Annotated in this window: 88 protein-coding genes, 1 tRNA gene and 1 pseudogene (2 of these 90 cut by a window edge); 40 read left to right on the top strand and 50 right to left on the bottom strand. The window is 41.1% G+C overall.

What is annotated here, in order from left to right; all coding sequences use genetic code 11:
* The 8 genes from NFU46_RS05720 to NFU46_RS05685 all read left to right on the top strand — a co-directional run.
* Positions 1-354: the end of a poly-gamma-glutamate biosynthesis protein PgsC/CapC gene (locus NFU46_RS05720; protein ID WP_251600512.1), read on the top strand. 2760 nt of this gene lie to the left of the window's left edge; the window shows 354 of its 3114 coding nt (coding positions 2761-3114); its start codon lies off the left edge, out of view; the stop codon is at positions 352-354.
* Positions 341-2608 (top strand): hypothetical protein, encoded by a 2268-nt coding sequence (locus tag NFU46_RS05715; protein ID WP_251600509.1) that lies wholly within the window; start codon positions 341-343, stop codon positions 2606-2608. Before NFU46_RS05720 ends, NFU46_RS05715 begins: the two co-directional genes overlap by 14 nt.
* Positions 2598-3341 (top strand): hypothetical protein, encoded by a 744-nt coding sequence (locus NFU46_RS05710; RefSeq protein WP_251600506.1) that lies wholly within the window; start codon positions 2598-2600, stop codon positions 3339-3341. Before NFU46_RS05715 ends, NFU46_RS05710 begins: the two co-directional genes overlap by 11 nt.
* A complete protein-coding gene (locus NFU46_RS05705) occupies positions 3326-7600 on the top strand; it encodes a hypothetical protein (protein WP_251600503.1) in 4275 nt (1424 codons plus the stop codon). The genes NFU46_RS05710 and NFU46_RS05705 overlap by 16 nt, the downstream gene beginning before the upstream one ends.
* Positions 7593-11687 carry a poly-gamma-glutamate synthase PgsB gene (locus NFU46_RS05700; protein WP_251600500.1) on the top strand — a complete coding sequence of 1365 codons (4095 nt, stop codon included), beginning with the start codon at positions 7593-7595 and terminating at the stop codon, positions 11685-11687. Before NFU46_RS05705 ends, NFU46_RS05700 begins: the two co-directional genes overlap by 8 nt.
* Before the next feature lie 240 nt (positions 11688-11927).
* Positions 11928-13160: a DUF642 domain-containing protein gene (locus tag NFU46_RS05695; protein WP_251600498.1), complete on the top strand. Its 1233-nt coding sequence runs from the start codon at positions 11928-11930 to the stop codon at positions 13158-13160.
* Between the two features lie 345 nt (positions 13161-13505).
* Positions 13506-14750, top strand: coding sequence for a DUF642 domain-containing protein (locus NFU46_RS05690; RefSeq protein ID WP_251600496.1), 1245 nt, complete (start codon positions 13506-13508; stop codon positions 14748-14750).
* 371 nt (positions 14751-15121) lie between these two features.
* On the top strand, positions 15122-16840 hold the full coding sequence (locus tag NFU46_RS05685) for a DUF642 domain-containing protein (protein WP_251600494.1): 1719 nt from the start codon (positions 15122-15124) through the stop codon (positions 16838-16840).
* A 61-nt stretch (positions 16841-16901) separates the two neighbouring features.
* Here NFU46_RS05685 and NFU46_RS05680 read toward each other — a convergent pair whose 3' ends face one another.
* Positions 16902-17432: a thioesterase family protein gene (locus NFU46_RS05680; protein ID WP_054561929.1), complete on the bottom strand. Its 531-nt coding sequence runs from the start codon at positions 17430-17432 to the stop codon at positions 16902-16904.
* A gap of 109 nt (positions 17433-17541) precedes the next feature.
* Between NFU46_RS05680 and NFU46_RS05675 the strand changes: the two genes are divergently transcribed.
* Positions 17542-18030: a hypothetical protein gene (locus NFU46_RS05675; RefSeq protein WP_251600491.1), complete on the top strand. Its 489-nt coding sequence runs from the start codon at positions 17542-17544 to the stop codon at positions 18028-18030.
* A 65-nt stretch (positions 18031-18095) separates the two neighbouring features.
* Here NFU46_RS05675 and tyrR read toward each other — a convergent pair whose 3' ends face one another.
* The 3 genes from tyrR to bcsE all read right to left on the bottom strand — a co-directional run bounded on the left by tyrR (position 18096) and on the right by bcsE (position 23122).
* Positions 18096-19652: a transcriptional regulator TyrR gene (gene tyrR, locus NFU46_RS05670; RefSeq protein ID WP_251600488.1), complete on the bottom strand. Its 1557-nt coding sequence runs from the start codon at positions 19650-19652 to the stop codon at positions 18096-18098.
* A 94-nt stretch (positions 19653-19746) separates the two neighbouring features.
* The gene (gene bcsG / locus NFU46_RS05665; RefSeq protein ID WP_251600485.1) at positions 19747-21327 is read right to left on the bottom strand and encodes a cellulose biosynthesis protein BcsG; all 1581 of its coding nucleotides are present in this window, start codon (positions 21325-21327) and stop codon (positions 19747-19749) included.
* Between the two features lie 169 nt (positions 21328-21496).
* Positions 21497-23122 (bottom strand): cellulose biosynthesis protein BcsE, encoded by a 1626-nt coding sequence (gene bcsE, locus NFU46_RS05660; protein WP_251600481.1) that lies wholly within the window; start codon positions 23120-23122, stop codon positions 21497-21499.
* A gap of 122 nt (positions 23123-23244) precedes the next feature.
* Between bcsE and bcsR the strand changes: the two genes are divergently transcribed.
* From bcsR to NFU46_RS05600, 12 genes are all read left to right on the top strand, one after another.
* The gene (gene bcsR, locus NFU46_RS05655) at positions 23245-23472 is read left to right on the top strand and encodes a BcsR/BcsP family cellulose biosynthesis protein (RefSeq protein WP_251600477.1); all 228 of its coding nucleotides are present in this window, start codon (positions 23245-23247) and stop codon (positions 23470-23472) included.
* A complete protein-coding gene (gene bcsQ / locus NFU46_RS05650; RefSeq protein WP_251600474.1) occupies positions 23469-24191 on the top strand; it encodes a cellulose biosynthesis protein BcsQ in 723 nt (240 codons plus the stop codon). The genes bcsR and bcsQ overlap by 4 nt, the downstream gene beginning before the upstream one ends.
* Complete coding sequence (gene bcsA, locus NFU46_RS05645) at positions 24181-26847, top strand: UDP-forming cellulose synthase catalytic subunit (RefSeq protein ID WP_251600469.1); 2667 nt, start codon at positions 24181-24183, stop codon at positions 26845-26847. The genes bcsQ and bcsA overlap by 11 nt, the downstream gene beginning before the upstream one ends.
* The gene (gene bcsB / locus NFU46_RS05640; protein ID WP_251600466.1) at positions 26844-29093 is read left to right on the top strand and encodes a cellulose biosynthesis cyclic di-GMP-binding regulatory protein BcsB; all 2250 of its coding nucleotides are present in this window, start codon (positions 26844-26846) and stop codon (positions 29091-29093) included. The genes bcsA and bcsB overlap by 4 nt, the downstream gene beginning before the upstream one ends.
* Positions 29093-30208, top strand: coding sequence for a cellulose synthase complex periplasmic endoglucanase BcsZ (gene bcsZ / locus NFU46_RS05635; RefSeq protein WP_251600463.1), 1116 nt, complete (start codon positions 29093-29095; stop codon positions 30206-30208). Before bcsB ends, bcsZ begins: the two co-directional genes overlap by 1 nt.
* Positions 30199-34011 carry a cellulose synthase subunit BcsC-related outer membrane protein gene (locus tag NFU46_RS05630; protein WP_251600460.1) on the top strand — a complete coding sequence of 1271 codons (3813 nt, stop codon included), beginning with the start codon at positions 30199-30201 and terminating at the stop codon, positions 34009-34011. Before bcsZ ends, NFU46_RS05630 begins: the two co-directional genes overlap by 10 nt.
* 244 nt (positions 34012-34255) lie before the next feature.
* Complete coding sequence (locus NFU46_RS05625) at positions 34256-35686, top strand: peptide MFS transporter (protein WP_251600457.1); 1431 nt, start codon at positions 34256-34258, stop codon at positions 35684-35686.
* A 116-nt stretch (positions 35687-35802) separates the two neighbouring features.
* The gene (locus tag NFU46_RS05620) at positions 35803-38526 is read left to right on the top strand and encodes a metallophosphoesterase (RefSeq protein ID WP_251600454.1); all 2724 of its coding nucleotides are present in this window, start codon (positions 35803-35805) and stop codon (positions 38524-38526) included.
* Between the two features lie 315 nt (positions 38527-38841).
* The gene (gene hppD, locus NFU46_RS05615; RefSeq protein WP_251600451.1) at positions 38842-39888 is read left to right on the top strand and encodes a 4-hydroxyphenylpyruvate dioxygenase; all 1047 of its coding nucleotides are present in this window, start codon (positions 38842-38844) and stop codon (positions 39886-39888) included.
* Positions 39889-40043: 155 nt separating this feature from the next.
* A complete protein-coding gene (gene fahA / locus NFU46_RS05610) occupies positions 40044-41357 on the top strand; it encodes a fumarylacetoacetase (protein WP_251600449.1) in 1314 nt (437 codons plus the stop codon).
* A 151-nt stretch (positions 41358-41508) separates the two neighbouring features.
* Complete coding sequence (locus NFU46_RS05605) at positions 41509-42657, top strand: M23 family metallopeptidase (protein WP_251600447.1); 1149 nt, start codon at positions 41509-41511, stop codon at positions 42655-42657.
* On the top strand, positions 42647-43129 hold the full coding sequence (locus tag NFU46_RS05600; protein WP_251600444.1) for a polymer-forming cytoskeletal protein: 483 nt from the start codon (positions 42647-42649) through the stop codon (positions 43127-43129). Before NFU46_RS05605 ends, NFU46_RS05600 begins: the two co-directional genes overlap by 11 nt.
* Here NFU46_RS05600 and NFU46_RS05595 read toward each other — a convergent pair.
* Positions 43126-43602 (bottom strand): hotdog fold domain-containing protein, encoded by a 477-nt coding sequence (locus NFU46_RS05595; RefSeq protein ID WP_251600441.1) that lies wholly within the window; start codon positions 43600-43602, stop codon positions 43126-43128. The genes NFU46_RS05600 and NFU46_RS05595 overlap by 4 nt on opposite strands.
* A 166-nt stretch (positions 43603-43768) precedes the next feature.
* On the opposite strand from NFU46_RS05595, the gene NFU46_RS05590 reads away from it, so the two are divergent.
* The 4 genes from NFU46_RS05590 (at position 43769) to NFU46_RS05575 (ending at position 48210) form a co-directional block, all read left to right on the top strand.
* Positions 43769-44941 carry a multidrug effflux MFS transporter gene (locus NFU46_RS05590; protein ID WP_251600438.1) on the top strand — a complete coding sequence of 391 codons (1173 nt, stop codon included), beginning with the start codon at positions 43769-43771 and terminating at the stop codon, positions 44939-44941.
* Positions 44942-45164: 223 nt separating this feature from the next.
* Positions 45165-47006, top strand: coding sequence for a S8 family serine peptidase (locus NFU46_RS05585; protein ID WP_251600435.1), 1842 nt, complete (start codon positions 45165-45167; stop codon positions 47004-47006).
* A gap of 98 nt (positions 47007-47104) precedes the next feature.
* Positions 47105-47737 carry a LysE family translocator gene (locus tag NFU46_RS05580; protein ID WP_251600432.1) on the top strand — a complete coding sequence of 211 codons (633 nt, stop codon included), beginning with the start codon at positions 47105-47107 and terminating at the stop codon, positions 47735-47737.
* Positions 47738-47745: 8 nt separating this feature from the next.
* Positions 47746-48210, top strand: coding sequence for a methylglyoxal synthase (locus NFU46_RS05575; protein WP_054551787.1), 465 nt, complete (start codon positions 47746-47748; stop codon positions 48208-48210).
* A gap of 32 nt (positions 48211-48242) precedes the next feature.
* Here the strand turns inward: NFU46_RS05575 and yegD are convergent, their stop codons facing one another.
* The 6 genes from yegD to NFU46_RS05545 all read right to left on the bottom strand — a co-directional run bounded on the left by yegD (position 48243) and on the right by NFU46_RS05545 (position 56082).
* On the bottom strand, positions 48243-49610 hold the full coding sequence (gene yegD, locus NFU46_RS05570; RefSeq protein WP_251600429.1) for a molecular chaperone: 1368 nt from the start codon (positions 49608-49610) through the stop codon (positions 48243-48245).
* Between the two features lie 67 nt (positions 49611-49677).
* Positions 49678-50517: a DNA ligase gene (locus tag NFU46_RS05565; protein WP_251600426.1), complete on the bottom strand. Its 840-nt coding sequence runs from the start codon at positions 50515-50517 to the stop codon at positions 49678-49680.
* 125 nt (positions 50518-50642) lie between these two features.
* Positions 50643-51299, bottom strand: a complete 657-nt coding sequence (locus tag NFU46_RS05560) for an HAD family phosphatase (RefSeq protein WP_251600424.1) — start codon at positions 51297-51299, stop codon at positions 50643-50645.
* 48 nt (positions 51300-51347) lie between these two features.
* On the bottom strand, positions 51348-51647 hold the full coding sequence (locus tag NFU46_RS05555) for a hypothetical protein (RefSeq protein WP_119853425.1): 300 nt from the start codon (positions 51645-51647) through the stop codon (positions 51348-51350).
* Positions 51648-51757: 110 nt separating this feature from the next.
* Positions 51758-54019, bottom strand: coding sequence for a TonB-dependent receptor (locus NFU46_RS05550; RefSeq protein WP_251600422.1), 2262 nt, complete (start codon positions 54017-54019; stop codon positions 51758-51760).
* A gap of 368 nt (positions 54020-54387) precedes the next feature.
* Positions 54388-56082, bottom strand: a complete 1695-nt coding sequence (locus NFU46_RS05545) for a mechanosensitive ion channel family protein (RefSeq protein ID WP_251600419.1) — start codon at positions 56080-56082, stop codon at positions 54388-54390.
* Between the two features lie 155 nt (positions 56083-56237).
* Here NFU46_RS05545 and NFU46_RS05540 point away from each other — a divergent pair, with 155 nt between their 5' ends.
* Positions 56238-56789: an HdeD family acid-resistance protein gene (locus NFU46_RS05540; protein ID WP_251600416.1), complete on the top strand. Its 552-nt coding sequence runs from the start codon at positions 56238-56240 to the stop codon at positions 56787-56789.
* A gap of 52 nt (positions 56790-56841) precedes the next feature.
* Here NFU46_RS05540 and purF read toward each other — a convergent pair whose 3' ends face one another.
* The 22 genes from purF to NFU46_RS05430 all read right to left on the bottom strand — a co-directional run bounded on the left by purF (position 56842) and on the right by NFU46_RS05430 (position 80317).
* Positions 56842-58368 carry an amidophosphoribosyltransferase gene (gene purF, locus NFU46_RS05535; protein ID WP_054562087.1) on the bottom strand — a complete coding sequence of 509 codons (1527 nt, stop codon included), beginning with the start codon at positions 58366-58368 and terminating at the stop codon, positions 56842-56844.
* A gap of 18 nt (positions 58369-58386) precedes the next feature.
* Positions 58387-58881, bottom strand: coding sequence for a CvpA family protein (locus NFU46_RS05530; RefSeq protein ID WP_036969851.1), 495 nt, complete (start codon positions 58879-58881; stop codon positions 58387-58389).
* A 61-nt stretch (positions 58882-58942) separates the two neighbouring features.
* On the bottom strand, positions 58943-59596 hold the full coding sequence (locus tag NFU46_RS05525; RefSeq protein WP_054562088.1) for an SPOR domain-containing protein: 654 nt from the start codon (positions 59594-59596) through the stop codon (positions 58943-58945).
* Between the two features lie 11 nt (positions 59597-59607).
* A complete protein-coding gene (folC, locus tag NFU46_RS05520; protein WP_251600412.1) occupies positions 59608-60873 on the bottom strand; it encodes a bifunctional tetrahydrofolate synthase/dihydrofolate synthase in 1266 nt (421 codons plus the stop codon).
* A gap of 25 nt (positions 60874-60898) precedes the next feature.
* Positions 60899-61774, bottom strand: a complete 876-nt coding sequence (gene accD / locus NFU46_RS05515; protein WP_055021719.1) for an acetyl-CoA carboxylase, carboxyltransferase subunit beta — start codon at positions 61772-61774, stop codon at positions 60899-60901.
* A gap of 158 nt (positions 61775-61932) precedes the next feature.
* A complete protein-coding gene (gene truA / locus NFU46_RS05510) occupies positions 61933-62727 on the bottom strand; it encodes a tRNA pseudouridine(38-40) synthase TruA (RefSeq protein ID WP_130051968.1) in 795 nt (264 codons plus the stop codon).
* Between the two features lie 141 nt (positions 62728-62868).
* The gene (locus tag NFU46_RS05505; RefSeq protein ID WP_054553163.1) at positions 62869-63201 is read right to left on the bottom strand and encodes a Na+/H+ antiporter subunit G; all 333 of its coding nucleotides are present in this window, start codon (positions 63199-63201) and stop codon (positions 62869-62871) included.
* An 8-nt stretch (positions 63202-63209) separates the two neighbouring features.
* On the bottom strand, positions 63210-63479 hold the full coding sequence (locus tag NFU46_RS05500) for a K+/H+ antiporter subunit F (protein WP_054553164.1): 270 nt from the start codon (positions 63477-63479) through the stop codon (positions 63210-63212).
* On the bottom strand, positions 63473-64009 hold the full coding sequence (locus NFU46_RS05495; protein WP_054553165.1) for a Na+/H+ antiporter subunit E: 537 nt from the start codon (positions 64007-64009) through the stop codon (positions 63473-63475). Before NFU46_RS05495 ends, NFU46_RS05500 begins: the two co-directional genes overlap by 7 nt.
* On the bottom strand, positions 64009-65526 hold the full coding sequence (locus tag NFU46_RS05490; RefSeq protein ID WP_175082387.1) for a monovalent cation/H+ antiporter subunit D: 1518 nt from the start codon (positions 65524-65526) through the stop codon (positions 64009-64011). The genes NFU46_RS05495 and NFU46_RS05490 overlap by 1 nt, the downstream gene beginning before the upstream one ends.
* The gene (locus tag NFU46_RS05485) at positions 65523-65867 is read right to left on the bottom strand and encodes a Na+/H+ antiporter subunit C (RefSeq protein ID WP_054553167.1); all 345 of its coding nucleotides are present in this window, start codon (positions 65865-65867) and stop codon (positions 65523-65525) included. The genes NFU46_RS05490 and NFU46_RS05485 overlap by 4 nt, the downstream gene beginning before the upstream one ends.
* A complete protein-coding gene (locus NFU46_RS05480) occupies positions 65867-68659 on the bottom strand; it encodes a monovalent cation/H+ antiporter subunit A (RefSeq protein WP_055021722.1) in 2793 nt (930 codons plus the stop codon). The genes NFU46_RS05485 and NFU46_RS05480 overlap by 1 nt, the downstream gene beginning before the upstream one ends.
* Positions 68660-68870: 211 nt before the next feature.
* Complete coding sequence (locus NFU46_RS05475; RefSeq protein WP_251600408.1) at positions 68871-70073, bottom strand: hypothetical protein; 1203 nt, start codon at positions 70071-70073, stop codon at positions 68871-68873.
* Positions 70057-70935, bottom strand: a complete 879-nt coding sequence (gene nlpI / locus NFU46_RS05470) for a lipoprotein NlpI (RefSeq protein ID WP_055021724.1) — start codon at positions 70933-70935, stop codon at positions 70057-70059. The genes NFU46_RS05475 and nlpI overlap by 17 nt, the downstream gene beginning before the upstream one ends.
* A gap of 128 nt (positions 70936-71063) precedes the next feature.
* A complete protein-coding gene (pnp, locus tag NFU46_RS05465; RefSeq protein WP_054562096.1) occupies positions 71064-73193 on the bottom strand; it encodes a polyribonucleotide nucleotidyltransferase in 2130 nt (709 codons plus the stop codon).
* 242 nt (positions 73194-73435) lie between these two features.
* A complete protein-coding gene (gene rpsO, locus NFU46_RS05460; RefSeq protein WP_054553172.1) occupies positions 73436-73705 on the bottom strand; it encodes a 30S ribosomal protein S15 in 270 nt (89 codons plus the stop codon).
* 110 nt (positions 73706-73815) lie between these two features.
* Positions 73816-74760 (bottom strand): tRNA pseudouridine(55) synthase TruB, encoded by a 945-nt coding sequence (gene truB, locus NFU46_RS05455; protein ID WP_054553173.1) that lies wholly within the window; start codon positions 74758-74760, stop codon positions 73816-73818.
* On the bottom strand, positions 74760-75164 hold the full coding sequence (rbfA, locus tag NFU46_RS05450) for a 30S ribosome-binding factor RbfA (protein WP_054553174.1): 405 nt from the start codon (positions 75162-75164) through the stop codon (positions 74760-74762). Before rbfA ends, truB begins: the two co-directional genes overlap by 1 nt.
* A gap of 110 nt (positions 75165-75274) precedes the next feature.
* Positions 75275-77932: a translation initiation factor IF-2 gene (gene infB / locus NFU46_RS05445; RefSeq protein WP_251600405.1), complete on the bottom strand. Its 2658-nt coding sequence runs from the start codon at positions 77930-77932 to the stop codon at positions 75275-75277.
* Positions 77933-77957: 25 nt separating this feature from the next.
* The gene (gene nusA / locus NFU46_RS05440; protein WP_058586319.1) at positions 77958-79457 is read right to left on the bottom strand and encodes a transcription termination factor NusA; all 1500 of its coding nucleotides are present in this window, start codon (positions 79455-79457) and stop codon (positions 77958-77960) included.
* A gap of 38 nt (positions 79458-79495) precedes the next feature.
* Positions 79496-79951 carry a ribosome maturation factor RimP gene (rimP, locus tag NFU46_RS05435; RefSeq protein ID WP_054562099.1) on the bottom strand — a complete coding sequence of 152 codons (456 nt, stop codon included), beginning with the start codon at positions 79949-79951 and terminating at the stop codon, positions 79496-79498.
* Between the two features lie 289 nt (positions 79952-80240).
* Positions 80241-80317, bottom strand: a tRNA-Met gene (locus NFU46_RS05430).
* 243 nt (positions 80318-80560) lie between these two features.
* Between NFU46_RS05430 and NFU46_RS05425 the strand changes: the two genes are divergently transcribed.
* On the top strand, positions 80561-81022 hold the full coding sequence (locus tag NFU46_RS05425; protein WP_251600402.1) for a hypothetical protein: 462 nt from the start codon (positions 80561-80563) through the stop codon (positions 81020-81022).
* Here NFU46_RS05425 and NFU46_RS05420 read toward each other — a convergent pair.
* Positions 81017-81790 (bottom strand): hypothetical protein, encoded by a 774-nt coding sequence (locus NFU46_RS05420; RefSeq protein WP_251600399.1) that lies wholly within the window; start codon positions 81788-81790, stop codon positions 81017-81019. The two genes, NFU46_RS05425 and NFU46_RS05420, sit on opposite strands and share 6 nt — an antisense overlap.
* A 128-nt stretch (positions 81791-81918) precedes the next feature.
* Here NFU46_RS05420 and NFU46_RS05415 point away from each other — a divergent pair, with 128 nt between their 5' ends.
* Complete coding sequence (locus tag NFU46_RS05415) at positions 81919-83469, top strand: cryptochrome/photolyase family protein (RefSeq protein ID WP_251600396.1); 1551 nt, start codon at positions 81919-81921, stop codon at positions 83467-83469.
* A gap of 63 nt (positions 83470-83532) precedes the next feature.
* Here the strand turns inward: NFU46_RS05415 and NFU46_RS05410 are convergent, their stop codons facing one another.
* Positions 83533-83979, bottom strand: a complete 447-nt coding sequence (locus NFU46_RS05410; protein ID WP_251600393.1) for an Hsp20 family protein — start codon at positions 83977-83979, stop codon at positions 83533-83535.
* A 329-nt stretch (positions 83980-84308) separates the two neighbouring features.
* On the opposite strand from NFU46_RS05410, the gene NFU46_RS05405 reads away from it, so the two are divergent.
* From NFU46_RS05405 to NFU46_RS05395, 3 genes are all read left to right on the top strand, one after another.
* The gene (locus tag NFU46_RS05405) at positions 84309-84767 is read left to right on the top strand and encodes a TlpA disulfide reductase family protein (RefSeq protein WP_240701477.1); all 459 of its coding nucleotides are present in this window, start codon (positions 84309-84311) and stop codon (positions 84765-84767) included.
* 118 nt (positions 84768-84885) lie between these two features.
* Entirely contained in the window at positions 84886-85149 is a 264-nt protein-coding gene (locus tag NFU46_RS05400) for a GrxA family glutaredoxin (protein WP_054553185.1), read from the top strand.
* 147 nt (positions 85150-85296) lie between these two features.
* Positions 85297-87102, top strand: a complete 1806-nt coding sequence (locus tag NFU46_RS05395) for a DEAD/DEAH box helicase (RefSeq protein ID WP_054562104.1) — start codon at positions 85297-85299, stop codon at positions 87100-87102.
* Positions 87103-87421: 319 nt separating this feature from the next.
* Here the strand turns inward: NFU46_RS05395 and NFU46_RS05390 are convergent, their stop codons facing one another.
* The 8 genes and pseudogenes from NFU46_RS05390 to NFU46_RS05355 all read right to left on the bottom strand — a co-directional run bounded on the left by NFU46_RS05390 (position 87422) and on the right by NFU46_RS05355 (position 99029).
* Positions 87422-88981 (bottom strand): AbgT family transporter, encoded by a 1560-nt coding sequence (locus tag NFU46_RS05390; protein WP_054562105.1) that lies wholly within the window; start codon positions 88979-88981, stop codon positions 87422-87424.
* Between the two features lie 148 nt (positions 88982-89129).
* Positions 89130-89408: a YfcL family protein gene (locus tag NFU46_RS05385; protein ID WP_054553188.1), complete on the bottom strand. Its 279-nt coding sequence runs from the start codon at positions 89406-89408 to the stop codon at positions 89130-89132.
* A gap of 2 nt (positions 89409-89410) precedes the next feature.
* Entirely contained in the window at positions 89411-90553 is a 1143-nt protein-coding gene (locus tag NFU46_RS05380; RefSeq protein WP_251600390.1) for an ATP-NAD kinase family protein, read from the bottom strand.
* Positions 90543-91112, bottom strand: coding sequence for an elongation factor P hydroxylase (locus NFU46_RS05375; RefSeq protein WP_058586361.1), 570 nt, complete (start codon positions 91110-91112; stop codon positions 90543-90545). The genes NFU46_RS05380 and NFU46_RS05375 overlap by 11 nt, the downstream gene beginning before the upstream one ends.
* A 90-nt stretch (positions 91113-91202) precedes the next feature.
* On the bottom strand, positions 91203-94379 hold the full coding sequence (locus NFU46_RS05370) for an HD domain-containing phosphohydrolase (protein ID WP_251600386.1): 3177 nt from the start codon (positions 94377-94379) through the stop codon (positions 91203-91205).
* Between the two features lie 123 nt (positions 94380-94502).
* Positions 94503-96095: pseudogene (locus tag NFU46_RS05365) on the bottom strand (HD-GYP domain-containing protein); the annotation flags it as partial.
* Positions 96096-97039: 944 nt separating this feature from the next.
* Complete coding sequence (locus tag NFU46_RS05360) at positions 97040-98203, bottom strand: GGDEF domain-containing protein (RefSeq protein WP_251600381.1); 1164 nt, start codon at positions 98201-98203, stop codon at positions 97040-97042.
* Positions 98204-98378: 175 nt separating this feature from the next.
* Positions 98379-99029, bottom strand: coding sequence for a glutathione S-transferase family protein (locus NFU46_RS05355; RefSeq protein WP_251600378.1), 651 nt, complete (start codon positions 99027-99029; stop codon positions 98379-98381).
* Between the two features lie 101 nt (positions 99030-99130).
* Between NFU46_RS05355 and NFU46_RS05350 the strand changes: the two genes are divergently transcribed.
* Positions 99131-99970 (top strand): LysR family transcriptional regulator, encoded by an 840-nt coding sequence (locus NFU46_RS05350; protein WP_251600375.1) that lies wholly within the window; start codon positions 99131-99133, stop codon positions 99968-99970.
* 13 nt (positions 99971-99983) lie between these two features.
* Here NFU46_RS05350 and NFU46_RS05345 read toward each other — a convergent pair whose 3' ends face one another.
* The gene (locus NFU46_RS05345) at positions 99984-101984 is read right to left on the bottom strand and encodes a winged helix-turn-helix domain-containing protein (protein ID WP_251600372.1); all 2001 of its coding nucleotides are present in this window, start codon (positions 101982-101984) and stop codon (positions 99984-99986) included.
* Between the two features lie 130 nt (positions 101985-102114).
* Here NFU46_RS05345 and NFU46_RS05340 point away from each other — a divergent pair, with 130 nt between their 5' ends.
* The 4 genes from NFU46_RS05340 (at position 102115) to NFU46_RS05325 (ending at position 105989) form a co-directional block, all read left to right on the top strand.
* The gene (locus NFU46_RS05340; RefSeq protein ID WP_251600369.1) at positions 102115-104121 is read left to right on the top strand and encodes a fused MFS/spermidine synthase; all 2007 of its coding nucleotides are present in this window, start codon (positions 102115-102117) and stop codon (positions 104119-104121) included.
* A gap of 78 nt (positions 104122-104199) precedes the next feature.
* Complete coding sequence (locus NFU46_RS05335) at positions 104200-104832, top strand: DUF4198 domain-containing protein (protein ID WP_251600365.1); 633 nt, start codon at positions 104200-104202, stop codon at positions 104830-104832.
* 1 nt (position 104833) lies between these two features.
* Positions 104834-105541 (top strand): lipase family protein, encoded by a 708-nt coding sequence (locus NFU46_RS05330; protein WP_251600360.1) that lies wholly within the window; start codon positions 104834-104836, stop codon positions 105539-105541.
* The gene (locus NFU46_RS05325) at positions 105531-105989 is read left to right on the top strand and encodes a hypothetical protein (protein WP_251600357.1); all 459 of its coding nucleotides are present in this window, start codon (positions 105531-105533) and stop codon (positions 105987-105989) included. The genes NFU46_RS05330 and NFU46_RS05325 overlap by 11 nt, the downstream gene beginning before the upstream one ends.
* Positions 105990-106076: 87 nt before the next feature.
* Here NFU46_RS05325 and aroC read toward each other — a convergent pair whose 3' ends face one another.
* Together aroC and prmB are read right to left on the bottom strand one after the other, a co-directional pair.
* Positions 106077-107177: a chorismate synthase gene (gene aroC, locus NFU46_RS05320; RefSeq protein WP_062569802.1), complete on the bottom strand. Its 1101-nt coding sequence runs from the start codon at positions 107175-107177 to the stop codon at positions 106077-106079.
* Positions 107178-107242: 65 nt separating this feature from the next.
* The gene (gene prmB, locus NFU46_RS05315) at positions 107243-108178 is read right to left on the bottom strand and encodes a 50S ribosomal protein L3 N(5)-glutamine methyltransferase (RefSeq protein ID WP_251600354.1); all 936 of its coding nucleotides are present in this window, start codon (positions 108176-108178) and stop codon (positions 107243-107245) included.
* A gap of 101 nt (positions 108179-108279) precedes the next feature.
* On the opposite strand from prmB, the gene smrB reads away from it, so the two are divergent.
* Both smrB and NFU46_RS05305 read left to right on the top strand, forming a co-directional pair.
* Complete coding sequence (smrB, locus tag NFU46_RS05310) at positions 108280-108837, top strand: endonuclease SmrB (RefSeq protein ID WP_054562116.1); 558 nt, start codon at positions 108280-108282, stop codon at positions 108835-108837.
* Between the two features lie 24 nt (positions 108838-108861).
* Entirely contained in the window at positions 108862-109782 is a 921-nt protein-coding gene (locus NFU46_RS05305; RefSeq protein WP_251600351.1) for an AEC family transporter, read from the top strand.
* A 2-nt stretch (positions 109783-109784) separates the two neighbouring features.
* On the opposite strand, the gene NFU46_RS05300 is transcribed toward NFU46_RS05305, so the two are convergent.
* The 4 genes from NFU46_RS05300 to sixA are packed head-to-tail and all read right to left on the bottom strand — an operon-like array spanning position 109785 to position 111852.
* Positions 109785-110519: an SDR family oxidoreductase gene (locus NFU46_RS05300; RefSeq protein ID WP_251600348.1), complete on the bottom strand. Its 735-nt coding sequence runs from the start codon at positions 110517-110519 to the stop codon at positions 109785-109787.
* On the bottom strand, positions 110516-110992 hold the full coding sequence (locus NFU46_RS05295) for an ASCH domain-containing protein (protein WP_251600345.1): 477 nt from the start codon (positions 110990-110992) through the stop codon (positions 110516-110518). Before NFU46_RS05295 ends, NFU46_RS05300 begins: the two co-directional genes overlap by 4 nt.
* A complete protein-coding gene (locus tag NFU46_RS05290) occupies positions 110976-111326 on the bottom strand; it encodes a RidA family protein (RefSeq protein WP_251600342.1) in 351 nt (116 codons plus the stop codon). The genes NFU46_RS05295 and NFU46_RS05290 overlap by 17 nt, the downstream gene beginning before the upstream one ends.
* 49 nt (positions 111327-111375) lie before the next feature.
* Positions 111376-111852 (bottom strand): phosphohistidine phosphatase SixA, encoded by a 477-nt coding sequence (gene sixA / locus NFU46_RS05285; protein WP_058586339.1) that lies wholly within the window; start codon positions 111850-111852, stop codon positions 111376-111378.
* Between the two features lie 195 nt (positions 111853-112047).
* Between sixA and NFU46_RS05280 the strand changes: the two genes are divergently transcribed.
* Entirely contained in the window at positions 112048-114768 is a 2721-nt protein-coding gene (locus NFU46_RS05280) for an insulinase family protein (protein WP_251600339.1), read from the top strand.
* A gap of 176 nt (positions 114769-114944) precedes the next feature.
* Positions 114945-115343: the beginning of an EAL domain-containing protein gene (locus NFU46_RS05275; protein WP_405030609.1), read on the top strand. It continues 1716 nt past the right edge of the window; only the first 399 of its 2115 coding nucleotides appear in the window; its start codon is at positions 114945-114947; the stop codon falls past the right edge of the window.

The raw sequence follows: 115343 nt of genomic DNA, 5'->3' as shown, positions 1-115343 counted from the left end.
AGCCTTCTGATGCGCCTGCTTGCTATTTCGAATGAGCCAACTGTAACCACGATTAATCTAGCTACTTTGTCGCCTTCCAACTGGGCGGAGCTTGATAATGGAGATAAACAACTCATTCAACGCAAGATTAATAAATATTCTACTGAGAATGAAATTGCGGCCTTAAAAACAATATGTTTAGAGCTAAAAGAGTGTGTATTACAGACTATTAAATTAGAACAATTAAATAAATTTGCCTTGATGATCAAAAAACAAAATGACCTCATCGCTATATATAATCCAGCTAGTAATCAACTGATTGACATGGCTGTTTTTAACAACATGATGGTTGGAGGCTTTAATGTATCTAATTAAACGCTTGTTCGCCATTTTGGCTATTATCACTGTTTTATTAGTCGCCTTGTTTGCTTGGAATAGCTTTTTAATTTGGTTAGATTCAGCTGAGCCAGTTAACCCACAAACAAGTAAAGAAACTCGCTCTAAAGTGCAATGGCTAAGTACTAAAAAGCCACTGATTTACACATTTTCCAACCAGCGGACTCACTCACTGCGTATACTTTCAAATGCGGTCTTTGATCAATCGGTTACGCTTGATCAACCGGTAAACTATGCTATCAAATATACACTTTATAATGATAAAAAAGAGGTAATTTTAGATGAAATTTACCACCACGCTTCAAAGTTAGTTAATAACAGTGAAGAGCAACAAATCAAGCAGATTATTGAGAATAAACAATCCCTAAACGTGGCTTCTGGGCAATCATTTTACCTACCTATTGCTCATTACCCTCAAGCTAAAAGCCTAGCGCTATTGCTTATCCCTGAAGAAAAATCAATTCAAGGAGTGGTAGTTAGAGTGCATGCAAAAACCCCTGACCAAAACGTTGATCCGCTTAGTAGTTGGTTAAAACGACCACTAGATAGGCGTAAGCGTGCAACTGATTATCTCACCATGGGTGAAAATACGTTAACAAATACTGAAATAGCGAATGCAATGGCATTTTGGTGGCAAAAAATTGCGCCTCAAGGTATTCCAGGAATCGACTTTAAGTCTGACATTTTATACGAGACCTTGCCGTATAATGTGATTACCTATGACTTCAATCAGCAGCAATACAGCCTTGCGGCTTATTACACGAATGAAAGCTTATGTGCCAGTATTAGGTTAGATAACAGTGATAGCTTGATTTTCACCGTCAGTAATAACCAAGCACTCCCTCTATTAACCTGGTATGACAAACTTCAGTTTGAAGCACCAAAAGAAATAAGCTTCTCTCAAACTGATGAAGTAAACACCTATAAAACCCCATTGCTCAATGCGGGATTGATTACAATTTGCAGTGAAGAAGAGCTATTAACTCAATGGCGAACAGAGTCAGGAACCGTTATTTTAACAAGTTATGCTGGCAGCTATTTGATAAACCCTAAAGCCTCAGTTGAATTTGATATTGTCCCTGCAAGCCATCTTAATTTAGAACTAAGAACATTAAAGAGCAGCCAATTAGACGTTACTTTATACGACAAAAATAAAAAACCAATCGAGCGATATGCCGTCACTATAAAAGGGGAAGCTTCTAAGTTCGACCGCGTAATTGCTAATAATACCCAAAGACAAGCGGTAGGCATGCTCACATCGTATTACCTACGTACACCGCAACAAGCACACTCAATTAAAGTTGAATCTAGCGACGATGTATACCTGCGCGTAAAGACAAGACTCGCTAACTTTCATTATCAACGCCGTACAGCACACCAACCGCTTACCACTGAATCTACAGATGGCTTTTATGATATTGCAGCCTGGTATGAACAAAAAGCAAGTAACCATTACGACTTGGCGCAGCGAGAACACTTTGTAAATATTCGTACTTTCATCCCTCCTAGAGATATTGAGGACACAACAACTTACTACCAATCTAAGGAGTTATTTAATGTTTTGCCATTATCAAATGTGGCACTTGGTTTAAGCCCCAACCGATACTATGAAAAGCCAGAACCAGCTCAAGAATTTAATTTTGGGATCTATGATAACAATCACTACTTCCCATCTACTGGAGAAAACGATAACCGACTGATATTCAAACTAAATAGCAATAGTGCTAATGAAGTCAAAATAGCTGATATCTCTTTGTCAGAACAAATGAAATTAATTAAAGAGTCGAATACTGTTTATCAAAATTGGTATGGTCATCGCCCTTGGATAAAACAACGCCTTTATCAATTAGATAAAAATAAACCAATTAAGCTGCTTTATGATAAGAAAGAGCACCCAACTAGCATTGTTGTAAAAGCATTTCGTACTCAAAGTAATAAACCTATTACATTGAATATTAATCATAGTGCTAATTACAAACTTGGGCTAACAAGTGAATACAGTATTGCGAAACAAAGCTATCAGTTGCATAGCTCTGAATTATTAACGTCATTTTTAATTCACCCTAAAAAGAGCCAGTTAACTAGCTATCCTAGCGTTACATTCAAAGTCGCTAATGATATAAATTTTTTGCAGTCCGTGACATTAACCTCTTCCGAAACGATCTGGCTATCTATACTTGAAGAGTACCCAGTAAAGGATCAAAAAGTTAGGTGGTGGAATAATGAACTATAAAATTATCGTTACTGTTCTTATGTTCTTTACCGCTGCATCTTGTGAAGCAACTCAGCTAGAAAAGCTCACGTCTAGCCTACAAAACTGGTTAAATGACCAGCAGCGCGTACCTGAGCACTTTTCCTTTAGCAATGGCGTTTTGGTTGCCAATAAGTCTCTGCTCTCGGGTGGTGAAATACATTTTAAAGCCAAAGGGAACACCTGTATTTCTTATGCTCCGCATAGATATTTTGATAAACACACATTGGCAATTGCTAAAGCCTTATTTAGTGAGTGCCAAGTGTTATTGACCAATACGAAGCACCGAAATAGCCGTGATGCTTATGGTAAGTTAATTGATTTTGGCAAATATAAAAATAGCAGTAGTAACGCATTTATACTAGCGTACAGCAGTACAGTTGAATCATTTTCGATTTATCAAATCCATGGATTTGCAAAGGAAAAGCGAACCACAGAGCAAGGACGAAAAGCAGATCTCATTTTAAGCGAAGGCCATGTATTCGCCTCTAAACGAACTTTAAATATTGCTCAATGCCTTAACAATACACTAGGTATTAATGCATTGGTTTATGGTCGCGATGTGCATGAGTTGGGCGGAACACACAATGTTCTGAATTCGCTGGCTCCTGTTAATAGTCAGTTTTTCCATATCGAGTTAAGTCGCGAGCTGCGAGAGCAGTTAATAACTAACAACCAACTTTTAAAACAGTTTAGCCTATGCCTTATTTCATAATAGCCTTCATAACATTAACGCTGCTGGCCTTTAAACCTGCTCTTGCCGTACAACAAGAGCATGCAGTACTGCAGCCTCCTATTTGGTTAAAAACATCTCCAAAGCTAGACGTGTTAGCCACTACACAAACGATGCAATTTGATTCGTATGAGCATCAATATTTATGGCTACCCGAAGGACATTGGTTAGAGCTCAACCCTGAATTATTTGAAAAGTTCATTATGAGTGTGGGCAACACACAGTATATTCAGCAGCGGATCCAAATGGATCGTGACTTATTATGTTTAGAAAAGCGCTGTCAGCTTCCAGCACTTGGGCATAATCGTGTTGTAGCAATTCAAAACCGCCAAGATGTGCAGGCTAAGTTTTCTGCGCAAGTTGGTCACTATAAAACCACTGTTGATAGCTTTAAACGAGCCCTAAAACTTGCCAAGCCATCAATATTGCTCTCTTCGCGAAAAGGCAGCGAACGGTTTTATCAATTCGGTAAAGGTGATGAGGTCACTCTATATTTTCCTGATGCTAAAAAAATTAAGCTTTCGGTCAGAAAAAATATGGAGTCTTTAGATAGTCATGGTGCTGTCTACGCATACACAGATGAAGTTCTTACTGCAAAAGTTAATATCATCAATAACCCGGCCCTTGAATACCACAACCAACAGGTAGGTCTGGTGAATAGTGACTATTTTGCTATTGATGCAGGCCAATATTTAACCATAAAAAGCCAAGCCGATGCGTATATAAAAATATCGCAAAGCCACAGAGCCATATACGATGATTCGGCAGCCATAAAAGTTGAAGAAAAACTACTGCTTCCCTACTGGTTAAAAACTGCCAATGATGCAATGGAAACAGTTTACAACGAGTATTCGCTTAATGTTTTTAGTGACAGCGTATTTACAAAAAATAACTCCCTCGCTGTTAAGCGCTACTATGATTTGCTTAGCTTAATATCAACACAAACTTTACTAAAAGGGAGTAGTGTCGTTCATGCTTCGAGCCCATCAAAAAAACTGCTTATTAGTGAACTTGAAGAGCAGCGATTAGTTGATGATCAGTTTTATCCTCGCATTAATAAACAGGTCAGACATATCACGTCGCTTTCTAAGATGGCTTTAAATTTTGACTTATCAAGCCAAAAAAGAGTCACACCTTGGCTAACCTTCGTTGCCCGTAGTGATAAAGACAGTCAATTTAAACTTAATGTCGGTGATAAAAGCTGGTTGGTTAATATTAAAGCTACACAAGAATACCAAACAATTCATGTCTCAGTGCCACTAAACAGCAAAACGATGACCATTCAGAAAACCACTGATGATGTGCCTAGTATTGATTTTGCTGTTTATGCTCGAACACTTACAGATTTTCCAAGTAATGAATTACTTTATTTACAACCGGGAACCCTTTCTGAAAAAAGCCCTATTACAGCAAAGCTAATAACTGAGCATTTAAGGAAATTATACAGTGATTATTTAGCGCTAATAGAGCCTTATGCCCCAGCAAGAAGAAAAGTTAAATTACTCAATTGGCAGCAGTCTTTACTAACAGCCAAAGATCTGGCTAAGTCAGCGCCTCTCGATGCGCTTGCCTTTTTAAAACCATTAACCCAAAACCCAAATCCACAAGTAGCTGTTGAAGCATGGCAAATTAAAATAAATATTTTGCGTGAACAGCAACAGTTTCATCTTGTTACCAGTTATTTAGAAGGACTTTACAAGAGCACTCAACAAAGGGAACTACAAGAGTTTGCTTTAAAGTCTCTATTAGAAACCTACCAAGCAGAGCATCAAGAAATAAAGTTATTTGCTTTGTGCGCCGGAAACCAAAGCATATTGGAAGAATGTAATAGTATTCTCACCAAGCTTGCGACTAAACAACAAAAAAATAGACTCGCATTATGGCTTTTAAATCAAAAGGATAAAAATCACACAACTAAGCAAGTTTATATAGCACTTAACTACCACAGTTTAAGTCCCGGATTAAAAGCTAAAGATAAGCAATATGAGTTACTTTCAGGTGCCCAAGAAACGTTGATTAACTCTCAAGGAAAGCTACAAAGCACGGTACTTTCTCAGCACATGCCATGGAAGTACACGGCGTTAGAAGCGGTTCATTTGAGTATAAAAGCGCGCACAGAAGCCAAACAAAATGGTGAGTACCAAACAGCTTGGTTAATGGCTGATAGTCAGTACCAACATAAATTAATGCCAATTTACAGCGATATACCGTCGACAACACTCATTGTTGAAAGTCAAAAAGCAACATCGGTTGCCTCAACAATGATTGTAAGTCTGCAAGCTGGCGAAACACTCACTCTATCAGCTGATCACAAAGCTTTTATAGAGGTTAAAAATATACCTGATACATTATATGAGGCGTTTGATTACCGCTCTGATGCTGCAAACCAGTTTACTACAAACGATATTATGTCATTAATTTATGCCTATGATGCTACGCAAAAAGATCTTTTAATTAATGGCTTATATCTATTATCTAAAAAGCGTTTAAACAATAATGAATATACGCAACTATTACAGCGAATAGCCACAATTCCAGCGAGTGCCTCATCGACTTTTTTACAAAATAGAATAGAAAGCTTTGGTCATTGGCAGCCCTTAGAAAGCCTAATCGATTATGCAGGTACGCGTCTTTTTAATATTCAAAGTTCAGCACAAACCAGTTTTGCCGATAGGTTTAACCAATTCAAGACGCATCTATACAATAATGATGGTTTATTGATTCGACCATTTCATACCCTTTACATAGATTTGGCTGAAACAGAGGGAGAGCAAATTCGCTTTGTATTTAATTTTTCTACCGCAGAGCTTGCCCAAGCTAATGTAGCAAACTTATCTATTCAACTAGCTAACTCTCTTAAAGTGTGGTCTGTTACCGAGCAACAAAGTATTCCCTTTACCTTTAATAAGCGGGAGTTAGATAATAACGTCATTGCCCTGCATTGGCTTAACCCCTACTTATCTCAACAACTTAAAGTTGAAGTACAGCAATATACTGCGGGTCGATGGAGAAAGTTAGAATTACCAACAACGCTACTTTTTTATTCGGTTGTTCCCTCTACCCCTTTGCTTGCAACATTAAATGCAGATCGTTTAATCAAGTTAGAAAAGATGAACAGCTATAGTCGAAGTGAGCGACAATTTTTCCACCCTGCAGGGAAGATTGAAGTCAAATCAGCGGAGCTTGAACACGTAAGACTATATACTTGGGAGCTTAGTGATCTGAATAATAAGATTTCTGAGTTCACACAAGCACAAGTCCCCTTGCCTGACTTAGTTACTTATATAGCGCCAGAAAAGCAAACAATAGTAAGTGAACAAAAATCATTTCAAAGTGATGATCTTAATTGGCAAGGTTTTATTCAATATGATCAACAAGAAATATTTCAAACTGCTGAAAATATTCCAACCCGACAAGACATTGATGTTGGCGCACGTTTACGTATTAACGACGATAATGATTGGTACCAATTAGAAGGCTATTACTCTTTTAGTAAAGAACAAGCGGATGTGATTGCGCTCAATGGCTACTATTCATGGCAAGATGATACAACCCCTTGGTATGTTGATGCGCAAATTCAAAGCCGTTGGCAACCTAGTCATAATGGATTTGATCTTCAATATGCCCTTGATGGCAGTCTTAGTGTAGGACAAAAATGGCAACGTGATTCTACGCATCGCCATCAATGGCAGCTAACTCCATTTATTCGTTACAGTAGCGCTGATTTAGACGATTACCTCAGTGACGACTTACTTAATTCAAATGTTTTTAATTTTTATCGAGAAAACCATGCATCGGGATGGCAAGGGTTTTATCAATACCGTTATCAACCTTGGGTCGATAATTATTTAAATTTCGGCGTATCATCAAGCTCAAATGATGATTGGACAAGCTTAGATTATCTGCGCTTCAACACCACTTGGAATCAATATTATCATGATCACATTTTCCAGCTTGGCATTGATAGCTATTACCGCTTTAAAGATGAAAATCGTGCTACAGCAACATGGCAATACATCACACAGTTTGCATGGCAAACACAAATTAGTTTAGGTGATTTCTCACATGGTTGGCTTAAGGTACGACTACAACAGGATTGGGTGTGGGATAACCACAATATCAGTATCGAGTTTTCATCTGGTAACAACCAACATACCGGTTTTGAGCCTTTTGCCCATGATGAAATTATATTCCCAACGCTTCAATTAAATCATTTGCTAGAGCACACTGACTATGAGTAATCACTTACTTACAAAACGCCTTGAAAACTTGCTTTTCGCAGACATTGCCAGTTTTTGGTTAGACTTATACCGCCAAAAATATCGCGAACTGGTTGATGAACTTAGTGAGTGGGAATTAATAAAAAATCAGCCTGAGGACTATGAGGAAGATGATTGGTTATTGCTGCAAGCTATTTCATTTTTGACCCATAAGATTGATACCCTGCAAAGTCAATTAATCAAAATTGATGTCGAGCACAGACGCTTTATCGAGCGTTTAAATCATGCCGAATTAAAAGCCGAGCGTGAGTTTCATATTCTTGATTATGCGTACACTTTAGGTGCAGACCGAGAACAATTAAAAAAAGACCAAGATGCTTTTCAACGCTGGTTTGATGAGGGAGCGATTGTAAACCGGTACCAAGATAAACTCTCTGAACTTGAGCAGTCTCTTAAGTTTTTAATTGGTAAATTAGGTGATTTAACCAATCGTTATTTACGGATCCATTCGGGAGAAATAACTAAATCGTGGTTAACACTTAATTTAGAAAGCTTCTTTTTAGGGCTACTAGAAAAAAGTGAGAACGAAGCTATTCGCAACTCTATTTTTCGCGCCCTCGCCAACCAAGTAAACTTAATTAGCGAATATGTAGGTGAAACTCAATTCGACTCAGATCTTGTTGAGTTGTTATTACTATCTCTTGAAAAACAATCGACTCCACATGCTGCAAAAGTAGATATTTTAGAAATTCTGATCAACTTAAGACCCTCTTTTACTCACTACTTTATGCGCTCTCAAATTGACTTAGATGTTTTAGCAAATGAAAAAGTCGATGCTCAACACCTGTTTTTACTGACTGCGTTTTCAAAAATTATATGTAAGCAACCTAAATTAAGTGAAACTAATTATAAACTACTCATTTTACTTGCTAAGCACACCTACCCTCGTGTTAGACAGAGTGTCATTGAACAATGCTCAGTATTACCTACGGCGTTTGTACTCAAACTATTAACTGTTCGACTACAAAAAGAAACCCATGAAGCGGTACGACTAACACTCATTAAGCAATTAACCGACCCTCGTTTAACCGAGAAGCTTCAAGTTTTTCACATTTGGCGCAAGCAACTAAAAATTACACAATGCTTTGCCCAGAAGCGCTTATTACTCGAATTAACGCCAAGAATTATGTTCAATTTACAAGTTGATTATGAGCAGCAAAGCCAAGCAGATAGATTGTTTAAGTCGTTTATTAATGTCTTAAATACGCAGCTTGAAAATGAGAAAAGTATTGCAATCAAACGAGTCATAAGCCGAGTTAGAGAGCAGCTCGTATGTTTTATGTACCAGCAACAAGTCGCTGAGCTTGAGTTTAACTTAAACTCAAGCTTAAGTATTTATTTAAACTCCGACTGGGCTGAACAAGATTTACTAGGCCGACTTTTGAGTAAGCAAGCGCAGAATAATGAAGCCTTTAATGTAACAATGAAAAATAAAGGCTGGCAAATACAACGAGGTTACAAGCGAGGATTTCGTTTTTGGCGGCTCTGGCATGAATTTAAAAACCCAAGTACTGGTAAACGTCAAAGCTTTAATCATGTACAAGCTAGAAAACCAAGTGCATTAATGCATGTGCCGAGCTGCACCGTTGCAGAGATTAGCCAAACGGAGGTGCCGGGAGAGCCTCGCTTTGATGCCGAGCAGTTTAGTGCCCGACCTCATTTACCTATGCTAGATTTTCTGTTGAGCACATTATCGCAAGATAATTTAAAAACACCGGCTAAATCGTTCACTCCTGATGGTATTTTAATCGTCACTCCTCCCTCAAACGTGCTCAAACGTATGTTTGCGTATAGCTGGATTTCTTTCAACTTTGAAAAATTAGATGACTTACGAAATGGTTCGGATCAAGAACAACAAGACTTCCTAGAGTTAATAAAAGCGAAAGGCTTCAAACTTGACTTCCAACAATATGGCTCGGTGCTTGATGCCGAATTCCCTGTTGAGCCGAGTATTGCCAAATTATATCAAAAACTTTCACTCACCCCATTCTTGTTTAATATGTGGTCTAGTTTTAAAGAATATGCCTATTCGCTTTATCAAAATAGTATTGGTCAACTGATATTTTTCGTTTTGGCTTTCTCAACCTATTTTTGGGCTCGCCATATAAAGATAAGTAGGCAAATAAAGTCAGATAGGGCCAAAATCCCCGTTTCAATTGGGGGTTGGGGAACTCGTGGCAAGTCAGGAACCGAACGCTTAAAAGCGGCATTATTTAGTAGTTTAACTCTAAAAGTGATCAGTAAAACAACAGGTTGTGAAGCAACTCTTATTTATGCAAGAGCAAGTGGAGAGCAATTTGAAATTCCATTATTCAGACCTTTTGATAAAGCGAGTATTTGGGAACAAAGTGATGTTTTGCACTTTGCAACAAAAGTAAAAGCCGATGTATTTCTGTGGGAATGTATGGGTTTGACCCCGCGCTATGTAAAAATATTAAGGAATTGGATGGCTGATAACTTTTCAACTATAACCAATGCTTACCCAGACCATGAGGACACATTAGGTCCAACGGGAATTGATGTTGCAAACGAAACAAGCCATTTTATCGGTGAGAATAGTTTAGTGTTCACCAGCGAACAAAACATGGCTCCAATTCTAGAATTAAATGCAAAACAGAAAAACTCTAACTTAATTCAAGTTCACTGGGCCGATGGCTTGCAAATAACGGATGATATTCGATCCTTGTATCCTTACCAAGAGCATCCGTCCAATATTGCACTCGTATGCAAAATGGCTGAGCATATTGGCTTAAATAAAGATTATGTCTTCAAAGAGACATCCGCACGAATTGTGCCTGATATTGGCGTTTTAAAGCACTTTACAGCAGCGCCCATTGGAAAAATTAGTCAATCATTTGTCAATAGCATGTCTGCAAACGAACGCTTGGCTACCCTAGAAAACTGGCAGCGCCTAAAGCTTGAAGAATTAAATAACGATGCTAAAACCCAGGTAATCGCGCTTATAAATAACCGTAACGATCGTGTCGCGCGTTCAAAAGTTTTTGCTATCATGCTTAGTAATGACCTACGTTTTGACCGTATTGTAGTAATAGGAAGTAATGTAGATGGATTCTACAGTTACTTTCTAGATGCATTTATAGAAAGAGTCGAAAAACTAATTGAAATTAATGCTATTGAGAGCCTAGAAAAGCTTTTAGAGCAATTTAATATTCTCAGCGAAGCTGAAGTGAAAGCAAGGTTAAAAATCGCATATGGCAATATGGCAGCTGAGAACTTACTTACACTTAGCGAAGGGCTCTTGAATAAATCCTGTATAAAAGAAATCACTGGCGAGATCTCCGATCAAGAACTAACCACTATTATTTATACCCTACGCACCTATTATCAAAGAATACACTTGAACTCTCTAAAAAGTGATATTGAAAAAAATAGTAAACAAATAAAAGAACGCTTGATTTCTATCGTCGAGTCCAAAGTCATATTGCTTGACGACAGTAATATATCTGCAGATGAAATAACCAATACTATTGCTGATTTAGCTTTACCCAATACTCATCAGGTTGTTGTTGGTATGCAAAACATTAAAGGAGCGGGGTTAAATTACGTTTACGCATGGCAACAATGGCACAAAATATCACAAACTATTACAAATATGCTGAGTAAGCACTGCACAGCTAAAGAGTTCAGAACGGCATTAACAAACTTAAATATGATTGTCTCATTTAACTTACTTGAAACAGATTACTTAAAGCAAAAGTTAGTTATTCTTAAGAAAAACCAACTTGCACAAAATGAATTCTGCCAAGCAGAAATAACAACCCTCCAAGAAAAAATTAATGAGGAAGGTTTAAAACTAGACGATGAAAATTTGCAATCTCGTCCAGCTCGTTATTTTAACCAAATGATAGAATCGTTTTTAGATGCAGGCGCTGCGGTTAAACGTAAAAAACTTGCTATTCAGATTTACGATGATATTGCTGAACAGAGGATCACATTAGAAAAAGCAATAAAATTACTTAGCGATATGAACCGCAATCAAAAATCTGGTTGGTTTGCAAAAAAACGAAAAAACAACAACGAGAAATAAATAAACTTTATAACTATAAAACAATTAAAACATAATGAAAAACAACAAACAAAAACCAATATAAAACACAATGAAAATATAAAATAAAAAATCAGAAATTTCCCAGAAGAAATAACAAAAGAATTATCAGCAACTTATAAAAACAAAACAAACAAATAGCCGTACCTAAATTGAAAATAAATTAATTAAATATAAAAATATAACTGATAAATCATTTTATCTACAACAAAGGAAAGTTATATGAAGAATTTATTTTTTAAATTAGCGGTATTACCACTGGCTGTTACCTCTGCATTTGCTGTGGCGAATACAAATTTGGTTGAAAATGGATCATTCGAAGCCGAAGTTGTCAATGGCCAATGGCAATTATTTGATGAAATTACTGGTTGGACACGAAGCGAAAACGCAAAGTTTGAACTACAAACAAGCGATCTTGGAATTCTTAAAGCGAAGGATGGCCAGAATTATCTGGAGCTTGGTTCTACGCAGCAATATAGCGTATCTCAAGCCGTAGCTACAACAGCTGGTAAAATGTATGAAATTAGCTTCTATTACTCAGCACGCGTGTCTGGTGATGATACAGCAAGCACAGTTGAAGTACTGTGGAATGGTGAATCATTAGGTGTAGTTAATGCTAAGTTTAAAGGTTGGACGAAGTACAGCTTTAATGTAGAAGCAACGAGTGCAAGCTCAGAAATCACATTAGCGGGTGTTGGTAGCAGTGGTGGTGTAGGTGGCTTCATCGATAATGTTTCAGTAAGTGAAGCTACAGAATACTGCTCAGTACAAGCGGGTTTATACGCTATTAATAAATATGGTTCTGATTCAGAAGGCTATATTTATCACTTAAATCCAGAAACATCAGCAGTAACAAAAGTTGCTGGTGTTACGAATACTGCAGCAAACATCGCAGGCATGGATGGCAAGCTATACTACATGGAGAAGCTAGATAGTGAGACTAGAGACTCAAAAATCTACAGTCTAGATTTGGCATCAAATGCGCAAAGCGAAGTAGCAGATACTAACTCTTATACTATTATTCGTTCTGCTGTTTCTCCTGATGGTCTTAACTTACGTGCAACAAGCAAAACCTACATGTATGACTTCAATCTTGAAACAGGTGAAAAGACAGTTTTAGGTAAGCTTAGCTACGAAGGTGAAGAGTTTGTAGGCGGTGATATTGCATACTCAAGTGACAATAACGTACTTTATGCATTAACTGAACAAGCGTTATACACTGTTGATCAGGGTACATTAGAACTTACATTAGTAGGTGAACATGGTGTTAACTGGGCATCGGGCCTTGCAGTTGCTGATGATGGCACTATCTACGTAACAGGAAGAAAGAGTGGTCAAAGCGCGAAGCTTTATACACTCGACCCTAATACAGCTGAAGCGACTTTTGTATTGCGTGGTCCTACACACCTAAATGACCTAACATTTGTTAGTGAGTCAGTTTGCTCAGAACAATAAAGCAAATTAGTCTTATAATGCCAGTTTTATAACTGGCATTTCTATTTTTAATAAATCACTATTAAAAACCCTCCCCCTTCATTAGAAAAAATCAAACCTATTATAAAACCACCAAAAACTTTAATACTAGATAAAAAACCAAAATCCACCGTTAAATACCAAACAAACAAAAACAAATAAAACATCTATAAAAATCAGAATTTTCCTAGAAACAAAACAAATTAATTAAATACAGCAATTTAAAGACAACCACCATAAAATGCGATCAGTAAATAATTATTATATATTTGAAATAAACTAGAACAATATTAAAATTTCAACGAAACAACATAATGGAGAAAAGTCATGAAAAGTTTGATTACTAAACTAGCAGTTTTACCTTTGGCTATTGCATCAGGTATTGCAATGGCTAGTACAAACTTGGTAGAAAACGGATCATTCGAAAATACAGATGCAGTGATTGATCACAATGGTCAATGGCAATTATTTGATGTTATTCCAAGCTGGACCCGTAGTACTAATGCTAAGTTTGAAATTCAAACAAATGAACTTGGTATTGTTCCAGCACAAGACGGTGAACAGCACATCGAACTTGATTCAACAGCCAACTACAGCATTTCACAAACTATTGCGACGACGGCTGGTAATCAGTACGAATTAAGTTTCTATTACTCTGCACGTGTTACTGGTAACGAGACAACAAACAAAGCTGACGTTATATGGAATGGTGAATCATTAGCTGTTGTTAATAGCAGTACAAAAGGTTGGACTAAATACAGTTTTACAGTTGAAGCAGACAGCGCAAGTTCAGTTTTAAGCTTTGCTGGAGCTGGTACGTCAGATAGTTATGGTGCGTTTATTGATAATGTAGTTGTTACAGAAGTTCCTGAGCCTTGTGCAGTAACTACCGGCTTATACGGTATCAACAACTTTGGTTCTGAAACTGAAGGCTATGTGTATCACTTTAATCCAGAATCAAGCGCCGTAACAATTGTTTCTGGTCTTAGCAATACAGCGTCAAACATTGCAAGCAAAGGTGATGTGTTATATTTCATGGAGCAGCTTGATAGTAGTAGCAAAGCTTCAAAAATTTATAGCTTAAATTTAAAAAACAATATACAGACAGAGCTTGCAGATGCGACATCATACCCTATTTATCGCTCAACAGTGACTGCAGACGGCCTGACGTTACGCGCGACGAGCAAAACATACATGTATGACTTTGATCTAGCTACAGGTGAAAAAACCGTGCTAGGCAAGCTTTCTTATGACGGTGACTCTTTCACAGATGGCGATATTGCATATTCAAGTGATTACAACGTGTTATACGTTTTAACGGGCAAAGCACTTTATACCTTGGATATGGGTAGTTTTGAATTAACCCAAATTGGAGAGCACGGTGTGAACTGGGCATCAGGTATTGCAATTGCTGATGATGGTACGATATACGTTTCAGGTCGAGAAAGCGGTGAAAATGCGAAAATCTATACTTTAGATCAAAACACAGCGGCAGCAACATTTGTGATGGATGGGCCTGCACATATCAATGATTTAACATTTGTAAGTGAAGCCGCTTGCGCAGCAGAGTAAACAGTTGGTAAAGCCATACAAAAGCCAGCGAAGCTGGCTTTTAATTTAAAAAACCATGTATAAATAATAAAAACGCCATTAATTACTACCTACAAAACAAAACCTACCACAAAAGTAAACAGAATAAAAATAATAAAATAACATCAAGATTAAAAAACAAGATCATTAAAAAATATAAAAAACGAGAATTTAATAAAACACAATAAATTTAAATGTGAAAATTCCTAAAGCAAAATTTAATCATTTATTTCAGACGCTTGCAGAAAATGAGCATTAAAAAAACAAACCAAACAAAAATTAACATTGCAAGGTATATTAATTAAAATAAAATTATCCCAATAAATGAAATTAATCCGAAAAATGGGGCGCGCATGAAAAAACTAATATCAAAATTAGCAATATTACCTTTGGCTATTGTATCAACTTTTGCTATTTCAAATACTAATTTAGTTGAAAATGGTTCATTTGAAGCTGATAAAATCAGCGAAAGATCAGGAACCTGGCAGCTGTATAATGAGCTTACGAACTGGAGCAGCAGTGAAAATGCATACTTTGAAGTTCAAACAAACCTTCTAGGTGAAATGACTGCACAAGATGGTGATCAATATTTAGAGCTTAATTCAACAAAGAATTATCGTGCCTCTCAAAAAATAGCAACCACGCCTGGCGAAACATATGAATTTAGCCTTTATTATTCTGCTCGAATTAACGGTGCTCAAGGCACAAATAATATCGATGTTTATTGGAATGGCAAACTACTTGAAGCTTTAAATAGTAGTCAAAAAGGGTGGACAAAATACACCTACACGATTGAAGCGACAGGAACAACATCTGAAATCGCAATTGCCGGCACTGGTGTTGCAAACGGCTATGGTGGAATAGTAGATAACATCTCTGTTGTTCAAGTTTCAAACCCAGCAACTAACTTAGTTCAAAATGGCTCTTTCGAAGCCGACCGAGTAACAGAAGCTAATGGCCGTTATCAGTTTTTCAAAGATTTAACTGACTGGACTGCTAATGAGAATCAATGGCTTGAGTTACAAGCGTCTTCTTTAAATAAAATTGATGCTCAAGATGGTGAGCAGTATTTAGAATTGAACTCGTATGAGAACTATAGCGCTTCTCAAGAGATACCTACACAAGCTGGTAAGCAATATGAACTTAGTTTCTATTACGCTGGTCGTGTTGAAAATCAAGAAGGTATAAATAGTGCTGAGGTATTTTGGAATGGCGAATTACTAGAAGCATTAGACACAACACAAATTGCTTGGTCTAAGCATAGTTACACTGTTGAAGGAACAGATGTAAGTTCACTAATTACATTGAAAGGTACGGGTAGCTCTGCTGGCCAGGGTGGCTTTATTGACAATGTTGTTGTTACAGAAATTGCTGAACCTTGCGCTGTTACTACCGGTTTATACGGCATCAACAATTTTGGTTCTGAAACTGAAGGCTATGTGTATCACTTTAACCCAGAGTCAGGCGCTGTGTCTATTGTTGCTGGCGTTAACAATACAGCATCAAACATTGCTAGCAAAGATGGCGTGCTTTATTTCATGGAGCAACTTGATAAAAGCAGCAAAGCATCAAAAATTCATAGCCTAGATTTAACTACTGACACGCAAGCTGAAGTTGCAGATGCAACATCATTCCCAATTTACCGCTCAACAGTAACTGCAGATGGCCTGTCATTACGTGCAACAAGCAAAACATACATGTATGATTTTGACCTTGCTACAGGTGAGAAAACAGTATTAGGTAAGCTTTCGTATGACGGTGACACATTCTCTGATGGCGACATCGCTTATTCAAGTGACTACAACGTACTTTACGTGTTGACTGGTAAAGCGCTTTACACATTAGATGAAGGTAGCCTTGAATTAACCCAAATTGGTGAACATGGTATCAACTGGGCATCTGGCCTTGCAATTGCTGATGACGGTACAATTTATGTCTCAGGTAGAGAAAATGGCGAAAATGCAAAAATCTATACCTTAGATCAAAACACCGCTGAAGCGACATTCGTAATGGATGGTCCAGCACACGTAAACGATTTAACGTTTGTTAGTGAAGCAGTTTGCGGGAAGTAAACTGTTTATAAAGCCATAAAATGCCAGCTTAGCTGGCATTTTTTTTTACTAATCTTTGATATCACTTATTTGTGAGTTTCTTTTGTTCTAACATCTCTTTCCAGTGCATCACTTCTGCTGGCAAAATAGGTGCAACTCCACTAAAGCCTGCAACTTCAAGCATCTCTTCAACACTTACAACGCCTTTCTTACGTTTAAATACACCACGTACATAAGCAATTGCATGCAAGCCTCGTTCAGAGTGAAACTTTTGCTCAATGTAAAAGTATTTATGATCCCAACCAACTAAACGTGTACTGACTGTGTACTTTTGCATTGGTTTAATATCGCGTATATAGGTAATTGCAGTTGCATTAACGATTGGGAACCAGCGGCGTTTCATAATGTGCTTTAACAAGCCTACCCGCTCAGTCATCCAAGTACGGGCAAGATCCATCATCGCTAAATAACGAGAATTAGTTAGATGAAAATTGATATCGCAATCGGTTGGTAACGCTTTGAATTCAATATCAATCGTGTCTAACAATTGTTGATAATCACGATTACGTTTAATTTTAAAAAACAGTAGTATAAGTCGAAAATAGAGGTTCACGGCAAAGGTCTAACCAGTTGATAATGAACAAAGTGTATCACAGCATATTGCTAAGGCGAATTTTCTGCTCTAATCTGTGCATATATTAGTATAAAAAAAGAATAACCTAATGAAATTATTTAGTTTGGTAACTTTGTTCAGTGCAAGCTTATTCACCAGCTCTGCCTTTGCAGATTTTAACTTTGCTGGGGATGGAACCCTAAAGTACCCAACGGGTGTTGAGAAAGCCTTTAAATTTGGCTTTGCTTGGCAACAAGATGCTGAGAAGTTCACTATTGGTGATAAAAGCTATGACATGTCTCTTCCAGAATCTTATTCTGTGGCGATTACACTCAGTAAAGATGAGGAACAAGTGTGGGTGCAAGAATTCAACAATGGCTTTATTGAAGGCTTCAACTGGCAGATTGCTGGTCACACCCTAAAACTCGAAAAGCGCAAATTTAGCGATTCAGTAAAAGGTGATTATGTTATCAGCCTTGATAACCGCGATTACTTTTTTGCCCGTAATAACATCAGTGTTGTTATTAAGTTCGACAATGAAGGTATAAAAAGCATCGCCATTGATGGTGTTACCAAGGATATGGGTACCAAACAATAGTTTTTAATCGAAAAGAAAAGGCTTAGGTTTTACCCAAGCCTTTTTTGCTAAATTAAGCTATATAATTAAACCTTCACTGTCTTACGGTTAATACCGTAATCGCGAAGCTTATTTGCCACTGCGGTGTGGCTCAAACCTAATCTTTTTGCTAGTTGACGAGAGCTTGGATAAGCAGGATAAAGCTTACGAAGTAAAGTCGCCTCAAAACGTTTTACCGCTTGGTCTAAGGTTCCTTCAAAGTCAGACTCAAGATAACCTAAATCATGGGTAAACGTTGGTAACTGCAGGTGCTCAATACGCAATTCGTTATCATCTAACAACGACACAGCACGATAAATCGCATTTTCTAATTGGCGCACGTTACCCGGCCATGGGTAATCTTGTAAAAAGCGTAAACAATCTTCTGACATCTCTGGCACAGAATGACCATTTTGCTGGGCATACTTTTGAATAAAGTGCTCTGCTAGCGGGCCGATATCTGCTTTTCTATCACGTAATGGGGCTATTTCTAAGGTCAAAACATTAATTCGGTAATAAAGATCTTCTCTAAATGTTCCCTCTTGTACCATCGCTGGTAAATCTTTTTGTGTTGCGGCAACAATACGCACATTTACTTTTACTTCGTTTTCATCACCGACTTTTCGGAAGGTACCGTCTTGTAAAAAACGCAGTAGCTTAGTTTGTAGCTGAGTCGACATTTCACCAACTTCATCTAAAAACACTGTGCCACCATCAGCTTGCTCTAAAACGCCGCGTTTTGGTGCCGCGTTTTCTTCATAGCCTGCGTAACCAAATAGTTCAGACTCAGCGACATCATCAGGCAACGAAGCACACGACAAAGCGATAAATGGCTTTACTGAGCGATTTGATGCGTAATGACAAGCACGAGCAAGTAACTCTTTACCTGTACCGGTTTCACCAGTAATCAGGATTGGCGCTTCAAGTTGTGCCATTTTACGCGCTTCACGAACCACACGGCGCATTGCAGTACTAAAGTTATGTATGGTTGCAAAACTTTCTTGGCCATAACGCCGGAACGCACTGACTTGTTGGCCTAAGCGACTTTGTGATTTGATATTGATAACTGCGCCGGCTAACACATCCCCTTCAGCACCTTGGGGTACTGAAATAGGTAGAATATCGGCAATAAAGTCTTCGCCAGCAACTTCAACTCGGGTTGTTTGGCCAAGTACTTCTTTGCCTTCTAACCAACGCGTAAAATTAAAGCCTTTAAGCAGGTTATTGATGTTAGCGCCAATCACTTCGCTTTCAGATAATTGCAGGTCGCGACACGCAGCATCATTACATAAACGCACCCACCCTTTAGCATCAATAGATATCACACCGTCAGGCAATGCACGCAGTAATGTATTTAACTCATTATGTTCTCGCTCAGAAGGTAAAAATGCAGTCGTACGAACGTCTTTCACACCATCTATCAATCGGATAGATGGCATGATTTTTTGGAATTGTTCAAACTCAATAGGCGGAAAACTCACGTACATTCGACAATTAACCGAATCTACTTCGATGCCTTTTAAATCAACTTGGTAACTCACCAAGATATTGAGAATCTCTTGTGCGATACCAATTCGGTCAGCACAGTGGATATCTAAACGCATTACATCCTCAAAAAACGGGAACCTATAGTATGAGGATGATACGCTAACTCCCAGCAACTGGGTAGTCTATTGTAAACAATTTTGGACAAATAACTTAATTAGTCGGGTACCGGGTCCACTCTCCCCCATCTAATTGAATATATGGCTGCCCTTTTATATACATCATCACTGTATCTTCATTCTCAGCAACCTTAGCTGAGGTCGGCAAATTATCCAGCACTCGGTTAATGGGGGCTTTTCCTGCAAACAGGTCGAGCTTCATCGTATTGTTGATTAACTCTGACAGTGAAAAATAACTCATTGTTTCATCGACGACATTCAGCCCATCATGCTTTACATCAGGACCAATGAATTTAACAGCCGTAGGCACCGAAACTATTGAAGGGCTCGGAATTTCACGCAAACCAGAGAATTGTAGTTTATCACCCTGTAAGGCAGCCCCATGCTCTGGCACAACCACCAGCATCACATTACGATCTTGTGCCTCTAACTCAGTTATGAACTTATCGATGTCATTAAATAAGCGCTGCTGCCTAAGTGGATAGCTTTCAAAACTATTCATTCGTTCACGACCTGCAAGTTGATTTCCATCGTGTAAGCTTATGGTGTTGTAGTAGAGAGCTCTAGGCTGCTGACTTGTGCCTTGTTTATTCAACCAGGCAGAGAGTATATCCGCATCAGAATAAATCGGTTTGCCATCGAAACCATACTGCGCAGCACTAAATTGGCTAAAATCCAGTTTTGGCACAGAAACACCACCGTATTGTCTGATCAAACCTATAAAGTCATCAAAATGTCCATCGTGGTTAAGAGCCACACTGGTTTTATAGCCAAGCTCAGCAAGGTTAGTGAATAACTGGCATTGCTCATCAACAGGTTTAAATAGTTGCTCTTGACTTGTTTGCCCGCAACTTGCTCGTAATAAACGAATTGCCGCAGGGCCACTGTACGACGTTGCTGAGTTAAATTGGCTAAACAAGATATCAAAATCAGCAAACAGGTTACGGGGTTCAACACCTATCGCATTTAAATCAGCCGTTGCTAGAGAGCAAATATTCAGCACAACCACATCAAATGGTTGACCATTAAATACGTCAGGAAACTGGCTTTGTAATAAATTCTGTTGCTGGTAAAAGTCTTGTAACTGTTGATCCGGTGTCTTTTGTTTTGCAGTATCAGAAACTAAAACGGGCACTTGTTTTTGCGTAGTTTGGCTATTGCTTGCAACTTGAGTTGTAATCTCATTATCTGCTGCTGCCCCACCGAGCCAATACGCATAAAGAAAACCAATAATAGAAATACTGGTATAACGCAACCATTTCACCGTGAACCAATAAAAAACCACTAGTGCAAACAGCGCAAAAATCATATCAAGGCTAACAACACGCGCTGTGATCTCAAAAAAGTAGCTGATGCTAAAGTCTTGTACATTTCCTGCTTGCTTAGTGAGCCTAGAAATCGGGGGCAACCATGAATCGTGATACAATAAGGCCGCACCTATCAGCACACTCACGATGTGTTTAATACGAGACAACCAAATATGTTGAAATGAGATAGCTAGAAAAGCAAAAAATGCTAGGTTTGCATATAAATCAAAAGAAATGTCACCTCGGCTATACAGAACAAACTTAACTAGAAAGTATAAATTCCATAAACCTAATCCTGAAAGCCTCACTTGTCATCCTTCTTATGTCGTTTTGGCGTATATGGCGTTAATAATACATGCCTAAATGTTAGTTTTCGGTATAGCACTACGGCTTTATTTAACAGTACCTTACCAGTATTACTTAACAAGATACCGATTAGCATTGCGATGATAAAAGTAATAAAAAACTGATTTAAGCTCATGATAGCTCACTTTTTAAAATAACTTTTACAGGCTCTGATATAGGTCGAATCACTTTTTTAAATTCCGGAGTCTCTGGATTTAAGTTTGCAATATCTGCTGATTTTGTATCAAAAATGTAACTTACGTTTTCTTGTAATTGCTTAGTAAAATCAGTTACGTCAGCATTCGCATAATTACGCTGTATCCGGCGACACTCTTGCTGAATATAGAAATGGTCAGCCACAACATTTTTTGACACAAAAAAGTCGCTCACTTGCAATTTAAATAAATGCTTAATTGCACTTTCTACGTCATGCTCTCTACAAGCATGTAGATACAAATAAACTGTGCCCTCTGCAAAACTGAAAATATCTCCTTCACGTTTCACATGAAATAAATGCAATGGGTGTATAGCATCAATACGCGGTAAAAGCTCTAGCATAACAAGCACTCCACTTACACCAAGATTAGCCGCTGAATCACTATGCTTAGTAACCTGCTGTGCAAACTTGGTGATTGGTAAATAACCTTTTGCGAGGGTGTTTTCACTGTACTTTAGAACATCATCAATTGATTTTGGGAGTGCTCTTGAAAACTGAAACCCTTGAATTGACTGAATTTGTGACAGCAAGCGCGAAGGCTCAGAAAAACTATATAAAATAAGGTTAACCCCTAAAGTTAAAAATAAGCATTCATCCTGATGACGAATTATGCCATCAACATTTTGAATTACTAATTTCAGTCTACGACCGCACTTTTTACGCAAAGAAAAACAGTCCTTAGCTAGCGCTTTTAGGTCTGTGTAACGAGTAACCGCAAATACGAGAGTAGCAACCTTTTTAGTGAGCCCTTTGGAGTACAAAGCATCGTTATCTTCAATGATTTTATAAGACACTGGCAATTTAGTACCTTCAGGTACTGCGCTTCTTGTTAGCCAGACTTCATCCTCATCTAAACCTTGTTCTGTTGTTTGGGTTAATTCTAAAGCCTCTTGCTCTTGTTCAATAAGAGCTAGTTGACCATTGTGGAGCTGCAAATTGACCGAACGTCCAGCAATGACACCTTCTTTATGGCACCAATAATCGTATTCTAGAGTACGAATCGATGCTTCTTGGGTCATATAGATAAGCCCATCAAAAAAGCGATTCAACGCTAGTAACTGACGCCTTAACTCACTGATGTAAGCCCCTGACATTAAAAATACTAAAGTAACGTTTTTTGACTCTGATAGTGATACATATAACTTAAGTTTTTCTTCAAGCTCATCATAGCTTAAAGATACCAAGTATTCTGAATCCACGTGCACAATAACAGTACTGTTTTTTAGCTGTTTATACTGTTTAATTTCGTTAATAACCCCGCGAGAAAAGTGCAAACTTTTTGATACATTTTCATTATGATGTAAATGAAATGGATGCAGTACCCCTTGTTCAAACAAGGTAAACACAGGTTCACTATCTTCACCTTCAAAAAACAGCTCTACTTGTTCAGAAAGCAAAAAAACAGAGTCTTTATGATTAACTAAAAGATGCCTAGATAGTTCCAATAGCTGACTATCTAAAGGGGAAAGTAGAGCATAGTTTGCGCCACGTTTTAGCTCTGAAAACGCAGTCTTTAACCCTGTAATATTTAAATGAGGCACCTACAAACCCTTAAAAAAGATACTTTAGTACTAGTTTTAAACGCTATTCTATATATAATGCAGATTATGTCCATGGATCGTGAACATTTTTAAGCTAATTTTTCTCATAACGGTTTTTTTAGATGAATGACTTTGCAGTAAAAAATTCACACACCTTAACTCAATACGATATTGAAAAGCTGTTACGCCAATTTGGCGGCAAGGAAACGGATTATGTTGAAATTGTTGATGTTGAAAAAAATCGCAAAACGATTGAAAAGTACCCTTTGCTTAACGATATCGCATTAGCAACAACACAAATACAGAGCACGAAAAAAGTTAACAAAAACACAATAAAGAATCATAAATGAAGCGAATTTTTATAAAAGGAATTAAAGGTGGCACTGGTACAACATCTATTGTGGCCAACCTTGCTTGTGCTTTGAGAAAATCAAATGTGCCTGTGTATGCCATCGATTTAGATCCAAAAGGCGACTTAGGCCTACATCTTGGTCTTGCGTGGGAGCATCAGCTAGGCTGGAGTGATTACCCAAACTTTGTCTCTGCATGTGAGCAGTTTCACCAAGATAACGATGGCGTAAAGTTTTTACCCTATGGCAGCCGTTCGAACTTAGGGTTAGACTTTTCATGTATTATAGAGAGTTGTCAGCAGCTTAATGACAGCGATGACAGCTGGTTTTTATTTGACTGCCCAGCCCATGTTGATGTGCACCGCTATACGCTAAATGAAGACGATATATTCCTTGAGATTATTAATTGTGATGCAATTTGTCACAGTTTTGCTTTCAAACGTTTAAACACTCTAAAGCAGGCTGAATCATCATGGCAGCATTATTTTTTAACCAACAAATATAACTCTGCCTCTGAGCTTGAATCAGATTTATTGCAGCTTTGGCAAACTGAATTACCATTAATTGCACCTTTGTATATCAATAAAGATGAAGTCATCAAAGAAGCCACTGCGTTTCGTAATGTGGCGATTAACTGTGCTCCATACAGCGTTGCTAATGATGACTTTGAAACGCTAGCAGGTTGGCTTGTAAGCCGCGCGAGTCAGAATGACCAATAGCATCCATTCACTCGGTATCACACACCGAATACTTAAAGGTATTTTAGGGTTGTTTTTAACGAAGCAACTTGTCCGCTTTGTATTTATAAAATTTTATAGTTATTACAACCAACACAAAATGAGCCTATTGGGAGCGATTTTACTGCCCTTCTTTGTGCTTTTTTTGTCATTGTTTATTAAATTAGAAAACAATAAAAAACGAGAGTTAAAGCTTAAACTTAAACGCTTGTATCCTCATGTTTCTCAACCAGTACTTACACCAAGCAATTGCATTCGGATTGCATTGCAAAGTGTGTACCTTGCGCTATTCAATACCACCACAACCTCACAGCAACATATCGCCGTTGAGCAGCGTAAATCTTGGCGTAAAATCACGCGCTCAGCTCGCTTATTGAGACTGGCAGACAGTAAACTAGTACGCTCTTTTAAAGGGCTTTGGTTAGTTGCTAGAAAGCAAACAAAAACTAAATCATATAAAGCAGTGAGTCGCTCTCCACTTTGGAGAAACAGCACCTTAAAGGTCGCTTTTTTCACTCTCATTATTTTTGCGGTGGCTATATTTGTAACCGTGCCATTTAGTATTGAAGCGCAAGCAGTGTTCATTAGTTTAATTTTGGTGGTTGCTTATTCTCTAAGGCGGGTTGAAGGGAAAATGGCCACTATTGTGATGATCACCCTTTCTGTTACAACCTCTACACGTTATCTATGGTGGCGCTACACTGACACTCTTAACTGGGGTGACCCTTTAGCCCTTACCCTAGGGATTGGTTTGCTGCTTGCTGAAAGTTACGCTTGGTTAGTACTGATATTAGGCTTTTTCCAAACCATTAATCCATTAAACCGTAAACCAATCGCGTTAGGAAAAGACACTGCAAACTGGCCAACAGTTGATATTTATATTCCTACTTATAATGAGCCGCTTGATGTTGTGAAGCCAACAACAATCGCCGCGCAAAGTATTGATTGGCCTGCAGATAAGCTTAACATTTATATTTTAGATGATGGTAAGCGCCCTGAATTTGCCGAATTCGCAAAGCAAATTGGTGTTGGTTATTTAACTCGCCCTGATAACAAACATGCCAAAGCCGGCAACATGAACCATGCGATGAAAGTAACTAGTGGCGACTACATTGCTATTTTTGACTGTGACCATATCCCTGCTCGCTCATTCTTACAAATGACAATGGGACAATTCATCAATGACAGTAAAGTGTGTTTAGTACAAACACCTCACCACTTTTTTTCTGCCGATCCATTTGAGCGCAATCTCAAAAACCATCGGAAAATCCCAAATGAAAATATGTTGTTCTATGGCTTAATTCAAGATGGCAATGATATGTGGGATGCAACCTTCTTTTGTGGTTCGTGTGCTGTTTTAAGGCGCAGTGCCCTTGAAGAAATTGGTGGTTTTGCCGTAGAAACCGTCACTGAAGATGCCCACACCGCCCTAAGAATGCAGCGCGCTGGCTACAAAACAACATATATTAATATTCCACAAGCCGCCGGCCTGGCTACAGATAGTTTATCTGCCCACGTTGGTCAACGTATTCGCTGGGCACGCGGCATGGCACAAATATTCCGATTAGATAACCCGCTGTTTGGTAAGGGCCTAAATATCGCGCAGCGCTTGTGCTATTTAAACGCTATGTTGCACTTTTTATCAGGCATTCCGCGAATTGTATTCTTAACAGCGCCACTGGCATTAATTTATTTTAATGCGCAAATTATCTATGCACCGTTTGTTGCCATCTTTCTTTATATTGTGCCAACCCTGTTACAGGTAAAAATAACCAACTCTCGAATTCAAGGTAAATACCGCTATTCATTTTGGGGCGAAGTTTATGAGTCAGTACTTGCTTGGTATATTTTAAAACCCACGACAGTTGCGCTTATCAACCCGAATAAGGGTAAATTTAACGTGACTGAAAAAGGCGGTTTAAACAAGCAAGATCACTACGATTGGACGATTTCAAAGCCTTATATAATCTTGTTGCTTGTTAACGTTTTGGGTATGACCTACGGCGTGTTTAGATTGCTCTTCGGCGATAGTTCACAAATAGGTGTACTCGTCATTAGCATGCTGTGGGCAAGCTATAACGTGATAATTTTAGGTGCAGCTGTGGCTGTTGCCGCTGAAGCCAAACAAGTACGCAGCTCACACCGCATTAAAGCAAATTTCCCTGCAGCTATTCGCCTTGCTAATGGCCGTACTATTAAAGTAAAAATTACGGACTACTCAAATAATGGTGTTGGTCTTGAAACTGACCATAATCACCTTTGCCGTGTAAATGATAAAGTCGAGCTACTCATGAGCCGTGGCTTGAAGCAGTTTTCATTCCCAACTTATATCTGTAACACCCGCGATAAACAACTGGGTCTTACCCTCAGGGATTTAGATTTAGAAAAACAAAAAGCCTTTATTCAATGCACTTTCTCACGTGCTGATGCTTGGCTTGATTGGCAAGAAAACTTTAAACACGACAAGCCTTCATACAGCTTTTCTCACGTTTTTTATACCAGTCTAAGAGGCTTTAAGAACTTGATTTTCCATGCCCCAAATGAATTAAGACCCGCGATTGCGTTTGCATCAAGAGTCTTGTACTTTGTGGCGTCGTTATTACCTAAAAAACCAACAAAAGTACTAAAAACATCATGATAAAAACTTTTTTAACCTTGTTATTAGCTTTTGGCACACTCGGCATATCTGGCTGGGCGATAAGTGCTGAGCCTCTCTCTAATAAAGCGATTTTTGATGATGGTTACCCAGAGCAAGCACCAATTGAAAGCATGACGCTAAGCTTTGAAAAGCTTGGTTTAAGCAAGTTCAAGCTTGATGGAGTAAGTAATAGTACCCGTGTTGATTTTACAAACCGCCTCGATAAATTAGGGAAAAAACTGACCCTAGACTTTTCATACACAACTTCACCATCACTTATTGGTCGTGTCTCACATTTGAAAATTTTCTTAAATGAAAACCTTGTCACTGTGCTACCTATTGATGATAAGACAACGCCAATTGGCACAGTCTCTGAGCGCAGCATTGTTCTTAACCCTAAGCTAATCAAAGACTTTAACCAAATTCGCTTCGAACTAGTCGGTTTTTACGATCTGGTTTGTCAGGATGACTATAGTAAAACAATATGGGCCGAGCTTAGTAAAAGCAGCCGTATTTCTATTGACCGTCAGTCACTTGCTCTTGAAAGCTTACTTGAGTATTTCCCTGCACCATTTTTTGATTCGCGAGATTACAACAAGGTCAATTTACCATTTGTGTTTGCATCACAACCTGATGAAAACACACTCGAAGCAGCAGCTGCACTATCAAGCTTTTTTGGCGCACAAGCAAAATGGCGCAAAGCACTGTTCCCTGTGCAAATTAATGCAACACCGACAGAACATAGTGTCGTATTCGCAACAAACGACAACAAGCCTGATTTTTTATTGAATTACCCTGATGTTGAAAAGCCAACTGTAGAAATTATCAGCAGCCCTACTCAGCGCTACGCCAAAGTACTGCTTGTTTTAGGTAAAGACACAGCACAATTGAAAGAAGCCGTAGTAGGTTTAGTCTTTGGCTATAAAGTCATGACTGGTCGCAGTGCAACTATTGATGCAATTAGCAACTTACCGCTTCGAGAAGCCTACGATGCGCCACTGTGGGTGCGTTCTGATCGCCCAGTAAGCTTTGATGAATTTATTGAATACCCAACTCAGCTGCAATCGGAAGGCTATCGTGGTCTACCTGTTCGGTTAGACTTGCGTTTTGCACCAGATTTATTCACTTGGCGTGAAAATGGTATTCCTATTACCTTGAATTACCGCAACACGCCTGTTGAGCAAAACATGTTGTCGCGTTTGAATATGTTGATTAACGGTAAGTTTGTGGATGGTTTTATTCTTGATAACGAAGGTGGTAAAACGATTACAACCGATACCTTGTTACCGCTTTTATCTGAATTCAATCCAACCAAAACTCGTCAAGACTTTGAGCTAACAGGGTTAGATTTAACAACAAATAACCAGCTGACTTATGATTTTAATTTTGCAGTCGTAAAAACCGGTGAGTGTAGCGCCATTCCTGCCGGCGGTGAATTTGGTGCAATTGATGGCAGCTCTACCATTGATGTAAGTGACTTCCATCACTATATTGCCATGCCAAACCTACGCGCCTTTGCAAATGGCGGTTTCCCATTCACCAAATATGCCGATTTACACCAAAGTACGCTTGTAATGGAAGCTAACAGCTCAGTTAACGCGATTAGTTTATTGCTTAATTTCACAGGTCATTTGGGTGCCATAACAGGCTACCCAGCACACCGTTTAGACATTCAATTTCCAAGTAACCAATTGGCGCTAAACGATAAAGACATTATTATTATTGGTAAGCCTGACTCTTTCTTAAACTCACTTGCCAAAGACAGCGCCCTAAGTGTGCTTATCAACAACAACCAACGCATTGTTGATCAAGCTATCTATAATGGTGCCTACGACACTAAAGGTGCTGAAAAAATTAAAGTAAATATAAGCAGCATTGGTCGTTTAGCCGTGATGTCTGGGTTCCAGTCACCGTTTGATTCAGACCGCTCAGTAGTCTCTTTGATTGCCAGTAATGAAAATGCTTTTGCACTTCTCACTGATGCACTGCTCAATGATGATAAAACAGCTCAAATAATGGGAAGCTCAGCCATTATCAATAGCCAAGGCATCAAAACGATTAAAACCGATGAGCAGTATTTTGTCGGTCACGTACCTATTCATACCCTCATTTGGTTCCACTTTTCAGACCGCCCAGTATTGTTAGCGATTCTATCACTACTAACCCTATTACTTATTTCATTTATGTTATGGCGAGTGCTTGCGCTACTTACCAAAAAACGTTTATCTGAAGGAGATCAGGCATAATGAAAACTATCGCTTCTTTACTATTCGTTTTTGTTTTTTCAAGCAATGCCTTAGCTCAGTTAAGCTGCAGCGCTTGGCCGCAGTGGAATAACTTTAAAACTCACTTCATTACACCTGAAGGACGCGTAATTGATTTGGGTAGTGATTACAGTATTACTACCTCTGAAGGGCAATCTTATGCGTTATTCTTTGCTTTACTTGCCAATGATAAAGCCAGCTTCGATAAGTTGCTTGAGTGGACTGAAGTACACCTTTCTGAAGGTGACTTAAGTACCCGTTTACCAGCGTGGCAATGGGGAATAAAGCAAAATCAAGGACAAATCCTTGATTCAAATCCAGCTTCTGATTCAGATTTATGGATTGCTTATACCCTGTCGCAAGCAGCTATCTTATGGAATGAAAGACGCTACGCAGTGCTCAGCTCAGTGCTTGCTGAGCGCATCATTCGTGAAGAAACAGCGCAGATACCAAACCTCGGTCTGACTCTTTTACCTGGGCCAACAGGTTTTGAAAAAGACAGTAGCTGGAAATTAAATCCAAGCTATGCACCGCTATTTATATTTGCGCAATTTGCGCACCTATACCCGCACTCGCCTTGGCAAACATTACACGATAACTCGGCGCAGTTATTAATAGATACAGCACCACAAGGCGTGAGCCCTGATTGGGTTAATTACAGCGTGGAAAAAGGCTTTTATCATGATAAAAGCACGCCAGCCACAGGTAGTTATAATGCGATCCGCGTTTACCTCTGGGCCAGCATGATGGCAGAGGATGCCCCCTATAAAAATGCCCTTACAGAGCAGTTTAAACCTTTTGTTGATAGCATTGTTTCTTCAGGCAAAGTGCCATTAGAAACCAATGCTGCCACAGGCAAAACGGCAGGCAACGCCCCAAGTGGTTTTGTTGCCGCCTTATTGCCATTGCTTGCTGAAGATAATGCATCACAAACTGTGACAGCTTTACAACAGCAAATTATGATGGATACCCGCTTTACCACCAGCCGCTACTACGACAGCGTGTTGTATTTATTTGGTAACAGCGCATTGAACAAACGTTTTAGTATTGATAAAAACGGGGCTTTAACAACTAACTGGAGCAATGAATGCCGATAAAGTGGCTACTTGCTGCAGTTTTAGCAAGCTCCAGTGCATCCGCAGCAATAAACAAAGACCTTGATAGTCAATCAATTGATTGGTTAATTAGCCAAGTACAACTTGGTGAAATTGAGCGTGATAATCAATTGATGAGCGACAGCTTAGAAAAGCTGCAAAGCATTGCACCTAAAAATATCCAGGTGCAATGTGCCCAGGTGCGCGTTTTATATAGCCTCAAAGAAACCGACAAAGCCAATGTGCGTTTAGCAGAGCTTAGTAACCTATCGCATCCGTGCGTAACAAGCTTAACCCTACTTGCACGCGTCAATAATCAAGACAAAGAAGCGGTTCAACAAGCCAGGCTTCGTGCCAGGGCCGGACAATACAGTGACGCGGTAAAAATCTACAATCGGCTATTTAAATCCGCCTACCCTAATATTGAATATGAGCTGGAGCACATAAACTGGCTTGCTCAAGATCCAAATCAATATCAGCAAGCACTGCGCGGTTACCGTTCTTTACTGAAACGCTACCCAAATAGTGGCCGTTTTGAACTTGCCTACGCAAGACATCTGTTAAAGCAAAACCCAACAAACAAGGAAGCCATTGAATTACTGAGCCATTATGCACACAGTAATCAATATGGTGTTGAAGCTGAGTTTGCGTGGCTTGCAGCCCTTGAGGATATGCCGCTTAATAAACAAACTGAGCGTGAATATCAGCGTTACTTTGCAGCCTACCCTAAAAGCAGTAAAGGTCAGCTACAATTTAGTGACTTTAAAAAAGCGTATTTAGCGGAGCAAAAAAAGCAAGCAGACCCTGCGTATCAGACATGGCTTAAAGGCAGTGTCGAACTTGAAAAACGCCACTTTGATGCAGCAGAAAAGCTTTTCAATAAAGCACTGCGAGGTCGTCCTCAAGATCCTGAAATATACAATAGCTTAGGTTTATTGAACTTAAGGCAAGGTCGTTATGCCAATGCTTACCAGTACTTTAAAAAAGCTCAAAAATACAGCATAGATGCAAACCGTATAACAGTTTTAAAAGGCCTCGCCAATACTGCTCGTTTTTGGCAATACATAGATGAAGCTAAATCAGCCATTAGTAGCAATGAACTCAAACAGGCTACGCTTAAGCTGGATTTAGCTGACACCTTAAATGAAGACCCTAATACGGTATTGTTTTACCGTGCTGAACTTGCCAAACAAGCAGGCCAACTTCAAAACGCGATGAACCTTTATAAGCAAGTGCTAAAAGACGATCCTCTGCAACAGCCTACTTTGCGTGCCATGCTTGAATTAACCGCCTCAGATGGTAATTATGCTCGTAGTCATCGTTTTTATAATGGCTTAACTCGTCAGCAACAGGCATTAATTGCTGAAGATTACACCCTGTTACAAACACAGCAATTGCGAGCCCGTGCTGATGAGCTTACTGCTGAAGGTAAGCTAGATGAAGCAGTTGATGTGCTACTTATGGCAATCAAACAAAGCCCACGTCAGAGCTGGCTTTACTACGACCTTGCAAATTTATATCAACAACAAGGTTTAGTTGATCATGCCAAAGCTCTGTATAAAAAAACCTTGTGGCAATTTCCGCTAGATGCAGATTTGCGTTATAGCCATGCACTATTTTTACGTTCGTTGAACGATTACCAAGGAGCACTGGCAACCTTAGATTACATTCCTAATAACGCGCGCACTGAACAAATTAATGTGCTTACAGAGCAGCTAAGTATTAATACCAAACTAGAAAGGCTCTCTGCCAACAATACAGCCACTAATAAAGCCACGGTGATTTATAAGCTCACCGAGTTAGAAGCACAGCCATTAACACCTTTAATGCAAGCTGAGCTTGCCAGTCAATGGCAACAAATTAATGAGCAGCAGTATGCAATAAGGCAACTGAAAAAAGCTCTTACTCGTGACCCAAGTTTGAGCCCATATTGGCACATGACATATGCAAATTGGCTAATTGAAAGCAACGATAAAAACGCTGCTGATAGCTGGTTTGCAGACTATCAACTGCCGAGTAACGCAACCGATGCAGAGCAATCACAATGGTTAGCACTACAAGTTAATTACGTTAATCGCTTTAGTGATAGTAACCAACGAGTTGCTAAGCTCTCAGAGCTTGCAACACGTTACCCTGATAACCCAGAACTGTCAGAGGCGCTGATCAATGCTCATATCGAGCAAGGCAATAGTAATCAGGCCATTACCCGCTTTGAGCAGCACGTTGCAAAAGGACAAACTGTGTCAACGGATACTGCTTTAGCTATTGCGACACTTGCTCGTCAGCAGCAAAGAGATGATTTAGCAGATCGCATCATTGCTGGGCAAATTAATCAAGTTTCGAGTGAGCAAAGCTATCGTCAGCAGCAATTGATGACTGCCCTTGAACAATTTGAAGATAAACAGAGCGCAATAAATCTAGCTGAGCAATTGCTAGCTAAATCCAACAACAACCAAGAGCTTTATTATCAAGCAGCAGCGGTTGCGCAAGCTAAGCAACAAACTACGCTTGCGCAAAGCTGGTACCGCGCTGCCGTTGATCCAGATACGGCAACGAGCACCTTAAGCGATGAGCAGAACTATGAACTGTATGCCCTTGATGAAAATGAAGCTTGGTATGTCAATAATGCCAAGCGTCAATTGCAAGGTATTGAGCGCGATGAGCAAGCGTATATCACTGCTGCAATCAACTTAAGTAGCCAAACCAGCACACAAAATGAGTCCACACTGGGCGCTGGGGCAACGCCTATTGAAGCAGGTTTCCCGTTATGGGGTGGCACTGGGATTGTGAAATTAGACCCAATGACAATATCGAGCCAAGAAACCCGCTTTGATGAAACCTTTGCTGGTAGCCGCTATGGTCAAGGGGCCCTGTGTATTTTTGACTGCCCACTTTTAAGTATAAAACCAAAGCAACAAGGTATGGATATTGGCCTTGCTTGGCAAAACGAGCAATGGCGAATTGATGTTGGTACCACTCCACTTGGCTTTTTAGTCGAAGATATCGTGTGGGGCGTTAATTACAATGGTGATTTAGGCGACTTTGGTTATGGCGTCACGTTTAATAAACGCCCGGTTACCAGCTCTGTATTATCTTACGCCGGACTTGAAGATGTCTTTACCAACCAAGTATGGGGCGGTGTTAGAGCTACGCAATTACAACTTAGTCTATCTCATGACCTTGGCCTAGATTGGGGTTTTTGGGGCAGTACTAACTATCAAATCTTGCAAGGTAAAAACGTAAAAGACAATCAAAGCTACAGCCTAATGGGTGGTAGTTATTATCGTTATATTCGCGAAAGAAACACCGAATTAAGTCTAGGTCTTAACTTATTACACTGGTCGTATAAGTATAATTTAAGTGAAGAAACCTGGGGACATGGTGGCTATTACAGTCCACAAAACTACTTGGGCGCTTCATTACCTGTGATTTTTGATAAGCGAGTTGGTCATAATTTTGTATACCGACTGCGCGCTGGCGTATCTTGGTCAACCACCACGACAGACGACATCGCATTTTTTCCTAACGACCCTATTTTGCAAGGCCAAGCAGAGGCTCAAACAGCTGTAACGGGTGTTGTGCCTTACTTTGAAGGCGATACCAGCAGTGGTTTATCGTATAACTTAGGGGCAAGTTTTGAGTATCGATTCACGCCTCATTGGTTCTTTGGTGGTTACGTCAACTTAGATCGGGCCGATTTTTACGAACCGAATTATGCTCAGCTGTACTTCCGTTATTACTTTAATCCGGTGTATAGCGAACTGGCTTTCCCAGGTAAACCAGTTGTGCCTTATGCAAGCTACTAACTGTCGCATCACAAGGGGCAAGTGTCGCAAGTTCTTCCCCTCTCCATAAGGTCTATGTATACTGTAGCGCACTTGTAGCTAGGATAAGGGTGTGTCCCTTTCCTTCAAGTACAAAACTTGAGCAACAAACCATTATCTTAGCTGCATCAAAAAACATGGCCGCCCGTTCACTAAATAAATACATAGAACGACCAAAGCAAAAACAATAAGGCCTCAAATAAAAACTTAGAGTTAGGAAGTAAATATGAGTTCATTACCTAAAGCAGGTGACTTTTTAGGGCATCCTAAAGGGTTATTCCTGTTGTTCGGCACAGAAATGTGGGAACGATTCGGTTATTACGGCATGCGCGCCATCTTAGTTTTATACTTAGTAGCGCTTGTACAAGAAGGTGGTTTTGGTTGGTCAAATGCAGACGCATTAAGCCTTTATGGTACCTTCACAATGGCTGTATACATCACCCCACTATTCGGTGGTTGGTTAGCCGATAACATATTAGGACAGCGTAAAGCAATTATCCTTGGTGGTTTATTGATGGCTGCAGGCCATTTCACTATGGGTATCCCACACAGCTACTTAGCTGGCCAAGAAGAAAATGTATTCTACATTGGTTTAACACTTCTTTGTGTGGGTAACGGTTTATTCAAGCCAAACATCTCAACTATGGTAGGTGATCTATACAAAGAAGGTGACCAACGTCGTGATGGCGCGTTCACTATCTTCTATATGGGTATCAACCTAGGTGGTGCATTAGGTCCTCTAGTTGCGGGTTATGCTGCAGCTGCAATGGGCTGGCAATGGGGCTTTATCGTAGCCGGTGTTGGTATGGTGTTATCTGTACTTTTACAGCTTGCATTAAGCAACAAATACTTAGGCGATATCGGTGTTGTGCCTTCTGCTAAGCTTTCTCAAGCACAGTCTGAATCAAACACTAAAGAGCCACTAACTAAAGTAGAAACTGACCGTATTAAAGTTATCTTTACTATGAGTGTATTCAGCATCATCTTCTGGATGGGCTTTGAACAAGCGGGTGGTTTAATGAACCTTTTCGCTAACGATTACACAGACCGTATGTTACTTGGTTTTGAAGTACCAGCTTCTTGGTTCCAATCTTTAAACTCAATTTTCATCATTGTTTTTGCACCTTTAGTTGCCATTATTTGGTTGAAACTTGATAAACGTGAACCAAACTCTCCGGTTAAGTTTGCTATTGCACTTATCTTCTTAGCACTTGGTTTCATCACTATGATCCTAGCGCTTATGACACAAGGTCAAGGTGAGCACCTACAAATCAGCATGATGTGGTTAGTTTTATTCTACTTATTCCACACCCTAGGTGAGTTATGTTTATCTCCAATTGGCCTATCTATGGTAAGTAAACTTGCACCTCTACGTTTAGCTTCAATGCTTATGGGTATTTGGTTCCTATGTACAGCGGTTGCAAACAAGATTGCAGGTTTCGTAGGTTCTTTCCTAGGTGAAGGTGAAGAAGCGTTAGACAACGCGATGGGTATCTTCATTGGTTTAGGCGCAACAGCGGTTCTTTCTGCTGTGATCATGTACTTACTAAGCGATAAACTAGTCGCTTGGATGCATGGTGCTGAAGGTCAGCACGAGCCACAAACTACTGAGCACATCCTAGCTGAAGAGCTAGAAGTGACAGCTGAAAAGCAATAATACTTATTCCCCGTAGCACCCGCTGCGGGGAATTTCTCTCTCCCCTATTCCCTCTGCGTCCTTAAAACTGATACTATATTCTGATATTAATTTGGTTTGGCAAAGGAACTGAGTAAGTGCGCCCTAACACTCAACTACTGGTCATTATTCTGACCAGCTTATTATTAACAGCATGCGGTGGCGATAAAACAACAAAAGAAGTCGCAACAGCTCCTGATCAGTCTGGTTTGATTATTACTGTCGAAAATGGCGTATCAGCTGAATTCGCACAAGGCGATGTCACACTTAATGCAATAAGTAACACAGTCACAACAGACACTACATTTACTTACACTGAGACAAGCGCTTCAAGCACGGATATCGAGCAAGGTATTGTCTCGAGTATTCATACCTTTCGCCCTAATAACCTGATATTTGCTGAGCCATTAAGTTTAGCGATTAAATTACCAGATGAACAAACCAACCTTGCCTTTAGCATAGTGCAGTTAGTTGATGAGCAGTGGCAAACTCTCAGTACAGAACAAAGCAATGATGGATTTGCAGTCAGTGCTATTACAGAATTTGGTAGCTTTGCTTTAATGTCTCGCACTGTTCCTGTAGCCAGTAAAACCATTGGCGAGCAATGTAATAACACTGCCAGTAATCAAACAGTGCGCTTTATTCATGTTGCAGATTTACACGCGCGCTTCGGCTTTAAAGAGCAGTTATTCAGCCGTATTCGCAGTTACTACGACAATGCAAAACTTGAAAACCCTAACACCTTATTCACCAATGGCGGTGACGATTATGAAAAAGGCACCGTAGCTGAACAAACATCACAAGGGTTAGCCACTGTTGAAGCAATAAAAGCCATGGCTTTTGACGTACGTGTGATTGGTAACCACGACTATGCGTGGGGACCTGAGCAACTGTTGGACTTTGCCGATGACGATAATGCCATCGTGCTTTCAAGTAACACCGAATATGATGGTAGCGATGATACGCCGTTTGCCGGTGTCGATTTTTCGGTTGTTCAAGTAGGTTGCCTACGCATCGGCTTTTTTGGCATGACTTCAGTGCCTTGGAATGAACTCGATGAACCAGTTGAAGACGAGCCAATTCCTGATTTTATCGCTAACTTTAAAATGAATTGGCAGTGGCAAGAAGTGGCTGAGCAGCTTGTTAACCAATACCGTCAAGATGTAGATTACATGGTTATGGTCAGTCACTTAGGTGAAGGCACTGACACCCGAATTGCACAAAATGTTACTGGAATTGATTTAGTGCTTGGTGGGCATACTCATGGCGGTGAAAGTTATCAAACCTTAGATAACGGCAGCATTGTTATTCAGCCAAACTTTTTTGCACAAGGTCTGACTGATCTTACCTTAACCTTTAACCTTGAAGACAAAACACTTGCGGATGTTGATTACAAAACCATCGCAACCACCAGCATTACGACCCAAGATGAAAGCACTAAAAACGCCATCGATGAAATCATGGGTCGCTATGCCCCAGATGCAAACACCGAAATTGCCGTTTCAGAAAATTACCCTACTGCAGAAGAGCTCACCACAATTACAGCCAAAGCAACTATGCAGCAGTTCCCTGCTATTGAGGCCGCCTTACTAGATGCAAGCCAAGTACAAGATCGTTGGCTACCGGGTACATTAACCCAAGAAGATTTTCATGCCGCGTTTAAGGTTGAACGCCAACCATCGAATACCCCGGGCTTTAATTCAATTTATCAAGTTGAGGTGACAGGCAGCCAGTTGAAAAGCATGCTCGAAAGCCAGCCAGAATGGGTCTCGGTTGTGCCAGATAACATTGATGATGCAAGCACTTACCTCGTTGCTCTATTTAAAGGCCCAGCGCTAAATAGCGAATTGTTCTTCCCTGCTCTGCCAAGCTTAGAAGCTCAATTGGTCGCTGAAAGTTGGTGGCTACTTGATAACTACGCGCGAGCACGCACCAGCCAATGTTTATATATCGATACCGATAACATGCTTAATGCCTGTAAAGCAGATGATGCGGTCACAGTATGGAATTTTAACAACCCAGAGCAAGGCTTTAGTAATGACTTTGGCCCTGCAACACTCAGCTTTTATGACCCTGAAGACAAAAATTGGGGGCCAGAAGATAGCCAATTTGCCACCACCACTGAGCTTGAAATAGCTGATTTACCAAACGGTGCTTCAGGCGTGCTCGCCTTTGCTCGCCATAGCCCAACGCAAGGCTTAACCTTAACGGCTAATAGTGCTGCAAACGGTGATTACCAAACTGAAGGGCTTATCGCTGATTACACCTTAGTGATGGATATTATGTGGCCAGAACAAAGCACCAATGAGTGGCGCTCATTACTACAAACCGATATCACTAACAGTGATGACGCAGACCTTTACGTTAGCCGAGATAACGCCATCGGTATTGCCACCAGTGACAGTGGTTACTTTGGCGAGCTTACAGCAAACAGCTGGCACCGTATTGCTTTTGTGTTTTATGCTGCTCCAAACAATGGCGCACTAAAAATTTATCTTGATGGCGAGCTGATTGGTATTAAAGATGAAGGTGAAATCAATGAGCGCTGGGCAATCAACGATGCGGCCTTACTTTTAACCGATAATGACTACGAAACTAAGCCGGGTTATTTAAACGCCTTGTTATTTGCTGGTCGTGCAATGACAGATGCCGAGATTGCCAATATGGGTGCAGCCCAGCAGCAACTTAATTTTACGCAATCAACCCGTACCTTAAACCAAGTGGTTGAGCGCCATTATCAAGCAGCGCCACAAATTTTGAATAACCCTTGGTTACAACAACGCAGCAAGTTTTTTAACAAAGCGCGCCAAACTGTAAACTAAACTATACAATAAACTTAATAAAAAAGGCCGTTCCAGGCCTTTTTTATTGCCTGAAAAATACAAAAATTTACCATTAAATACATATAGATAGATATAAAAAAGGATACCCTCTGTTAGTCAATGCTGTGGCTTACTCATTGCCTTTGAAAGTGCAATTGCTGAAATTAAAATCATTGTCCCATTTAATTTACAAAAGAGGCTTTGGCTAAATAATGCGGGGATCTTCCCCTTATTGAGATTCTGGTTAATCATCCGCTCATTACAGAACAATAATTCTTTTTTAGCGCAGTGCTTATAATTGCGGGAGTAATGACAATGAGCGAAGTAAATAATCCGTTAGGCCTAGTGGGCATTGAATTCACTGAATACGCAACACCAGATGCAGATTACATGGACAAAGTGTTTACTGATTTTGGCTTCTCAAAGCTAAAAAAATTCAAAGGTAAAGACATCGTTTACTATAATCAACATGACATTCATTTCTTACTAAACAATGAACGTGAAGGTTTCTCTGCTGAGTTTGCTAAAAGCCACGGCCCAGCAATTTGTTCTATGGGTTGGCGTGTAGAGAATGCGCAAAAAGCATTCGAGGTTGCTGTTGAGCGCGGTGCAAAGCCTGCGACAGATTCAACACATAAAGATTTACCTTACCCAGCTATTTACGGTATTGGTGACAGCTTAATCTATTTCATCGAGCAATTTGGCGACAAAGGTTCTATCTATGAGTCAGATTTTGAAGATTTAAACGAGCAAAACATTGTTGAAGACAAAGGCTTCATCCGTATCGACCATTTAACCAATAACGTTTATAAAGGCACGATGGAAACATGGGCTAACTTCTATAAAGACGTATTTGGTTTTACTGAAGTTCGTTACTTCGACATTAAAGGTCAAAAAACAGCGTTATTATCTTACGCACTTAAATCACCGTGCGGCACTTTCTCGATTCCGATCAACGAAGGTAAAGATAACAATAATAACCAAATCGATGAGTACTTAAATGAGTACAATGGTCCGGGTGTACAGCATTTAGCATTCCTAACGAATGACCTAGTTAGCTCACTTGATAAGCTTGACCAATCAACGATTGCGACGCTTGATATCATCCCTGAGTACTACGACACCATTTTCGACCGTGTGCCTTGGGTTAAAGAAGACAAAGAGAAGATCCGTAAGCATCAAATCCTAGTAGATAGCCAAAGCGAAAACTGTTACCTACTACAAATCTTCTCGAAGAACCTATTCGGTCCTATCTTTATCGAGATGATCCAACGTGTAGATGACGGCGGTTTCGGTGAAGGTAACTTCCAAGCGCTTTTCGAATCAATCGAACGTGATCAAGAGCGTCGTGGTGTAATCTAAATCATCATCATGAATAAAAAGCAGCGTGTGGTTTGGGTAAATTCACACGCTGCTTTTTGTCGTTTTTAATTCTGTTTTAAACTAACTGTTTAAATTGCGTTGATTGCCTCCATATAGATAACTAATAAATCAGCGCGAACTAATAAGGAAAGAGTATGAGCCTAATTAACGAAACCCACGATATTAATCTAAAAAGCTGGGTTGCATCTGCTAACGAAGCGAACTGTGACTTCCCAATTCAAAACCTTCCTTTTGCAGAAGTACGCCGTAAAAATTCAGACGAAGCGTTCCGTGGCGCTGTCGCAATTGGTGATCAAGTTATCGACTTAGCAAAAGTAAATGAACTTGGTTTATTTTCTGGTGATGCGCAGGTTGCCGTTAAAGCAGCAAGCCAAACTACACTCAATGAATTTATGGGTCTTGGTCAGCAGTATTGGTCTGCACTTCGTCTAGCGTTATCAAAAGCACTCCGTGAAGGTGCGAGTGAACAAGCGCAATTAAGCGAAGCGCTTATCGCTCAAGCAGACATCGAATTTGCGCTACCGTGTCGTATTGGTGATTACACTGACTTTTATACTTCTATTTACCACGCAACAGCGGTAGGTAGTCTATTCCGCCCTGATAACCCACTTCTACCTAACTACAAATGGGTACCAATTGGTTATCACGGCCGTTCTTCGTCAATTGATGTTTCAGGTCAAACGTTCCACCGCCCTAACGGTCAAACTAAAGCACCAGATGCAGAAGTACCATCATTCGGCCCTTGTAAACGTCTAGACTACGAACTTGAGTTAGGTATCTACCTTGGTAAAGGTAATGAATTAGGCGATGCTATTGCCATCGAAAATGCTGAAAACCACGTATTTGGTTTCTGTGTATTTAATGATTGGTCTGCACGTGATTTACAAGCATGGGAATACCAGCCTCTTGGTCCATTCCTTGCGAAGAACTTCGCTTCGACTGTATCTCCTTGGATTGTTACGACAGAAGCACTGGCACCATTTAGAACAAGCTGGACACGTGACGAAAACGATCCACAACCAATGGACTATTTAGAGTCAGCTCATAACCGTGAGTTTGGTGCATTCGATATCAAAATGGATGTGCAAATTGAAACTGAAAAGATGCGTGCAGCTGGCGAAGCACCAACACAAGTATCTAAATCAAGCTTCAAGCACTCTTACTGGACAGTCGCGCAAATGGTGACTCACCACACTGTAAATGGCTGTAACTTCCAACCAGGCGACATGTTAGGTTCAGGTACGCAATCAGGTCCTGAGCACGAAGAAGCAGGCTCATTGTTAGAACTATCACGCGGTGGTAAAGAAAAGATCACCCTAGCTAATGGGGAGCAACGTACTTTCTTAGAAGATGGCGACAACGTAATCATGCGTGGTTGGTGTGAGAAAGACGGTTTTGCACGCATTGGTTTTGGTTCAGTAGAAGGTACAGTACTACCTGCTAAATAAAAATAGCTCGCTATTTTTATTTCCAGAACAACTATTAAGGGCATTTTTTGCCCTTTTTATTTGCCTTTTCTCAATTGAGTTACAATTTTTTTCTGGCTTTTTTAAATCAGATTGCTATCTTAACTCGGTTATTAGTTAAATTTTGTACGCCATGTTAGTTAAACTTAAGTCTTTTTATCGCACGTTTTTTCCAGCTAGACAGCTGTTGATCCGTCAAAATGGCGAAGTAAAGCACTTAGTATTAGCCCCTTGGTTACAATTAACTACACTTCTAGTCATTTTAACTGCCATTGTTTGGCTAAGTATTTCGACACTACAGATCATGTCACAAGCTGACCAAATCATCAGCATCGAGCAAAATCAACTTAGCAAACAACAACAGTGGCAACAGCAGCGCTATCAGCAACAAGCGGCCTATGAAAAACAATTAGAGCAACTGGCAGTGCTTGAACAAAAACAAGCGCTGTTGCAAAGCATGATTGAGTCGCTACCTGAGTCAATGAACAAACCTGCATTAGCAACTGACTCAGAGCCATTACTTTTACCTGTTCAGGAGCACACAGAAGAGTTTCACGCTCCATTAGAAGATGATCAACCAAAACAAGTTAAGCGCATAGAAAGCATGTCTGAGCGCTTGGTGCGTCTTGATGCCGCTTACAACAACAGCTTTGCTGTATTAGATCACCAAATCAAACTTCGCCACCAAGAAATTGTTGCCATGTTAGAAGGCGCTGGCCTTGATAGCAGCCTTGCCAATGCAACTGTGCTTGAAAGCTCAGACACAGCTCAAGGTGGCCCGTTAGACTTATTTGACGAGTCAAAAATTCCGTCTGAGTTTTTAGCGATTGCCGATAACCTTTTAGCGTTAAATAACTTAGAAAATTTACTCAGTGAATTACCACAAACGCTCCCTGCTGCTGATTACTATATATCAAGTAGTTTTGGTCTACGAAAAGATCCAATGAATGGCCGTCGAGCATTTCATAAAGGGGTTGATTTAGCAGGCTGGCATAAAACCGAAATTTTTGCTCCCGCTGACGGCACCGTTTTACGTGCTGGTCGTAATGGAGGTTATGGCAACTTTATCGAACTTAAACACAAAAACGGCTTCGTCACTCGCTTCGGACACCTTAATAAAATTAAGGTTAAAAAAGGCCAAACAGTGACTAAAGACGATGTCATTGGTTTAATGGGTAGTACAGGCCGTAGTACCAGCACTCACCTGCATTACGAAGTTTTAGTGAATGGCAAACATGTCAATCCAGTTAAAATAACAAAGGCGCTTTCTCGTGTTCGGTAAAAAAAAGCAACCAGCAGCTAGCTCATCTGGCTCAACATTAAAAAGAACCAACCATACTCCTTCAATAATTTCTGAGGACGTTCGTTTAACAGGTAGCCTTACCAGCCAAGGTGAAGTTCAGCTTGATGGTCGCATCGAAGGCGATTTACACGTTAAACACCTAGTGATTGGTCACACTGGCATGATTGAAGGTGTGATTGAGGCCGATAGCGTAACTGTGAAAGGTAAAATCTTCGGTTCACTTATTGCTAACAAAGTGGTCATTGAAAGCACCGCAGAAGTCCATGGTGATGTATTTCATGATACCCTGAGCATCGAAGCGGGCGCAATCATTGAAGGTAGCTTGAAACATCGTCATGAAGAAGATAATGTGGCGCCTATTAAGCCTGAAGAGCAAGCGAGTTCTTCAATACTGGCTGATGATGACAACGACCTGTCGTTTGTAAACAAACAAGCCGCTGATAAGTCTTAGCGTTTTTTAGCGGTTACATACATTGTGATATCCGCGGTGAAAACGAGTTCATCGCGGCTGTTATAAACCTCTACCGGTACTAGCAAGTCTTGCTTTTCTAACCACTCACTCGGCACTTCAATCTGGGCAACAGCGCGCATGTCTGTATCAATTTTTGCTAAATAATTCACTGTCATGCCTTTTGGGATCCAGCGATGTGTTTTTGCTGGCACAGTTGCATCAACCATTAAGCCAGCGCATAGCTCAGCCACATTACATTGTGCAATTGCATGGATGGTACCAATGTGATTATGGATTGCTCGGCGATTTTTAACAGTTGCGCTGCAATGCCCAGCAGTTAAATCTGTGATCAATGGCTTTATTGAACCAAAGTAAGGGGCTTTAAAGCACACGGCTTTACTAAACAACCAGTTACCCTTCGGCAGTGACTGGCATTTAGTCCAAATTTTTAATAATGATGATTGTGAGCTCACGACGTTTATCCATTATTTTTATGATGTGAGATAAAAAACTAACACATCAGACCAGATAGCGAAATGGAAAATTTTTGTTAGCAGTTTTAATGATTACACATTTCGCTAAGTGAACGCTTTTCTTTTCCTTTAGGGGCACATAAAATACCGTTTTAAAGGAGAGCGAATGCAGTCACGCCAGCACAAAAACCTCAGCTTACTATTTATTCTTGGCCTTCTGGTTATCTTTAGCCCGTTAGCAATTGATATTTACTTACCCGCATTTCCGACCATTGCAGAACAATTCAGCGCTTCAGAAAAGCAAATTCAGCAAACCGTCGCTATTTTTATGCTTACCGTTGGGCTTGGACAGCTCATTGCAGGGCCATTAGCAGATAAATTTGGTCGTAAGCCTGTGGCAATTACCGGTGTGACAATTTATGGTTTAGCGGCTTTTGGCGCGTATCTGGCACCTGATTTTACAAGCCTGATGATTGCAAGAGCACTGCAAGGTTTGGGGGCCTGTGCCACATTTGTAGTAGCGTTTGCCATTGTAAGAGATAGATTTGGTAGTGAACGTAGCGGCCAAATCATTACTTATCTTAATGGTATCGTCTGCTTTATCCCTGCCCTCGCGCCAATTTTAGGCGCTTGGCTCACAGTACAGTTTGGCTGGCGCATGAACTTTTTATTCATGGCTGTATTTGCACTCATTGGTTTATTCATAACCTTGTTAATGTATAAAGAAACCCGCCCTGCAGATAGTGTATATAGTGGTCATATTCTTGATTTACGCCGTTTTATGCCAATTATCAGCACGCCATTGTTTTTATTCCATAGCTTAATTTGCTTGGTAACTATGTCGGCTATTTTAGTCTTCGTTACGTTAGCACCTGGCTGGCTTATTACAGAATTAGGCGGCAGTGTTACCGACTTTACTTTCTGGTTTACCTGTAATGCGGTCTTGAGCATTGTTGCAAGCTTTATTATGCCACTGTACATCAAACGCCAACCAAAACGCGCATTAAAAGCAGGACTCCTGTTGCTTGTAATCGCAGGTGCCTTAATGTTGGCCTTTAGCCAACAACGTACTGCGCTTGCGTTGATGTTTCCGATGTTTATTGCTGCGTTTGGTTTTGCACTGACACTTGGCTCATCAGCAGGCCGTGCATTAAGTTTGTTTCCTAAACAAGCAGGCACAGCTTCCGCACTTATTGGCTTGATGCAAATGAGTGGCGCAAGCTTATTAGTGTTTATAACGCAATTGTTAAATTTAACAACACCGGTATTAATTGGCGGGCACTTTTTAATGCTCATCCCATTTACCTACTTACTGTTCAAACATAAGCACTTGTCATAAAAAAGTTTTATCATACTTTTTGTCATAATGGGTAAATGAGAATCGTTATATTCTATTTACCCGTTTAGACATCCTGTTATTTCCTACCGTTATAAAAAGCATCTTTCTAGAATAATTTGTTCCAGTTTTATGGATTATTTTGCTTGTACCTATAGCATCATTAAACTATTGTTTACCCATGTTAACATTTAGTTAACTCAACAACATGTTTGGGATACGAATTATGAAAAAGAATAAATTAGCATTAGCACTGATCATCAGTGGACTATGTGCAGCAGGAACTGCAAACGCAGCCAATGACCGTTACATCATTCAAGTAGACAACAATAAAAAAGGCGTAGTTAAAGCACTCGCTAAAAAGCTTGGTGGTGATATTAAAGTTGATGGTAATGGTTTTATTGCAGCGCAATTTACAGGTCATGACCTTGCAAGTGTAAAAGGCTTATTAAACAACCCTCACATCAAACTGGTTGAAGAAGACCAAAAACGTGTACCAATGGCGCTTTATAACGATGACGCTGGTAATGCAATGCAGCAGCAATTAACGCCTTACGCAGTTTACCAATCACAAGCTGATCAAGTTACCTTCGATGCAAATGCTGGCATGAAAGTATGTGTAATTGACTCAGGTTTAGATGCTACAAACCCTGATTTCATTTGGGGTAACATTACAGGTGATAATGACAGTGGTACAGGCAACTGGTACGACAATGGTGGTCCACATGGTACTCACGTAGCAGGTACTATTGGCGCAGCAGACAACAATGTTGGTGTGGTTGGTATGGCACCAGGTGTGGCAATGCACATCATCAAAGTATTCAACGCTGAAGGCTGGGGTTACTCTTCAGACTTAGCACACGCAGCAGATTTATGTTCTCAAGCAGGTGCAAATATCATCAGCATGAGCCTTGGTGGCGGTGGTTCAAATAGCACCGAATCTAACGCATTTGCTAATTTCACAAGTGCTGGCGGCTTAGTCGTTGCAGCAGCGGGTAACGATGGTAACAGCGTACGTTCATACCCTGCAGGCTATCCATCAGTAATGATGGTTGGCGCAAATGATGCGGACAACCAAATTGCAGATTTCTCGCAATTCCCTAGCTGTACATCTGGTCGCGGTAAACGCGCTACTACAGATGAAACTATCTGTGTTGAAGTAACAGCAGGTGGTGTTGATACTCTTTCTACTTACCCTGCAGGTATGGCAACGTCAGCTAGCTTAGCAGCTGATGGCGCAGGCTTTGCTACTTCATCAATGGAAAACTCAGGTAATGCATCGGGCACGGCGTATTACATGGGTACTGCTGAAAGCGTAGATGCTGGCGCAGCGGGGAAAATTTGTATGATTGACCGCGGTAATATCTCGTTCTATGACAAGGTAAATAACTGCGAGAACTCAGGCGGTATCGGTGCTGTTATCATCAATAACGAAGCAGGCATGCTATACGCTACACTAGGCGAAACTAACGATACAACAATTCCAGCTGTCGGTGCTGCACTTGAAGACCGTTCAGCTCTTCTTTCAAGCACAACTATTGATATCGCAATTGGTACCAGTGATTATGGTTTCATGAGCGGTACATCAATGGCAACACCTGCTGTTTCAGGTATCGCAGCGCTAGTATGGTCAAATCACCCTGAGTGTACGGGTACAGAAATCCGTGATGCACTAAAAGCAACGGCAGAAGATCAAGGTGCTTCTGGTCACGATGTTTACTTCGGTCACGGTATTGTTAAAGCAGCTGACGCAGATGCATACCTAACAGCCAATGGCTGTGCAGGTGGTGGCGATAATGGCGGTGGCACAACACCAGGTGGTGATGATATTAGTCTTTCTACTTCAGGTTATAAGTCAAAAGGCACTAAATACATTGATTTAAGCTGGAGTGGCGCTGCTACAAGCACTGTAGATGTTTACCGTAATGGTAGCAAAGTAGGCTCAGTGGCAAACACTAACAGCTATACTGACACTATCACAACAAAAGGTGGTGGCACTTACACTTACCAAGTATGTGAAGCACAAAGCACAACTGTTTGTTCAAACAACAGCTCAGTGACATTCTAATACTTTCCCCAACCCAAATCAGCGGGCATTGATTGCCCGCTTTTTCTTTTTCTAGAAGCTTGTTAAAATCAACTACCTAGCTTTTTATCTTTGTGCCGATGATCAATCCAGAATCGTTGCTGTCGTTTTTAGGCGCCAGTTTTTTAATTGCCGTAGCCCCAGGCCCTTCTAATGCATTTTTAATGGCACAAACCTTTGCCAATGGCCGTAAAGCCGGGATGCAGAGTGCCTTTGGTTTTGCCTTAGGTGGTGTGGTGCATACTTTTCTTGCGGTGGTGGGTTTAACAGCAATTTTAAAAGCGTCGACTGTTGCCTATACCACAGTGCAGTATTTAGGTGCGGCGTACCTGTGCTATTTGGGCGTAATGACGCTAAAAGCCACCTTTACACAGCCTGAGTCAGAGTGCGAAGAAAAACCCCATGTAAGTACCAGTAAAAAGCAAAATGTGATGTTTCAAGCAATGATGACCGAGGTACTTAATCCAAAAGTCGCTCTCTTCTTTATTGCGTTTATTCCGCAGTTCGTCGATCCGAGCTTATCTTCAACGACCTTTCAGCTCGCTTTTTTTGGTTTACTCTACCCGCTTTTTGCTTTTCCTATCGACTGCACGTATATTTATTTCGGCGATAAGATAGCCAGTTATTTTCGTGAGCACCCACAAACCCAAATTTGGATTGATCGGATCACGGGGCTGGTGTTTATTGCACTAGCAATTAACCTATTGATATAAGAGCACTTATGGAACAAAAACAACAAGCCTTACCAGCCAAAAAGAATATTGCCCTCGTAGCCCATGATGGTAAAAAAGCTGCCCTTCAGGCGTGGTGTGAAAAACACCAAGATATTTTAAGTAAGCACACGCTATACGGTACGGGAACAACAGGTCATTTAATTGAGCGTACAACAGGGCTTGAAGTGATTAAGCTGCTAAGCGGCCCTATGGGGGGCGATCAACAACTCGGTGCTAAAATTGCTGAACATGAAGTGCACATGCTGGTGTTTTTCTGGGATCCACTTGCATCGCAGCCTCACGACCCAGATGTAAAAGCATTACTGCGTTTAGCTGCGGTTTGGAATATTCCTGTTGCCTGTAATGAAGTCAGTGCCGATATGCTATTAAGCTCACCTATGATGGAAACTGAGCTGTGCCGCACGTTGCCAGATTACGAAAAATACCTCGCAACGCGCCAAGTGACTCTTTAGTTCTATAAGTAGATATACCAAAGTGGGGGCTATTAGCTATAAAGCTTGTGCGCCCACTTAGTTAAACCTGCAGTAACACTACCAAAGTGATCCCCGTTCAGCATAGTAATATCGCCTAAATGGGATTTTAACGCGGCCTTGATCAGCGGTGATTGCGCGCTACCGCCTGTTAAGTAAATGACATCTGGCGTTGTGCCAGCTTCTTGAATCGCTTGTTTAGCTAGGCTCACTATCTGATTTATTGAGTCATCAACAGCTAAAGCTAGATCTTTTAGCGTTAAACATTGCGTTAAGCCTGAATCTAAAAAGCGCAAATCTGTAGTAAATTCATTGGCTGACGAGAGTGCAATTTTTGCCGCCTCGCCTTGCTGCACTAATTGATGACCTTGCTTATTTTGCTGCAATTGAATTAAGCGTTTAAAAAGCGTAGGCTCTTTAACTTCACGAAGTTGAGTCAGTAACTCACGATGATGGGCATCGCTATAAAACTGGCTTTGCAAATTTACATCATTGATTTTACAGGCTTGCCAAAACGGTTGATTCGGCAGTGGAAGACCCGATTTAAACTCAGTGCCTAAACCTAGCAATGGCATTAAACCATGAAAGCTCAGCGCAATATCTAAATCATTTCCACCCACACGCTTACCACTGTGAGCTAAAAAGTCATTGTCACGGCACTGATTGTCACGAAAGCTAGGCCCCATTTGTACAAATGAGCAATCGCTAGTCCCCCCGCCAATATCGACAACCAACACTTTTTGGTCTTGCTGTAATGAGGTTTCATAATCAATCCCCGCCGCTAATGGCTCATACAAAAAAGACACCTCTTTAAAGCCTGCACGCTTTGCTGCTCGCTCTAATATGCCGAGCGCTTGTTGATTAGACTCTTCACCACCGACTGATTGAAAGTTTACCGGTCGTCCAATTACCGTTTCTGTTAATGTGTCTTGCAATGATTGCTCGGCGCGTTGTTTAATTTTTAAAATCATCGCCGTGGCAATGTCTTCAAAGAAGTTTATTTGCCCTTGCTTTAAGCCCACAGCACCAAAAAATGATTTAGGTGACTTTACAAAGTAACCTTCTTCAGGAAACTGCACATACTCGCTAATTGCTTCGCGACCTATAAATAAGGTCTCATCACCAGCTTGTATATCGAGATCAGATTTAATACGTGGAATAGTATTTAAAAGCGCTTGTCGCTCAGTTTTAAAGTCGTGCTCAAATGGGCTACCCGTAAGGTGTTTTGTCACAAAATCGACAACTAATGCACTGTGATGAGTATAAAGTGTTGATGGTAAATATTGCTTGCCCTGCTCAAGCGGCACTAAAGAGACTTGTTGCTCGTTATCCATTACACCGATTGCACAATTTGAGCTACCGTAATCAAAGCCTGCAAACATTCTAACACCTATACATCAATAAAAAGGCCGCGAAATTTACCATAGTCGCAGCCGTTTTTGAATGACGCTATGGCGTTTCATGCAAAAAGCTTGCAAAACGTGGTAGGCCATTTTTAGTAAAGCCATGATATTTGTAGGTAATAGTACTACCTATCGCTGGGGGCGATGTTCTTTGTTGATCGGTAAACCCCGAGCCAATTTTAAACTCGGTACCATCACTGCTGCGCACCTTGAGTGCACCAAGCATATTTTTGTACTTTCCTTTTCCTGCGATATAACCGATTACAACCGCTTCAGCGTCAAAATAAGGCTTTAACTTTAGCAATGCATCACTTCGCCCTGCACTATGCTTTGCAGCTGTTAGATGCAGCATGACACCCTCAGCTCCTTGTGCGATTAGTTCATCCATAAACAAACTAAGTTGCTTGTTATCATTAAAGTGCATTTGCGCAACGGCTTTAATATGCTCACTTTGCAGCTGGTTTACTAACCTTGTGTAGTTTTCATAGCGTTGACTAAATGGCGTTGTCGCATCCGGCATATCAAATATCATGTAATTGACGGTTTGCCATTCTGATTCTACAGGTGTGACTTTTCGAACGATCCCGCTCACATTGGCAAAATCTTGGTGCTTAGTCCAAAGCTCTCCATCAAGCCAAACACCTGGCAGTGGATCTGTGAACCACTTGGGGGCATAAATTGGGTTACCATTTCGGGTTACTAATTGACTCCCTGTCCAAATAGCCCGAACGCCATCATATTTTTCACTAACTAAATAGTCAGATACATTTACCTTTTCGGCTTGATAGACGTTTGCTAAAAGGACTGAAGGAGCTTGTTGCGCTTCGGCTGAAAAGCCTATAAATAAAGTGATTGCGCACAAAAGCGCACGAGTGAATTTAACCATTATTGCTTCCTTGCAAATTTGTGAGTATTAACTGGCTCTGGCTTTGACTACTTAACAATAGCTACTTAACAATAGCTACTTAACAATAGCGACTTAACAAAAGCAGCTTAGCAGCAGTCAGCTAATTATAGTTTAGTTTGTAGCCATTTGAAAAATTCGTTCAAATCAGCAAACACACCCGCGGCTTTACTAAAATCATGCTCTAACGTGAAATGATTCGGCACCGCATACACAGCAACACCGGCATTGCTTGCTGCAGTTACACCGGTAAAGGTATCTTCGACGGCTACAGCCTCATTAGCCTTTATATCTAGCGTATCTAGAGCTAATTGATAAGGGTCACCAGCAGGTTTAGGATTATTAACATCATCTTTGGTAACCACACAGTCAAACCAATCGAAAATACCATAGCCTTTTAAAATAGGATAGGCTTCATCTTTTGCACTACCTGTTACTAATGCCATTTTTAAACCACTGGCTTTTACTTGCTCCAGCACCACTTTTGCATCTGGCATAAAGGCAGGTAAATTAGTACTAACAAAACGGCCAAATGCAGCGTACTTATCATCCGTTAACTGTTCTGGGCTGATAGTAAGCCCATAATTTGTCACAACCTCTTTAGCGGCTTCAAGTGTTGGTCTTCCTGAGAAGCGCTGACAAAACGTAGCTTCATCATACTGCACGCCAAAAGGGGCTAACAAATCATTCCAAATATTAAAATGCACACTTTCAGAGTCAACCAAGGTGCCATCCATATCAAACAATACTGCTTTTAAAGTCATCCTCATTCCTTCAAAGTAAAAAGGTGCCATAGGCACCTTTAAATAAGATTATTCTGTTAAGCCCGCAGGTGGCTCAGCAAACGCTTCTTCGCCAGTTTCTACATCAACCAGCTCGTAGCCACGTTGCTTTCTTACCACTTTTAAAATCGGCTTAGAAAACGCTGTTTTTAAACGTTCTGCATCTGCTTCAAGTTCTTCGACTGTATTACCAAATGGTGCTGCACCAGTTTCTGACCAGTTAGTCACTTTACCATTTAAGTTATATTCAACTTCATGAATTTGATATTGTGCCGCTTCATCTTTTGTTGCTTCACAAAAAATTACACGGTAGTTCCAAAATCCAGCCATAGTTATTCTCTTTCTCTTCAATTAATCCTGCCACTTTAGCAGTTACCAACGCGATTATAAACGAAAAAACCCGCTATACAGCGGGTTTTAATAGGACTTATTATTTCAGCTTAGAAGAAGCTTACTTTGAACTCAGCACCGATGTAACGCTCTTCGTTCACCATTGCTGTGTTGTTATTGAAGTCGATAGCACCGATTGATTGTTGCTCGTCGAACATGTTACGAACGAATGCTGATACTTCATATTCGTTGTCGCCTTCAGCCCAAGCATAACCTGCACGTAAACCTACTTCAGTTAATGGCTTGCCTTCAAACTCAACTGACTCGTATAAGAAGTAGTTGATTTCGCTGCGGTAAGACACGTCAGCGTAAGTGAAGAATTCACCGTCAGCCACTTCGCGGCTATAGCGTAATGTAAGGTTAGAGATCCACTCAGGTGCGTGAGGTAAGCTGTTACCATCAAGGATAGCTTGGCCTGCGCTGTTTAATGAGTTTGTTACAGTACACTGCGCACATACGTCAACGGCTAGGTCTTTATCATCAAGCTCAGTGTTGTTGTAGCTTAAGTTAAATGTAGCGTTTAGGTTGTCAGTTAATACCCACTCAGTGTCTAACTCAAAACCGTAACCAGTTGTCTGATCAGCATTAACTAAACGGTTGAAGTTTGCACCACCACCTACAGCTGTTAATTGTTGGTCATCCATAGTGTAGTAGAACACAGTTGCGTTTACACGACCTTGGCCGTCAAGTACGTCTGATTTGATACCTGTTTCGAAAGACGTCACAGTTTCAGACTCAGCAACAGTTACTTCATCACCGAATAAAATACGACCTTGGATACTTGGTGCACGGAAGCTGTTAGCAACACGCGCGTACCAGTTTACGTCGTCGTTGATCTTGTAGTTAGCAGATAAATCCCAGCTAACGTGGTCGTCACTTGGATTTTCTGTTAGGAATAACGCACCGCCACCTGCAGGGCTCAGAGTACGATTTGCAGAGAACTCTTTTTCGTCATCTGAGTAACGTAGACCTGCAGTAATTTTTAGATCATCAGTGATTGTGTAATCTAATGAACCGAATACCGCCCATGCTTTTGTATCTTGCTGCTGGATAACATAGCCGTTTAACTCACCTGGTGTTGAACCATAAGTGTCGTAGCTGAAGTTTTCGATTGTTAGCGCTTCATCAAAGTAGAAAACACCTACTTGGAAATTTACGTCGCCAGCATAGTTGCTAGATAAACGAAGTTCTTGCGTGTATTGGTCTTGATCTGGAATACCGTCAGCACTTTCAGAATAGAACGGGATAAAACCTGGGCCCATATCTGGTAAGTAGCTTGCACCGTAACCACCGTCGATGTCAGCGCGAGAATAGATTTCAGCGCTTTCCCATGCAGAGATTGACGTAAGAGTTAAATCATTGATATCCCACTCAAGCTTTAAGCTTGCGCCTTGAGACTCAACTTGTTGTGTCGCACGAGAAGCAGCATCGTGGTAAACCACATCATGTTCGTAGTTATCAGCTAAATCGTTTGTGCCTGCTTTAATAGCGTTACCACGGAATGCGATTGGCGTACCGTCCATATCACGAACGTGGTAGTTGAAAAGACCAGTGAAATCGTCACCTTCATATAAGAACTGAACACGTGCCGCTTTTTCAGTGTAACCACCTAAAACGTCATCTTGTTCAAAACCCGGTGCACGGTTATCGATGTAATCGTCTTTTTCTTGCCAAAGTACAGAAACACGCGTTGATAAACGGTCTGTTAGGCCACCGCCAACAGCACCTTCAAAATCAACTGCGCCACGGCTACCGTAAGATACTGAGCCATAGCCTTCAAATTCTTGTGATGGCTTAACTGTATCAAATTTAACAAGGCCAGCCGGTGTGTTACGACCGAATAAAGTACCTTGTGGGCCACGTAGAACTTCTACACGTGCTACGTCAAATACAGGGAAACCTTTTAAGATTGCGTTCTCTTGAACAACTTCGTCTACAACTAACGAAACTGGTTGAGAAGCATTTAGGTCAAAGTCAGTGTTACCTAGACCACGAACATAAAAGCGTGGGAAAGAACGACCAAACGAAGATTCGATTGATAAGCTTGGGATCTTCGCATTCATAAAACGAATATCCATACCAGCTGAGCTGTAAGCGTCTAAGCTGTCACCTTGTAATGCAGATACAGCTACAGGTACTTCCTGAGCGTTTTCTACACGTTTACGAGCGGTGATTTGAATAACTTCTAGTTGGTTGTTTTTTTCTGCTGTCGCTTCGTCGGCAGCAAGAGTTGAAAATGAAGTACCTGCTACGGCAGAGAACAACGTTGCATTGATAAGTGTTGCTAACGTAGATCTTTTCATTGCTTTCATGTCGGGTTTTAACCTTTTTTATGCACTCTTATTCAACGGTGATGATGTTGCGTCAATTCATTTGACGGGCTCGGCCAATTTTTCGCGCCTTGTAATAAGCTGCGCGGACCTCTAGTTCGAGAGTGCAAAACGAAGTAAAGAGGCTGAACGAACGCTGACAATTATAACACTTTATGACACTTTTACTGCATTAAAAATTAGAAATATACAATTTTTTTACAACAATTAGCGGCAACATCGCCGCATTTAGAAGATTTTATGCAATTATTTTTCACCAAAGCGGACATATGTCCTGTGCATCTAATTGCAACAATGTGTAGACATTATGTACAAATGAGAGTCGCTTTCATTTACCCCTTTTTTAGCAACTAATCAGTCACACGTGCGAATTCTGGGTTAGCTAATTCACACTCATGCTCATTTAATAAGCCTAAGATTGCTAAATTTAATTCTTCGATTACTTCCATATAAAAAGCAAAGTCGACGGTCTCTACGTAGCTTAGTACATCCACTTGTAAAGCCCAAGGCGTGAAGCCTTTAAAGCGAACACGGCAAGGCTCAAAGGCAATGTGCTTGTGTTGCTCTAAAAGCTCTCTTAGGGCTTGCATAAACGACATTAGGTTTTGTTGCTTAGTATTGGCACTGAGCATCAATTTAGGTCGATAAGAAATTCGCTCTCGTTCCGAGATATTCTCAAGCTGCATATCAACAAACTTTGCATTCGCTACATAGATAACTGAACGATCAAGCGTTCGAATTCGCGTTGCTCTTAGCCCTATTTCTTCTACCGTGCCTAACTGGCTGCCAAACTTACATAAGCTACCTATTTTTACTGGTGCAGAGATATATAAGGTGATTGCTGCAATGATATTCTCAACAGTTTTTTGCGCTGCAAGGGCAATTGCAAGGCCACCAATACCTAAACCTGCCAGTAAGGTAGTGGCATTAAAGCCTAAGTTTTCAAACCACATGAATAGCAACGAAATGACAATCAGGGTTTTAGCTACATTACTTATAGGGCGTAATAAGAAAATCGCTTGTGGTTTATCTTGTTTGATAAAACGCTGACTTAATCTATGTTTGGCAAGATCAACTGCCCGTAGGCAAATCCAACCCCATGCGATTAATAATACGGTTGCACCATGAAATAGCGCCATCACAGCAATAGTTACATTGGATTGGTCGTTCAATGAACGCGCCATAAATACCGCAAGTAACAGGCTAACCGGCCCATTAATAAAACCTATTACGTCTTTTTCTACAGGGACTTTTAAGTGTGCGAGAATAAACGTGATTATGCGGGTAATGATAATCGCGACCGCTAAAAACAGTACAAATGTGAAGGCAAAATAAATCCACTGCCAAAGCATCACACCCAAAAATTCAATGTCTGGTAGGTTATCGTAAAGCCACTCACCAACTCGGTTATAGCCAAACTCTTTGGTGAGTAGAGGGATTTGACTTACGGTGGCATTCGATATTTTCCAGATCCGGTTACCTGTTTTATCATCAGGTACACTTTGCAATAAAATTTGCACCTTACCTTGTGAAGTGCTGATTTCTCCAACCAAATCACGATAACTAGGCACGCTTTCTTTTTGTTTTCCTTTAGGCTTATTGCTCAAGTTATCAACATCGACCCATAAGGTACGATCAAGTACCACTGATAAATTTTCAGCAAGCTGAATTTTTCCTAATGCCTCAACTTCTTTAGGTAAGTTACGGTAGTCAAGATAATGGCTGGCACGTTTAAAGTCTCGATCCCGGGCCGCTTTTAAGTAGCCCTGCATTGAGCTGCGTGGCGTAATTCGGTCAAAGGCATCATAGGGTAAGTCATCTTCAAGAGGCTCCTGCACCTTTTCCGTTGTAGCAGGTGTATTCGTTTCGGGCTCTTGCTTGGCCGTCTTTTGTTCGGCTTGTTCTTCCTTGTTGTCTTTATCAATTAAGGATTTAACGGTCACTTCTGGTGTGGTTGTTGCCCATAATGGAGCATTAAACAACAGTAAAAAACACACTAATAACTTACTAAATTGTAATGAAAACTTGGTATTACAACGGCTCACACTCTATTCCTTGTTCGATAAACATTAAATCGCTGAAATAATCAGCTAATTAAATTAGAGCATGGTTTGTGTAACTGTACAAAAAATAATTAAAAATCTTTGCAAGTAAGCACTGAAATGTTAGTTATATAGTGACTTAAGCAAAGGATACTATTATGCAAATCTCAAGTTCACTGATCCCCCATTGGTCATCATTAATGATCCACGGTGCCATTGCCATCATTTTTGGCTTATGTGGTTGGTTTGCCCCAGAAGCCTCATTAGCGATTCTGATGTTTATTTTCGCCGCTTACTTTTTTGTCGATGGTGCCATTAGAACTTGGTTAGCTATTGCTTCAAAAAGTGAAAACCCACTTTGGTGGATGCTATTAGTGGGTGGTTTAATTTCAATTGCTGCTGCACTTGTAACCTTGTTTGCTCCCAACGTAACAGCTATCTTAATGCTGTACTTTATTGCCGCATGGGCCATTGCTATCGGAGTGATTGAAATATTGATTGCGAGTAAGCTACGCAAAGAAATTAGTAATGAATGGCTGTTAATTGGTAGCGGTATTATTTCAATTATCTTTGGTGGTTATCTGATATTTAACCCTGGCGCGGGCATAATCACCCTACTATGGCTGGTTGCAACCTATGCCGTCGTATTTGGCATAATGATGGTGTTGTTGGCTTTAAAACTAAAAAAAATGCAACACTCTCAAATATAAAACAAAAAGGAGCTATTCAGCTCCTTTTTTATACCAATCAAATCAAGGCTGATTAATCAGCGCTGTTTTCTTCTTGGTTATGTAACTCTAAACTCGCTGACATCGCATTTTCACGAGTTGATTTTGCTGAATCATTACGTAAACGGTCAATGTGGTTTAGGTAATCTTGGTCGATATCACCTGTGATGTATTGACCATCAAATACTGATGTTTCAAAACGGGTGATTTCTGGGTTTTCTTGGCTTACAGCCGAGATTAAGTCATCTAGCGATTGATAGATTAGGCCATCTGCACCAATGCTTGCGTTGATATCTTCAACTTCACGGCCATGAGCAATTAGCTCAGCTGCCGATGGCATATCAATACCGTAAACGTTCGGGAAGCGAATCTCTGGCGCTGCTGAAGCGAAATAAACGTTCTTCGCACCTGACTCACGAGCCATCTCAACGATTTGCGCTGACGTTGTACCACGCACAATAGAGTCATCAACAAGTAATACGTTTTTACCTTTGAACTCACGGTCAATGGCATTCAGTTTTTGACGAACTGACTTCTTACGCATTTCTTGACCTGGCATGATAAACGTACGGCCAATGTAGCGGTTTTTAACAAAACCTTGGCGGTATGGCAGGTTAAGGGCTGATGCAATCTCAAGTGCTACGTCACATGATGTTTCTGGGATTGGAATAACCACGTCGATGTCTTTGTCAGCCCATTCACGTGCAATTTTCTCACCTAACTTAGTACCCATGTTTACACGTGTTGCATAAACAGACATACGGTCAATTGTTGAATCTGGACGCGCAAAGTAAACAAACTCAAAGATACACGGCGAGTAAGTTGCTTTTTCAGCACACGCTTGCGAGAAAAGTTGACCATCTTCAGTTACGTAAATTGCTTCACCTGGTGCAACGTCACGAACAAACTCAAAGCCATCTGTTTTTAAAGCAACGCTTTCTGATGCAAACATGTACTCAGTACCATTTGCAGTTTCACGCTTACCAAATACTAATGGGCGAATACCGTTCGGATCACGAAACGCAACAATACCGTGACCAATGATCATCGCAATTGTTGCATAACCACCGGTTACTTTATTATTCACTTCAGTTACCGCTGTGAAGATATCTTCAGCATCAAGTTTTAGCTTGTTCGATTTACTTAATTCATGCGCCATGATGTTAAGTAAAATTTCAGAGTCAGATGTTGTATTAACATGACGGCGAGCTTCTGAAAATAATTGCTGCTTTAATGCTTCTGCGTTTGTTAAGTTACCATTGTGCGCAAGTGCGATACCAAATGGCGAGTTAACATAGAAAGGTTGCGCTTCAGACGAGCTAGAAGAACCAGCTGTCGGGTAGCGAACATGGCCAATACCAATTGTACCTTGCAGACGTTTCATATGGCGTGTATGAAATACATCTTTTACAAGGCCATTGGCTTTACGTAAGCTAAACGTGTTGTTTTCAATGGTAATGATGCCAGCTGCATCTTGACCGCGGTGTTGCAAAACAGTTAAGCCGTCATATAACGCCTGATTAACAGGAGAAGTTCCGACTATGCCAACGATACCACACATTAAATTTATCCTCGCCGATTAACGGTTTACAGAATTTAAAAAGCTCGAGTTGTTTTCGAGGTACGAGAAGAACCACTCAACAACAAAGCCAAATTCTGGAATCAAAATAGAGTTGCCCCACCAATGCGTATTAGGTGCACCGGTAAAAGCATCAAGAAAGAAGAGTAACGCGCTTACGACCAACACGCCACGAAGAGCACCAAACACTATGCCGAAAACACGGTCTGTGCCAGATAAACCAGTACGTTGTACAAGTTCACCTAAAATATAGTTTAGTAACCCACCCAACAGGAGTGTCGCAAAGAATAATATGGCTATTGCGGCTGCATTTCTTAAAAGGGGTTCTGAAATACTTGTTAGGAAGGATGCTAAATATTGGTAAAACAAACTAGAGATGATAAATGCGCCAGCCCATACAGCTAATGACATTGCTTCTTTTACAAAGCCACGTATTAAGCCGATGATAGTGGATAGTGCAATAATGCCAAGTATGGCGTAATCAACCCAGATCATAAGAACCAACTAGTCGTTAATTTGGGGCGCATTCTATAAGACTACCTATAGAATTGCCAGATCATTTTGTAATTTCAAACTGAGTAACTTTGCCGTTTAACTTGGTTAACTGCTTTAACTCAGGAAGCTTACTTTCTAACTCTTTCTTGCTAAGTGAAGGACCTACAAAGACTTTTGTCAGTGTACCGTTCGGGGTTTTGATTGGGCGAGTGAAGGTTTTGAAACCATTCGCTTTTAATTTTTCTTGTAGTGATTTCACATTAGGTGCATGAGAAAAACTGCCCAGTTGAATAACATAAGCCATTTGTGTGAGGTTCTCTTCTGGCTTACGGGTTGGCTCAGGCGTTTTAGCAGCTGGCTTGGCAGGCTCTTGCACTGCAACTTTCGGCTCAGCTTTGTTAATTACCGGCTCATCCGTTGAAGCTTCAACCATTTGCGGTGCAGTATCAATTTGCTGGGTTTCATTTGCGACAAGATCAGCATCGTTTGCTTGCGTATCTTCAACCGGGATTTGCGAAGGTTGCTCGGCAGAGGCGACTTTATTATCAATCACCTCTTGCAAGTCTATCGTAGTGAACTCAGGGCGTTCAGGAATAGCTTTAAAGCCTTCTTTATAATGAACCTTCTCACCATCCAAAATGTTTGGAATGAAGACAATAGCCGCCACAACCACAATCGTGGTGCCTACTAAGCGATTAATAAACCCTGCGTTCACCGATTTCCTCTCTATTTTTTAAAGTAATTGATGGCTGCAGCCACAGTTATAAACGAACCGAACACAATCACTAACGTGTTTTCATCAACATTTGGTAATAACGTATCTAGCGCAGTTTCAACACTCTCATAGTGCGTACTAGGCGCTGTTGATGTGGTTTCGGCTAGTGCTTTAGCAAGGTTCTCAACTTTGTCGCCACGAAAACAATCTAAGCTTGCTAACGACCACTGGTCAACAACATTTGCCACGGCCGACATTGCAGCCACTTTATCTTTATCTGCAAGCATAGCGACTAATGCATGAATTTTAAACCCTTGATCTTTATACACGCTTAATTTGCGTGCCAAATATCTAGCTGACTCAGGATTATGTGCAACATCGGTAAAAACAAGCGGCTGCTGACTTAACTGCTGAAAGCGCCCTTCTACAGTTAGATTCGCCAAGCAATCACGCACTTGTTGCTCACTTGGCAATAGCTCAAGTTTTGCAAGTAGGGTCAACGCGGTTGCTGCATTTTGACAAGGGATAGCGGGCTTAGCTAAGCGCCAATCGTTACCTTGGTACTGCCAGTTAAAGCCTTCATTATCTTCTGTGAATATGAAGTCACGGCCTGATAGCACCATATCAGCGTTAATTTCATTACCATAATCAGTCACTGTATGCGGAATCGCTAAATCGCCAACAATAGCTGGTGTATTGGTACGGAAAATACCGGCTTTATCGTAACCAACAAGTTCACGAGTATCACCTAGGTATTCTTTATGGTCTAAATCTATGGTGGTGATCACACAAGCATGCGGATTCACGATATTAGTCGCATCAAAACGGCCACCCAGCCCCACTTCTAGCAGCACATAATCAACGGCGTGACGTTTGAAAATAGCCAGTGCGCCTAAGGTACCGTACTCAAAATAAGTAAGCTGCGTGTCACCACGGCCTTTTTCAAGCATATCGAAAGCATCAACATGGAATTGATCGTCAAGCTCTTGGCCATTAATGCGTACGCGCTCGTTGTAACGAATAAGATGCGGCGAAGCATAAGTACCCACACTGTAACCCTGTGCAAGTAATAAGCTTTCTAGGCAACGGGCTGTGGTCCCTTTACCATTAGTACCTGCAATTAGGATTATTTTGCTTGATGTATCGAGTAAGCCGACTTGGTTTGCCACGCGTTCTACGCGCTCTAAACCCATTTCGATATTAGCAGGATGGACACTTTCTAAATAACAAAGCCAATCATCAAGGCTTGATGATTGGCTAGGAAGGATTTCTGTCATAGCGTTTAATCAGTTAAGCTGAAATTTACGCTACTCTATGCTCTTGTTCAGTAGAAGGCAAGTTCATAAATTTCGCTAAGATACGTGCAAGGGTGTCACGCATTTCACGACGGTCTACAATCATGTCGATTGCACCATGCTCTAGCAAGAACTCACTGCGTTGGAAACCTTCAGGAAGCGTTTCACGAACTGTTTGCTCGATTACACGAGGACCCGCAAAACCGATAAGCGCTTTAGGTTCAGCAACGTTTACATCACCAAGCATTGCCAGTGATGCAGATACACCACCCATTGTTGGATCAGTTAATACTGAAATAAACGGTAAGCCTTTTTCGCTCATTTTTGCAAGTGCAGCACTTGTTTTAGCCATTTGCATTAATGACATAAGAGCTTCTTGCATACGTGCGCCGCCTGATGCAGAGAAACAAATAAGTGGCATGTCGTGCTCTAAACATTGATCTACAGCTTCAACAAAACGAGCACCTACTACTGACGCCATTGAACCACCCATAAACGAGAACTCAAAAGCAACAGCAGCAACAGGAATGCCTTTTAGGCGGCCCTTCATTGCTACAAGTGCGTCTTTCTCGCCACTTGCTTTTTGTGCTTGGGTAATACGGTCAGAGTATTTTTTAGAATCTTTAAACTTTAATACGTCTTTTGGTTCGTGCTCTGCACCAATTTCTTGGCGGTCAGCATCATCTAAAAAGTTTTCAAGACGTTTACGGCCACTTAAACGCATGTGGTGATCACACTTAGGACACACGTTGAGTGCTTTTTCTAATTCTGCTTTATATAAAATTGAATCACAGTCTGTACACTTAGCCCAAACCCCTTCTGGGATTTCTTTACGACCTGATGATTTAGTCGTTTTAGGTAAGATTTTTTCTAACCAACTCATTTGCAACTCTCTTAATGCTGTTCTGTGTCGCAGTCTGTTTAATTGGAAACACTCGCTTGTGTTTCTTATAACAAATAAACAGACAGATTTTTTCAATTAAAACATGAATTACCCGCAGACGATATAAAAAACTGGTCTTAGTAGTAGTCTACTAAAGTCTAACTGTCTGAATCAGGTAAAAACAAAGGCCCTAATGGTGTTTTAGGAATGCCAAAATGTTCTGGGTAATCCACGTCAACTAAGTAAAGGCCAGCGGCTTTTGCTGTTGCACTTGCCTTAGCGCGCTCTTTTAAATCGAGTAATTCTTTTAACCACACAGGTTCATGCTTATGAAGACCAATGTCCATCAAACACCCGGTGATGTTTCGCACCATGTGATGTAAAAACGCATTGGCTTTAATATCAATGATCACATAATCACCTTGGCGTTTTACCGATAAATGGTGAATAGTACGATTTGCTGTATTTGCTTGGCAGTGTAGTGCTCTAAACGAAGTAAAATCATGCTCACCTATTAAATACTGACAGGCTTCTTGCATTTTAGTTTCGTCTAATGGGTGATGAAAATGGGTCACCCCTTCACTCATGATAGCGCCGCGATAGGTGTAATTATAAATCACATAACGATAGCGACGTGCTGTGGCACTAAAACGAGCGTGAAAGTCTTCGCTTACAGGCTGGGCAAAACGAATAGCAATATCTTTTGGCAGTAAGGTATTCATACCCATCGTAAACGCGACCATTTCACGCTCAGCGTGAGTATCAAAATGGATCACCTGCCCGGTGCCATGTACACCCGCATCGGTGCGGCCTGCACAAACAATTTCGACTGGATGATTACAAATACGCGACAACGCCGTTTCTACTTCTTGTTGTACGCTATTGACGTGTGATTGACGTTGCCAACCACTGTAACGCGCGCCGTTGTACTCTACTCCAAGTGCTACTCGCATAATGCTCTATTTACCTACTGTACTAAATGACGGGGCATTTTATGCGATCTACGAGCGCAATAAAAGCCACTGTAGTAGATCACATTGTTCTGGTTACTCAGATATCACACCAATTCGCTTAACTATAGTTGCGAGCTGGTATTAATCTTCTTCGATGTTATCGAGGCCCTTGGTGCCATCTTTAGCACGCAGCTTATGATGGATAGCTGATTTGATCAGCATATAGCCGCTAATAGGTGCGGTGATCAGTAAGAAAATTGAAATCAAAATTTCTTTCACACTGATGCCATCGTGGGTGTAGCTAAAATACACCATGGCGGCAATTAACAATGATGCCATGCCAAGCGTTGTTGCTTTAGTTGGACCGTGCAGGCGCATAAAAAAGTCAGGCATTTTCACAAGTCCGATTGAACCTATAAGAATAAAGCAACCACCAATTAATAATAAGATTGATACAATCCATTCACTCATCATTCGTTACCTTATTCAATAATATCGCCGCGCAGCAAGTATTTACATACCGCTACAGTGCTCACAAAGCCAAGCATGGCGATTAATAATGCGGCTTCAAAATATAAATCGGTGCCCATGCTCATGCCATACAGAATAATTAAAGCAATAGTATTTATGAACATAGTATCTAAAGCCAATATACGATCAGGTACCGACGGCCCAACAATTAAACGCCATAGGTTTAACAATAAAGATATGGCGATCATTGCAAAAACAATTAGAAAAACGGTATCTAGCATCGAAAAATCTCCTTAAGCGGTGCTTCGTAGCGCTGCTTAATAGTATTAATTAACGCTTGTTCATCAGCTAAATCGAGTACATGGATCAATAAGTAGCGCTGCTGAATTTCTTCGCCCTCTTCGAGTGACTCAGGAATAGGATAAACCTCTGCGCTCACTGTACCTGGTGTTAAAGATACTGTGCTTGCCAATATAGTGATTGGCATTTCATGGCTTAAATCCAATGGTACTTTGATAAAACCTGGGCGTAACTTTTTCGTTGGTCCAAGGATCAACAGGGCTACTTGTAAGTTGGCAGTGACAATATCGTACAGCACTAACAATAAGTGCCTAAACGCAAGACCCGGCCTTACAATAAGAGGCTGTGGATCACGAAATGGGAAAGTGATCCACGGAATAGTAATAGCAAAAAATGCAGCTAAAAACAGGTGTCCTGGCGACACACTGTTATTTAACAACAGCCATACAATGAATAATAAAACACTGCGAAATGGTGTTGGCAACCAACGAAAGCGAGCTTCTAAACGCATTATTGGCCTCCTTGTAATACAGCGTTGATGCTAGTGTTGATATCAAACAACTGCTCTGACGTTGCTAACATATAGTCTGAAATAGGTCCTGCAAATACAACCATTAATGGTGAACACACAAGTAATGCAACTACAGCTATCACTTTAACAGGGTGTGCTTTGGTGCCTTCAATTGCTTCACTGTCTTTATGGGTGTGATCCCAAAATAAACTGGTACCGGCTCGTGAAACCGCCACTAATAACGCTAAACTCGAAACTAGGTAGATTGGCCAAAACAACATGGCTTTTTCGCTATCTAGCGTGCTCTTTAAAATCCATACTTTGCCGACAAAGCCAGATAACGGTGGCATACCAACAACAGCAAGCGCAGCCACTACAAAACAAGTACCAAGTAAATATGGCTGTGCAACGGCGCGCCCTGCGACTAATCGGTCGGCAACTTTACCACGTTGCTGAGCAATTAAATCAGCAATTAAAAACAGTGCTGCGCAAATAATGGTTGAATGCACTAAGTAGTAAAGTAATGCAGCTGTTGCAGCAACATTCTGAATCGCAACCAATGCCACTAAAGTACCCACAGATACAACCACCAGATTCGCAATAAGCTTTCTAAAATCTTGACTCGCTAATACACCAATACCACCCATCACTATGGTCGCTAGTGCTAAGCCCCATAACCAAGGCTGTGCCATGTGAGCGAGTTCGCCAGCATTATCACCAAATATTACGGTATACACGCGCAACATGGCATACACACCGACCTTGGTCATAATCGCGAATAATGCAGCAACTAATGGCATTGCACTGGCGTAGGTATTCGGTAGCCATAAATGTAACGGTAATAACGCGCCTTTTAACGCAAATACCACGATTAACAGCAAGCCACCAATTTTAGCAAGGTAAACATCATCACCCGTCAGCTGTGGTACTTTTTGCGCTAAATCAGCAATGTTCAATGTGCCTAACACTCCATAAAGTACACCCAGCGCAATTAAGAATACGCTTGAACCAATCAGGTTTAAAATGACGTACTGCAGTGCAGCTCGGGTACTATGTTTGTTGCCGGCATGCATCAATAATGAATACGAAGCAATCAACAGCACTTCAAAAAATACGAACAGGTTAAATACATCACCAGTTAAAAAGGCGCCATTTACACCTAACACTAAAAAGTGCACTAACGGATGGAAAAAGCTCCCTTTTTTATCATCGCCTGCACAGCTATAAAGCACCACAACTGCACCAAGGAAACTGGTAAGTAGCACCAGTAGCGTTGCTAGTCTATCGGCAACCAGCACAATACCAAATGGTGCAGACCAATCACCGATTGCGTAAACAAGCGGAGCGGTACTATTAACGTGGAATAATAAATAAGCACTGACCAAGAGTGTGACAATCGACAATATAACCGACGAAACACGACGGATATGTAAGTTTTTACCACATGGCGGCATGAGTAAAATAACGCCTGCCAACATCGGAATTAAAATTGGTAAAGAAGCTAAATGCTGAATCATTTTTGCTCCTTCGATGACTTAACAAGATGGCCGTCAACATGGTCATTACCCAAGTCAGCACGACCACGAATCGCTAAAATAACCACAAAAGCGGTCATCGCAAAGCCTATTACAATGGCTGTTAAAACCAGCGCTTGAGGGAGTGGATCGGCATACTCACTGCCTGTACCAAGTACAGCCGCTTTGTTAATAGTTAAACGACCTGAAGAGAATAAAAACAGGTTAACTGCATACGACAACATAGTCAGGCCGAGTACTACCGGGAAGGTACGAGCCCGTAATATTAAGTAAATTCCGCATGCAACCAGCACGCCGACGCATGATGCGTACAATACTTCCATTAAATATTTACCTCTTGCTTGGGTGTATCAGCAGTTAATTTACCTAAACTTGCTAAAATCATCAGCGTTGCACCTACAACAGTTAAATACACACCTAAATCAAATACGATAGCACTAGCAAGTTCTGTCTTGCCGACTAGCGGAATATCAAAATAATCAAACCAGGTTGTTAGGAATGGACGTTCGAAGAACCAACTTCCAATACCTGTAAACAATGCAATAGCAATACCTGACGCAATAATCTTACGATAATTCACGTCAAATCTGTCTGCAATCCAGTGCGAACCATTTGCCATATATTGCAAAATAAATGCAATCGCGGTAACCAGTCCTGCAATAAAGCCCCCACCTGGTAAGTTATGACCACGTAAGAAAATATACGCAGACACAAGTAATGCAAGTGGTAACAAGCTTTGTGAAATACTCGATAATAGAATTGGGTAACGCTCTCTTGCCCATGGGCGCCCTTCACTATCACTTGCTGGCATAAACAGCGGCAAGTTAATAAGAAGCTTATAAATACCTAACGCAGCAATACCCAATACGGTAATCTCACCTAGGGTATCAAAACCCCTAAAGTCAACGAGGATAACGTTTACAACGTTAGTACCACCACCGCCAGTTTTTGCATTGGCAACAAAGAAGTCAGAAATTGATTCAAGTGGTCTTGTTAGAAGCGCATAACAAATACTCGCCACAACCACACCAATTGCCGATGAGATACCCAAGTCTCGCAGAATACGCAATGAGCTTGACTCTTTCGGAGTACGCTGTGGTAAAAAGAACAGTGCAAGCATCAGTAGCATTACGGTGACAACTTCAACCGTTAACTGAGTCAGTGCTAAATCAGGCGCAGAGAATCGAGTGAAAGCAACAGATACCATCAGGCCTACGATTGAAATCATAATCAAAGATATCATTCGTGAGCGGTGCCAAATAACCGTTGCCAGCGCACCAATTATTAGTAAGCCAGCACCAATAGCATTATGGAAATCAATTGGGGTTAACTCACTTGCTCCTGCTAACTGGCGCATTTCAAATAAAGGCCAGCCCGCACACATAAGCACCACAGCAATCATCACAAAGGCATAGCGCTGTAACGAGCCATTTTCGATTCGTTTAATCTTTTCTTGTGACCACTTAATTAAGCTATATAAGCCACGCTCAAAGCCTTTCTTAGCATTCAAAGTTGGCAATGAAGCTTGGAAGTGGAACAGGTGCTTACGCTGCACATAAATCATCACGCCCACGCTTGTAGCAATAAAGCTCATTAACAGCGGTAAATTAAAGCCATGCCATACAGATAGCTTATAATCTGGGGCTGCATCGCCAAGCACTGCATAAGACGCCGAAGCTAAAATATCACTTACTGCAAAGTGCGGGAACATACCGACGAGTAAACACAGCACAACCAAAATTTCGATTGGTACACGCATATAGCGTGGTGGCTCATGAGGCTGTTTTGGCAAATCGATTGGGTCGCCGTTAAAAAACACGTCGTGAATAAAGCGTGCTGAATACGCGACAGAGAGTGCACCAGCAATAGTCGCTAACACTGGAATTAACCAAGACATAGAGCCAAGCACTTGCTGATGCAGTGTTTCGGCAAAGAACATCTCTTTCGACAAGAAACCATTTAACAGTGGCACGCCCGCCATGGCTGCCGCTGCTACCATAGCAAGTGTGGCGGTATACGGCATAAATCGCCACATACCATTAAGTTTACGCATATCACGGGTGCCAGTTTCATGGTCAATGATACCCGTTGCCATAAATAACGACGCTTTAAAGGTTGCGTGGTTAATGATGTGGAAGATAGCAGCCACTGTAGCAAGCTCAGTGTCTAAACCAAGCAGTAAGGTAATTAAACCTAAATGGCTGATTGTTGAATAAGCCAGCAAGCCTTTTAAATCATGCTTAAATAGCGCGATATAAGCGCCAACCAATAAAGTAGCCAGACCCGTCATCGCCACTAAGATAAACCAAGTATCTGTGCCTGATAGCGCTGGATAAAAACGCGCTAATAAAAAGATACCTGCTTTAACCATGGTTGCGGAGTGCAAGTAGGCACTGACTGGTGTCGGTGCTGCCATGGCATGTGGTAACCAAAAATGAAATGGAAATTGTGCAGATTTGGTAAATGCACCTAAAAGCACTAATACCAGCGCAGCTTCATAAAGTGCATGAGATTGAATAAGCGCTTTGCTTGCTAAAATCACATCAAGATTATAGCTACCAACAATATCACCAATTAGTAATAAACCTGCTAGTAACGCAAGACCACCGGCACCGGTAATAGCAAGTGCCATACGTGCGCCTTTGCGAGCTTCTGACTTATGCCACCAATAGCTAATCAATAAGAACGAGCTAATACTGGTGAGCTCCCAGAAAAACCACAGCTGGATGACATTATTCGACATCACGATGCCGACCATTGCGGTCATAAATAGCATTAAATAGCAGTACAGCTTTGGCATTGAGTCGCTACTACTCAAGTAATAACGCGCATAAAAAATCACCAGGGTACCGATACCCAAGATCATATATAGAAAAAGTAACGTTAAACCATCAAGTCGAAACGAGACTTGCATGTTTAAAAGAGGGATCCACTCAGCAGTGTAGCGAATTGTTTCACCAGAAAAGACTGCAGGGGTATACGAAAATACAATTCCAAGGGCAATCAAAGGCGCTAACATGGTCAAAGCAGTGCTTTGGTTACGTGTTAGTTTTGAAGTGCAGGATGAAATAACACTGCCGATTAAGGATAACAGGGGTATCCAGAGCAAAGTCATAATTAGGAGCCTTTTAGTGTCATAAGAATATCAATACCGCTCTAGTTTTAATTAGTTGCGTACTGTTCATTTGGATGGTTAAAAGTTGGCTTCAAAAAAAGCTTACAATGCGTATAGTTATACTGATCAGGTGCTATTTTGTCTATAGGAGACAAACCTATTTGCACAACATTTAACCGCTTTGCATACTAAAATAGCAATAAATAGACGATTAGTCAGAAAATTTCTGCTCTTTGGAAGCTGTTGTAAACACTGGCTTTAAGCCTAAAAAGGCAAAATATTCAGAAAACCGAATCGGCTTTGTTAAGGGCTGGTTAATTTGTTTTTGCCAAAGCTCACGGTATTGCTCAGACAAGCTCATTGTTTGGTATTGCATAATTGACCAATTAGGGCTTGGTTTATAGGCTAACTGATTGCTACAGGCGATACTTTTTTGCCAGCCTTTTGGTGGGGAAACCTCATTTGCAATAAACAAATTTGGCGCAACCAGCCCCTGTTGCTTACACAGCCACTGTTGTTTTTGCTCTGCTAAAACATACTCATCTTCAAAGCCATTAAAATGCATTAGCTCATGTAAAAATACCGCATAAGATTGCGATGAATTGATATGCATAATCCCGCCAAGCACATTAGCAGCCCCTTGCTTTGACATCATCACAATAAAGTCAAAACCTTCAGGCCACGGATGCGCTGACGCATTTTGCCAGTTACACTTAAGCGCCCCACTACTATCATCACAGCTAAACTTATCAGCAACATAAACAATGTCAGTAAAACAAAAGCTGCCTTTTGCAGGCTCAGGCGCTTTACTGTATTGCTGCTTATACTGCTTTAAAGTATCAATGCCCTTGTAATGATCTGTCATCATTAAAACATTAAATTGGCACTGACTGCTTGCTTGTACACTTGATGTTGATAAAGCTAATTGCTGCTGCTGCGCATAAGCTGGGTCAATTTGAGCTGGCGGCATTTGTTGCTGCAACAGCCAAGCTTGCTTGGCATTTCCCTTAGGTAACTTGCCAGCTTTACCTAGGTAACTTATATCGAGCCACTGGTTTGCTTTGACTAGCTGCTCCGCTAAGGTTTGTTGCTGAGCTGAATTGAATTTAGCAAAGTAAGGCTGCCACCATAATTTTGCTGCAGTGTAATCTTGTTGCTGCAAAAATCTGAGCGCAAGCTGATACGCCGCATTACTATGATTAAGCCTTGCTAACTGGCGAAGCTGTGAGTTACTCAGCACTAAATGCTGCAAATTAATGGCACTGGGTGCCAAGTGATAGATAGCCGTAGCTTGTGAAGGAGTAGTATTTGCGTAATAAGCGTAAGCAGGAATAAAACGAGATACTGAGCTTGAAACGAAACCCAAGCTCAGTAATAGAATAGCAGTAAAAGAAACCTTAGCTTGCGTTTTCACCAGCCATTAACTCAAGCTCTAAGCGGGCATATTTGTATTCAACAAACTCATGCACATTGGTGGCAAGGGCAAGTCTAAAGTAATCGGCAGCAAGATAGTTATCACCCGCCGCTTGATGCATCTTCGCTAGGTAGAAATAAGCTTCGCATAAGCGGTGCGCATACTCTTGCTCTGAAGTTACACCTTCAATAATGCCAGATAAAAACTCAAACTCACTAATGTCACCTAAATAAAGTGCCAACAGTTGGTAACCCCATTGAGACTCATCAACACCCTGCGAGTTAGCTTTTAAATCAATTAAAGCCTGTGCTTTATCAGCTTCTGATTGAGCTAAATAAAGCCATAGCACACGGTAAGGGTCGCTTGGTGAACGATTTAAAAACTGCTGTAAATCATCTTGTGCAAGTGATGGACGGTCACCATAGTAAAGGGCAATACCACGATTTAAATAGGCATACTCATGTTGCTCGTTAAGCTCAAGTGCCGAATCAAAAAACTCATAAGCTTGTTCATACTGCTGCATTAGTGTGTGATGAATGCCTAAGAAGTTATACACTTCTGCTAGGTCTGGTTTGAGCTTAATCGCACGGTTAAAGTCAATACGTGCCAAGGTCGACATACCTAAGCTGTCAAATAATACACCGCGATCGTAATAAAGTTTGGCTTGTTGCTCGGCACTTAAATCAGCACGATTTAGTAGTTCAGAATAGCGAGCAATCGTAATTTCGTTACGAAAATCAGGCGCTAATGGTGCAGTAAAAGGCACATTAACAATAGGGACTGACTCAGGTTGTGAAGTTGTTTGACATGCACTTAAAGAAAAAATAGCCACAGCGGTCAATGCTAAGTGTTTAAAAATCATTAAATTCCTTAATACCTGAATTCTCTGTAGACAAAGGCGAAGCGGATAGGTTTCATTAAAGCATAAAAAAAGGGGCTAAACAGCCCCTTTTTCTTATATCCAGCAAATAACTGGTTATTCAATCATCATTAAGCGTCTTTAGACTCTTCTGCTTTTTCTTCAGCAGCTGGTTCCATTGCTTCTTTGATGCTTAGACGTACACGACCTTGGCGATCTACTTCAAGAACTTTAACTTTAACTTCTTGGCCTTCGCTTAGGTGGTCAGTTACGTTGTTAACACGCTCTGTGCTGATTTGTGAAATGTGTACTAGACCGTCTTTACCCGGAAGGATATTAACGAACGCACCAAAATCAACGATACGTACAACTTTACCAGTGTAGATAGTACCTACTTCTAGCTCAGCAGTTAGTTGCTCGATACGCTTGATTGCATCGTTTGCGCTAATGCCGTCAGTTGCAGCGATCTTGATTGTACCGTCATCTTCGATTTCGATCGTTGTGCCAGTTTCTTCAGTAAGTTGACGGATAGTTGCGCCACCTTTACCGATAACTTCAGCAATTTTCTTCGCAGGGATTTGCATTGTGTAGATGCGTGGTGCGAATTGAGATAACTCTTCAGAAGGTGCTGCAATCGCCTCGTCCATAACACCTAAGATGTGTAGACGTGCTGCTTTCGCTTGTTTAAGAGCGATTTGCATGATTTCTTTAGTGATACCTTCGATCTTGATATCCATTTGTAGTGCAGTGATACCGTTTGAAGTACCCGCTACTTTAAAGTCCATGTCACCTAAGTGATCTTCATCACCTAAGATATCTGAAAGAACAACGAAATCGTCGCCTTCTTTAACTAGACCCATCGCGATACCAGCAACAGATGCTTTAATTGGAACACCTGCGTTCATAAGTGCTAGTGACGTACCACATACTGATGCCATAGACGATGAACCGTTTGATTCAGTGATTTCTGAAACAACACGGATTGAGTATGGGAAGTCAGTAAGTGTAGGTAGTACCGCAGCAATACCACGCTTAGCTAGGTTACCGTGACCAATTTCACGACGCTTAGGAGAGCCTACAAAACCTGTTTCACCTACACAGAACGGAGGGAAGTTGTAGTGAAGCATGAAGTGATGCTTGTTAGTACCTGTTAAGTCGTCGATTAACTGTGAATCACGTTCAGTACCAAGCGTTGCAGTTACAAGTGCTTGCGTCTCACCACGTGTGAAGATTGCAGAACCGTGAGTACGTGGTAAAACACCCGTCATTACGTCTAGTGCACGAACCATATCTGGTTCACGACCATCGATACGTTTTTCACCAGCGATGATACGGCCACGAACGATTTCTTTTTCTAAAGAACCGAATAATTTGCCAACTTCTTGCGTATCTAGCTCTTCGCCTTCAGCAAGTTCAGCTGTTAGTGTAGCAACAACTTCTTCTTTCGCTGCACCTAGTGCTTCTTTACGCGCTACTTTGTCAGTGATGCGGTATGCTTCACCTACTTTATCAGCAGCAATTGCAGAGATTTTCTCAGCAAGTGTTACGTTTTTCTCTGGTGCAGTCCAATCCCAAGCAGGTTTACCAGCTTCAGCTTTGAACTCGTTGATTGCGTTGATGATAGCTTGAGATTGCTCATGACCATAAACAACCGCACCTAACATTACGTCTTCAGATAGTGTTTCAGCTTCTGATTCAACCATAAGTACTGCGTTATCAGTACCAGCAACAACTAGGTCTAATTGACTTTCTTCAAGCTCAGCGAGTGTTGGGTTAAGTACGTATTCACCGTTGATGAAACCAACACGTGATGCACCGATAGGACCATTGAATGGAATACCAGAGATAGCAAGTGCTGCTGAAGTACCAATCATAGCAACCATGTCAGGTTGGATTTCTGGGTTAACAGAAACAACTGTCGCGATTACTTGTACTTCGTTTACGAAACCGTCTGGGAAAAGTGGACGGATTGGACGGTCGATTAGACGAGCGATAAGTGTTTCGCCATCGTTAGGACGACCTTCACGCTTAAGGAAACCACCTGGGATACGACCCGCAGCGTACATACGCTCTTGGTAGTTAACTGTTAGTGGGAAGAAGTCTTGACCTGGTTGTGCATCACGCTTACCAACAACAGTAACTAATACTGAAGTGTCGCCAATGCTTGCTAGTACTGCGCCGTCAGCTTGACGAGCGATAGCACCAGTTTCTAGAGTCACAGTGTGTTGACCTAGTTGAAATTCTTTAATAATTGCTTGCACTTAAAAATGTCCTTTAAATGTAAAAGCAACTCAGAGCTGTGCTCCGAATTGGTAAAAAATAGTCCATCAAAGTACCAATTACAGTACTTAATTGTGCTTATGAAAACACGATTAAGTACTACAATTGGCAATGATGTTTTTTAATATCTAAGCAGTATCCACTACCTAGGTGTGCGCTAGTATACCTTTCATGCGCGCACAAAAAAAGGGGCTAAATAGCCCCTTTTCTCGTAATCTAGTTCTTAGCGACGTAGGCCAAGCTCTTGGATTAACGCAGTGTAACGTGCAATGTCTTTACCTTTAAGGTAGTCAAGCAGTTTACGGCGTTGGCTTACTTTGCGAAGAAGACCACGACGTGAGTGGAAGTCGTGCTTGTGGCTAGCAAAGTGACCTTGAAGCTTGTTGATATCGAAAGTTAGAAGTGCAACTTGTACTTCAGGTGAACCAGTGTCGCCTTCAGCGCGTGCAAATTTAGCGATGATTTCAACTTTTTCTTGATTGCTTAGTGACATAGTAACTCCAAAAATTAATTTAAATTGTGTTTTAGCCGATCACTAATTCAGCCAAAACGATTGAGCGGGGCGTATTCTACCCAGCTTTGCTAATAACTACAAGGTAATCTTTACTCAGGCAGTTGATTTGATAAGCCACGCTTTGATTTTAAGTGACCGTCTTTATGACGCTCACCAGTACCAATGAACACCCCATCAGCCATTACCTTTACCACACCATCTGGTACAGGCTTACCAATCACGACTGTTTGACCATGACTAAATGCCACGCCCTGCTCTTGAGTAATCTCAATCACAGGTAAATCAACCAAAGCAGTATCCATTGGCAGTAATAGCTCATCGAGGTAGCTTGAAGGCGCAACATCGTCTGCTTTTGCTTGCTGTAGTTTTTCTTCAAGTTGCTCAAGAGTGACCATTTTTTCACTTGGATAATGGCCAACAGCGCTGCGATGTAACATGATGACATGCGCACCACAGCCAAGCTTTTCACCTAAGTCGTCAACAATAGTACGAATATAAGTGCCTTTAGAGACGTGTGCCGTCATTTGTACTTCGTTATTAGCTTCATCAAACTCATCAAGCGTTAAACTAAATACATTAATTTTTCGACACTTACGCGGCACTTCGATACCTTCGCGAGCATATTTATACAAAGGCTGACCTTGGTATTTAAGCGCAGAGTACATCGAAGGGTATTGATCCGACTCACCTAAGAAACTGGCAATTTGCTCAGCTAATTGTTCACGGGTGACCGATACGTCGCGCGTTTCAACCACTTCACCATCTGAATCAGAGGTCGTGGTTCGCTCACCAAGTTTGGCGCGTACAACATAGGTTTTGTCAGTATCAAGCAAGAACTGGGTAAACTTAGTCGCTTCACCAAAACAAATAGGCAGCATACCCGTCGCGAGCGGATCAAGCGCACCGGTGTGGCCTGCTTTTTGAGCAAAGTAAATTCCCTTTGCTTGCTGCAATGCTTTGTTTGATGAAATACCTTGCGGCTTATTAAGTAATAAGATGCCGTCAATAGCACGACCTTTACTGCGTCTAGCCATTAGTCTTTAGTGCCTTCTTCGCTGTCATCTTCGTCTACATGCTTGGCATTGTCTTCACGAATAACTGAGTCAACCAAGTTTGAAATACGCATACCTTCCATAAGCGAGTTATCGATCACAAAACGTAACTCAGGCATGATGCGCGCACGAATACGTTTACCTAATAAAGAACGAATATAACCCGTTGCTTCATTTAAGATTTTAGCGCTTTGCTTGGCTTTATCTTCATCATCAGTATTAAACACTGTGATAAATACTTTTGCGTAAGATAAGTCGCGAGATACCTCAACCGCAGACACTGTCACCATGCCTAAGCGTGGATCTTTGATTTCGCGTTGCAGAATAACAGCAATCTCTTTTTGAATTTGCTGTGCAACACGATCAGTACGAGAAAATTCTCTCATTTCATTTCACTCTAAAATAATAACTTATTGATGTTAAAGAATAAGTTAATTTAATTACGAATACACAAATGGGGGCTAGGCCCCCATTTAAAGCAATAACTTAAACGAACTTAAAGTGAACGTTGTACTTCAACCGTCTCGAATACCTCGATTTGGTCGCCAACTTTAACATCGTTGTAGTTCTTAACGCCGATACCACATTCCATACCGTTACGTACTTCTTGAACGTCATCTTTAAAGCGACGTAGTGACTCAAGTTCACCTTCATAGATAACCACGTTATCACGAAGTACACGGATAGGCGCGCTACGCTTAACGATACCTTCAGTAACCATACAACCTGCGATTGCACCAATCTTAGGTGACTTGAACACGTCACGAACTTCAGCAAGACCAATGATCTCTTGCTTGAATTCTGGTGCAAGCATACCTGACATCGCTTGTTTAACTTCTTCAATCAGGCTGTAGATTACGCTGTAGTAACGTAAGTCTAGGTTTTCTGACTCAATTACTTTACGAGCTGATGCATCAGCACGTACGTTAAAGCCAACAACGATTGCGTTTGACGCCGCTGCAAGCGTTGCATCAGTTTCAGTGATACCACCTACACCTGAACCAACAATCTTCACTTTAACTTCATCGGTAGAAAGCTTAGTTAATGAATCAGCGATTGCTTCAATTGAACCTTGTACGTCAGCTTTAAGAACGATGTTAACTTCTGATACATCGCCTTCAGCCATGTTCGTAAACATGTTTTCAAGCTTCGCTTTTTGTTGACGAGCAAGCTTCACTTCACGGAACTTACCTTGACGGTAAAGTGCTACTTCACGCGCTTTACGCTCATCTTTAACTACTGTTGCTTCATCACCAGCAGCAGGGATACCAGACAGACCTAAAATCTCAACTGGGATAGATGGACCCGCAGACTTGATGTCTTTACCGTTCTCATCTTTCATCGCACGAACACGGCCATATTCAAGACCACACAGTACGATATCACCTTGGTTAAGCGTACCAGACTGAACTAGGATTGATGCAACTGGACCACGGCCTTTATCAAGACGCGATTCAATTACAACACCTGCTGCCATACCTTCAGCTGGTGCAGTTAGCTCTAGGATTTCAGCTTGCATTAGTACCGCTTCAAGTAGGTCATCAATACCTAAACCTGTTTTTGCTGAGATATGAACGAATTGCGTGTCACCACCCCACTCTTCTGGGATAACGTCTAATTGTGCTAGTTCGTTCTTAACGCGATCTGGGTCGATGCCTTCTTTATCCATCTTGTTTACTGCGATGATTAAAGGAACGCCTGCAGCACGGGCGTGCTGAACCGCTTCTTTAGTTTGTGGCATTACACCATCATCCGCAGCAACAACTAGGATTACGATATCCGTTGCTTTAGCACCACGTGCACGCATTGATGTAAACGCGGCGTGGCCCGGAGTATCTAAGAACGTGATCATGTGACCATTTGTTTCAACGTGGTATGCACCAATGTGCTGTGTAATACCACCTGCCTCACCAGAGGCAACTTTTGCTGAACGAATGTAGTCAAGTGTTGACGTTTTACCGTGGTCAACGTGACCCATTACTGTTACAACCGGCGCACGAGGAATCGCTTTACCTTCTTCGCTACGGTCGCTTAGTACTTTCTCTTCTAATTCGTTTTCTTTAACGATGATAACCTTGTGACCCATTTCTTCAGCTACAAGTTGTGCTGTTTCTTGGTCAATCACTTGGTTGATGGTAACCATGTCACCCATCTTCATCATCGTTTTAACAACTTCAGCACCTTTAACAGCCATACGTGATGCAAGCTCAGCAACAGTGATTGTTTCACTGATACGAACTTCGTTTTTCACGTCTGCTGTTGGTTTTTGGAAACCATGTTGTAAAGACGTTGGTGCTTTCAGCTTACCTTTCTTGCCTTTAGGACCAGTAGACTGTTTCTCTTTTTGAGGTCCTTTTTTCTTTTTCTTACGACGAGCGCTTTGCTCTTCACGTGCATCAGATTCATCTTCTGCTTCACGTGCGTAAGTAGAAGTCGTAAGGTGGTGGTCAGCGTTTTCTTCACGCTGCTTACGCTCTTCTTCTTCCTTTTTCCAGCGAGCTTCATTTTCTTCAGCTAGCTTTCTTGCCTCTTCTGCTTGACGTTTCGCTTCTTCTTCAGCTTTTCTCAATGCGGCCTCTTCTGCTTCTTTTTGCAGACGCTCAGCTTCGGCGCGATCTTGTTCAGACTTAGCACTTTGCTCTGGGGTCATCTGCTTCTGTTTCGCTTTACGCTCAGCTTCAGCTTTACGTTTAGCCTCTTCTTTGGCTTTACGCTCAGCTTCTTCTTTCGCTTTGCGCTCTGCCTCTTGTTTCGCTTTAAGCTCCTCAGCTTCTTGCTGGGCTTTAAGCTCTGCTGCTTTACGTGCAGCTTCTTCTGCAGCTAAACGCTCTTCTTCTTGCTGTTGCTCAATGGCGCTTTTCTTAACGTAAGTACGTGTTTTACGTACTTCAACTTGCACAGACTTCGCTTTACCTGTAGAGCCAGTTACGCTTAGCGTACTTTTGCTTTTACGTTGCAAAGTCATGCGAGCTGGGCCTTCTGAGCCCGTGCCGCCGTGCTGCTTGCTCAAGTGATCTAATAACGTCGACTTTTCAGACTCAGTTACCATATCACCTGCTTTTTTAGAAATACCGGCTTGTTCAAGCTGCTGTAGTAGTTTATCAACAGTTGTACCAATATCTCCGGCTAGTTTTTCAACATTTACTTCTGCCATAGTGTGTAATACCTCCGTTAATAAATTACTCGTCTGCGAACCAACAAATGTTACGCGCAGCCATAATTAGCTTGCCAGCTTCTTCTTCTGAAAGTTCAGTGATGTCTACTAACTCATCAATGCCTTGCTCAGCTAAGTCTTCTAGTGTTATTACACCTTTACTTGCCATAACAAATGCAAGGTGACGCTCTAAGCCTTCAAGCGCTAGTAGGTCTTCTGCAGGTTCTGCACCTTCTAGGCTTTCTTCAGTTTTAAGCGCTTTCGTTGTTAATGCGTCTTTTGCACGTGAACGTAAGATATCAACTGTTTCTTCATCTAAACCGTCAATTTCTAAGAATTCTGATGCCGGTACGTAAGCCACTTCTTCAAGTGTTGAGAAACCTTCGTTGATAAGTAAAGTTGCAAACTCATCATCGATATCTAAGTATTCAGTGAATAAGTTGATTAGCTTATCTGATTCAGCTTCGTTCTTCGCACGCATGTCATCAACTGTCATTACGTTTAATTCCCAACCAGTTAACTGGCTAGCAAGACGAACGTTTTGACCATTACGACCGATTGCTTGTGCTAGGTTATCGGCTTCAACAGCGATATCCATTGAATGTGTATCTTCGTCCATTACGATTGACGCAACTTCTGCTGGCGCCATTGCATTGATAACGAATTGCGCAGGGTTGTCATCGTAAAGAACGATATCAACACGCTCACCACCAAGCTCAGTTGAAACTGCTTGTACACGTGCACCACGCATACCAACACACGCACCTACTGGGTCGATACGTTTGTCGTTAGATTTTACCGCGATTTTTGCACGAGAACCTGGATCGCGTGCAGCTGCACGTAGTTCAATCATCTCTTCGCCAATCTCTGGCACCTCAATGCGGAAAAGTTCCATTAGCATTTCTGGCTTAGAACGCGTTACAAATAACTGCGCGCCACGTGCTTCTGGCTTAACTTCGTAAAGAAGACCACGGATACGGTCACCTGGACGGAAGTTTTCACGCGGTAACATATCATCACGGTAGATAACCGCTTCAGCATTGTTACCAAGGTCAAGTACGATTGCATCACGGGTTGCTTTTTTAACAACACCTGTTACTAATTCGCCTTGTTGATCTTTGTATTCTTCAACCACTAATGCACGCTCAGCTTCACGTACTTTTTGTACGATAACTTGCTTAGCCATTTGTGTTGTAATACGGTCAAACTTGATTGACTCAATTTGTTCTTCAACGTAATCACCTAATTGTAGGCTTTCGTCTTCAACCTGAGCCGCTTCAAGTGTGATTTCGCTGTAAGGGTTTTCTAAAGAACCATCTTCAAGAACTTCAGCAATCTTCCAACGACGGAATGTGTCGTAATCACCTGTTTTACGGTCGATTGATACGCGAACTTCGATTTCGCCATCGTGTTTTTTCTTTGTTGCAGTCGCTAATGCGAACTCTAACGCTTCAAAAATCTTTTCTTTTGGAACCGCTTTCTCATTGGAGACGGCTTCAGCAACCAATAATATTTCTTTTGCCATGGGTTATGCCTCGCTTGCCCTATTCCTTCGCACTCGAATTAAAACTTTGCGATGATGTTCGCACGTTCAATGTTACTAAGCATAATCATATGCTCAGCGCCATCTGCTGAAAGTGTGATCATATCACTGCTAACTGATACTAAATCGCCTTTAAAGTTACGACGACCATCTTGCGGAAGCTTTGTACGCACGCGTACTTCTTCTCCTTGCGCCTTCTCGTAGTGATCTTGTTTGAATAATGGACGATCAACACCAGGAGACGAAACTTCCAAATCATATTCATTTGTAATTGGGTCTTCGACATCTAAAATTGCGCTAACTTGACGACTAACGTCGGCACAATTGTCAACCGTAATCCCTGCATCGTGATCGATATAAACACGTAATGTAGAGTGGCGACCAGCTTGCACAAACTCAAGACCATGTAACTCAAAGCCTAACATTTCAACGGCCGGTGAGAGCATGGCTACTAAATCTTGCTCAAGTTTTGTCACGAAAATCCTCCATACAAACAAAAAAAGGGCATATAGCCCTGAAATACTGAGTTTAATAATGATTTAAAATCACCGCCAAGCAGATACAACAACGCCCCGAACCAAGCGGGGCGTCACACCTAAAGCATAAAACTGTGTGGCCTAGGGCCAAGCTTGGTTGCGAGTCAGTCACCTGACTAAATTAAACTAGATAGCCTAAACGCAAAACGCGCATTACCAGAATGCGCGACTTCATACAGTAAAAATTACTGTGCATACTAAGTACACTTACAATGTCTTAGCATGTATTTGGTTGCGGGAGCCGGATTTGAACCGACGACCTTCGGGTTATGAGCCCGACGAGCTACCAGGCTGCTCCATCCCGCGCCAATAGATATTAAAAGTAACTTAATATCATTTAATCGAGTGCTAAACACCTCAATTCAATGGCGGCTATTATAAGCATGTAGCGCTCAATTAGCAACCTTCCTACATGAATTAGTTAGACTATTTTTTGCCTAAAATTTTTATGACAGCCTTGTCATAAAATTTCCCATAACTGAAAATTCTCGTCTATATTTAGTCATATAATAAGAACAACCTATAGCCTTGGCTATTAAGCGATTTACTATGAGTCTATCTTCATTTCAAAAAAGACTGTTACTACAAGATATTGAATTGCTAAAACCGGATTTTCATCAGTTTACAAGCGCATATCATCGCAGTCTTAGTGCTCGTCAATTATCCATGACAGTGCCTGAGCAAGAAAGCATAACTAAGCGCAGCTATATTCTTTACTGTGCGCTCAACAAAGTAGTAAGTCACCTCGATGACTTACAGCAAGTCACGCCGTTTATTCATTATTTAGCGAATAACTTGAGCTTTTTAAACGTGTCATTTGAGGATATCGATACCCTTTGCGAAGCCTTTATTGATACTCGCAAGTCGTATATTCATCACATTAGTACGCAATTACATCAAGCTTGGCTGCAAGCTACGAGAATATTTGCCAACATCGTAAAAAGTTACTTGTTTGCTTATTCAAATGTGGTGTCGTTTAGCGCTTATTGCCCAGCACGCTTAAGCTCATAGCTTGGTCAACTCATTATTAAGCCTTTCTATTTGTTTTTGTTCAACAGCGATAAGGGTGTTAAAACGACTCGTTAAAGCTGTCATTTTGTCCGCTAATGCGTTATCGCTATTCGCATCAGCTAAATTACGAGGGCGGCTACTTAGTTGTTGCTCAAGCTTTGACATTTGCATGTTTAACTCATTTTGATAGGTATCAATTTTATTTTCATGTTCTGAAATTTTACGCATAATTTGTTTTGAACGAATATAACTATTAATTTCATTATTTGCCGTGCTGGTAGATGCAGATGCCAATGAATGCTTTTCTTTAATGAGTCTGTCGATACTGCGCTGCTCACTGTCAATAAGCACGCCATATCGCTCAGATACTGCGGTCATTTGTTTGGCGATAGCAGCTTGTTTTTTAGCCCCCACCAAGTTACGTAGCTGAGCATCTGATTGCTCAGATAAAGCCACTATTTCCCTGTTCATTTTAAGCTTGAATGTGTCAATTTTATTGTTATGTTCTGCTATTTGCGCATCGATTTGCTTTAAGCGGATATAACGGTCGACCTCTGCGGTATCTTTACCTGCTGATGCTTGTACAGCATTATCTGACGCGCCCGAAAGGTGTGGATTTTGTTCTTTAATGGTAATCAACTTTGCATCTTTGCCACAGGGCTGCTGGCTAAATTCAGCAACACCGTTTTTCTCACAGTGATAAACAGTGCTGTGGGCCAAAGGGCAAACTAACAGGCTTATAAATAGTAAATGTAAGTTAATTTTCATCTCGACCCTTCCTTAGTAGTGACTCATTAAAAATGTCACTCATGTACCTTTTATAGACTATATTTATCGATCTATCTTTGTGATTGCTTCGTAGTTACCTAGATTACTTGCTGCAAAGGCTATTTGAAGTGCAATACACCACCTTAAGATTTATTTTTGGCGATCAACTTAATGCAAGCCACAGCTGGTTTAAAGAAAAATCACAACCAGATACGCTGTATGTCATCGCTGAGTTAAAACAAGAAACAGACTACGTAAAGCACCACCTGCAAAAAGTGGTCGCCTTCTTTGCTGCAATGGAAAACTTTGCTAATGCACTGACAAAAGCGAATTTAAACTGCCTACATCTGACTCTTGATGACACACAAGATGATGACTCACTACCAGGGCTACTCACCCGGTTAGCTAAGCATTATCAGTGCCAAAATATTGAGTATCAATACCCAGACGAATACCGCCTTAAAAAGCAACTTGCAGACTTTTCACAGCAGAGCGAATTTAATGTCAATGCAGTTGATTCAGAACACTTTCTACTACCTTTTAATGATATTGACCAGCACTTTAAGCCAAATAAGCCGGTAAAAATGGAGTTTTTTTATCGTGCTATGCGCAAACGTTTTAATATTTTAATGGACGATGATAATCAACCTAGTGGTGGCAAATGGAATTTTGATCAGCAAAATAGAAACAAGTTAAAACCGAACGATCTTACAGAAATTCCAGAACCATTGTGTTTCGGTCACGATGTTAGCCACATCCTTAAACGAATAGAAAAGCACAAAGTAAACACCTTTGGTGAGTGCAGCGAAACGTTAATTTGGCCAACCACACGCGCTGAAGCAAAGCAGTTACTCGATTTTTTTTGCGACCATTTACTGGTTCATTTTGGTCAGTTTCAAGACGCCATGACATGCCAGTCCCAGTACCAATGGTCTTTGTATCACAGCCGTTTATCGTTTGCCCTTAATACTAAAATGCTGCACCCGATGCAGGTCATCGAGCAAGTGTTAACTAGCTTTGATAAGCAAACTATTGATATTGCACAAGTTGAAGGTTTTATTCGGCAAATTCTCGGTTGGCGCGAGTATGTACGTGGTATTTATTGGCAAAATATGCCTGATTACGCCAGCAAAAATGCCTTAAATGCAAAGCGTGCCCTACCCGATTATTTTTGGCATGGTAAAACAAACATGAATTGTATGCACCATGCCATTACACAAAGCCTGCAAACGGCTTATGCACACCACATACAACGCTTGATGATCACGGGTAACTTTTGCTTATTAACCGCTATTGAGCCAAGTGAAGTAGATGAATGGTATTTAGGTATTTATATCGACGCCATAGAATGGGTAGAAATGCCCAACACTCGGGGAATGAGCCAATTTGCTGACGGGGGATTAATTGCCACTAAGCCCTATGCAGCCAGTGGAAATTACATCAACAAAATGAGTGATTACTGCAAACATTGTAGCTACAGCATTAAAGAAAAAGCCACTGAGGATGCTTGCCCATTCAACAGCCTATATTGGCATTTTATGTTAGAGCACGAACAACAGCTATCACAAAACCCACGTATCGGTATGATTTATAACAACTGGTATAAACAGGATGAATCTGTACAGCAAGCCACTCTCAAACGGGCTAACTGGTGCTTGGATAATTTAGAAAAGCTTTAACAATAAAAAAGCCGCCTCAAATGAGGCGGCAAAACTAACTAGGGGAAACAATGCTGTTGGTAATTACTTGTTTTCGAGTAATTTACCATTACCAATTTCGATTTTACGTGGTTTTAAAGCTTCTGGAATTTCACGCTCTAAATCGATATTTAGTAAGCCATTTTCAAGGTCAGCGCCAAGCACTTTAACGTGATCACCTAATTGGAACTTACGCTCAAAGTTACGCTCTGCAATGCCTTGGTGAATGAACTTACGTTCAGCATTATCTTGTTTATCAGCTTTAGTACCGCTGACTTTTAATGTGTTGTTTTCTGACTCAATGGTCAATTCACTGTCACTAAAACCGGCTACAGCCATAGTGATACGATATTTGTCTTTATCGAGTGCTTCGATGTTGTACGGAGGAAAACTTGGCTGCTTGTCAGTGCGAGCTGCTGCATCCATTAAAGATGCTAAATGATCGAAACCGATGAATGAACGATAAAGTGGTGATAAGTCTACTGTACGCATAATTATATCCTCATATTTAAGCGATATTTTGTTAGTACTCTTCTATTGAACCAGTGCTAACAAAGTTAAATTAATACTATATATTTCAATTACTTTAGTTTGTTTGGGACCCATCAGGCGTCCTCACTAAACTATTTATGGGCGGGTAAAATCTTTTCAAGATTTTTAGCAAAAAAAATTGCAATTTTTTTAAGTTAATTGAAATTTTAACACCCTCAAACTGGTCTGAATAAGTTGATTTTAAAGGGCTAACAACGTACAAAATAATAATGAAAAAAAATCCAACTTTTTTAAAAAAATTTATCAGTGTGCTAAAAAATGTCGTGTTAATGGCAGTCGTTGTGTATGCCGTGACCGCATTTCAGCAACGTAATTTACTCTCAACTGATAAAACTCCAGCCCCCTATTTTAATTTAGCCACGCTAAAAAACCCGACAGAGCGGATGACCATTGCACAATTACAAGGAAAGCAAACAGTGGTGTATTTCTTTGCGCCTTGGTGCTCAATTTGTCGTTACAGTATGCCAAATTTAGAAAAGGCTCATCAGCAAGGTAAGTTAAATGCCATAGCAATTGCCCTCGATTACCAAAATATTGCTGAAGTTAAACAGTTTACTGATTCACTCGAATTAACAATGCCGGTGTTACTTGGCAGTAAAAGTACAGGTCAAGATTATAAAATCAGTGCCTACCCAACTTATTATGTTATTGATGAGCAGTTGGCAATTACTGCGCATTCTATGGGTTACTCAACAGAACTTGGCCTCAGGATGCGCACACTTGATTAGCTCAATCGCTTTTAGTGAGAAAAAACAGAACAGTGCAATCGATTTTATGCGCTGTTTTTATTCATTTAATTCGTTAAGATGATAACCAGATAAACACATTCACATCGAGGAGAGCGATATGTTAACTGTAATTTTTGGCCGTGAAGGCTGCCCATACTGTGTACGTGCAAAAGACGTTGCTGAAAAACTAGCAAATGAGCGTGACGATTTTAAATACCGTTATATCGACATCATTAAAGAAGGCATCAGCAAAGCAGATTTAGAACAGTCTGCAGGCAAACCTTGCCCAACTGTACCACAGATTTTTATTGACCAAGCCCACATTGGTGGCTTCACTGAATTCGAAGCATACGCTAAAGAAAATTTAGGGTTATATCAATAAATTGTAAACGTGGTTGATTTTGGTAATTTTAAACTGATTAAATTATGACCAACATCAACCACATACAAATTAGTTGTAATTTATACAAGCAATTGCATTGTATTTCCTATACAATGCGCGCCTCTTTAAATTCGTTGAGGCGTATTAATGTCAGAACCAGTCACGTTTGAATCTCTAAATCTTTCTCCTGCAATCCTTAAAGCAGTTGAAGAGTTGGGTTACAAGACTCCATCTGAAATCCAAGCTCAATGTATACCGTTATTGCTAGAAAGAAAGGACGTACTGGGACTAGCGCAAACGGGTACAGGTAAAACAGCAGCATTTGCACTGCCGTTACTAAATAATATTGACCCGTCTGTGAAGCAGCCACAGATCCTTGTTTTAACGCCTACGCGTGAACTTGCGATCCAAGTAGCTGAGGCATTCGAACAATATGCTAAGCATACTCGTGGTGTTGAAGTTTTAGCCCTTTATGGTGGCCAAAGCTATAGCATCCAACTAAGTGCACTTCGTCGTGGCGCGCAAATTATTGTTGCAACGCCAGGTCGCTTAATTGACCACATTAACCGTGGCACAATCAAGTTTGAGAGCTTACAAGCCCTTGTTCTTGATGAAGCAGACGAAATGTTACGCATGGGCTTCATTGATGATGTAGAAAGCATCATGGAGAAAACGCCACGTGAAAAGCAAACATGTCTTTTCTCGGCGACCATGCCTAAGCAAATTCAAAATATCAGCAGCAAGTACATGAATGAACCTGAGCAAGTTCATATTTCTGCGCGTAACTCAACTGTATCAACGGTTGAGCAAGTATTTTGGAATGCACACGTACACAAAAACAAAGCAATCGTTCGCTTCTTAGAAGCAGAACAATACGATGGTGCAATTGTTTTCGTACGTACACGTAACGACACGGTACAGTTAGCTGAATTACTTGAGCGCGAAGGTTTCTCTGCGGCACCACTTAATGGTGACATGAACCAACAAGCACGTGAACGTACAGTAGATCGTTTGAAAAACGGCTTAGTTGATATCGTTATTGCAACAGACGTTGCTGCACGTGGTCTTGATGTAGACCGTTTAAGCTTAGTAATTAACTACGATATTCCACAAGATTCAGAAGCCTACGTTCACCGTATTGGCCGTACTGGTCGTGCGGGTCGTCAAGGTAAAGCGATTCTTTTCGTAAAACATAACGAGCGTTATTTACTTAAAAATATCATTCGTCATACGAAATCTGATATCGCACAAGTTGATTTACCAACAGCTAAAGTTGTTGAAGAAAAGCGTATTAAAGCGCTTCAAGACAAGCTTACAATTGCTCTTGAAAACAAAGACATCACTTTCTTTAATCAAGTTGCTGCTAACATGGCAGAGAAACTTGAGCTAAGTACTGAAGATTTAGCAGGTGCATTACTTTGTTTAGCGCAGCAACAATCACCAATCAAGGTTGAAGAAGTTAAAGTTCAACCACGTGGCGAACGCAATGAGCGTCGTCGCAATGAACGTGGTGATCGTGGCGACCGCCAAGGACGCGAGCGTAAACCTCGTGAGCCGCGTGAGCGCAACAGCCGTAACATGGGTCCTATGGATACTTACCGTATCGAAGTAGGTCGTGAGCACGGTGTACAAGTTAAAAATATCGTTGGTGCGATTGCTAACGAAGCTGATATCTCAAGCAAGTTCATTGGTGATATTCGCTTACATGACAATCACAGTACGGTACAGTTACCACAGAACATGCCAAAAGATGTGCTTGATCACTTCCAAAAGGTATTTATCTGTAAACGTCCGATGAATATGACGCTAACGCAAGACCAAGGTCCTGCGGCTCCTCGCTCTGAGCGCCCAAGTGGTGATCGTGGTGATAAGAAACGTAACTTCAAAGACCGTGGCGAAAAACGTGGTGGCCCTCGTAAAGAGCGTCGTCCAGTGAGCTTCACTGCGAACTAAACGAAGCTGTAAGCTGTAAGCTGTAAGCAATAAAAAACCTTGTCATGAGAGTGACAAGGTTTTTTTGTGTCTGTAGTAAAGCTGTCAGCCATCAGCATCAGCCTTCAGTTTTTTAAAGCCTTACGCTGGATGGCTGAGGCTTTATACCAGTTCGCTTAATTAAGTAGTCTATTTTGAGGCAATAAAACCTCGTCGATAACAAGGCAAAAATTTCGTTATTTAGTTGTTCTAAATGAGAAATTTTTAACGCAGGTAGCGACAGGTTTAATCCCTCAAAATGATTAAGTATTATTGCGAATTGGTATTATAACTCTAATCGTTATGAGCCGATGGCTGGGTATGCGTAGCTTGATTGTAAGCCAAGAGGGATACCTAAGCCCCAGTACGCGAGTAAGAAGATACTCCAACCGATTAAGAAGGCGATTGAATACGGTAACATCATCGCGATTAAAGTGCCGATACCGGTGCCTTTTACATACTTTTGGCAGTACACAACAACCAGTGGGAAGTATGGCATTAATGGCGTGATGATATTCGAGCTTGAGTCACCTACACGGTACGCTGCTTGTGTTAAATCAGGTGAAATACCCAGTTGCATCAGCATGGGTACAAAGATTGGCCCTAATAGCGCCCATTTTGCTGAGCTTGAGCCGACAAATAGGTTCACGAACGCCGTTAAGAAAATAATTCCTACCACAGTGACTGAGCTTGGCAGAGCCATTGCTTTTAATAGTTGCGCACCTTCAATTGCAAGTAATGCACCTAGGTTTGATTTACTAAATGCAGCAATAAATAACGCACAGAAGAACGCCATAACAATATAGTAAGCCATGCCGCTCATCGCTTTACTCATTGCATCTATCATATCTTTAGAGCTTTTGAAGGTACCCACGGCAAAACCGTAGACGGCACCAGGGATCCAAAACAGTAAGAAGATAAGTGGCACAATTGATTGCATTAATGGCGAGCGGAAATTAGTTAACGAGCCATCACTGCTACGCATTGCTGAGTCGGCTGGCGCTGAGACAAACCAAAGTAGAGCAAGGCCTGCAATCATCACAGTGCTTGCAATATAAAACGCACGCTTTTCATCACTGCGTGCTTCATCAAAGGCAGGTAGGTCTTCGGTATCTCCATCAAGTGGCGTGTTTTGTAAACGTGGCTCGATGATTTTATCTGTGATATACCAACCTAATAAGATAATAAATAAGCTCGAAGCTGAGGTGAAAAACCAGTTATTAAGCGGGTTAATCGCCATATCTGGGTTAATAATTTGCGCCGCACTTTGGGTAAAGCTTTGCAGTAACGGGTCAATCCCTGACGGAATAAAGTTTGCGCTAAAGCCACCACTTACCCCGGCAAACGCAGCTGCAATACCAGCTAGCGGATGGCGCCCCATCGCATAAAAGATAACTCCAGCAAGTGGAATAACTAGTACGTAACCGGCATCAGTTGCGGTATGACTAACAATCGCCACTAAAATAATAGACGGTGTTAAAAGTTGCTTAGGCGTTACTTTTAACATTAATTTAAGGCCGGTATTGATAAAGCCAGAATGCTCAGCAACACCAACACCTAACATAGCAACCAGCACCACACCAAGCGGCGCAAAGCCAGTGAAGGTTTTAACCATCGAAGATAAGAAGGTGGCAAGGGAGTCCCCTGCTAATAGGTTATTTACAACGATGGCTTCGCCGGTGCGCGGGTCGATTGCATCAAATGTAGTGCCCGAGAAAAGCCAAGATAAAAACCAAATAAGTAGCATTGCGACTAAAAAGATAATCGCCGGATCAGGCAGCTTGTTACCTACTCTTTCTATGGTATTTAGAAAACGTGCGATTGCACCACTTGGTGCCTGCACATCATTATTGTTATTCATTTTCAAATTCCCTGGAAAAATATCTCGTTAACCTTAACGTATCTAACTACTAAGGTAAATTTTAAGTTAATGGAATTACCTTATAAAGGTAAAGCGATAATGTAAAAAAAGCGACACAGGTCGCTTTGCAGGATTTTATTTAATTAGATTAAGCTGCAAGTGCTTTCACTTCATCCCATAGGCGCACAACAAGCTCTTTATCTTCTTCGTTTAACTCACCGTTGCGGTAAGCTTTAACTAGGCTAGATTCAACTTGATTGTTTAACTCATCAATCGATAAGTTTAATTCTTCTACTTGTGCATAGCCTACAGCTAAGTCAAAGTGACCACGTAAATAGCCACCAGCAAATAGCTCGTCGTCAGTTGCTTTATCGACTAAATCATCAAAATATTGCTGCGCTGCATCAATATAACTTACTAAACTCATTGTTACTTCTCCTCTGGGTGCAGCCCATCTTGATGACCCACTGCATACATAATATGGTCATTGAAACCTGTGGTTACGCGAATATAACCACTTAATTCATCGTCTAACTCACTATCACCCGTATCGGCAATCAGTGGTCGGCCATTTAAGGCCTGTAATTTAGTTTTAGTAGCCACCACAATAATATTGTCGCGACCAATGGCACGAATAAGTGCAGGGCTTAATTGCTGATTACCTCGGCCGAAGATATGGCCTTGGCCACCAATTAAGGTGATCACCAATTTGGTTTCTTTACCTTGTGTAAGTTCAAGTAATTGCTGAGCAGTTAAATCCTGCGCGATAAGCTCTTGGTCTGCCACTAAGTCTACACCCAGCAAGGTATTTTCAAGGCCCATTTCTTCCATAATTGCCGCGACTGTAGAACCACTGCCCATCACATATAAGCAGTCTTCATCCATTTCACTAACAACATAGGCAGCGATATCGGCAAGCACTAATTCATCGGTTTCTTTACCGCCATTTTTAACCGCCTGTACATAACGTACTTCACTCGGCACTTGCATTTCACCATAGCGCTTAGCTTTTACCGTGCCTTCGCGAAATGCCTCTTCGTCGATATCCATTACATCAGCATCACCAAGGCTGACAAGTTCACCTTTAACTAGCATCTCAACAACACGCCCAGCTGCTTTTGGGGTAATAGCATAAACCCCAGAATGAATTTTACAGCCTGCAGGAATACCTAATACAGGAGTGCTATCGCCAACCGCATGGCAAATATTGCGGGCAGTACCATCGCCACCCGCAAATAAAATAAGGTCAACACCTTGCTCAACTAATAGCTTGGCAGCCTGCTCTGTGTCATCTGGGGTGGTGATATCGTTTGTTTGGTAAATAACTTGGCTTTGAAAGCCTAGTTGGTTTGCCGTTTGCTCGCCCATTTCACCGTTTACAGTGTAAATGATTAAGTCATCTTGATGGGCAAGCAGCACTTCAAGTGCCGCTCGAGTGCGTAAGTTTGCTTTTGGCTCAGCACCAAGTTGCATTGCTTTTGCTGCGGTATCTGCGCCATCACTGCCCTTTAGTGCGACACTGCCACCTAAGCCGGCAACCGGATTTACAATCAAACCTAATTTAAACTGCATCAGATAAAGCTCCTGGGTTGCCATGAAAATCGCGCTGCCACGTAAACTGAGCAGCCGTTAGTGGCCATGGGGTTTTATAGAAATCACTCAATGCTTTAAGAAGTGCTGTCGTGCGCTGATTAAAGCCAGATGCTAAAAAGCTCAACACTTGCTGGTGAACTCGCGCTTGAAAATCGAATCGACAGGTTTGCTCGCCATTTAAATTATCAACCGATACATTAAAATCAAAACCTGCTGCAGTACTGAGCGCCCATTCGATAGCTTGGGGCTTTACTTCAACTGCTTCAAATTCAGCTTGCTGGTGCTTATCACGACCATCTGGGCAATACCAATAGCCATAATCTTCTTTTAACCGACGTGCCTCACCAGCCACCAGCCAATGAGCAATTTCGTGCAAAGCACTGGCATAAAAACCGTGGGCAAACACAATTTGGTGATAAGGCGTTTGCTCATCAGCAGGCAGGTAAATAGGTTCATCATCACCTTTGATCAAACGCGTGTTATGGCTTTGATAAAAGGTGCTTTCAAAAATAGCGATTAAGTCAGCAATCTGATGCATACGGCTTGAATTCATCTCGTTAAAAGCGTCACTAAAAACGAGGCGAATTGTACGGACTTTTCACTCTAAAGTAAAAGCAACCGCCCTCAGTTACAGGTATTTTGCGATATCAACATCATCGATTTGTTCTGGGTTTAAATAGCGTTTTGCATATTCAAGGTAAATACCTGATGTTAAGAACAATTTAAACACATCTTCATCAACATGCTGATCGGCTACCATCTTGGCTAAAATATCAATGGCAACACTGAGTGGCTTGGCTTTTTTATAAGGTCTATCGGCTGCGGTTAATGCCTCGAAGATATCAGCTAGCACTAGCACACGCTCAGGTATCGATAAATCATCTGCAGATAACTTACGCGGATACCCCGTGCCTTTTAGAGTTTCGTGATGGGTCGAGGCATAACGTGGCACCCGTGCTAACTCTTCAGGGAACGGCACATTATCGAGCATTCGAATAGTGCTGATAATATGCTCATTAATTTTAAAGCGGTCTTCGTTTGTTAACGTACCGCGCTGAATTTGCAAGTTATACAGCTCACCAAGATTATACTTGTATTCAGGAATGCTTACTTTAATGCCTAAGCGCTCGTCATACTCAATAGGTTTATCATGGGTGATCAGATGTTCAGGCTTATCTGAAAGTAGCTTTTCAGTAACAGGCAACTGCTCATCGCTGCTGTGAACTCGCAGCTCTTCAACTGGAGAAAGGCCTACCTTATCGTTAAAATGTCGCTGCCACGTTATGTTACTTAGCGCCTCTAAACGCTTAAGACTTGCTTCATCCATAAATTCGCCACCCACATTGCAAGCTGCGATAAACGAAAAATCACTGCGTAATTCTGCTTGGCGTTTGCCAAGCTCAGCCTCGAGCTCAGGTTGCTTTTCTGGTGAACTTTGCAATGCTTTTAAATAAGCGATTTCTGCATCTCGCCACAGTACTTCAAAACGTGTACGCACTTCATGAATACGGTTATAAATGGTTTCTAACTTAGTGCCTTTGTCGACGATATGCTCTGGGGTGGTGATTTTACCGCAGTCATGTAGCCAAGCCGCGAGGCTAAACTCTCTTAACTCGTCTTTATTTTTAAAGGCAAACTCTTTAAAAGCGTGTTCATTGGAGCTTGAAGCCGCTTTGGCCAGCATAATGCCCAGCTCTGGTACCCGCTCGCAGTGCCCTGCTGTATAAGGCGATTTATCATCGATGGCCTGCGCAATAAGCTCAATAAATGATTCCATTAAGGCTTTTTGATTTTGCTCATGCTGCTGAATAGATTGACTCATTTGCACCATAGAGGTAGCCAGGTTATTGATTTCTTTAATATTGCTTTTTAACGTTGAAACTTGGTCAAACTGACGGCGCTTTATCTTTAAGTTTTCGCCCTCTAAGGTCTTAATAGGTGCAACAATGGGTGAGGCAAAAAACCACGACACCGGCAATACCATAATTAAGCATGCGGCAGTGATAAAAATAGAGAGCTTAATTTTCTCACGGGTAGAGCTTAGTACCCCCTCTTTCGGCACCACTATCGCTAAGTAATCGCTATTAATGCCCCCTTCTGAAAGCGGAGTGATATACACGTACTTTTCAATGCCATTTAGGGTCATCAAACGTAAATGGGCAAAGTTTGTTTCATCTGTAATTAAAGTTAGAAACTCAGGATATGGCACAGTGCCAATAACTTGTGTTTGCTGACTGGCATCGCTCCCTAACCATTTTCGCTCGAGTGCAGCAATGTACGAATTTGGCAACTGAGTGATTGCCATATCGATTAAGTCTTTAAGCGCTGCATCCTCTGGATGAAACAATAAATGCAGGGTATCGGGTAGTAGATCGTGGCTATAACTATCAAGCTGATTGTACTGAATACCATCAATAAAAAACTGCTTTTGGGTGTACTTGAATACCGCCTCGTTATCTAAACCAGCATAGACGCGCCCTTGGCTTACTGCATCAAGCACCGCTTTAGTACTAGGTAGCTCAACAATATCGATGTCGGGAAAGTGCTCTTTGATCACGTTAATCACCGACCAGCCCTCGCCAATAGCCAACTGTTTGCCCGCTAACTGCTTCATAGTAACAACGGGTGTGGAACCTTTTGCTGTAATGATACTGAACGGTAAGGTCGCCATAGTTTGGCTCATAAGACCAAGCGGCTCATTGGCAGGCGTTTTAAAAATAGGCTGAATAATGTCTATTTCATCTTTTGCAAATTGGCTTAAAAACTCAGCCCAGGTAAAACCATTAATAAAAGTCACCTTAATTCCAAGTAACTCAGCCAAACCATTAATATAATCAATACTATAGCCTTTTGGGTTTCCGCCAACACTAAAGTCCATTGGTGGCCAATTGGTTTCGTTAGAAACACTTAAATAAGGGTACTTCGCCAATACACTTTGCTGATCTTCAGTAAGAGCTAGCTTTTCAAGCCTTGGCAATAGTAAGCTATTTTTTTGTTGGTTAGAGGCAACAATTTCACCTTCTTTGTTGTAAATATACAGCTCACTTAAATACTGGCTGCTCATTTTACTTTGCTGTTTACTTAAATACTCAGAGATGCTCGATAGGCTCACGTCTAACGCCAATACACTATTTTCTCTTGCCGACTTTATCGAATAGGTTTGCCCGGGAGCTTGCAAGTGAGTGAAAAAATACGGCTTGGTTTTATTGACTCGGGTCGAGTTTGCTTGCTTAAACCACAAACGCTCTCGCGGATCATAGCTGGTACTCTTTGTTTGAGAGATACGCAAATTAAATTGCTGATCAAAGTAATGAGTGTGCTGAATACGCTCTGCACCTTCACCGCTAATATGGATCACTACCCAACGATCCGCTTCGATGGCTTGCAACTGCTGGCGAACAATTTCACTACTTTCTAAATTAATTAACTCATAAAAGTCACCATTTTCATAGCCGACATATAAGGCATAAAACAATGGATTGAGCTGCATGATTTCGCTCATGACATCTCTCAGTTCACTTTTATCTACGCTGTCGGCGCTGATAAGGCTGCTGTTTTGTACCATCACACTTAATGTGTTTTCTGACTTTTCATTCACCCCAGTAAGGTAATCAGCAACGGAGCCGGTGGCTAAATTAAAGTTTTTAACACTGGCTTCTAAAGCCATTTTTTCACTGAAATAATATTGCAGGCTAATTGCAATCAGAGCTGTTAATGAGGTGGCTAATACGAACACCGCGACAACGGTAAGACGAATCGAAAAACGAATTTTTTGTTTAAGTTTTTGAAAAGCAGATACCAGCACTTATGCATCTCCTTGCAATGCTTTGTTCGTAAATAATATTAGCTTGTATAATCTTTATACACCAATAACTTTGTATTACAAACAAAAAACACTGCAATATTAGCCTAAAGCATAAGCAAATAATTATCTTAGATATTTTTGAATATCGACCGAATCGATTTGCGACTCATGTAAAAACTGTTTTGCATATTTTAGGTATATACCTGAAGTTAAAAAGAGCTCAAATACGTCACGGTCAATGTGATCGTCATCGACCATTTTCGCTAAAATATCAATAGCAACACTCAGAGGTTTCGCTTTTTTATAAGGTCTATCTGCCGCGGTTAATGCTTCGAAGATGTCAGCAAGTACTAACACACGTTCAGGTATTGATAACTGCTCAGCGGTTAATTTTCGTGGATAACCGGTGCCTTTTAAGGTTTCGTGATGGGTTGACGCATAACGCGGAACTTTCGCTAATTCTTTAGGGAATGGCACACTACCAAGCATACGAATTGTGCTGATCACATGCTCATTGATCTTAAATCGATCTTCCGCTGTTAACGTGCCCCGCGCAACCGACAAGTTATACACTTCGCCAAGGTTATATTTATACTCAGGAATGACCATATTAATGCCCAAACTCTCTGGGTACTCAACGGCTTTTTCGTGTGGAATTAAATCACTTGGCTTATCGCTTAGCAGTGACTCTTCGACAGGTAAATGCTGACTCTTCAAATCAGCCATACGCATTTCTTCAAGGGGTGATAAACCTAAACTTGCGTCAAAATGGCGCTGCCACTTAATGCTAGCAACCTCATGTAAACGAGACAGCTGCGCTTCATCCATAAACTCACCACCAACATTACAGGCAGCAATAAAGCTAAAGTCTGCGTGTAACTTTTCAGTTTGTTGCTCAAGCTTTTGCTCAAGCACAGATTGCTGCTCTGGGTGCGCTAATAGTTGTTCATAGTAAGCAATTTTTGCATCACGCAGCAGCACTTCAAATCGGGTGCGTACTTCATGAATACGGTTATAAATGGTTTCGAGCTTAGTGCCTTTATCAACAATATGCTCTGGTGAGGTGATTTTACCGCAATCGTGCAACCAAGCTGCTAAACGAAACTCGCGTCGCTCATCAGGGGTTTTAAAGCTGAACTTAGAAAACGCCTCATCTGTTGAACCTGATGCTGCATCAGCAAGCCAAATACCCAGCTCTGGCACCCGCTCACAATGCCCTGCCGTATAGGGAGATTTATCATCAATGGCTTGCGCAATAAGCTCAACAAAGGATTCCATCAACGCTTTTTGTGAATTTTCATGTTGCTCAATGGAACGACTCATATCGACCATCGAACTAGCTAAATAATGAATTTCTAAAATATGGCTCGAAAGTGTTGAGACCTCATTGTAATCGCGCTGTTGAATTTTTTTGTTCTCACCCACTAGTTTAAGTATTGGGTTAACGATTGAAGAGGCAAAAAACCATGAAACGGGCAGCAGCAAAAGTAAAAATAAACCCGTGACAAAAATTGAAATTCGTATTTTTTCTTTAATTACCGCTAACACGTCATCTTTAGATACCAGTACGGTGAAATAATCCACTTCATCAGATTGCATATCGCTACTGAGCGGCAGAGGCAGCACAAACATGTACTTTTCTATGCCCTTTTCTTGCACGCTTAGCATTTTACCAAATTGATGCGCTTTATTAGCAAGCCCAGATTGCTGCTCATCTAATTTAACTAACTGGGATAAATCAGCAAAACTATGCTGATGGCTTTGATTTTTACTGCTCGCAATAATCTCGCCATTACCCCGATAAACATACATTTCACTTTCAACCAAGTGCTTCATTTTAGTTTGTTGCGCGGTTAAAAAATGATTCAAACTTGCACTGGCAATATCAATCGCTAATACATCGCCTGTTTGCGCTGATTTAATTGCATAGGTATAACCTGGTACCTCAAATACGTTAAACACATACTGCTCAGTTTTCGTCACCGAAGTACTGGTTGCATCCTGAAACCAAACACGGGTGCGCGGGTCGTAATCTGTCGCTTGCGTATCTCTTTTACGAACGTTGAGCGACTCGTCTAAATACGTGGTTACTTGCTTACGATCGCTGCCCTGCCCTGTAATTTGATACACCAGCCAATGATCGTCTTCATCAAGTTGAAACGATGAAGGAAGCTTGGCATAGCCTTTTAAATTAATAACCTGTAATAAGTCGCCATTAGCATGACCAAGAATAAGCGAATAAAAGTCTGGATGGCGCGTTAAAATTTCGAGCAATACATGCTGTAAAATCTCTTTATTATCTTGGCTATTCGAAAATAATCGCGTGTCGTGGATCATCACGCTTAAGGTATTGTCGGCACGATGGTTGATTCGGGTGATGTGATCGGCTATTTGCTGGCTAGTTTGTTTAAATTGTTCTGATTTAGTTTGCAGTATCAGCTTTTCACTAAAGTAATAATGCAAACTAATCGCCACCACGCCTGTGAGTAAACTTGCAAGGGCAAATACCAGCAAGACACTGGCTCTAATTGAAATTTTATACCCTTTATCGTGGCGTGTTAGCATTCGCGACTCCTTGCTTGCTAATATAAGAAAATAATATGATTAAAGATTATACCGAAATGACTATAAGGTACATGTTTTAACGCATAATTAAGCTATTAAAGTTTAATAACTAATTGATTACGTCCTGCATCTTTAGCCTGATAAAGTGCAGCATCAGCTCTTGATATAACTGATTTTTGCTCCTCTTCTCTCATCACAGTTAAACCAAAACTGGCGCGAATTGGTAAAGATAACTCACCAACTTCGCACATTTCACTGTTCAACCTTGAGATCATACTATTAATAATAACCGTTGCATCTGGCACAGAGCATAGTGGTAGTACAATTACAAACTCCTCTCCGCCAAAGCGATATACATCATCAGAAGTACGTAGTGAGTGAGTTAAAAAAGCAGAAAAACGTTGTAATACAACATCCCCCACCTCGTGGCCATGGGTATCATTCACACGTTTAAAATAATCAATATCAGCCAAAATAACACAGACCTGTTTTGACTCACCTTGTTGCTGCTGAGTGAGCCTTTGGTACTCTGGGAAAGCATTATCAAAAGCGCGGCGGTTAGGCAGTTGAGTGAGTGAGTCTTTGAGTGCTTGGGTTTTCATTTCGTGAGCAAGTTGCGCAAGCTGAGTATTCCTTACAAACAGCTCCCTACGGATAATATGCTCATGAGCAGCCATAATCATGCCTGCTAAGTTAGCTGCCAAATGGGCTAAGATCACCACATAAAATGAGTGAGTGGATATATCTTTATAGGAGTAAATAACAATCACAGCGAACACACTGTAAGCAACACCTAAAAACAAAGATAACTTCAAAGATAACAATGTTGAAAAGTAAAAGGTGATCAAAATGATCACATCAAAAAACATGTGCAAAATATAATTTCGCTCATAGGTGACAACCATGAACTGGATATTCAAAAATAAAAACACCATAAACACGACAATCACGGGTTTTAACTGCCCTGGAGTTTTTATAAAACCTAAACCAAAAGCGCTTAGTAAACAAACTGATATAGTAACGGCTCTACCGATCAGGGCAATATCGGGCCAAAAGCTCGCTTGAATGATCATCTTGTCAAAGAATGTCACCAAAAAAGTAACAACTGCAATCAAACAGGTAAGAAACTGAGCTATTTTTTTATCTTGAGCAAATTTACTTTGCAAAAATGCTTGCTCAACCTGTAACGATTTAAATTGGCAAGCATAGCGCTCAATCGACATATCTTCGTTTAATAATTTTGCTGCAAAAGCGCCCATAAATAAATGCCTACTACGAAAGGAAGTGAGGGGTGTTAGATTAAAGAGCAACTACTCTAGTATAGAGTGTATGCTCATTAATTAAACTAGTATTTTTGTATAAAAATACGACAAAAAACCCCAAATAAAAGTATAATAGACAATAAATTAAATAGGAAAATATTCTAAATTTCAGTTAGTTGATTTCTTCACCTGCTTCATCACAGTCTACAATGTCGCTTTCTTTAAGGGCTTCGCTGATCCAGCTTTGCATTACCGGGCAACTAAGTACGTGCAGGCAATACGCTTGTGCAGCATGCGAAAGCTCCACCTGATACGTTTTGAAGCGCAGCACCACAGGTGCAAACATCGCATCAACAATTGAGAACTCACCAAATAACCATGCGTTAGGGTAACTTTGCTGCTGAGCAGAAAATATCTCATCGATACGCGCAATGTCTTTTTTAGCTTGCTCTGATAATTCAACATGCCTGTTAGCGCGAATATTCATTGGCATTTCACTGCGAAGTGCAGCAAAACCAGAGTGCATCTCAGCCGCTAGACTGCGCGCTTTTGCTCTTTGGTCTATTTCACTAGGCCAAGCAGCACCATTTAGATAAGCATCATTGATGTATTCACAAATAGCGAGTGAATCCCACACGATTAACTCAGCATCAATAAGGGCCGGCACTTTTTGCACGGGAAACTTACTTTTTAATGCTTCATAAAACTCAGGCGTATCTAAAACTAATTGTTGTTCTGTAAAAGAAATATTGAATTTACTTAGTAAATACCACGCCCGCAATGACCAAGTTGAGTAGTTTTTATTGCCAATAAATAATTGCATTGTGCTTCCTTTAACGTTTAGATTAGACCCACTATAAAACAGCAATTGGGTAATTACTCGCCAATTGTTTTGATGCTACCCATAAGAAAAGCTGATACATTATGGATATTGATGCCCTCAGAACTTTTTGTGCCTTTGTTGATACAGGCAGTTTCACCCGCGCTGCAGCACAAATTTGCAGAACCCAATCTGCGGTAAGTATGCAAATGAAAAAGCTTGAACAAGACCTCGCAAGTCCGCTATTTGAAAAGCAAGGTCGTCAACTGGTGCTAACCCATCAAGGCCACCAGCTAGCAAGCTATGCAAAGCAATTGATAGCGCTTCATGATGAAGCCTTTAAGCAATTAAAAGCAGGCACTGGCAATTTACGTGTGCGCATTGGCTGCCCTGACGACTATGCCCACTCTTTACTACCACAGCTGGTTGATGCTTTACACCAACAATTTAATGCACTGGATTTACAAATAAGCTGCGCCCCTAGTACTGAGCTTAGAGCCAAACTAGACCAAGGTTTGCTCGATTTAGTAATTGCCACTCGCTCGCCAGACAGCGAAGAAGGCTACTTATTGCAATCAAGCCAAGGCGTGTGGGTGAAAAGCCCTGCTTTTGAGATTAACGATTCAACCCCACTTCCAATCGCCTTGTTTCAACGAGACTGTAAGTTTCACCAAGCCAGTATTGAGGGTCTATTAAAGGCCGAGCGTCGTTTTAATATTATTGCCTGTTGTGGCTCAGCGGGAGCGTTACATGGCTTGATTAAACAGGGACTGGCAATTGGCAGTATGGCGCGAATAAGCATGCAATCGGGTGTGGAAGAGATCAGCGGTACCTCACTTCCGGTACTGCCTGTTATTGATATTGTCCTGCTATACGGTAATCACGCCCACAACCCTCTCAGTCATGAGCAGCTTAAACAGCTTGTGGAGTTGATTAAGACGTAAAAAACATATCAAGCTAAAGAAGCTTTACTAACTTACGAGTTCTATTAGGCTCTGTAAGGTATAAAAACTCTGTTAAATCATGGGCACTGTTGATCAGCATATGTTGCTTAGGTTGAGTTAATTGCCAACTTTCTGTTGCAGCGGTTGCCAAATCAATACGTTGGAAGTTAATAGTATCAGCATGCTCCATAGTGACCGCTAATTGCTGGTTACTTACAGATATACCAATGATATCATTGTTAGCAGCTCGCCAAACAGTCTCAGTATCTCCTCGCCTATTAACTCGAAACACTTCGTTGCTATTTGAAAAATAGATCTGGTCTTGCTCATCTAAATCCATGCCATAGCAGCTTAAACGTTTCCCTGAGCCTGTGAAAGGTGTCAAAGTTAGGCTTGTTAAATCGAATTTTGCTGGATGAAACGTCTGTCCATCCTCCGCTCGATATGAAACTAAAATCGCGTCTTCATTGTGATACATTTCTCTCAAATAGAAAGAATGATTGCCGTGAGGAATTGTTTCGTAAGTACCACTGTTTAAATCAATTTTAAATAATGAATCTTTACTAGCAGTGTAAACCTGTCGTGCGTCCTGGCTCCAAACAATGCCAAATAACTCATGATTATCAGGGTTAGCAAAAATGCGCGTTTGCTTGCCATTATCGTATAAGAATAATTGTTTTAATCCAAAACGATGAGACTCAAAAACAAATTTAGTTGAGTCTGGCGAAAACACGGGTAGAAAGTCGATTGATGAGGTATCTACGAGTTTAGTCAGATTGTCAGGGTTAGCCCGTGTTTGGCTAACAATATCTACATCAACATTCACTAGCTCCATCAAAATGGCTTCAGCGTCTGGTGTGTACTGGGCATCACGGATTATTTGATAATTATTAAATGAAATTAACTGCTGCTCACCATCAAGATCCAGATTAACAAGCTGATTTCGTTGGCTAATCAATAGTGCTTGATTGTTCGGGTGCCAACTTAACCCTTGAATACCGTTTTCTATGATAGCAATAGTTTGTATTTTTTTACTGGCCAGGTCGAGTACATCAATACGGTATTTGTTTTGCCCCGCTTCAATCCCCATTGCGACTATACGGCCGTCTTTCGATAACGCATTAACAAGTAACCAATCTTGCTGTGTGGCAGCTAGCAAATGTTCCTTTTGTTTAGAATCTAAGTTAAGTGAAACGAGTCGAGTATCGTTGTGTAGTTTATCTTTTTCTATGTAATAGAGCTTATCAGCATGCCAATCGATGTGGTGACTGGTTACAACGGTGTCATTTAAAACACTCACCGTCGCTTGTTCTAATGGCTGAAATTTCGATAAATCAATGCTTAATGTGTTCAGATATTGTTTCTGCTCTGCGCTTTTCACAAACGCAATCGCATTATCGGAGGTCGACCACCCCAAAGCGTAGTAGCTTGCTGCGTCTTCAGTTAGCCTCACCTCTCGCTCAGTCGCAAGCTCTTTAATCCAAATCTGCTGACTTCCTTTATTACCTCTAACAAAAGCAAGGTACTTACCACTATTTGAAAGTGACAAATTAGCTTCATTTAGTTCACTCGAAGTGAGTGGCATCAACTGGGTAAAGTGAGCAGTATCTTGCTGTTTAGGGATTAGTTGCCACGCAATAGCAATAAGGCTTATTAATAAAACAAACAGCAACCCAAGATGTTGCGCTTTTAGTTTTTTGCTTTGCCCCTGTGTTACTTTTTCAAGGCTATAACCGCGCTTAGGGTGTGTAATTATATACTGCGGATTTTTGGCATCTTCTTGGAGTGCTTTTCGTAGTAATGCGATACAACGCTGTACCGAACTGGGGTTATAGGTAGCATTAGGCCACACTTTTGCAAAGATTACTTCTTGGCTTACAACTTCACCTTTATTTAAATAAAGGGTATGTAATACATCCATGACCTTTGGCTCGACTATTTGCTCATAATCTTGCGATGAAATTAAACATCGACTCTCATCAATTGCAAATTTACCGATTCGATAACGCGCCACTTACTTCTCCAATAAATATTTACGAATCAAAGATTAAGGTTTTCTTAAGAGAAACTCAAGGGTTACTCCATTGTCACTTTGCTGTGGCTATTGGATTGTTTTTGCTATCTCAAAATAGGTAATAAAAACAATGTATAAATATTTATCAACGCTCACTATTTTCATCAGTGCTTTTTTAATTTTTCAAATTCAGCCGATGCTTTCAAAGCAACTTCTACCGCAATTTGGTGGCGGTGCCTCTATCTGGTCAGCGAGTTTAGTGTTTTATCAAGTCATGTTACTTATTGGCTATTTCTATGCGCATAACATGGGTCGCTTTCATATTAAGTTGCAGGTAGTCACCCATATAGTTTTAGTCAGCTTTGCCACACTCATCGTTGTAACAGAATTTGCAGCTCCAACTCTCACAAATTGGCCGCCTACGCTTGCGGTGTTTGTTAATTTATTTATAGAAATTGGTCCAATATTTATTCTACTGAGCGCTACTAGCGTACTTTTACAAAGATGGTATGTGCAAACTGCTTCAGCACAGGTGCCTTACCATTGGTATTCCATCTCAAACTTGGGTTCTTTACTGGCATTAATGAGCTACCCGCTCGTTTATGAATTACTATTTTCTTTAGAGCAGCAAACTACATACTGGCTATTTGGACTTATCAGCTACTGCTTGTTATTAGCACTTCTAGTAATATTTTTACTAAAAAAAGCACCCGATTTATCAAGAGCGTCTATGCAAACTAGGCCTGTCACGCTTTTAAAAGGCAAAGGTCAATGGCTGTTATTAAGTGCCTTAAGCTCAGCCATGTTGGTATCTACCACGCATATGATCAGCACTAATATTCCACCCATGCCATTACTTTGGTCATTACCTCTTGTAATTTACTTGCTCACCTTTAGTTATACGTTTGCCAATAAAGCAAATTATCATCGTCATGTGTGGGCATATGTGTTTATATTTTCGGCGTTTGCAGGTCTGTTAATGTTTTATTTTGGCAGCTTATTCAATGCCCTAGCCCAGCTTATAATTTACAGCCTGATTCTATTAACCGCCGGTATGATCTGTCATGGTGAACTGAGAAACAAAGCCCCTGAAAACGAGCAATTTACCATTTTTTATTTTTATATTGCCCTTGGCGGTGTGTTAGGTTCGCTTTTCAGTACGCTCATTGCCCCATTGCTATTTGTCCAGATTGACGAGTATTTACTTACATTAGCGGTTATTTTTAGTTCTGTGTGTTACTACCAATTAAAAGCTAGAACAAAAACAAAACAGCTCAAATTCGCTCTCGCAACCAGCTCAGTTACTTGGTTAGCATGCTATTGTTTTTTAGCGGTAAACTTTAACCAATATAACGTTGCGACTAGCCGCAACTTTTATGGCTATTTAGCGGTTAAAGATATAAACACTCAATCAATAAAAGAAAGGCGCTTAATTGACGGCACCACGATTCATGGCTCAGAGCCACTAAATCCAAGCCAACAGTTTGGGCAAAGTTATTACCACCAGCATACTGGTGTCGCTAAATCACTTGCCATACTAAAGCAACACAGCGCACTGAACATTGGCGTGATTGGTTTAGGTGCAGGCGTTTTAGCTCGGTTTGCAGACCAACAGGATAGTATTCACTTTTTTGAGCTAAACCCTGCTGTATACGAGATGGCAAAGCGTTATTTCTCATATTTAGAAAACAGTGAAGCCAAGCTCACAGTCAGCTTAGGGGATGGTCGTATTGCGCTAAAAAATAATGCGAACGAAATATTTGATGTTTTAATTATTGATGCATTTTCAAGTGATGTAATTCCTGCGCATTTGCTAACCCAAGAAGCAATGTCACTTTATTGGCAAAGGCTCAATGAAAATGGCGTATTGATTGTGCATATTTCAAATAATCATATCGACTTACTGCCTGTATTACAGGCACATAGCCAACATTTTAATAAGGCAATGTTAAAGTTTAGCTATCAAGGCCATAGCCCATCAGACATAGGCTCAGACTGGGTGGTGCTAACTGATAATCAGGCTTTTTTAAATCGTGTATCTATCAGTGATTTGTCGCCTATTAAACGCTACCCACATAGCGAGCTGGCACTGTGGACTGATAGCAAACACAGCCTACTCCCCTTATTAAAATTCTAATAGGCATAAAAAAGAAACAATCAACTTTACATCTGTTTTTCAATCTATTAGTGTTCCCTAAATACGCACGGATTGCTTATGAAAAAATCAATTACAAATAAAATTACCCACATCATTCTAGTCCTCTATGCGTGTGTAATTATTTTCACAGCTATAGGTCAAGGAGACGATATGTTTAGCTGGTTCAGAAAGAAAAAAGAAGTATTTTTAAGCCCAGAAGTCAATGGTATTGTGACTGAAAATGGTAAACCCATTGCTAACTTAGAGATAATTCGCTCATTAATCTACATAGATGAAAAAGTTCATCGCAACACTACAAAAACCGATGAAAACGGGTACTTTCACTTTCCTAAGAAAACAATTTTATCCTCAATACCTAATAAATTGATTGCTGAGCACCGTGTTTCTCAAGAAATTTTTATTGAGAGAGGTGATGAGCTAACTCCTTTATGGGTTGCAACTCAGTCTGGGATTAAAGAAATTCCCGAGTATAGTAAAAAATTAGCATTCCTAAAATGTGAATTAACTAATAAACGCGTTGATTTTGAATTTAAAAATAGTAATAACGAACATTTGAATTATGTAGCATCGAGTATTTGTCGTTGGGAAACGGACTATATGCCATTTTGGTTATATGACGGAGATAGAGAATATAGAATTAATAATGGTGATTTTAATAACTTAACTGAACGTAACATCAAGGAAGATTAACATGGAAAGAGTCCAAGCAGTGTTACCGCCAAGCATTGCAGCGAGTGCCGCAGCAAGGGTTTACGATATTAGAAGCTCAACAAGTTTTAGCGGTGTTTTCCACCCGACATTTAGAGACAACTTTAAAATCACCACCAATCAAATAAAAGGTGTCAGTGGAGGCTTAATTAACCAACTTCTAAACCGCAGTACCGGGTTTGCCTTAACAGCAGAAGGTACATCCCCCAAATTTAAAGGTCATCATATTATAGGTATCCGTGGGACAGTTTTTACCTCCTGCTCTGATTGGCTAACAAATTTAAATGTAGCCATTACTCATGGACCTAAAAACTTAGAGGTGCATTCTGGTTTCGAAAAAGCATTTACCTGTATGAAACCCATGTTTGAGGCTTATGTAAAAAGTCATAAACCTAAGTACTTGCACCTTGTTGGGCATAGCCTTGGTGGTGCCATCGCACAACTCACGGCAATTTGGGCAAGCGAAAAAGGGCTTCCTGTAAATTTATATACCTTTGGTGCGCCGCGGGTTGTATTAAACCACTCCGTACATTCTGCCGCTCACAATATTGGCCAGTATCGCGTTACACATGGCGCAGACCCCGTCCCGTGCGTACCTGCTTGGCCGTTTAGCCATACATCTAGCGAATATCAAACGGCAATGAATGAGGGGGCTTTTTTTAACTATTGCAGCTCATTCTATGGAAGGTGATGCTCCTGGTTACGCTAATACTGTTGCCGCCTATCAAGACTACGCCAGCATGGAAAGTTCAATTAAACCCCTTCACTACAACCATACTGTATTAAAGTATGATCAGCGCTTTAATGTTAGATTCTCGCTTAACTGGCAGCGAGTAATTACCAATGGCTTAATTACTTTTTTAAAGAAAACAGGACAATACGCCATCATCTCTGCACAGGCAGGTTTAACTGTCGGGTTAACTTTTTATGATATTTTAGCCCGCTGCCTATATGAATCAGTGGTTAAATTTGTCGAGCTTACAGAAGAGTTAAAAGGGTTAATTGGCCATATGCTCGCGTTTGTTGGTAAAGCATCATATGAAGTCAAAGAGCTTACCGCTCAATTTATTCGTTGGGTATTAGGTTTAATGATCAAAAAGCTATACATGGTAGCAAAGCAGGCAATTGATCGTATTTAAGTTTCTTTATTGACCTTCTGCAATCAAAAACGCGGCAATATTAGAGCCGCGTTTTAAGTTTATAGTTCTTTGCTAAATCAAACCAAGTTAATCAATCGAACCTTTGATTGGTCCATGTTCGTGGCTTACATGTGGGTTTTGACCACGTTGGCGCAATAAGTGGTCCATTAAAGTAATCGCCATCATCGCCTCAGCAATAGGAATTGCACGAATACCTACACAGGGATCATGACGTCCTTTGGTGATCATCTCTACCGCTTCGTTGCTGGTATTAATGCTGTTACCCGGTATGGTAATGCTTGAAGTTGGCTTAAGTGCGATAGAGGCAATGATGTCTTGCCCTGTCGAGATACCTGCAAGTACACCGCCCGCGTGATTAGATGTGAAACCATCAGGAGTTAACTCATCACGGTGTTCAGAGCCTTTTTGCTCAACCACATCAAAGCCATCACCAATCTCAACGCCTTTTACCGCATTAATGCTCATTAATGAGTGTGCTAGCTCTGCATCTAGGCGATCAAATACTGGCTCGCCAAGACCAACAGGCACATTTTTAGCAACCACTTTAACTTTAGCGCCTACCGAATCACCTTGTTTTTTTAGGTCGCGCATGTATTCATCAAGCGCGTCTAATTTACTCGGATCAGGGAAGAAAAATGCATTGTTTTCCACTTCATCCCAGTTGTAATCTTCTGCTTTAATTGGCCCAAGTTGGCTCAAACAAGCACGTACTTCAATACCATGAAATTGTTTTAAGTATTTTTTTGCAATTGCACCCGCCGCTACACGAATCGCTGTTTCACGGGCAGAAGAGCGACCACCACCTCGGTAGTCACGAATACCGTATTTATGCCAATAGGTATAATCACCATGACCTGGGCGAAATACATCGGCAATTTTGCCGTAATCTTTTGAACGTTGATCGGTGTTTTCAATCAGTAAACCAATACTAGTACCTGTGGTTTTACCTTCGAAAACACCAGAAAGAATTTTTACTTCGTCACTTTCGCGGCGCTGTGTTGTATAACGACTTTGCCCCGGCTTGCGACGGTCTAAATCAATTTGTAAATCGGCCTCGCTAATTTCAAGACCTGCTGGTGTGCCATCAACAACGCCGCCTAATGCAACGCCGTGGCTCTCACCAAAGGTGGACACTTTAAATAGTTGCCCGATGCTATTACCTGCCATTAATTTTCCTCATTCCTAATGACTACTGAGACCGAGCCCTCAGGCTCGGCTTTTAAAATCTGCTGTTAATCTTCGAAATAGTTAACAAGTTGCTGTTTGCTGATCACAAACACGCCAAGACCACCTTGTTCAAATTCAACCCACTCAAATGGTGCGCCTGGGTACAGCTCTTCCATATGTACCATAGAGTTACCAACTTCGACAAATAACAAACCGTTATCAGTTAGATGCTCTGCAGCTTCAGCTAGGATGGTGCGAGTAATATCAAGACCATCATGACCCGATGCTAAACCAAGCTCTGGCTCGTGATGGAATTCACGAGGTAAATCAGCCATATCTTCAGCATCAACATACGGTGGGTTAGCTACGATCAGGTCATATTTTTGACCCGGAACACCACTAAACACGTCTGACTGTATTGGCAATACACGGTCATTTAGCATGTAATCGCTAATATTAATATCAGCAACTTCGAGCGCTTCATATGAAATATCAACCGCATCAACCTGTGCCTCTTCAAATGCTTGTGCAAGTGCAATAGCGATACATGCAGAGCCGGTACATAAATCAAGAATGCGCGTTACTGAGCTTGGCTCTTCTAACCAAGGTGCAAAGCGATTATTAATTAACTCTGCAAATGGCGAACGTGGAATTAACACGCGCTCATCAACATAAAAAGGCATACCTGCAAACCACGCGGTGTTGGTCAGGTACGGTACTGGCGTACAATCATTAATACGCTCTGCAATTAGTTCAGCTAAACGATTTTTCTCGGTGCTGGTTAAACGCGCATGCATTAACTCTTTTGGCGCGTCGATTGGCAAGCTTAATGCGGGTAATAGTAAGCTAACTGCTTCATCCCACGCGTTATCTGTGCCGTGCCCAAAGAAAATACCACTGCTGGCAAATTGACTGGTTGTCCAACGTAACCAATCATGCAACGTTGAAAGTTCTGCAATTGCCTCGTCTAAAATTGCGTCTTCTATCTGGAAATGGTTCATGTATGTTCCTTAACTTTCAAAGTCTGTTCTGACGCGTATTGTACCGTCTTTTCAGTTGGTTTTTACTCGATTTTTAGCGTTTTTTTGTTTAGACTGCCGCCATGAAAAAAGATCCCCACGCCAACAACCACATTAGCACTGACGATATTGACTTATTTCGTCAGAGTATCAGTGGTGCCAAAGCATTTAAACAAGACACTATTCGATTCACCAATAAGCCTAAAGTGTCACAAGCGAAGCAATTTTCCCAGCAAAAAAAGCAACATCAGGCAGAATTTTTCTTTTCTGATGAATATGTACCAGACATCGACACTCATGGCACCGTAAGTTATGTCAAACCAGGTCACGATAGCTTTTTAGCAAAACAACTTCGCCGTGGAGATTACCCACCAGATTTAACCCTTGATTTACATGGCTTAAATAAAGAATTAGCCAAAGATGAGCTAGCAGGTTTAATTCATGAGTGTAAAAAACAGCATTACTATTGCGCTTGTGTTGTGCATGGCATTGGTGAGCGCATACTTAAACACAAGGTACCGCAATATTTAGTACAACACCCTGATGTGATTGCGATGCACCAAGCACCTCTTGAATTTGGTGGTAAAGGTGCGGTACTTATTTTAATTAATCTTCCACAAAGTGATGAGTTCAGACGCTAACGTCTTCTTGTCATAAGGCCTAAAGTGCATATTTTTTCGATTATCTTTCCACTGATTTTTATCGTGTTAAGTGGTTACATCAGCTCGCGAAGCACGTTTTTATCGAAAGAGCATATAGCAGGTTTAAGTAAGTTTACTTTTTATATCAGTGTGCCTGCTTTTCTATTTTTAAATATGGCCCAAGCCGATTTACAAAATAGTGTGTCTATTGCAGGCTTTTTGAGCTTTTACATTCCAGTATTGGCCATTTACGCCCTCGGCTATGTTCTTGACCGCTACCTTATAAGCAAGCAATCTGCGCCGTCACGTCATGCTGTATTTGCCCTTGGCAGTAGTTACTCAAATACAGTACTGGTAGGTTTACCTATTATTATTGCTGCACTTGGCCAACAGATGGTCGGCATTGTCTTTATGATCATCACTTTTCATAGCGCACTTTTGTTTACCCTTACCTTTTTGCTCAGTGCTAAGTCGCAGCAAACATTCTCTTGGCGAGCATTTGCTAAAAACATGCTGCTGAATCCAGTCGTGTTAAGCATCAGTAGCGGCTTGGCTGTTAACCTACTTGGCTTTACACTTTTTGATAATTTAGCAAATGGCCTGAGTCTACTTGCCAAACCTGCCATTGCCTGTGCGTTATTTGTATTAGGGGCGAACCTTGCGTTTTATAAAGTGGCCGACAACTTACAAGCCTCACTCATCGCAACCATCATCAAGCTTGTTGTGTTACCGTGCGGGGTCTACTTTTTTGCAGGCAGCGTATTCAATCTAGAGCAATCATTACTGAACGTGTTAGTACTTTTAAGCGCCTCTCCTTTAGGGGTCAACGCTTATCTAATCGCCAATCAAATTAAGCAACACCAAGCGACACTGGCAAGTAGCGTCGTGCTTTCAACAGTATTGAGTGTGGTGAGCTTTAGCATCTGGTTAAGTATTTTACTTTAGTTTTATAAGCCACCAGATACATCGATAAAACTGCCCGTTGTGAATGAGGCTTGCTCACTTGCCAAAAAGTAAATTGCTGAAGCGACCTCGTCAACTTCACCACCGCGTCCTAGCGGCAACTTAGATTTTAACCTATCGACTCGGTTTGCTTCACCGCCATCACGGTGCATATCGGTATAAATAAGGCCTGGCCTTACCGCGTTTACCCGAATACCTTTACTCGCGACTTCTTTGGTAAGGCCAATCGTGAAAGTATCAAGCGCTCCTTTGGATGCGGCATAATCTAAATATTCATTTGGCGAGCCTGTGCGTGAAGCACCCGATGAAACATTGACAATACTGCCTTTGTCCATACGCTTTATTGCTTCTCGCGCACACAAAAATGCACCTGTAACATTACAACTCAATATAGCGTTGATACGCTTAGCATCCATTTCTAATAACGACATTTGCGGCATCATCATCGCTGCGTTATTAACTAACACATCTAACCGCGAAACCTGAGCATCTAATTTAGCGAACATGGCAAGCACTTGCTGCTCATCAGCGATATCGGCTTGCAACAAATAGGCATTCACGCCATAGGCTTTTAGCTTATCAGCGACTTGCTCTGCACTTGCGTGATCTGACTTATAATTAATACACACATCGTAGCCATGTTTAGCAAACAGCTTTGCTGTCGCTGCGCCTATACCGCGGCCGCCTCCGGTAATAAGAACCACTGGATTCGTGCTCATTCTGACTCCTTGAAAACTAACTTAAACTGCTCACACACCAATGGCATATCGGGATGACATTGATACTCTGTACCTGCGAGCTCTCGCTGATAATAATCCCAATGTACACGCTGCCAGAACTCAAGGCTTTTGTCGCCCTCGCCTTCTAATACAGCGTAATCGGCGCTTATTTGATTAAATGCGGTGATGGTTACTGAGACGGTTTCAATAATGCCGAGGGGCTGCCCCTGCCAATTGGTAAAAATGGCTAAATCACCAACTTCAGGAAGAGCTTCATTATTGGCTTTAAACCAATAAAGTGAAGGGGTTGTTGCTTGTTTTACGCCATTTAAAACCAATAATGCGCAGTCATTGGCATCTTGCTCATTGTCGCAAAAATGCCAACTTGGCAGTTTAATCACTGCGCGCCCTGATTGCTCATTAAAGCGAGCAATCATCTGCGCGATACGCTGCTCGTTACTTAATGGCTGCAACGACAGAAATCTCAACGAGTAGTGCATCGCGCGCCATTTTTGCTTCAACACAAGCGCGAGCAGGTGCATGACCCTGTGGTACCCATGCATCCCAAACAGCGTTCATTTGTGCAAAGTATTCCATGCTTTTCAGGTAAATTGTGGCGCTTAGCATGTGCTCTTTGCTACTACTTGCTTCAATAAGTAGCGCTTCGACCTTGTCTAGCATGGTTTGAGTTTGTTCGGTGATATCTTTTTCAGCATCAGCACAAACTTGGCCGCATAGGTATACTGTGCCGTTATGCTTAACGATACGGCTCATACGCGCACCGGTTTGTAAACGTTCGATTGTCATAGTAAGAACTTAAAAAATTAACAGTGGCGCTAATTTAGCAAATCCACTGTTAGATTTCGACGTTATTTGGCGAGTGAATACTGAGGTAGTGACTGCGCTGTTTGTGTTCATCATATTCGATAACAGCAACCGCCCCGGTATTGAAAATTGGCATATGACCAGGGCTTAACTGGTCAACTAAGTAGCTAACAATTGGCATATGGGCAACGACCAACCAGGTATTGCAGTCTGGATGCATAGCAATCAGGGTTTCTAGGTAATCAGCAGCAATTTGCGGTACACCATCAGGGGTAATATCACTGCAGGTTTCATTAAATTGTAACGAAATATGTTGTGTCGCATCCAAAGCAGTTTGTTGTGCGCGAATGTAAGGACTTACCAACAGAGCATCAGGTTTATGGTGTGTCGCTAACCACTGCCCCATTCGACTGGCTTCTTGGTGACCGGTCTCGGTCAGTTGTCTTGCTGCATCATCTGCTTGCATTGGCGTAGCTTCGCCATGGCGCATGATTAAGATTGTTTTCATAAAAAATCAACCGATTAAAGAATATAAAACAGTAGCCAGTTTGCTTGATTGTTCGCTATATTAGAATATCATCACTAGATACATTAAACATCCGCTTATGATATTCAGGTAGATTTTCGTAGCTCAGTCTTTTTTAGCTTTCCTGAAAATATCATCTGTTGTTAGGACATTAACGCACTCTTTCAGGAGCATCTTTTGAATATCAGCCGCAATGATAACAGAACATATCAACCCCTAACACTGGACAATGGTCTAAAAGTACTTTTAGTGCAAGACTTAGAGTCAACAAAATCAGCGGCTTCAATGGCTATTAACGCAGGTCATTTCGATGATCCCCTTGATAGGCAAGGTCTCGCGCACTTTTTAGAGCATATGCTTTTTTTAGGCACCGATCTGTACCCAGAATCGGGCGGTTTTTCTAATTTTGTATCGCAATCTGGTGGCAACACCAATGCCTGGACTGGCACTGAGCACACTTGCTACTTCTTTGATATTAACAACCAACAGTTTGCTGAAGCACTGGCGCAATTCAGTCGTTTTTTTATTGCCCCACTCTTAAATCCTAAAGAGACAACAAAAGAACGTAACGCCATAGACGCAGAATTTAAACTAAAAATAAAAGATGATGGCCGACGAATTTATCAGGCTCACAAAGAAACGGTTAACCCAGCACACCCCTTTGCAAAGTTTTCGGTCGGTAACCAGCAAACCCTCGCGGATCGTGAGGGCTGTATCAGTGATGAGCTACGTGCTTTTTTCGATAGCCACTATCAGGCTCAGTGGATGACACTGGTGATATGTAGCAATGAAGATATTGCGACCATGTCCGCCTGGGTAAAACGGTTATTTAGCGAAATTAAAGGTCAGCCAAAAAGTAAAGAGATCATAGAGCAACCACTTTACCGTAAACAAGATTTAGGTAAGGTGTTACACATTGAGCCACATAAACATATGCAAAAGCTCATTATTAGCTTTGCAATGCCAAATATAGATGACTTTTATCGTCACAAAACCGTTAGTTTTATCGCTCACTTACTTGGCTACGAAGGCAAAGGGTCACTTTACTCTATTTTAAAAGAGCAAGGTTGGATCAATGCCCTCTCAGCAGGTGGTGGCATTAATGGCAGTAACTTCAAAGATTTTAACATCAGTATGGCATTGACTGATGAAGGTATTGAATACTATGAAGATATCGTCGAAATGGTGTTTGAGTATATCTGCTTAATTAACCAAAATTGCGATAAGTTGCCACGTCTTTATCAAGACAAAAAGAACCTCTTGCAAATTGCCTTTGATAACCAAGAAAAAGCACGTTTAATTGATTGGGTTAGTAACTTAAGCATTAATATGCAGCATTACGATGAAGCCAACTATGTGCAAGGCGATTATTTAATGGAAGGCTTTAACCGCTGCGCTCATGAAATTGCCATGCAATGGCTAACACCTGATAACATGCGCTTGGTATTGATTCATCCAGGTGTTGAGCCTGAGCACACTACAGCTTGGTACAACACCCCATATAAAGTAGAAGACATATCAACAAGTTGGTTAGAAGCGCTTAGTGAAATAAACACGCCATTACCACAGATGTGCTTACCAAGTGCTAACCCATACCTCACAAAAGATGTTGAACTATTACCATTAGACGAGCCAAATAAATCACCTGAGCTTTTAGTCACACGAGACGGCTTTGATTTTTGGTTTAAACAAGACGCAACTTTCAGAGTAGCTAAAGGGCATTTTTACTTAGCAATGGACTCAACCTTTGCGATTAAAGATGTTAAACACATGGCCCTTACGCGCTTATTTGCAGACCTGTTTATGGACAGTGTTGCTGAGCAATTTTATCCAGCAGAATTGGCTGGTCTTAGTTATCACTTAACCTCGCACCAAGGTGGCTTAACCCTTCATACTGCGGGTCTCTCATCGAGTCAGTTAGAGCTGGTTAATGAGTTACTTGAAGCACTCTTTAATGTTGAAATCTGCGCAAAACGCTTTGCTGAATATAAAAAGCAGCTCGTTAGACACTGGCGAAACAGCAATCAAAACAAGCCTGTTAGTGAGCTATTTAGTATTTTGGGTGCGCAAATCATGCCATGGAACCCAGAGCCTAATGCCTTAGCACAAGCTTTAAAGGATACGAGTTTCCATCAATTTAATTGCTTTAGAAATGAGTTTTTTAAAGCCTTGCACGTTGAGTCTTTTTTACATGGTAACTGGCAACGCTCTGATGCGCTCAAGTTCCAAAAGCAAGTGACTGAGCACCTAGCTGACAGCACAACAATTATTGATTTAACGCGACCGCTAAACGATATAACCGAAGTAGGTCAACAGCGCTTCACGTTAAATTGTAGCGATCATGCGATGGTACTGTACTATCAAGCACAAACGGATGACACCACCGAAAAGGTGCAAATGATGGTACTTAATCATTTAATAAACCAAGATTATTTTAATGAGTTAAGAACCAAGCAACAGCTCGGCTACTTAGTTGGTGCGGGCTATGCTCCTTTTAATACCCGTGCTGGTATTGCTTTTTATGTACAGTCACCTAAGCATAGTGCTGATGAAATACTTCATCGTCACCAGCAGTTTATTAATAATTATGTGTCACAAGTAAACAGCATTTCTGAGCAGCAATGGCTCGATACCAAAGCAGGTCTTGTTACACACATTGCTGAGAAAGATAAAAATTTACGCTTACGCTCGCAACGTTTATGGTTAGCAATCGGTAATCGCGATACTGAATTTAATATGCAGCAGCAGCTTTTAGAGGCGCTTGATAAGTTAACTCTTGAGCAGATACAGCAATATATAACCGAAACGTTTAGTGATAACCGGCCAAGAATAGAACTTTTAAGTGAGCCAAAGGCCAAAAAACAGCCAAAAGCAACCCTTTCTTCGCATTCTCTTTGACTCGAACGCGTGCTTAGATTAGATTAATTGGTGCGATTTACGGTAATGCATTAATGATAAAAAAAATAAAAATGATTTCTGCTTTTTTAACAATAAGTATGGCTGGGATTTTTTCAGCATCCGCCAGCCCCATAGAGCTTGAACAGAGCACCTTGCTGCTTATTCCAAGTGCTATTATGATGCTGTTATTGCCGTACCTATTATTTGTAATTTTCAAATTAAAGCGCTCTCGAAAACAACTACGTATTTCAGAACATCGCTTAAAAAGTACCGTAGAAGGCAGTGGCGACACTCTCTGGGATTGGAATATAAAAACCGGAGAAGTGCTACGAATAAATGATAAATACACCTCAGATACAAACAGTAGCAGCGGCTTTCCCCCTAACCGCGAATTGATTCACCCACACGACTTACAACACGTCGAAACAGCCCTAAAAAAACACTTTGCAGAACACACCGCTTTTTTTGAAGCAAGTTATCGCATCAAAGACAGCCTCGGTCGTTGGCATTGGGTACTAGATCGCGGCAAGATCATCGAAAAAGACGCAAACCTAAGCCCTTTGCGTATGACAGGC

Origin of the sequence: Pseudoalteromonas sp. NCCP-2140 (assembly GCF_023708065.1) — a bacterium.
Lineage (GTDB): Bacteria > Pseudomonadota > Gammaproteobacteria > Enterobacterales > Alteromonadaceae > Pseudoalteromonas.
The sequence above is the reverse complement of the archived record's forward strand: the minus strand, read 5'-3'. Positions and strand labels throughout refer to the sequence as shown.

Coding starts and splice junctions, on each gene's coding strand:
- rbfA (WP_054553174.1), bottom strand. CDS start 75,164: ATGAGAGAATTTTCTCGTACTGATCGTGTTGCACAGCAAATTCAAAAA.
- NFU46_RS05505 (WP_054553163.1), bottom strand. CDS start 63,201: ATGATGAGTGAATGGATTGTATCAATCTTATTATTAATTGGTGGTTGC.
- smrB (WP_054562116.1), top strand. CDS start 108,280: ATGAAAAAAGATCCCCACGCCAACAACCACATTAGCACTGACGATATT.
- NFU46_RS05485 (WP_054553167.1), bottom strand. CDS start 65,867: ATGGAAGTATTGTACGCATCATGCGTCGGCGTGCTGGTTGCATGCGGA.
- nlpI (WP_055021724.1), bottom strand. CDS start 70,935: ATGATTTTTAAACACTTAGCATTGACCGCTGTGGCTATTTTTTCTTTA.
- NFU46_RS05490 (WP_175082387.1), bottom strand. CDS start 65,526: ATGATTCAGCATTTAGCTTCTTTACCAATTTTAATTCCGATGTTGGCA.
- NFU46_RS05690 (WP_251600496.1), top strand. CDS start 13,506: ATGAAAAGTTTGATTACTAAACTAGCAGTTTTACCTTTGGCTATTGCA.
- accD (WP_055021719.1), bottom strand. CDS start 61,774: ATGAGTTGGTTAGAAAAAATCTTACCTAAAACGACTAAATCATCAGGT.
- NFU46_RS05550 (WP_251600422.1), bottom strand. CDS start 54,019: ATGAAAGCAATGAAAAGATCTACGTTAGCAACACTTATCAATGCAACG.
- folC (WP_251600412.1), bottom strand. CDS start 60,873: ATGACAGAAATCCTTCCTAGCCAATCATCAAGCCTTGATGATTGGCTT.
- NFU46_RS05710 (WP_251600506.1), top strand. CDS start 2,598: ATGAACTATAAAATTATCGTTACTGTTCTTATGTTCTTTACCGCTGCA.
- nusA (WP_058586319.1), bottom strand. CDS start 79,457: ATGGCAAAAGAAATATTATTGGTTGCTGAAGCCGTCTCCAATGAGAAA.
- prmB (WP_251600354.1), bottom strand. CDS start 108,178: ATGAACCATTTCCAGATAGAAGACGCAATTTTAGACGAGGCAATTGCA.
- NFU46_RS05700 (WP_251600500.1), top strand. CDS start 7,593: ATGAGTAATCACTTACTTACAAAACGCCTTGAAAACTTGCTTTTCGCA.
- sixA (WP_058586339.1), bottom strand. CDS start 111,852: ATGAAAACAATCTTAATCATGCGCCATGGCGAAGCTACGCCAATGCAA.
- NFU46_RS05330 (WP_251600360.1), top strand. CDS start 104,834: ATGGAAAGAGTCCAAGCAGTGTTACCGCCAAGCATTGCAGCGAGTGCC.
- aroC (WP_062569802.1), bottom strand. CDS start 107,177: ATGGCAGGTAATAGCATCGGGCAACTATTTAAAGTGTCCACCTTTGGT.
- NFU46_RS05565 (WP_251600426.1), bottom strand. CDS start 50,517: ATGGTTAAATTCACTCGTGCGCTTTTGTGCGCAATCACTTTATTTATA.
- NFU46_RS05395 (WP_054562104.1), top strand. CDS start 85,297: ATGTCAGAACCAGTCACGTTTGAATCTCTAAATCTTTCTCCTGCAATC.
- fahA (WP_251600449.1), top strand. CDS start 40,044: ATGAGCCTAATTAACGAAACCCACGATATTAATCTAAAAAGCTGGGTT.
- NFU46_RS05400 (WP_054553185.1), top strand. CDS start 84,886: ATGTTAACTGTAATTTTTGGCCGTGAAGGCTGCCCATACTGTGTACGT.
- truA (WP_130051968.1), bottom strand. CDS start 62,727: ATGCGAGTAGCACTTGGAGTAGAGTACAACGGCGCGCGTTACAGTGGT.
- NFU46_RS05715 (WP_251600509.1), top strand. CDS start 341: ATGTATCTAATTAAACGCTTGTTCGCCATTTTGGCTATTATCACTGTT.
- NFU46_RS05500 (WP_054553164.1), bottom strand. CDS start 63,479: ATGCTAGATACCGTTTTTCTAATTGTTTTTGCAATGATCGCCATATCT.
- NFU46_RS05495 (WP_054553165.1), bottom strand. CDS start 64,009: ATGCGTTTAGAAGCTCGCTTTCGTTGGTTGCCAACACCATTTCGCAGT.
- NFU46_RS05380 (WP_251600390.1), bottom strand. CDS start 90,553: ATGCAGTTTAAATTAGGTTTGATTGTAAATCCGGTTGCCGGCTTAGGT.
- bcsQ (WP_251600474.1), top strand. CDS start 23,469: ATGAAGCGAATTTTTATAAAAGGAATTAAAGGTGGCACTGGTACAACA.
- truB (WP_054553173.1), bottom strand. CDS start 74,760: ATGGCTAGACGCAGTAAAGGTCGTGCTATTGACGGCATCTTATTACTT.
- purF (WP_054562087.1), bottom strand. CDS start 58,368: ATGTGTGGTATCGTTGGCATAGTCGGAACTTCTCCTGTTAATCAGGCG.
- NFU46_RS05390 (WP_054562105.1), bottom strand. CDS start 88,981: ATGAATAACAATAATGATGTGCAGGCACCAAGTGGTGCAATCGCACGT.
- NFU46_RS05335 (WP_251600365.1), top strand. CDS start 104,200: ATGAAAAAATCAATTACAAATAAAATTACCCACATCATTCTAGTCCTC.
- NFU46_RS05325 (WP_251600357.1), top strand. CDS start 105,531: ATGGAAGGTGATGCTCCTGGTTACGCTAATACTGTTGCCGCCTATCAA.
- NFU46_RS05560 (WP_251600424.1), bottom strand. CDS start 51,299: ATGACTTTAAAAGCAGTATTGTTTGATATGGATGGCACCTTGGTTGAC.
- NFU46_RS05385 (WP_054553188.1), bottom strand. CDS start 89,408: ATGAGTTTAGTAAGTTATATTGATGCAGCGCAGCAATATTTTGATGAT.
- NFU46_RS05410 (WP_251600393.1), bottom strand. CDS start 83,979: ATGCGTACAGTAGACTTATCACCACTTTATCGTTCATTCATCGGTTTC.
- NFU46_RS05425 (WP_251600402.1), top strand. CDS start 80,561: ATGAGTCTATCTTCATTTCAAAAAAGACTGTTACTACAAGATATTGAA.
- NFU46_RS05405 (WP_240701477.1), top strand. CDS start 84,309: ATGGCAGTCGTTGTGTATGCCGTGACCGCATTTCAGCAACGTAATTTA.
- bcsA (WP_251600469.1), top strand. CDS start 24,181: ATGACCAATAGCATCCATTCACTCGGTATCACACACCGAATACTTAAA.
- NFU46_RS05685 (WP_251600494.1), top strand. CDS start 15,122: ATGAAAAAACTAATATCAAAATTAGCAATATTACCTTTGGCTATTGTA.
- hppD (WP_251600451.1), top strand. CDS start 38,842: ATGAGCGAAGTAAATAATCCGTTAGGCCTAGTGGGCATTGAATTCACT.
- tyrR (WP_251600488.1), bottom strand. CDS start 19,652: ATGCGTTTAGATATCCACTGTGCTGACCGAATTGGTATCGCACAAGAG.
- NFU46_RS05675 (WP_251600491.1), top strand. CDS start 17,542: ATGAAATTATTTAGTTTGGTAACTTTGTTCAGTGCAAGCTTATTCACC.
- NFU46_RS05360 (WP_251600381.1), bottom strand. CDS start 98,203: ATGGGCGCTTTTGCAGCAAAATTATTAAACGAAGATATGTCGATTGAG.
- NFU46_RS05575 (WP_054551787.1), top strand. CDS start 47,746: ATGGAACAAAAACAACAAGCCTTACCAGCCAAAAAGAATATTGCCCTC.
- infB (WP_251600405.1), bottom strand. CDS start 77,932: ATGGCAGAAGTAAATGTTGAAAAACTAGCCGGAGATATTGGTACAACT.
- yegD (WP_251600429.1), bottom strand. CDS start 49,610: ATGTTTGCAGGCTTTGATTACGGTAGCTCAAATTGTGCAATCGGTGTA.
- NFU46_RS05705 (WP_251600503.1), top strand. CDS start 3,326: ATGCCTTATTTCATAATAGCCTTCATAACATTAACGCTGCTGGCCTTT.
- NFU46_RS05625 (WP_251600457.1), top strand. CDS start 34,256: ATGAGTTCATTACCTAAAGCAGGTGACTTTTTAGGGCATCCTAAAGGG.
- bcsZ (WP_251600463.1), top strand. CDS start 29,093: ATGAAAACTATCGCTTCTTTACTATTCGTTTTTGTTTTTTCAAGCAAT.
- rpsO (WP_054553172.1), bottom strand. CDS start 73,705: ATGTCACTAAGCAATCAAGAAAAAGTTGAAATCATCGCTAAATTTGCA.
- NFU46_RS05630 (WP_251600460.1), top strand. CDS start 30,199: ATGCCGATAAAGTGGCTACTTGCTGCAGTTTTAGCAAGCTCCAGTGCA.
- NFU46_RS05590 (WP_251600438.1), top strand. CDS start 43,769: ATGCAGTCACGCCAGCACAAAAACCTCAGCTTACTATTTATTCTTGGC.
- bcsB (WP_251600466.1), top strand. CDS start 26,844: ATGATAAAAACTTTTTTAACCTTGTTATTAGCTTTTGGCACACTCGGC.
- NFU46_RS05530 (WP_036969851.1), bottom strand. CDS start 58,881: ATGATCTGGGTTGATTACGCCATACTTGGCATTATTGCACTATCCACT.
- NFU46_RS05695 (WP_251600498.1), top strand. CDS start 11,928: ATGAAGAATTTATTTTTTAAATTAGCGGTATTACCACTGGCTGTTACC.
- NFU46_RS05605 (WP_251600447.1), top strand. CDS start 41,509: ATGTTAGTTAAACTTAAGTCTTTTTATCGCACGTTTTTTCCAGCTAGA.
- bcsR (WP_251600477.1), top strand. CDS start 23,245: ATGAATGACTTTGCAGTAAAAAATTCACACACCTTAACTCAATACGAT.
- NFU46_RS05585 (WP_251600435.1), top strand. CDS start 45,165: ATGAAAAAGAATAAATTAGCATTAGCACTGATCATCAGTGGACTATGT.
- NFU46_RS05290 (WP_251600342.1), bottom strand. CDS start 111,326: ATGACAATCGAACGTTTACAAACCGGTGCGCGTATGAGCCGTATCGTT.
- NFU46_RS05540 (WP_251600416.1), top strand. CDS start 56,238: ATGCAAATCTCAAGTTCACTGATCCCCCATTGGTCATCATTAATGATC.
- NFU46_RS05480 (WP_055021722.1), bottom strand. CDS start 68,659: ATGACTTTGCTCTGGATACCCCTGTTATCCTTAATCGGCAGTGTTATT.
- NFU46_RS05340 (WP_251600369.1), top strand. CDS start 102,115: ATGTATAAATATTTATCAACGCTCACTATTTTCATCAGTGCTTTTTTA.
- NFU46_RS05580 (WP_251600432.1), top strand. CDS start 47,105: ATGATCAATCCAGAATCGTTGCTGTCGTTTTTAGGCGCCAGTTTTTTA.
- NFU46_RS05350 (WP_251600375.1), top strand. CDS start 99,131: ATGGATATTGATGCCCTCAGAACTTTTTGTGCCTTTGTTGATACAGGC.
- NFU46_RS05355 (WP_251600378.1), bottom strand. CDS start 99,029: ATGCAATTATTTATTGGCAATAAAAACTACTCAACTTGGTCATTGCGG.
- NFU46_RS05300 (WP_251600348.1), bottom strand. CDS start 110,519: ATGAGCACGAATCCAGTGGTTCTTATTACCGGAGGCGGCCGCGGTATA.
- NFU46_RS05420 (WP_251600399.1), bottom strand. CDS start 81,790: ATGAAAATTAACTTACATTTACTATTTATAAGCCTGTTAGTTTGCCCT.
- NFU46_RS05555 (WP_119853425.1), bottom strand. CDS start 51,647: ATGGCTGGATTTTGGAACTACCGTGTAATTTTTTGTGAAGCAACAAAA.
- NFU46_RS05375 (WP_058586361.1), bottom strand. CDS start 91,112: ATGCATCAGATTGCTGACTTAATCGCTATTTTTGAAAGCACCTTTTAT.